This window comes from Rhodococcus ruitaii, assembly GCF_055230935.1.
Genome location: NZ_JBUYWC010000003.1, coordinates 402,164 through 517,506, shown reverse-complemented (window position 1 = coordinate 517,506; position 115,343 = coordinate 402,164). Strand labels below are relative to the sequence as shown.

Here is a 115,343-nt window from a genome sequence, read left to right as displayed (position 1 = left end):
CGCGCCCATACCCAGCGCGCCCGTTCCGATCTGAAGGCCGACGGCGAAGACCAACAGCGCCAGCACCGGGAGGTGGGTTGCCGCAATCCGCGAAGGCGTCTTCTTCTGCGTGTGCAGGCTACGGAAACCGTGAATGTAGACGAGGGCGAATGCTCCGATGCAGAGCGTGCCGAGGGTCCTCACCAGGGTGGACCCTATCGTGATGGTCTCGAACATCGGGTAGATCAGGAACACGAGCCAGACGGTTGCCATGAACCAGCCGAAGCGGGTCCACGGATCCTCACCGATCCGGTCGCTGTCGGTCACTGCCGACCCCGCCCTCGCTTCACCAGGTATGTCGAGAGAATCACGAAGATCACTGCCCACACCGACAAGTTAAGCACCGGCACCCACAGTGGCTCGTCAGGCAGGGCGTTGCCATTGCTGTCGATCAGGACGCCCTCGGTCAGCGGGTAGCGGGCGAGTGCCACGTAACCGTAGAGCGGGGTGAACTTCGCGATGGTGAGCATGACGCCCGACAACGGGATGAAGATGTTGCCGAGAAACGCGAGGACCACCAGGCTGCCGCTTGCAGCACCGACAGCGGCCTCCGACCGGAATGCGAGGCCGAACATCAGCCCGTACACGGAGAACACGGCGGCCCCGACCAGCACCGCGATCGAACCGAGGATCCAGGCGCTCCACTCCCCCGAGGCGCCCGTGAGCACGCCGAGAATGAAGATCAGTGCGATGGGGATCGCGGCGAACACCAGCGCGACTGTCGCCTTCATCGCAACGAACCCGGCATCGGACAGCGGGGTCAGACCGAGTTGCCGTCCCCACCCTTGCATTCGTTCGACGGCGGCCATCCCGCCGATGCCGGTGGTTGCGGTGACAGCGCCGTACGCGGCCATCGAGATCATGATGTACATCGCGACGTTGCCGTGACCGGCCGACTCCGACGCGTACGACTGCGCAGCACCGAAGATGAGGTAGAAGAAGGCCGGCAGGACCGCGATGAAGAATACGCTCACGTAGTCGCGGAACTGACGACGCAATTCGAGGCGGATGAATGTGGTGGTCATGCCGGTACCTTCTCGGTGAGTGTGAGGAACGCGGTCTCCAGTGATCCACCGGCGATTTCGAGGTTCGTGGCACCGAACTCGACGAGTAGCGCACGGGCCACATCGTCGGAATCCGTTGCCCTGATCTCGATCCGATTGCCCATCACGGAGATGTCGGCGACGCCGGGGTGCGACGCCAGCGCCGCGCGCACGTCGTGTTCGCGTCCGGGGGCGATGTCGGCGGAGACGATTCGTCCAGTGGCGAGCGCACGGATCTCGGGTGTCGGACCGTCGGCGACGACGCGCCCGTCGGCGATCATGACGATACGGTCGGCGAACGAGTCGGCTTCTTCGAGGTAGTGGGTGGCGAAGACGACGGTGCGTCCGGCGTCGGCTTCGGTGTGCATGGTTGCCCAGAATTCGCGTCGGGCGCCGACGTCCATCCCGGCGGTCGGTTCGTCGAGGATGATCAGGTCGGGGTCGGGCAGCAGGGCGAGAGCGAAACGCAGTCGTTGCTGTTCACCACCGGAGCACTTCGACACCATCCTGCCCGCGAGCGAGGCGACCCCGGCCCGTTCGATGACCTCGTCGATGTCGCGGTGCTCGGCGAACGTCGAGGCGATCATCTGCACGGTCTCGCGGACGGTGAGGTCGCGCAGCAAACCGCCGGTCTGCAACACCGCAGACACCTGGCCTGCGGCGATGGCGTGACGTGGTGGTTTACCGAACACCGACACCACGCCGGCGGTGGGTTCGGTGAAGCCCAGCACCATATCGAGAGCGGTGGTCTTGCCTGCACCGTTGGGGCCGAGCAGCGCGACGACTTCGCCGCGCTGCACCGTCAGGTCGAGGTGGTCGACGGCGCGTACTTCGTCGCCGCCTCGGGGTCGGAAGCTCTTGACGACGTCGTGCAGCTCGATGGCTGCGACCCTTCTGTGTTCCATGATCGGAAGTCTCGTGGTTCACGGGGCGCGCCGCGATCCCCGGCTGTCACAAGATCACCATGACAAATGTCAGACGGAGACTGCGCGGGACCCGAGGCACAGTGTCATCGCGAGCGGCCAGGCTTATGTCCCTCGGGTGGACAGGCGCCATAGGACGGTTCGTTCGCGCGATCGAGCAGCGTGGAGCGGGTCGGTGCTGTCGGTGGTGCGCGGATGGCGGGGGGTCGCTTCGTGTCTGCCGGTGACCGTCAGTCCGGCGGCAGCGATGCGCTCGAGGAGCGCGTCGCGCGGGCGTAGTCCGAGATGTTCGGCGAGGTCGGAGAGGACCAGCCAAGCTTCGCCCTGAGGTGTCAGGTGATCTGGAAGCTCGTCGAGGAAGCGGTTCAGCACGGTGGACGCTGGGTCATAGATCCCGAGTTCCAGGTCCGAGGTGGGGCGCCCGGGTATCCAGGGCGGATTGCACACGATCAGGTCGGCGCGCCTGTGGCTGACAGGCCACAGGTCGGCCTGAACGACCTGCACGTGCTCGGCGAGGCCCAGTCGTTGCATGTTCTCGCGCGCGCACTGCACCGCACGAGGATTGAGGTCGGTTGCTATCACCTCTCGGACAGCACGCCGAGCCAGGATGGCGGCAAGCACTCCGGTTCCGGTGCCGATGTCGAACACGATGGGGTGATCGACAGCTGCAGGCAACGGAGCATCCGCGACTAGGTCGATGTATTCGTTGCGGGTGGGAGCGAAGACGCCGTAGGCGGGGTGGATTCGGGCTCCCAGGGCTGGGATTTCGATTCCTTTGCGGTGCCACTCATAGGCTCCGATGACTCCGAGGAGTTCAGGCAGCGGGACCAGCGTGACCTCACCGGAAGCCTCGTCCGTCTCGCTGATCGGCTGTCCGAAGGCATGCGTGCACGCTGCTCGCACATCCGGTGCTCGGCGCAGCCGAATCGAGTAGTCGGGCTCCAGGGCGATCAGGATTCTTCCCAGCAGGGCTGCTCGTCGGGAGCGAGCGTTCCTGTTGGTGCGGAAGAGTTCGGCGGGCTCGGAGGCGTGCGGTGCTCGGGCTGCTCGCTGCTGGGTGCGTCGGTCCATGGCGCGCATGAGCTGGCGGGCGTTGTGGAAATCACCGCGCCAGAGCAGACCTGACCCCGACCGGACAAGCCGGAGGGCCGCAGAGGCAGACGTGCGGTCGTCGGCAGCGACGATGACCGATGGTGCTGGCGCGCCATTCTCGGCGCGCCAGAGTGCGGTTCGTCGTGTGTCGTTCTCGGTCCAGCTGATGGTCGTCATGGGGTGCTCCGGGGAAGGTCGAAGTCATCAATGGTCGATCTGGCTTCGGGAGGACTGTCAACGATATCTGGGACCTCCACGAGGCCCAGCGGGCGGACTGGTTTCGCGCGATCGCATTCGGAGAGATTCGTCATCGAGCGCGGTGGAGAGGTGGTTGGTCGGCTCGCTCTGCAGATCCACCATGCCGTCGCCGACGGATTCCATGCGTGTCGGCTACTCGAGGAACTGCAAGAGCTATTCGCAGTACCAGACTGGGTGGTGTAGGGAGAGCGAGTCCGCGCTTCGCCTGAGTGCCGTCCGCAACAACCACACCGCTGCCGTGGACGTCGGCCCGCCGACCACGACCCGGGGGCCGCTTACCCGGCCCGGTGCGGGCCTGACCGACGCGAAGACCGAGGACCTCACTCTGCTGATCGCCGCTATGGCCGGCCGGCGTGGAGGCCGGCGCGTGACCGGTCACCCTCGGTGTGTGTACGAGGTGCTGTCGCCGGACCGGTAGAGATCGACCCATTGCTGGACCGAGAGGTCCTTCGGCAGTGCGCGTGGGTCCAGGCCCACGGCGGTCGACCACTTCCGAGCGGCACGGGTCCGGCCGAAGAGCCCTGCGCGGGTGGTGATCTCTACGATGCCTCGCCCCCGACCGGTGAAAACCCGGTGTGCCATGGCGTGGAAGGCCTTGTGCTCTTTCCTCGGCAGCAAAGGCTTCTCCCGGCGCGTGATCGTCAGGAGGCCACCGTCCACGCTCGGGGCTGGTGTGAAAGCCCGCGCTGGTACCCGTAGTCCCAGCTCGAAGGTGAACCAGGGCGACCATTGCGCGGTCATCAGCGTGGCACCACCGACGCCCGCACGGCGACGGGCCACTTCCCACTGAACGAGGACGACGGCGTGAGTCCATCCTGGTGCCCGCAGGATGTGTCGCAGGATCGCTGTCGTCTGGTGGAAGGGCAGGTTCCCCACCAGAACGTGATCGGTGTGGGGCAACCGGTGGTGGAGGAAATCGTCGTGCACGACTTCGACCCGAGGAGGTAGCTGCCCTTCGAGAGAACGGGCGAGTCTGCTGTCGATCTCCACCACGGTCAGCGGCCGCGCCAAGTGCGCTAATCGCGTCGTCAGAGCGCCAGCACCGGGACCGATCTCGATAATCGGGCCTGTGGTGGAGCGGATGCGTTCAACGATGGTCTTCTGGATAGCTGCGTCGTGCAGGAAGTTCTGGCCGTTCTCGTGACGACCATGACGGTAGGTAGGCATTGGAGAGCTCCGCGGATCCGTAGACGGGGCCGGGCATGCGAAAGCCGCCGCCCGGCAGGGCCGGAAGGACGACGGAACTCACTGAGGAATCGTGGGTACCGCCGTCAGCGACGGCGCAACCTCATCGATGCAATACCAAGACAACACATTCCGCTCAACTTATCACAGTGCGATCATCGGCCAGTTTCCGGACGGAGGCCGTCGAGCTCTTCCGCCGCGAACCGGATCATCAGCACACGCGGCCAGGGCAGGCAATCCGCAGCGAGAACGGCTCTCAGCTTCTCGGCGTCGCGGGCATACAGCGGCTCGACGCCAGGTGGGTTCCCGAGCGTCGCGAGCAGCGTCCCGGGATTGAAGGTGTCCATGAGATAGGCGCTGCCGCCGGTGAGGGCGCGCACGTATCCCCGCATGAATTTCCGGGCCTGTTCTCCGACAGGTCGACGTGGGCGTGGATCTCGCGGGGATCGCTCGGCACGTGCGCTCCTTGTCGTAAGCGGTTTCCGCAATCGATGACGCAGCTCCGGCGCGTTCTGTGGGGACGGCGGAGACCACGGCATCCAGATGAGTTTTGTCGTCGAACCCGGTCTGTCAGAGCATGACCACATTCGATCGTCCCGTCATCACGGCCTCCCTGGACGTTCCCGGCGCCACCGTCACCTACGACGTCCGCGGCGACCTGCAGTCCGGCATCCCACTGCTGATGGTGGGGTCGCCGATGGATGCGGGCGGATTCGCCGCGCTCGCGGCACAGTTCTCCGACCGCCCCGTTGTCACCTACGACCCGCGCGGTGTGATGCGCAGCCCCCGCGACACCCCCGGCCGCTCGACACCCGACCTGCACGCCGACGACCTGCACCGTCTCATCGACACACTCGCCGCTGGCCCGGTGGACCTCTTCGGCAGCAGCGGCGGCGCGGTGAACGGCCTCGCCCTGGTCGCGAAACATCCCACGCAGGTACGGACGCTCATCGCGCACGAACCGCCGGCGTGTCCGGTGCTGCCCGACTTCGCGGTCGTCAAGGCGGTGGTCGACGACATCGACGCCACCTATCAGCGCAGCGGCATGGGTCGGGCGATGGCGAAATTCATCATGCTGCTGTCGCAGACGGGACAGCTGGAACCCTCCTACCTGGCGGTGCCCGCCCCCGACCCGTCGGCGTTCGGTATGCCCACGGAAGACGACGGCTCCCGCGACGACGCTCTGCTCAGCCAGAACCTGCAGTCCTGTATCGGATACGAACCCGACTTCGACGCACTCGCAGCGGCGTCGACCCGGATCGTGATCGGCGCGGGCACGGAGTCGACGGGTGAGATCTCCGCTCGCGCGGCGGCGGAGGTCGCGAAGCAACTCGGTATCGAACTCACGATGTTCCCCGGCGGTCACGCAGGGTTCACCGCCGACGGATACGGGGTCCCCGGCGACCCGGAAGGCTTCGCCGCTGTGTTGCTGGCCGCGCTGACTCCCTGAAGGCGGATAATCGGTCAATGGCCAACTCGCCCACCGGCGACTCCGTACTCGACCGCGTGCTCCGGATCCTCGAGGCGTTCGATGCGTCGACCCCCACGCTGACGGTCGGCGCGCTCGCGCGGCGCGCCGGCCTGCCACAGGCGACGGCCTACCGCATCGTCGACGACATGGTGCGACGCGGATTCCTCGACCGTCAGCCGACGGGAGAGGTGCGGCCCGGCCTTCGGCTGTGGGAGCTCGTCACCCGCTGCTATCCCGCCCGCGACCTGCGCGACGCCGCACTGCCATTCATCCAGGACGTGCAGTCGGTGGTTCACCAGCACACCCAACTCGCCGTCCTGCAAGACGAGGAAGTACTTGTGCTCGAGCGCCTTTCGTCGCCTGCATCGGTGATCAATCAAGCCTCGGTGGCCAATCGTCTCCCCGCGCACGACACGTCGCTCGGTATGTCGATGCTGGCGTTCTCTCCGTCGCACGACCAGGCGCGGTACCTTCGCGAACATCCCGGTATCGACGACCGATTCGACGGTGGGCTGCGTGGCGCACTCGCAGAGATCCGCACCCGCGGATACGCGCTCCTCGACGGAGCTCTCGACGCGGGCACCACCGGCATCGCGGTTCCGGTGCTCGACCGGTCGAAGCGGGCAGTGGCGTCGATCGGTGTCGTCGTGCCGACTGGCACCCGCCGGCACACGATCGTCGCGGTACTCAGCGCCGCAGCACGAGGCATCGCTCGCGCTACCGGCGACGGGCCGTGACCACCTTCTTCGATGATCTTTCTTGTTCAATGAGAAACCATGCGGGTGACGCCGAGCAATCCCTCCACACTCGATGGCACACGTCACACAGCGGAGGGCTCACATGAACACTCGGATCGACACCACCCAGGTCGGCATCGTCGGCGCCGGCCCAGCGGGTTTGATGCTGTCTCATCTGCTGGCGAAGGCGGGAATCGACAACATCGTCGTCGAGAAGCGCGACCGCGACACGATTGCGAGCACCCACCGCGCCGGGATCCTCGAGCACGGGTCGGTCCAGCTGCTCACCGACAGCGGCGTCGACGGGCGCGTGCTCACCGATGGACACCGGCACGACGGCATCGATCTGCGATTCGCAGGCGAAAGCCACCGCATCGATTTCGCTGACCTGATCGGCGAATCGGTCTGGCTGTACCCGCAGAACGAGGTCTTCGTCGATCTCGCCGACGCGCGCGCACGCGACGGCGGCGATGTGCGCTACAGCGTCACCGATACCGAAGTGCTCGACCAGACCACCGGCACCCCGAAGATCCGCTTCACCGACGCCGACGGCACCGCGATCGAGATCCACTGCGACATCCTCGTGGGCGCGGACGGTTCGCAGAGCGTATGCCGATCCTCGATCCCGCAGCAGGCACGTACCGACAATTTCGTCGAGTACCCGTTCGCCTGGTTCGGCATCCTCACCGAAGCGCCCCCGAGCGCGCCCGAATTGATCTACGCCAACTCCGATCACGGATTCGCCCTGATCAGTCAGCGCAGCGACACGGTCCAGCGCATGTACTTCCAGTGCGCCCCGGGCACCGACGCATCGGTGTGGACCGAGGATCAGATCTGGAGCGAGCTACAGAAACGTGTCGACGGGCCCGACGGATTCCAGCTGAAGCGCGGCCGCATCTTCGAACAGATGGTGCTGCCGTTCCGCTCGTATGTGTGCGAGCCGATGCGCTACGGCAACCTGTTCCTCGCCGGCGACGCCGGGCACACCGTTCCCCCGACCGGCGCCAAGGGGCTCAACCTGGCGCTGGCCGACGTGCGCGTGCTGTTCGAGGCCATCGACTCGTTCTACGCGACCAAATCCCCCGAGCTGCTCGACGGATACAGCGACACCGCCCTGCGGCGAGTGTGGCGAGCCCAGAACTTCTCGTACTGGATGACGAACATGCTGCACACCCGCGCCGATGCGAACCCGTTCGAGCGCAAGCGTGCCCTCGGCGAGCTGGCGTCCGTCACGTCGTCGCGGTACGGACAGCAGTATCTCGCCGAGGGTTACACGGGCTGGCCGCGCAACTGACATCAGTCTCCGAGATCCGCCAACGCCTGCTTGCCCATCGCAAACGCGCGGTTGCTGTTCGGCACACCCGCGTAGACGGCGGTGTGGAGGAAGACCTCGATGAGCTCGTCGGGATCGATGCCCGCTCGGAGCGCCGCACGGATGTGCATGTCGAGTTCGTGCTCGTTACCGACCGCGGTGAGGATCGCGAGGGTCAGGAGCCGTCGGGTGTGGTGGTCGAGGCCGGGGCGGGCCCAGATGTCGCCCCACGCGGTGCGGGTGATGAAGTCCTGGAACGGCTGTGTGAATGCGGTGGCCTGCGACATTGCACGGTCCACGTGCGCGTCGCCGAGGACGGAACGCCGCATCCGCATCCCCGCCTCGACCGCCGCAGAACGATACGCTCCCACCTGCTCCGAGCTCGTGATGTGCGCGCGGATCAGAGCGGTCACTCGGCCCGCCTGCTCGACGTTCACCAGATGTGCACCCGGGTCGAGGACGTGGAAGTCGGCATCGGCGATACCGTCGGCGAGTGCACGCATGGTCTCGGGCGGGGTCGCCGGATCCTGAGCACCCGCGATCACGAGCGTGGGTGCGACGATTCGCGCGAGGTCGGCGCGTCCGTCGAACCCGGCGAGGGCGTCGCAGCAGCCGGCGTACCCGTCGTCCGACGTCGCCGACACCATCGCAACGTGTCGCTGGACCAGTTCGGGGTCGCGTTCCGCCAGATCGGCCGTGAACCAGCGCCCGACGATCTGCTCGGCAATCGAACTGACTCCGTCGGCGCGCACCGTTGCCGCGCGGTCACGCCACTGCTGCGACGGCTCGAACACGGCGGCCGTGCACAGCAACGTCAGCGACCGCACCCGCTCCGGGCGGTGTGCGGCGAGCCACTGCCCGACTGCGCCACCCAACGACAGTCCGACGACGTGCGCTGCGGCGACGCCCAGTTCGTCGAGCAGCGCCAGAACATCCCCGGCTAGTTCGGCAACGGTGTAAGCGCCTGCGAGCGCATCCGATTCCCCGTGACCACGATGGTCGACGGCGATGACGTCGGCGATCGGCGACAGCGCCACGATCTGCGGCGACCACATCCTCCGGTCGGAACCGAGCGAACCCAGCAGCAGCACCGAGGGAGCGGCGGGGTCACCGTGTCGTTCATGGGCGAGAGGGATCATCACAGTCCTTCGTGTCGGGCGAGGGCACGGTCGACGAGATCGGCGGCGTGCCCGAGATAACGGGTGGGATCGAGGAGTTCGGCCAGCTCGTCGGCCGACAGATACGCGGTGATGCGTGGGTCCGCGTCGAGTGGGCTTCCGGAGACAGCAGCATCGGTGACGATGGCTCGCGCATCGTCGACGTGTCGCGACAGGGCGCTCACCACCTTCTCGGCGAGCACCGCTCCCCCGGTGAGCCCGAGGTTGCGGTCCAGGGCGTCGACGTGCACGTGCAGACCGCCGAGGCAGGCGGAAAGACGATGTGCTGCACCACCGGTCAGCCGAAGTAGGTCGGAGACCGCTTCCCATTCCGCATGCCACGGCCCGGCTGCGCGGGCGAATTCGTGATCGGCCGACGACAACACCGTTGCGACGAGGCCGGGCACACGACGCGCTGCAGCGCGCGCCGCGACGGCAGCCACGGGATTTCTCTTGTGCGGCATGGCCGATGAGCCACCCGGTGCATCTTCGGATACCTCACCGATTTCGGTCATGGCCATGAGCACCACGTCGGTCGCCGGTTTCGACACCGCACCTGCCGCAACACCGAGAGCCGCGGCCAATCGTGTCATCGGGGTGCGCACGGTGTGCCACGGGACGGTGGCGCGTGCGAGCCCGAGGCGGTCGGCAAGGTCGTCGGCGAAGTACATCCCGTCGGGTGCGATGGCGGCGAGGGTGCCGGCGGCGCCTCCGTACTGCACGGGCAAGGCCGAGAGGGCGCGGTCGAGTTCGGCGTGGGCGTCGTCGAGTCCGGTGAGCCACCCGGCAGCAAGGGCACCGAACGTCGTGGGAAGGGCCTGCTGGCCGAGGGTGCGCGCGATCATCGGCGTCGTGCGGTGCGCTCGCGCGAGATCGGCAGCAGCACCGGCGGCGGTGGCGAGGTGGTCGAGGATGCCTCGTCCGGCGCGACGCGCGAGGAGCACCGACGCGGTGTCCATGACGTCCTGGCTGGTTGCGCCGACGTGTACGGCGGACGCGGGGGTGTCGGCGCGGTCGCGGAGCAGTTTCACGAGCGGGATGACGGGATTACCGCCCGCCGCAGCGAGCGCACCGAGTTCGGCGGGGTCGAGATCACGCGCGAGTTCGGCGGCGGCGACGGCCACGGCGGCGGCGTCCGCTTCGGTCGCGCGCCCGATCCCCACGGCGCCGGCGGTGATCGTCGCCTCGACCTCGAGCAGCGCTCCGATCCACGCGTGGTCCGACACCTCGGGCGCTATGTCGCCGGCCCCGTAGACCGGGTCGAACAGTGGCCCGCGGGTGGATTCCTGGTGGGGGTGTGGCATCGGAGACCTCGGGATCGGATCGGGTGCATTCGGAAATGGCAATGCGCGAGCGCGGTTTCACGTACCGACTGGTCCATGACCGGCTCGGCGCAACAGCGCAGCAATGTCGTCGACGATAGCGGACGCCGCCGCCGCCGACCGGATGACGCCGATTGTCTCGGCCGTGCCGACGGTGTCGACGGGCAGCCGCGCGAGCCTCCCGTCGGCGATGTCCCGCCCGGGGACGCGCTCGGGCGCCACCCAGACGGCGTCGGAATCGCGCAGGTAGGCGGAGGCGACTGCGACGTCGAGGGTCTCGACGGTACCCGAAGGGAGTTCGAGTCCGTGCCGGCGCAGGAGCACGTCGGTGTGGTGTCGCGGGACGGTACCGGCCACGCCGACGACCAGCGGGTATTCACATGCCGCGGGGAGCGTTGCCCGCGTGCCCACCAGCGGATGGCCGGGGCGGACGACGAAGGCGAGCGCTTCCGCATAGAGCAGCTCGAACGACAGTCCGACCATGGTGTCGGGGTCGCTCATCCGCCCGACCATCACATCCAGTTTGCCCGCTCGCAGGGCAGCGAGCAGCTCGGTGTTGGTGCCGGTGCGGAGGCGGACGTCGAGATCGGGGTGTCGCGCCCGCAGCCCGCCGAGCACCTCGGGGAGCAGCACCGACGCGGCCGACGGCAATGCTCCGATGCGCACGGTTGCGTGCTCGGATTCGCTGGCGCCCTCCAGTCCGGCGAGTGCGGTGTCGAAGGCCTGGACGACGCGCTCGGCGTGGTCCAGGAAACGTTCACCGGCGGCGGTGGGAACGGCTCCGTGACGGCCTCTGTCCAGCAGTTTCACCCCGGCCAGGAGCTCGAGTTCGTTGAGGGTCTTGGTGACGGCGGGCTGGCTCAGATGCAGCCGTTCGGCGGCGCGACCGACGTGTCGTTCGTGCGCGACCGCGACGAAGCAGTTCAGGTGCCGTAGCCGGATTCGACCGTGAAGAACCATTACTGCAAGTTATGCAATTCGGCTCGAATCGTCAATTTACATGAGAGTTCGGCACACATAGCGTGGGGTGTAACACACGGCACACGACAGGAGCGGCTTCATGAGCATCGCTGAACGAAGCGTGTACGGCGAGTTCGTCGAACGCGACCACTCGCAGCATCCCCCCGCGCTCACACCGGGCTACCGCACGTCGATTCTGCGTTCCCCCCGCAACGCGCTGATCTCGCCGCGGAACACGGTGTCGGAGAAGACCGGTCCGCTGTTCACCGCAAGCGAGCTGGGCGAACTGGACAACGATCTGATCCTCAACTTCGCGCACGGCAGCCTGCCGATCGGCGAGCGGATCATCATGCACGGCTACGTCCGCGACGAGTTCGGAAACCCCGTCAAGGGTGCGCTCGTCGAAGCGTGGCAGGCCAACGCCGGCGGCCGCTACCGGCACAAGAAAGACACCTACCACCTCGCGCCGATCGACCCGAACTTCGGGGGGTGCGGCCGGATGCTCACCGACGACAACGGCTACTACTTCTTCCGCACCATCAAGCCGGGCCCGTACCCGTGGGGCAACAGCGCCAACGCGTGGCGCCCCGCACACATCCACTTCTCCATCATCGGAGACGGCTGGGCACAGCGCCTGATCACCCAGTCGTACTTCGAGGGCGACCCACTGATCGAGCAGTGCCCCATCGCCGCGACCATCCCCTCCCGCGACCAGGTGCGCAGCCTGATCGCCCAGGCCGACACCGCGAACGATGCCCCGTTCGACGCCCGCGCCTACCGATTCGACATCACGCTGCGGGGCCGCCGCGCCACCTTCTTCGAGAACGCATAGGAGCACCGATGAACCAGCCGCTCACACCGTTTCCCATGGTGGTACGTCGGCCCGAGACCCCGTCGCAGACAGGTGGGCCGTACGTGCACATCGGCCTCGCGCCGCAGCAGGCCGGATTCGACATCTTCGAGAACAACTTCGGCAACACGCTCGCCACCGACGACACGCCTGGCGAGCGAATCACACTCGAAGGACGCGTATTCGACGGATCCGGCACTCCGGTCCGCGACGTGCTCATCGAGATCTGGCAAGCCGACGCAGACGGCCGGTACGCCCATCCCGGCGACCCGCAGGGCGGCAACTCGTCGTTCCGCGGGTGGGGCCGAACCGGAGGCGACTTCGACACGGGCGTCTACACGTTCGAGACCGTCAAGCCCGGGGCTGCACCCGGAAACAACGGCACGACGCAGGCCCCGCACGTGCTCATGGTGTTGTTCGCGCGCGGCATCAACGTCGGCTTGCATACCCGCCTCTACTTCGACGACGAGGCCGACGCCAACGCCGCCGATCCGCTGCTGAGCTCGATCGAATGGGAGGTCCGTCGCAACACGCTGATCGCCACGCGCAGCGAACGCGACGGAAAACCCGTCTACACCTTCGATATCCGGCTCCAGGACACCCCGGACGGCGGACGCGAGACCGTATTCCTCGACATCTGAGGCAAGCACACCGCACACACACGAACCTCGCAGGGCCGGTGGGAAGCCACCAGCCCCGCGAGGTCTACGTGTGCCCTGCCTACTTCGCTTCGGCGACCGCCGCCGCGGGCTTCCGGATGAAGAACGCCGCGACCACTGCCAGCATCGACACGACCCCACCGCACAGGAACGCGGTGTGGATACCGTCCTGGTTGGCAACGATCTCGGTGGCCCCGTCGGAGATGCTCGAGGTGGCGGTCACGGTCATCACGGTGATGAACAGCGCCGTACCGGCTGCACCCGCCAACTGCTGCATGGTGTTGAAGATCGCGCTGCCGTGCGAGTAGAGCTCGGCCGGCACCGACCCGAGCGACGACGTCATCAGCGGTGTCATCACCGACGCGAGGCCGAGCATCATCAGCACATGCGTGCCGATGATCTGCGTCATGGACGAGTCCACGTCGAAGAGCGTCATCAACCACAGCGCCGCACTGACGACGACGGCACCGGGAACGACGAGCGGACGTGCACCGATGCGGTCGTAGACGCGTCCGACGAACGGCGACAGCACACCCATCGCCAGGCCGCCCGGCAACAGCAGCAGGCCGGTCTCCAGCGTGTCGAGGCCGCGAACGTTCTGCAGGTACAGCGGCAGCAGAATCAGCGCACCGAACAGCGACATCATGCTGATGATCACCATGCCGAGCCCGATACTGAACGCCGGAGTGGCAAACGGACGCAGATCGAGCAGGGCTCGGCCGTCCTTCTGCCGCGAGAGCTGACGCAGCACGAACACGACCAACGCGACAACACCGACAGCAAGGGGCACCCACACCGGGATGCTCGAGTCTTCCGCCGAATGGCCGATGCTGCTCAGCCCGTAGACGATGCCGCCGAACGCGAAGGCGGACAGGATCACCGACAGGACGTCGAGCGGGACCTTCTTCGGGTCGGTGACGTTCTTGACCAAGGTGATGCCGATACCGAACGCGACGAGCGCGATCGGAAGGACGATCCAGAACATCCAGCGCCAGTCGAGCGCGTCCAGGATGATGCCGGAGATGGTGGGCCCGACGGCCGGTGCCACGGAGATGACGATGGAGATGATGCCCATCATGCCGCCGCGTCTATGGGCGGGCACCACCCGCAGCACCGTCGTCATCAACAGGGGGAGCATGATGGCGGTACCGGCGGCCTGTGTCACTCGCCCGACGAGGAGCAGTTCGAACCCCGGGGCCGTCGCGGCGAGCAAGGTGCCGAGGCTGAACACACCCATCGAGGCGATGAACACCTGACGGAGCGTGAATCGCTGGAACAGGTAGCCGGTGGTCGGAATCACCACGGCCATGGTGAGCATGAAACCGGTGGTGAGCCACTGGGCCGTGCTCGCGGTGATGTCGAGATCGACCATCAGCGGCGGCAGCGCGACACTCATGATCGTCTCGTTCAGGATCATGACGAATGCTGCGACCACGAGAACACCGATCAGCACCTTGCTGCCGGGCTCCATGTCGGTGTCATGACCGGCGGTCGGTTGGTCTTCCAACTGGGGTGACTGCATGTCCGTTTGCTTCCTGAAATGGGGGTGGGTCGAGCACTCCTGGGTAACTCCGAAAGTCTCACCCTGCATGGAAGTGGCTGTCAAATAGATTTCGGCTGTTAGATTGACATCGACTCTTACCGTGCGGTTCGAGGCGAAAGGAGCCGCGACATGAACCGAACCACCGAGCCCGACACTCGCGCGCATGCCCCCAACCTGCGGGAACGCCGCAAGCAGGAAACACGGCTCGAAATTTCGCGGGCAGCACTGGAGCTGTTCGAACGCCAAGGTTTCGCGGCCACCACCGTCGACGAGATCGCCCGGCACGCAGGTGTGTCCTCGAGCACGTTCTTCCGATGCTTCCCCACCAAGGAAGAATCGGTGTGGGGCCCCAACCGCGATCTCGAAGCAGAAATCGTCGAGCTGCTCGAATCCATGTCGCCTGAGGACATCACCTTCACTCACATCGAGTCGATCTACGAACGCTCCCTGCAGCGTCTCCTGTCGTCCTCCGACGACGCGCGGGATCGCGTGCTCCGCACCCGACGGCTCATCTCTTCCGACGACCACCTTCGCTCAGCCGCATTCGCCGCCGACTCTCTGGCGATCTGCCGCATCACCGAGAACATCACCCACCGCCTGCACGGCATCCGATCCGCCTCGTACGCACGGCTGCTCGTCGAAACGGCGGGGGTGGCCTCCCGCATCGCGTTCGACAGCTGGGTCCGGCGCATCGAACGCGGCGAAGACGCCGACCTCGTCGAGATCTATCGGACGACCCGCGAGGAACTGCGCGACGTCGTCGCCAGCTGACAACCGACCGGGCCGAACGTCGACGGAACGACGCAGCGCGTGCAAGAGTGACGTAATGCCCGACAGGTTGCGAGCCCGGTTCAGCCGGTCCGATCAGCTCACCGAGCGCCCCGACTTCGCCCTCGTCGGTGTGCTGAAAGTTCCCCAGACGTCGACGAGCCCGGCGCGCGCGATCGTGCGTCGCATCGGCTACGCCCTGGCCGCCCTGTTCGTGGCGGTGGTGCTCGTCTACATCGACCGCGACGGCTATCGGGACGCCCAGGACAACGAGCTGTCGCTGCTCGACTGCATCTACTACGCCACCGTGTCGCTCTCGACGACCGGCTACGGCGACATCACTCCGATCACCCCGTCCGCGCGGCTGATGAACGTCCTCGTCATCACACCGCTGCGCGTCTTCTTCCTCATCGTGCTGGTCGGTACGACGCTGGGAGCTCTGACCGAGACGTCACGTCAGACGTTCCGCATCCAGAACTGGCGGCGCCGGGTCCGCGACCACACCGTCGTCCTCGGGTACGGCACCAAAGGTCGTTCCGCTGTCGACGCGATGCTCGGCGACGAGGTCCCGCCGTCGCAGATCGTGGTGGTCGACAGCGATCCCGTGGTCCTCGAGAGTGCGGCCGGCCAGGGATTGGTGACCGTGCACGGCTCGGCGACCAAACAGGACGTGCTGCGTGTCGCGGGAGTGCAGCGCGCGGCGTCGGTGATCGTCGCGGCGAATCGCGACGACACCGCCGTGCTCATCACCCTCGCCGCCCGCGAGATCAATCCGAACGCGAAGATCGTCGTCGCGATCCGCGAATCGGAGAACGCGCATCTGTTGCGTCGCTCCGGTGCCGACACGTTGGTGGTGTCGTCGGAGACCGCCGGACGGCTACTCGGTGCCGCGCGAAGTTCACCCCGCGTAGTGGACATGATCGAGGACATCCTCACCCCGGAAGAGGGATTCACCATCGCCGAGCGCGATGTGGACCTCGACGAGGTCGGCCAGGACCCGCGACATCTCGGGCAGATCGTGCTCGGTGTCGAGCGCAACGGCAGCCTGTTCCGGGCGGGATCGCCCGAGGTCAGCGCTCTGGCTGCGCGCGACAAGCTCCTCTACATCCGGTTGGCGGGCGACGGGTCGGGTTACCACGACTGAAGGTGACCCTCCCACTCTGCCCAGTTTTATGGAAGAGTCATTTTCATGATTGAGAATGACATTTCCACGCGGGAAGGGATGGACGTGTCCGCAGACAACACTTTCACCTCGGATTTCGGCATCACGTCGCTGCAGGTTTCGCGGGATCGCGCCATCATGGGCGCGACGGTCACCGACAAGCTGTGCACCCCGGACGGCACGGCATCGCTCGGGTTCCTCACCACACTCGTCGACATCGTCGCCTCCTCTCCGGCGCTGGTCGTGGGCTCCCCCGACTGGACCGCGACGCAGGATCTGTCGATCCACGCCGCAGGCTTCCTGCGACCGGGCCCGATCGCGATCGACGCCAAGCTGATCCGCGTCGGCAAGAAGACGATCCTGGTGGAGACCGACGTATACGACACGCACGGCGTCACCGATCTCCGCGAAATCGCGAACACGATCGACACCTCGGGCACGGGCGGCCTCACCCCTGCCGCGCGCGGTCTCGTGACCTTCGTGCGCCTCCCCCGCTCTGCCGCGACCCACGGCGATGTCGCGTCGTACACCCCCGAAAAGTGGGTCGGGACGATTCGCGAATACCCGCCCGTCCCCATCGACGACGACGTCTTCTCGCGGCTGAACCTTCGCGAGATCGACGCCGCCAATGGAGAGTTCGAGCTCGACCTCACCGGCTTCGTCGCCAATTCCATCGGCACCATCCAGGGCGGCGCGCAGGCCCTGCTTGCCGAGGCCGCTGCGCACGCAATGCGACCGGGGCTCGTCGCCGCCGACATCCAGGTCCACTATCTGGCGCAGGTGAAGAAGGGGCCGGCGCGGTCGCACGGCACAGTCGTCCGTGACGCCGACGACCACTCGGTGATCAAGGTCGCGCTCGTCGATTCCGGCGCGGAGGACAGGCTGCTCACACTGCTGACGATCACCCTTCGTCGGCCCCCGCGGTAGCCGATACCCCACGTCCCTTCCCGCGCGCCGACCAGTCTCCGGCAACGACAATCGCCGATGTGGGAAGCAGGGATGCGCGCGGGAAGGAGGACTGATCACCGGTCACGCCTCGCTCGCTCCACCGCCCGCTCGAAGCGGGCACGGACGACGTCGAATCGGGACAGTTCCGCCCACGTCCAGCGGATCACGTGGAAACCCAGATCGCGTAGCGCGTCCTCCCGAAGCTTCTCCCGGCGAAAGACGTCGGGGCCGTCACCGCCGTACTTGCCCATACCGTCGAATTCGCCGACGATCCGATGCTCCTTCCAGTAGAAGTCGGTGCGGGCAACGAACTCGCCCTCCGGAGTGTGCACAACCTCCTGCAACGAGGGTGCAGGCAGCCCGATCTGTTCCATTCGCAGCCGGCTCAGCGACTCACCGGGGCTTTCACTACGTCCGTCGAGAAACGCGATGATCCGTCGCGCTGCGGCGATCCCTTGCCGTCGGCCGAGGGACTCGAGAGTCTCCGGCAGTGCCGTCTTCAGCGACGGATCTCCCGCCAATGCCGAATCCCCGGCAATCACGACCTCGTCGATCGGTGCGGTGCAGGCGAGGTCCGCGACCGTCCGCGCGATGGACGTACACGGCACTCCGTCGACCTCGACGACGTCGTCGCCGCCGAGCTGCACCACATGCAGATGACGTCCGGTGCCGCGACGGCCACCGGATGTCCCGGCCCGGGTCACGTGGACGCGGCTCAGATCGGGTCGCCACAATGCCAGTCCGTGCAGAACCGCGGCAGACACATGGCTGATCGCGGACCCGTCGGGCAGTCCTGCTCCTGTGGTTCGCGCCCGGATTCGATGTCGTTCGATCGCGTCGAGGCCCTCGGCGGTGGGGCCGTCCAGATAGATTCCGGGGGTGAGTCGCTGCAGTGCGCCGGTTCGGAGCGCACGACGGATCTCGGAGTCGCTCAGTCCTGAGCTGAGGGCGTCGCTGCGGCGGAGGGGTTTCGGTGAGGTCATGACGCCGAGAGTGTCACCGCCAGACATCCGGATCCTGCCCAGAGCACGGATTTCCGCAGATCTGTGGATGGATCCGGCAGTTGTGGACAACTCCCGCGACGCAATTCGCTTCCCGCAGCTGTAATTACGGGTGTGGGAAACCAATGCCCGCGCGGGAAGGGGCTACCGGGTGGTGATCGAACTCAGGAAGTTGCGCGTCCGCTGGAACGAGCCGCGCACGTCGTCGCCGACGGGGAAGATCGCGGCCCAGACGTCGGTAGCACCGGCGTCGAGCAGGTTCTGCAGTTGGGCGCGGACGGACTCTTCGGTGCCGACGATCGCGACGTCGGCGGGGGTGCTCGCTCCCCCGATCTCTAGGACACGCTGATAGTTCGGCATTCCGGCGTACACGGTGGCGGTCGCAGCGACCGCGGCGCGCGCTTCGTCGGCATCGTCGTGCACCGCAACGGGTAGCCCCGCGACGATGCGCGGCGACGGGCGGCCCGCTTTCTCCGCCGCAGCGCGGATAGCGGGTGAGATGACGGATTCGACGACCTTGGCCGACGCCATCCACAGCACCGTGCCATCGGCGTATTGCCCCGCGACACGCAGCATTCGAGGCGACATCGCCGACAACAACACGGGCACCTCATGCGCGACACGCACCATCCGGCCCTCGCTCCGAGTACTCCACTCACCACCCTGGAAATCGACGTCTTCGCCACGCAGAAGTGCGGTGACGATGCGGACGTATTCCTCGGTGTTGTGACCGGGCCGGTCGTACGACATGCCGTAGACGTCGCGCACGAGACTCTCGTGCGACGGCCCGAGGCCCAGGGTGAACCCGGGACGGCCCATCGCTTCCGCGACCGCGGCGACACGGTTCGCCTGCAGCAGCGGGTGGACGGGGTAGGTCTGAAGCACCGCGGTGCCGAGTTCGATCGACGACGTCTCGCGACCTGCGACGGCGAGCGCAGCGAGTGGATCGCCCGCGACCGTGCTCGCGTACCAGAGCGACGTGAAGCCGTCGGCCTCTGCTTTCTGCGCCTGTCGCACGATCTTGTCGGTGGTCGATGCACCACCCGTCAACCCGATCCTCACCACAAACCTCCTTTGAGAATCTTACCTTTAGTCAATGAGAATAGTACTCTCAGAAATCAGTATCTACTTCTCGCTCGACCTGGAGGGCCACATCTTGTTTCCCGACATCACCCCTATCTCCGAAGAAATCGGCGCAGAGATCACCGGCGTCGCCGGGCATACACTGAACGATCCGAAAGCCGCCGCGCGCTGCCAGGAATTGGTCGACCAGTACGGCGTCGTCGTATTCCGCGAAGCGAGGATCAGCGACAGCGACCTCGTCGAACTGAGCCGCATGCTCGGTGAGGTCGTCGTTCCGCCGATGGGCGGCCAGGAAGACCACCCCGAGGTGTCCGCGATCAGCCTCGACCCCGCCAAGACGGTCCTCGCGTCGTACAACACCGGCACCTTCCACTGGCACATCGACGGCGCCACCGACGAGGTCCCTCAGAAGGGCACACTGCTGACCGCGCTGCAGGTATCCGACGAGGGCGGCGACACCGAGTTCGCGAACACCTACGCCTCGTACGAGGCCCTCTCCGACCAGGACAAGGCCGAGTTCGAGACGCTCCGCGTGGTGCACAGCTTCGCCACAGCCCAGCGCCTCGCCAACCCCGAGCCGACGGAAAAGCAGGAACTCGCGTGGGCGCGGGTGCCCGAGCGCGAGCATCCGCTGGTGTGGACACGGCGCAGCGGCCGCAAGTCCTTGCTGATCGGCGCCACCGCCTCGCATGTCGTCGGCTGGCCCGAGGAGCAGGGCAAGGGCCTGATCGGACGCCTCCTCGCGTGGTCGACGCAGCCGCGATTCTCGCTGCGTCACCACTGGCAGCCCGGCGACCTCGTGCTGTGGGACAACACGGGCATGCTGCACCGGGCCGTGCCGTATTCGGCCACGTCGCCACGGCTCTTGCATCGCACCACCCTCGTAGGCGAGGAAGCGGTGGCATGACCGACCTGGCCGACCTCGAACGCAACGTGCAGTACCTGATGGACAGGACGGCGATTCTCGACTGCATCGCGAACCATGCACGCGGGTGTGACCGACACGACACCGACCTTCTCGGCGGTACCTACCACGACGACGGTGTCGACGAGCACGGTGCGACCATCAACAGCGGTCCGGACTACGCGGGCTGGGCCAACTCCACCCATGCCGCGACGGCGGACGCCCACACCCACAACATCACCACCCACACGTGCGAGATCGATGGCGACACCGCGCACTGTGAGAGCTATGCCATCGTCGGACTGCTCGGAAAGGGTTCGTCCACAGTGCAGTTGATGAGCGGTCGCTACATCGACCGGCTCGAGAAGCGCGACGGAACCTGGCGGATCGCGGTGCGCAGGTCGACGGTGGAGTGGACCGCTTCGGCCGACGCATCGCTGCTGCAGTCGCCTTTCTTCACGAAGCAGGCCTTCCTCAAAGGCACCCGCGACACGTCCGATCTGTCCTATCAGCGTCCCCTCGAGGCCGACTCCGATGCCCCCGCTCGCTGGCGATAGCAGTCCCGAACAGCGACTACTCCTTTTGACAAGGGCATATGTTCCCTGGTCGGATAGCAGGGTTCACCTTGCGTAGATTTTGGAGAATTCCGACGATGATTGATTCGCTCGACACCTTCCGGTTGTACGTCAACGATGGGTTGTCGGACGAAGAAATCGCAGCTCAGGCTGCACGATACCGGCCGCTTGCCCAGGATTTGCGCGATCTCATCCTGCTGTCGATCCAGTCCCGTGGCGGCGACGACGAGATCCTCGCAGCTCGCAAGCACCTCGCTGAGGCCAAGTCGATTCTCGAACAGGATCGGGAAACCGGCCCGTGGGGCACGCGCTTCAACGATGCCGGCAGCTTCCGAACTTGGGGAAACGCCGCGATGGGGTTGCGCAACCCGATCGCCCCGCCTCTCGACCTCCGGTTCGAGGACGACGGTCGCGTGTGGGCCGACTTCCATCTCCACGCCGGGTACGAGGGTCCCGCCGGGTTCGTGCACGGTGGAGTCTCCGCACTGGTGCTCGATCAACTCCTCGGCGACACCGCCCGCCACGCGGGGGCTCCGGGCATGACGGGCACACTGACGGTGAAGTATCGACGCCCCACCCCGCTCGGCGACCTGCACTGTGAGGCGCAACTCGATCGGATCGAGGGCTCGAAGGCGTTCGCGACAGGATCCATCTCCGGGTCCGAGGGGGTGTGTGTGGAGGCCGAAGGTGTCTTCATCGCACCCAAGTGGATGCGTGAGCAGCGCGAGCACACCGGCGTCCAGGGCGCCCCGCAGTAATCCAGAACACCCGCGCAGCTCCGGCGAGCACGGTGTCGCGCTGAGTACAGTGGTTCGGGTACGCAGCGCGAAGGACGGTGGCCGATCATGGAGAACGTCGAGTTCTACTCTCTCGTCGCCATGTGTTCGCTTTTCGCGGCGTCCACCTGGTGTCTCGCCCGCCCGCATCTGCTGTCGAGCCTCGCCGCTGCCGTCGCGTCCGGCTTGTGGGTACTACTCAACGGTCCCATCGAAGGCCGCGTCCTCTACGTGGTGACGCCCGAGCACGGGCTCACCGAATCGGATCTGCTGTCGGCCGTGGGGTTGTGCATCGCCGCGTGGGGCTGCTGGTACAGCATCCGCAGCCGGCGTCGTCGTCGGCGTCGGCGACCGACGAGCGGGCCGATCCCACGGCATCCCGACGACACCCGGCCGATGCCGGTCCGCGTCGGCGATTAGACCATAGGCCACCCTTTGTCTCAGTGTTACATCACCATTCGGTATCGGTTCTGGACGAAACAGTCATGCTCACTTAGACTCGGCACCGGCCACTTCGCGTGGCCGTATCTCCCTGAAGTCCTCCCCGACACAGGAGATGCAGCGCAGAGCCCCGCTGGCTCCTCCCCCCTCAATTCGCCGGCGGGGCTTTCCTGCGCCTGCCTGTAGCCAGCCCCGCGACCACACCGTCGAGGATCCGCTCGAGGAGCACATCCGAGGTTGCGAAGTTGATCCGCACGTGGTTGCGGGAGTCGCGTCCGAAACGTGCACCACCGTCGACGAGAACACCTCGCTCGCCTATGCGGGTTACGGGATCATCGATTCCGAGCGGACCGGCGTCGACCCACGACAGGTATGTCGCTTCGGGAGCGTGGTGCCGCGCAGCGGGAACCTCCGCCCGCAACACCTCGTGTACGCGTCGGCGATTACGCTCGAGCACCCGCAGCAGATCGGCCTGCCAGGCGTCGCCGTGCTGCCAGGCCGCCAGCGTGGCCACCACCGCGGGCACCGACACCGTCCCGTACAGATCGAACGGTTCTCCGTCGCGCCGCGACAACAGGCCACTCGAACCGTAATGCACTACGGCGCAGCGTAATCCGGCCAGGTTGAAGGCCTTGCTCGCCGACGTGATCGTCACCGTCCGGGCAGCGGCCTCACTGCCGAGCGACGCGAAGGGGATGTGCCGGTACGGCTCGTAGATCAGCTCGGCATGGATTTCGTCGCTCACGACGAGCATGTCGAATCGCTCGGCAAGATCGGCGATGTGCTCGAGTTCGTCACGGGTGTGCACCCGGCCGGTCGGGTTATGGGGGTTCACCAGAACCAGGACGCGAGGACGATGCCGCGCGACCGAGCGTTCGAAGCCGCCGAAGTCGAGTTCCCACCGGTCGCCGGTGTCGACGAACGGACAGTCGATCTGCTGCAAACCCATCCGACGCAGGGTGGAGAGGAACGGCGGGTAGTTCGGGGTCTGGATGGCGACGGCATCGCCGCGGGCGGTGGCGAGATGCAGGATGATCTGCAATGCCTGGATGAGGTCGGTCTGCTCACGTACCGCATCCGGATCCGGTTCCCACCCGTATCGCGCGGCCATGCGCCGGGAGAATTCCGTGCGTAGCGGTGTGCCGTCGAACCAATCGGGGTATCCGAGGTCGCTGCTCTCGATGCGTTCGTGCAGCGCACGCCGGATCTCCGGTGCCACCGGGAAATCCATGTCGGCGACCCAGGAAGGGAGCATGCCTTTCGCTGCCGCGTGCGCCCACTTCGCTCCCGCGCGGGCGGACAGCGCGTCGAGGTCGAGACCGTCGAAGCCGGGGACACCGGTCATAGCGCCTCCGAATGCGACCTCTGCGGACAGCCGCGCGCTGCAGACAACGCGCGGCTGACTTCGCAGCACGCGGATGAGGTCAGTTGCGGCGATCTACTAATTCGTCGCCCTGAACGTCTTCGTCCATCCGCGCGAGGTGGGCTTTGATCCACTCGGTGCTCCCCGGCGCGGCGGAGCTGTCGAACGTTGAATCGGTGGTGCAGGTGCTCAAGTCAATCCTCGTCGCACTCGACGCCGGCCTGCCCGGCGGACGCAGGTCACAACCACCCGACGTGAGTGACCGCCGTCACTATAACTCTGGAATCGAACTCTGCCAAACCGCCTCGTAGCGGTCCGGCGGCGCCTGCGAAGAAGACACCGCCGGAGCCACGGGCTCACCTCACGGCTGCGAGGACTGCGGTGCGAACAGGTCGCTCAGGAAGTCCAGGAACCACTGCAGCGGATCGATGGGCAGTTCCTCCTGCACCGGGGGTTCCGGCGTCGTGATCGGCTCGTCGGAGACCGGCCCCGTCTGCGCCGGGGCTGCTTCGGAAGCGGGAGCCGGAGCGCCTTCGGCAGGCGCGCCTTCGGCAGGCGCACCCTCGCCGCCACCGACGGTCACCGTGATGGGTGCCTTCGAGAACGGACGGCCGGATGCATCGAAGATGTTGTCGTAGGTGGCGCCCGCGGCGTCCTGGCACCCCCAGTAGACCTCGTACGTGCCCGGCGTCAGCGCACGAGCACCGGTCTGCGCGGGTGCACCGTCCTTGACGTAGGTGGCCGACGAGGTCTCGGTGTTCCTCACCGAGAATTCGGTACCGGCGGGCTGGTTGTCGATACGACCCGACGGGGTCGCGGTGTCGACTGTGCCCGGCTCAAGGACGTAGGTGACGCAGGTGGCGCCGAGTTCGACGGAATCCTGCGGCAGGTCGAAGTCGACCGTGATCGAGGTGTCGTCCGCGGAAGCAGAGACGTTCGGGCCGGCAGCGGATGCGACACCCGGGACGGCGAATGCCAGCGCAGCGGCTCCGGCAGCAGTGAGGGCAGCTTTCTTCGCGACAGAATTCATCAATTTCCTCCCCGAAATTTTCTGGTGCGTCCGCGTCGTGAGCGGCACGCGAAACCGACCTCTGTCAGGCACAGCTTCATCTGCACGTTATCGCAGGTAACGATCCGTGTCGCGACGAACGACATCCCACGCCGGGAAGTACCGGAATGTCGCTTTCTCGTATTTCGTTGGTCAGTTCAGCAGAGGCGGCCGCGCGTGATCGCGTTGATCACGCTGCAATTCGACCAGTTGCTCTTCTCGCTCTGCCACCCGCAGAAACGCCCCCACAGCGAACGCGACGGCGACCGACACTGCCAGCCAGGCCATCAATCCCACTGCGATCCACCACCACATCACCTCAGTGTGCGCGAAAACCGGGAGCGTGCCAAACACTTCCACCGGACGTCACGACAACACTTCTGTCACGAAACGGACACATCGGGTCGCTCACCTGGAGTTTCTTTCACCGGCAGTGCAGGTCGCTCGAGATACGACATGTTTGCAACACCACATCGCGGTGTCCCACACCCGACATGTCAGACAGCGTCCCCTACGATCGCCCAATGCGGATCTTCTTTGTGTGCACCGGAAACATTTGCCGCTCGCCCACCGCTGAACGCCTGACCACCGCATACGCAGCCGAGGCTGGCCGGACCGATCTCACCGCGCACAGCGGAGGTACCCGCGCCATGGTCGGGCACGGGATGGAATCCACGGCGGCACTGGTGCTGCAGCAACTCGGTGGCGACCCCGAGGGGTTCACCGCGCAACGCATCGCACCACAACTCGCAGAAGATTCCGACCTGATCATCACCATGAGCGAACGGCAGCGCAGCAAGGTTGTCGAGGTGGCCCCGCGCATGATGCGCGTGACCTTCACCTTGAAGGAGGCGGCCCGTCTCATGGAGACGAGTGGCGCAACCACCGTCGCAGAATTGGCAGCGGCCCGGGCTCAGCACACTGCTGAACCCGGGCCGGAAGACATCACCGATCCGATGGGCCAGGACGAGGAGACGTTCGTCGCGGTCGGTTCGGAGATTGCCGATCTGCTGCTACCTCTGCTCGCCCGAATCCGGGCCTGAGTCACCTACCGGGCGTCGCGGTGCTTGGATCACCGGCCGCGACGCCTGGTGTTCGGCCGCATGACCGTTGGCGGGTCCGTAGCTCTGCACGGCCGAGTACGCCTGCGTCGAATACGGCTGCTCCTCGCTGTGCCGTGCCGGCGCCTGCGGGAACTCGGTCACCCGCCACGAGTCGGTTCCGGTCGGGTACGACATCGCCTGCGACTGTTCGGGAGACGCATGCTGGCCCGGCTCGGAGCCCTGCTGGCGTGGCGGAACCGGTGGAGTCACGACCCGCTGCGCCGCAACCGTGGGCACGGCCTTCGCGGCGCTGTCGGCCGCCTTGTCCGTCTCGTAGTAGTACCGGTACTCGTACGATCCGCCGCGTCCCTTCGCCGGGGTCATGTTGAGGATCGTGCCCAGCACGGTCGCGTTGACCGAACGTAGGTTGCCGACCGCGCGAGAGAGTTGTTCCTTGGTGGTCTTGCCGTGCCGTGCGATGAGCAGGGCGCCGTCGGTGATGGTACTGAGCACCGCCGCGTCGGTGACGGGCAGCAACGGCGGCGCGTCGATGATGACGTAGTCGAACCGCGACCGCAGATCCTCGAGTACATCGCGGGCGTGTTCGGAGCCCAGCAATTCGGAGGGGTTCGGCGGCAACGCACCCGCACCGAGCACCCACAGGCCGTCGTACTTGGTGGTCTGCATGACGTCGGCGATCGACGCCTGGCTCGCGAGCACGGTCGACAGACCGGCGCCACCCATCACACCGAGGTACTTCGACACGCGGGGACGACGCAGGTCGCCCTCGATCAGCGCGACGGTGTGCCCGGCCTCGGTGAGCACCAGCGCGAGGTTGATCGCGGTGGTCGTCTTCCCTTCGGTGGGTAGCGCACTGGTCACCACGATCGCGCGCGGCGGATGGTCGACCTCGAGGAACTGCAGGTTGGTACGCATTTCTCGGTAGGCCTCGGCGTCGCCACTGTTGGCGTCGACGAACGAGATGGCCGGCGTTTCCTGGCGCGCCTTGTCCATCGGGATCACACCGACCACACCGGATCCGACGATCTCCTCGACTGCTTCGCGATCCTTGACGGTGTTGTCGAGGCGATCGCGCAGCACCGCGAGGGCGATACCGAGCAGCACACCGACGGCCAGACCGAGCGCGACGTTGCGCGTGGTCTTCGGGGTCACCGGTGCCGTCGGGGCAGTGGCATGGGTCTCGACGACGACGCGCGCCGTGGGAGGCCCGCCGTCCTCGGGGGTCTCGAGCTCACGGACCATGCCGACGAACTCGTCGGACATCGCGTTGACGATGTCGCGGGCGCGTTCGGGCGACGGATCGGACACGGCCATGTCGATCAACACGGTGTCGGGCGCCGACGACGCGGTGACCGTCGCTGCCAGTTCGGCGGGCGTCACGTCGGTCAATCCGAGTGTGTCGATGGTGCGTTCGGCGAGATTCGTGCCCGTGAGCAGCTTGGTGTACGAGGCGACGCGCTGCTGCGAGAACAGGTTGCCCTGATACAGCTCCTGCACGGATCCGCTGGATGCCGTCGACACGAACAGCCTGGTCTTCGCCTCGTACTGCGGCGTGGTGAGCAGTGACGCACCGAGCGCGGCGAGGACGGCGACCACCGTCGTGACCGCGACGATCTTCCACCTCGCCTGCAGAATTCGCAGGTAATCGTGTACTTCCATCAGGGCGTCTCCCTCGTTGCGGTTACTGCGCACCCAACGGGCACGGTAGGACGGTCGTCGCGATCCGCCAGCGCGCTGGCGAGAACCGGGCCGAACGAACGCAGGGCGTCCGTTCCGGTCAACTCCGAGTGCGTGTACGGCACCGGATGTTCGACGACGAGACCGCGCACATACCGCTGCCAGGTGGCAGCGAGATCCGGGTGCCGGTCGAGATCTGGGGTGGCGACGAACAGGTCGACGTCGCCCTCGTAAGTACGTGGTGTGTGCCGTCGCGCGGCCACGTCGATGGCATCTGCTGCTGCCTCGGCACGACGAAGCACTTCACGTACGAGTTCGTCGGGCAGCGTCGCGATAGCGACTGCTGCACTCTCGTTTTCGGGAGCGTCGACGCCGGTGTCCCGCTCGCGGGCTTCTCCGAGCGGGAGGGTTTCCGGCGTCAGGGTGTCGAGCAGTGCAAGCACCCCCACCCGATCGCCGCCCTCCCGTAGCTGCACGGCCATTTCATGAGCGATGGTGCCGCCGACCGACCATCCGAGCAGGTGATACGGACCATCGGGCTGAATACTACGGATGGCTTCGACATACCGCGCGGCGAATTCGGGAATGCTGCGGGGGATGTCGTCCGTCCCGGTGGCCTGTACACCGTAGAGGGCACGGCCGCCCACGTGATCCGTCAGACCGCGGTAGGTCCAGGCAAGTCCGCTGACGGGGTGGATGCAGAACAGCGGTGGGCGCGCGTCGCCGGCAGCGAGTTCGATCACCGTTCCGAGCGGGTCGGGTGCGTCGCCTCCGTGCTCGATGCGGTGCGCGAGTTCGTCGACTGTCGTTGCGGCGAACAACCATTCGAGTGGTATGTCCCGATCGAGTGCGGCGCGCAGATCACCCGCCACCGCCACGGCGGTGAGGGAACTGCCCCCGAGATCGAAGAAGCCGCGGTCGCCGGAGACACTTTCGACCGGCAGGTCGAGGTGCCGGGCGAAGATCGCGGCGACGGTCTGCGCGGTCGCTCCCTGCGGCGACACGAAATCCTCTGCGGCTGAGGTTGCATCGGGCAGCGGCAATGCCGCTCGATCGATCTTGCCCGACGAGGTGAGCGGTAGGGCGTCCACGACGGTGATGCTCGCGGGCCGCAGGTGGCGCGGCAGGTGGGCGGCAATTCGTCGTCGCAGGCCCTCGACTGTCGCGCTGCCCTGCACGTAGGCGGCGAGCACGGAACCCTCGACGGGCACGGTGACGGCGGCATCGACCTGCGGATCGGCGAGGAGCACGGCGTCGACCTCGGCGGGTTCGACGCGGATGCCGTGGATCTGCACCTGGTCGTCGGCGCGGCCCACGTGGTCGAGCTCGCCGTGTGGATCGATCCGCACCAGGTCGCCCGTGCGATACAACCGCGCCCCGGGCGCCCCGAACGGATCTGCCACGAATCGTGTTGCGGTATCGACTCGTCGGTTTCGGTAGCCACGAGCGAGTCCGCTTCCGCTCACATACAACTCCCCGACCGCACCGACGGAAACCGGATGCAGCCGCGAGTCGAGCACATGTGCGGTAGCACCTGCGACCGGAACTCCGATGCTCGGCTTCCGGCCCCCGGTGAGCGGACCTGCGACGGACACCCCGACCGTCAGTTCGGTGGGGCCGTAGCCGTTGAACACGCGGTGCGCACTCCACTTGTCGACAAGCGCAGCAGAAAGCGATTCACCTGCGGCGACGAGAGTCAACGGCGCCACGTCCGGCGACAGGGTCGCGAGCACGCTGGGCGTGAGGTTGGCGTGCGTGATGCGCTGATCGATCATCAACTGCTGCAACGGCTCACCGGCGAAGGTGTGCTCGGGGGCTATCACCAGGGTACCGCCGTGTGCGTGCGCGGTGAGCAGTTCGAACACCGCGGCGTCGAAGGTGTGCGACGCGGCCTGCAGCACCCGCGCGCCCGGTGTGGCCTCGAGGCGTTCACGCTGCAGATCCACGAGGGCGGTGAGTCCGCGGTGCGTCACCTCGACGCCCTTCGGGGTGCCCGTGGTGCCGGACGTGTAGATCACATAGGCGGTGTGGTCGACGTGCACGGTGTCGTCGACGTGCACGGTGGGTGATGCGGGCAGGATCACGTCGTCGCGGTCGGCGGTCAGATCGAGCCAGGTGAGGTTCCCGGGGCCGCACTCACCGACAGTGAGCCCGACGGTCGCGCCGGAGTCGTGCAGGATCGCGTCGACGCGCGCGGCGGGCTGCGCCGGATCCACCGATATCCACGCGGCGCCGCTCTTGGCGACCGCCCACACCGCAAGCGGCCAATGCTGATCCCGCGGAGACGAAATCGCGACGATATCGCCGGGGCCCACACCGCGCCGAGCGAGGTCTGCGGCGACCTCGTCGGCGCGGGCGGCGAGCCCGGAGTACGTCCACGCGACCCGTCCCGCCTGCACGGCGATCGCGCCGGGATGCTCGGCGACGGCGTCGTCGAGCAGATCCACCAGGGTGCGCGACGGGACGGCGGGTGTCGACAGCGGGGCGGGTGCGGCCACGGCGAGGTCGCCGACGGGAAGGTGCGGACGGTCCATGGCGTCCTCGAGCAGCGACACGTAGTCCGCGAGCAGCACATCGGCGGTGGCGGTGTCGAACAGGTCGACGGCGTGCACGAGACGCAGGTCGATGCCGTTGCCACCGTCGCGTTCGACGACCTCGAGCACGAGATCGAACTGTGCGGGCGGTGCACCGGCGTCGGCCTCGATGATCTGCACTCCGGGCAGCTGCGGCAGCACCTCACCACTCACTGCGCGGTGGGTGAGCAGCACCTGGAAGAGCGGGTGGTAGGACCGTCCCCGGGTAGGCGCGACCTTCGCGACCACCTCGTCGAACGGCACATCGGCGTGCGCGAATGCGCCGAGATCCGTGGCGCGCACGTCACGTAGCAGTGTGTCGAACGGGCGGGCGGGGTCGATGACGGTGCGCAGCGGCACAGTGCCGACGAACATGCCGACGAGGTGCTCGAGGTGCGGATCGCCGCGACCGGCCACCGCGGTCCCCACGGTGATGTCGTCGCGGCCGCTGCGCCGCGCGAGGAGCGCGACGAGCACGGCGTGGGCCAGCATGAACACGGTCACGTCGTGGTCGCGTGCGGCGGCGCGCATCCGGTGGTGGAGGTCGGCGCCCAGGTGGACGACTGTCTGCTCGCCGCGATGCGTCGGGCGCGCGGGTCGCGGCCGGTCGGTGGGCAGCGGCAGCGGTCCGTCGGGGGTGCCGTCCAGGATCGTTGCCCAGTAGTCGAGCTGCCGGACGGCGAGCGACGCGGGGTCGGTGGGCTCACCGAGCAGGTCGTGTTGCCAGCGCGCGTAGTCGCGGTAGGTGACGGGCAGCTCCGCGAATTGCGGTGCCTCACCGGCGGAACGCGCGACGTAGGCCCGCGACAGGTCGGCGAGCAAGGGGCCGACGGAGCCGCCGTCGAATGCGATGTGGTGCACCGCGGCGGCCAGGATCCACCGTCCGGGTTCGACGTCGCACAACCGGATCCGCAGCGGCGCCTCGGTGGCGAGATCGAACGGCGTCGCGACGGTGTCGGCGATTGCCGCATCGACGTCGGTGCGTGAGAGGTGTTCGAGCGCAGGTGGGTCGAGCAGTTGCTGGCCCGCATCGGTGTGTGCGGTGCGCAGGATCCGATGGCGGTCGATCACGTCGCCCACTGCCGCGGTCAATGCGTCGACATCGAGTTCACCGGTGAGCGAGAGGACGACCGGTACGACATACGCCGCCGTGTCGGGGTCGACGCGGTTCAGCAGCCACAGTCGGCGCTGTGCCGGTGCGAGCGGAGCGGGTTCGTCGGTTCCGTAGTGCCGCAGTGGGATTCGCACGTCGTTACCCCATTCACCCCCGATACGGTGGGCCAGCGCCGCGAGCGTCGGTGCATGCAGCACCGAGCGTACGGGCACATCCACGCCGAAGGAGTCGGTGAGACGCGCGGCGAACCCGACGGCCGACAGCGAGTCGCCGCCCGCCGCGAAGAATCCGCGGTGCACGGACGGCCGCGCGCCGAGGACGTGCTCGGCCACGGTCGCCACGAGATCTTCGGCGTCGGTGAGCGGACGATCGTCGACCAGCACGTCGTCGGCCGGTTGTGCGGCATCGAGTGTTTCGAGCGCAGTGACGTCGAGTTTGCCGTTGGTGGTGAACGGCAGTGCGTCCACTACGCGCACGCGACCGGGCATGCGCTGCGGGGGCACCACCAGCGCCAGCGATGCCTGCACGTTCTGCGCGGTCAGTTCGTGACCGGCGACGAACGCCACCAGTGTGCTGCCGAGGGCGAGGACCGCGGCGTGCCGCACGTCGGGTTGCGCGAGCAGCGACGCTTCGAGTTCGCCGGGTTCGATGCGCACCCCGCGCACCTTGAGCTGACGGTCGGTGCGGCCCCGGTAGGCGAGGGCGTCTCCGGTGCGGTGCACGAGGTCGCCCGTGCGGTACATGCGGGTTCCGTCCGCCGCCGCTACGAATCGCTCGGCGGTGAGCGCGGGCGCCTCGAGGTATCCGGCGGCCAGACCGTCACCGGTGAGGTAGAGCTCGCCGACCGCACCGTCGGGCACCGGCTGCAGCCGGGCGTCGAGGATGTGGGCGACGGTGCCGGGCACCGGGCTTCCGATCCCGGCCGGAGCATCGCCGGTGACCTCGACGAGGGTCGAGACGATCGTTGCTTCGCTGGGCCCGTAGGCGTCGAGCATCGTGCGCCCGGCGACCCACCGTGCAGCCAGCGCCGGCGAGAGCGATTCACCACCGGATGCGACGACGCGCAGATCCGGCAGCCCGTCGGGGTCGAGGGTGCCGAGCACGGTGGGCGTCGACAGGTAGTGGGTGACGTGCTCGTCGGCGAGCAGGTGATGCAGATCGGCTCCCGCATACACGTCGGGCGGTGCGACGACCATTGTCGCCCCGGTCGTGTGCGCGAGCAGCAGTTCGAGCAACGCGGCGTCGAATGCGGGCGAATAGCCGTGCAGTACACGGTCTCCGGGGCCTACTCGGTAGCGTGCCCGTACCTCGGCGGCGAGCGGCGCGAGTCCGCGGTGCGTCACCGCGACACGTTTCGGTGTCCCGGTGGAACCCGAGGTGGCGACGACGTACGCGACGTCGGGCGGGCACTGTTCGCCGACTGTCGCCGAGGTGGTGAATGCCGCACCGGTTTTCGTGATGGCCCACAGCTTCCGGATGTGGTCGACGCTGCGGGGCAGCTCATTGAGCACCACTGTTCCGGGGCGTGCACCGGCGGCACGCAGTTCGTCGGCCAGCGCGTCGGATTGTTCGTCGAGTTCGCGATAGGTGAGTGAGACTCCGTCGCCGCGCAGCGCTTCGCGGTCGGGGTGTGCGGAGGCGGCAGCGCGCAGTAATTCCGGCAGGGTGCCCGTCTCCGCGGGTGCTGCGCCCACGAGAGGCGCAGCCGCCGGAGCGAATTCGATCTCGCCCACCGCGGCGTCGGGTGCGGTGGTGAGGGCATCGAGGATCATGACGAACCGCTCGGCCAGCCGTGCGGCGGTCGGCTCGGTGAAACGGGATCTGTCGAAGAGCAGCGTCCCGGCATATCCACCGGACGATGCAGCCAGCGAGAACTGCAGATCGAACTTCGGGGTGTCGTCGACGCTTTCCTGTGCCTCGAGGGTCAGCTCGCCCACCCGCAGCGGTTCCATGCCGAAGTCCTGCAGTGCCAGCGACACCTGCGGTGTGCCGTGGATGTCGGAGACCACCCGCTCGAACGGGATGGCGGTGTGGTCGAACGCGGCGACATCGAAATCGCGTACCTGGGTGAGCAGCCCCGCGAACGGCATGTCGGGTGCCACACGTGCCCGCAGCACGAGGGTGTCGAGGAACGGGCCGACGAGGTCTTCGAGCTGCGCCCAGTGGCGTCCCCCGGTCACCGCGGCGACGGCGATGTCGTCGTGCGCGCCGAGCCGGGCGAGCAACACCGACAACGCGGCGTGCAGCACCATGAATTCGGTGGCGCCGTGTGCACGGGCAAGCCCCGTGACACGGTCGCGTACGTCGGTGGGAATCTCGAAGTCGAGGCGCTTCGCCACCGGCTCGGCGCCGGTGTGCTCGACGGGCAACTCGGCGACGACGAGCCCGTCGAGCGCGCGCTGCCAGTGTTCGACATCGGCAGCGGGCACGCCGCGGTCCTGCTCCCACAGTGCGTAGTCGGCGTACTGCAACGGCAGCGGCGGCCACTGGGGGGCCTCCCCCGCGACACGTGCGAGATAGGCGCCGGTGAGGTCGCGCAGCAGCGGACGCAGGGACGCGCCGTCGGCGATCGAGTGGTCGACGTCGAGGTGCAGCACGTGCAGGTTCTCCGCGACCGGTTCGAGCCGGCTCGTCCACCGTCCCCGCCCGGTCACCGCCTGCCGCACACCGTCGCCGTCGACGAGGTACTCGGTGCGCAGGATCTCGTGGCGCTGCGTGACGTCGTCGAGGGCCTGTTCGAGGGCGAGCACGTCGAGCGGGCCGTTCAGCCGGACGGTGCTGTGCAGGCGGTACGCGTCCGGCGCGAGGGTGCCCAGGCTCCAGAGTCGACGCTGGGCGCGGCTGAGCGGGACGCGTTCGGGTCGCGGCGACACCGCAACCGGACCGTCCTCCCGCTCCGAACCGCCGGCGTCGATGACCGCCGCGAGCCCCACGACAGTGGGGTGGGTGAACAGCGTCCGCAGCGACACACTCACTCCGGTTTCGTCGCGAAGACGCCCGACGAGCACGGTGGCGAGCAAGGAGTTGCCGCCGATGGCGAAGAAGTCGTCGTCGCTGCCCACCGTGCCGCACTCGAGCAGCTCACCGACCACGCGCGCCACCGTGATCTCGGTGGGAGTCGCCGGCTCGGACGAACCCGCAGCGGGCGGCGTCGGGAGCGCCGCCAGGTCGATCTTGCCGTGCGCGGTCAGCGGGATCTCAGCGAGCGGCACGATCCCGGTGGGCACGAGGTGCGCGGGCAGCAGGCCGCGCAGGCCCCGGCGGAGCTCGTCGCCGTTCAGCTCGGCGGGTGTCACATACGAGGTGAGAATGCCGTTGCGCAGCACCGTGACAGCACGATCCACACCGCGCAGGGCAGACAGTGCGGCGTCGATCTCGCCCGGTTCGATGCGCACACCGCGTAGCTTGACCTGGCTGTCGGTGCGGCCGTGGAACTCGAGGCTGCCGTCCCGGCACCACCGCACGAGGTCGCCGGTGCGGTAGCGACGGGTGCCGCCCGGTGCGGCAACGAAGCGTTCGGCGGTGCGGGCCGGGGCGTCTCGGTAGCCGGCGGAGAGACGTCCACCACCGACATACAGTTCCCCGATCACGCCGACGGGCACGGGCCGCAACCGCTCGTCGAGCACCACCACCGACGTGGCGCGCACCGGCTTGCCGATCACGATGTGGTCGCCCGGGCGTAGCGGCGGCGAGTTGGTGACGAACATGGTGGTTTCGGCGGGACCGTAGCTGTTGATCAGGGTGCGTCCCGGCGACCAACGCTCGACGAGCGCGGACGTGAGCCGGTCGCCACCGAGCATGAGGACCCGCAGGTGCGGCAGGGCGCGGGGTGGGACGGTCGCCAGGGTGGACGGAGTCATCACCGCGTGGGTGACGGCCTCGCGTTCGAGGAGGTCGCCCAGGGCGGTGCCGCCGTAGCTGTCGGCGTCGGCGACGATCAGAGTGGCACCGGCGATACCGGCGGTGAGGATCTCGAGCATCGCCGCGTCGAAACTCGGTGCGGCCACGTGCAGTACCCGGTCGCCTGGGGCTGCCGCGAGGTCCTGGGCGATGTCGTCGGCGAGCGCACTCACGCCGCGCTGGGTGATGGTGACACCCTTGGGGTTTCCGGAGGTACCGGAGGTGAACACGTAGTACGCGGGTGAATCGGGGGTCGGCTCGAACACCGGGGCGGGATCGAAATCGGTGCCGTTGTCGACGGGTATCCACGTCACGGTGCCCGGCAGGGAGTCGTTCTCACCCACACCGACGCGAACACCGTCGAGCATCGCAGTCAGGCGCCCGGTGGGCTGGGCCGGGTCGACGAGCATCGGGGCGGCCGCGGCGCGGACGATGCCCCACACCGCGAGCACCGATTCCAGCGACCGCGGCACCGCGCAGGCCACCGGGTCGCCGGGACGCACCCCCTCGTCCTGCAGGCGCGCGGCGAGATCGTCTGCGTAGAAGAGGAGTTCGGGGTATGTCAGTGCGCGGTCGCCGTCGCGCACGGCCACGGTGTCGCCACCGAAGTCGGCGCCGGCCGCGAGGCGCTGCCGCAGCGACCGGGTCGATGCGGCGAAGCGTCCCGCCACGACGGGATCCTGACCGTCGATGAGGTCGATGTCGCCGAGCCGGATCTGCGGATCGGCGACGGCGGCGCGCAGGATCGCAGCGTATCGGCCTGCCACGGCGGTGATGGTCGCTTCGTCGTACAGGTCTGTGCTGTAGAAGAATTCGAGATCGAAACCGGCGGCCGTGGGCGTAGCGGTGACCTGCAGGTCGAGTTGCGTGTAGCGGGTGTCGACGGGCAACACCGACACGCCCACTCCGCGCAGTTCGACTGTGTCGACGGCATCGACGGCATCGACGGTGGGCCGGTTCAGCGACAACGACACCTGGAACAGCGGGTGGCGCGCCGCGCTGCGCACCGGGTTGAGGTGCTCGACGAGCGTCTCGAACGGCGCGTCGGGATGCATGTAGGCGGCCACATCGCGGCCACGGACGTGCTCGAGCAACGCGGTGAACGTCGCGTCCGGGTCTACGTCGGTGCGCAGCACGAGGGTGCCGACGAACATGCCGACGAGGTCGTCGAGTTGCGGCTCACCCCGGCCGGAGACGACGGTGCCGATGGGAATGTCGCGGCCCGCGCCGTGCCTGTGCAGCAGAGTCGCGAGTGCGGCGTGCAGCACCATGAACACCGTCGCGTGTCCGGTACGGGCAAGGTCGTGCAGGCCGTCGACGAGCGCAGCGTCGAGAGACAGCACGTGTGCGGCGCCGTGCCCGGTGGGTTCCGGCGAGCGCGGCCGATCTCCGGGCAGTGTCGTCTCCTCGGGCACACCGGCGAGGACGTCCTGCCAGTACGGGAGCTGACTCTCGGCGATCGCGCGTTGGCGGCGGGCGTAGTCGCTGTACTGCACGGGCAGCGGTGACCAGGCCGGTGCCGTTCCCGCGTGGCGGGCGTCGTAGGCGACGGTGAGGTCGTGCAGCAGCGGGGTGAGCGACCAACCGTCGGCGGCGATGTGGTGCAGCACCACCACGAGCACGTGCCGCTCGGGCGCCGTCCGGTACAGGCGGGCGCGCAGCGGCCGGTCGACGGTGAGATCGAATCCGGCAGAGGCCAATTCGGTGACGAACTCGTCGAGCGCATCGCCGGGGACCGCGATGGGGTCGAGACTGATCGGGGCGGCGGGCAGCAACACCTGCTCGGTGGCCGTCGGGTACACGGTGCGCAGGGTGCGGTGTCGTTCGATGAGATCGCCCACTGCGGCAGCGAGTGCCGCGACGTCGAGAGCGCCGTCGAGTTGCATCGCGAACGGCAGGTTGTAGCCGGGCGAGGCCGGATCGAACCGGTTGACGAACCACAGGCGTTGCTGCGCCGCAGACATCGGGGCGGGCCCGTCCCCCGCGACGAGCGGCGGGCGGGAGCGTCCGGTGCCGGTGCGCTCGGAGATGATCGCGGCGAGCCCGGCGACGGTGCGGGCGTCGAAGACGTCGCGGACGGTGACGTCGACGTTGGTGATGTCGGTGAGTCGCCCGGCGAGTCGGGTGGCGAGCAGCGAGTTGCCGCCGTGGCGGAAGAAGTCGTCGGTCGCAGAGAGTGTCAAGATACCGCCACCGAGCAGGCCGGTGACGACCTCGGCGACGAGTTCTTCGACGGGCCCGTGCGGTGCCACTGCCCCGGCGCTCGTGAACTCGGGCATCGGCAGGGCGCCTCGGTCGAGTTTGCCGTTGGCGGTGCGCGGCAACGTGTTCAGCGACACGGCAGCCGCGGGCACGAGGTACTCGGGCAGGGTGCGGCGTAGTTCGTCCAGCGCGGCGGTGCTGTCGCCGCCGACGAGGTAGGCGACGAGCATGTCGTCGCGCAGCAGCACCGCGGCCTGGGAGACGCCGTCGCACCCGCGGAGGGCGGCTTCGATCTCGCCGGGTTCGATGCGGTAGCCCCGCAATTCGATCTGATGGTCGGCGCGGCCGAGATACCGGAGTGGGCCGGAGCGGTCGCGGCGGGCGAGATCGCCGGTGCGGTAGCGGCGCGCACCACCTGGTGCGGCGACGAATCGTGTTGCGGTGAGGCCGGGCCGGTCGCGGTAGCCGCGGGCCAGTTGATCTCCGGTGACATACATTTCGCCGAGCGCGCCGGGCAGTGCCGGGCGCAGCGCGGCGTCGAGGACGTCGATTCCCATCCCGGCGATCGGGATGCCGATTCCGGTGCCGGTGGCGTCGCCCGCGGTGACGTGCACCGTGGTCTCGGTGATGCCGAACATGTTGAGCGCGTGCACATGCGGGTGCCGGGTGGTCCACGGCGTCACACGCGTCGGGTCGAGTGCTTCGCCGCCGAGGATCACGAGCCGGAGGCCGGGCAGGTGCGCGTCGAGATCTGCGAGCTGGTAGAAGGCGCGCGGTGTCTGGTTGAGGACTGTGACGGCCTCGCGGCCCAGGATTTCGGCAAATGCCGCGGGGTCGCGGACGGTGAGGTGATCGAGCACCACGAGGCGCGCGCCCGTGGTGAGTGCGCCCCACATCTCCCACACCGAGAAATCGAAAGCCGGCGAGTGGAACAGTGTCCACACGTCGCCGGGGACGCAGCCGAGGTCGACCGTGGTGGCGGCGAGCAGCGTCGCGAGGTTGCGGTGGGTGACGAGCACACCCTTCGGGGCGCCCGTAGAGCCCGACGTGTAGATCAGGTAGGCGCCGCTGTCGGCGGGGATCGGCGTCTCGAAGAGCGCACCGTCGGCGATCCGGCCGGCGATCGCGGGGTCGTCGAGATGCAGCGCGGGCGTGGGCGAGTCGAAGGTGCTCTGGGCGAGCACAACCGACGGTGATGCATCATCGAAGAGCGCCTGCAGGCGCGCAACGGGGTGAGTGATGTCGACCGGCAGGTATGTCGCTCCGGCTCGCGTGACGGCGAGGAGCGCGACGACGAGATCGAGCGAGCGCGGCAAGGCCACGGCCACCACGTCGTCGGTGCCGATCCCCCGTTCGTGCAGTACCGCGGCAAGGCCCCCGGAACGGGACCACAGTTGCCCATAGGTGAGCGATTCCCCGTCTGCCGACAGTGCGACGGCTTCGGCGTCGTCGGCGACGCGGGCAGCGACGAGTTCGATGGGTGAGGCGGCCACAGGGGGGAGCGTGGCGCCGACGGGGGTGTGGCCGGCGCCACGCAGTGGGATACCCCCGACCGGACGAGCCGGATCCGCGGTAACCGAGTCAAGAGTACTCACCAACGACGTAGCCCAGTCAAACAGCGTCCCACTTTCGAACATTTCCGCAGGGAACGTGAACGTCCCCGTCAGTCCCGCGGGTGTGCCCGCGTCGGTGCGGTGATCGCGGATGTTCAGTTCGAGATCCACACGCGCAGCGCCGGACGGCAACTCACGCACCGCCGCACCGGGCACGGTGAACGTGTCGACACCGAAGCTCTCGTACGCGAGGATCACCTGGAAAACCGGGTGGTGGCCGCTGGTGCTCGCGCCCACCGCATCGACGATGCGGTCGAACGGGACGTCGGCGTGGGCGAATGCGTCGAGATCCACACGCCGGGCGTCGGCGAGCAAGTCGGTGAACCTCGCCCACGGCTGCACCGACAACCGCAGCGGGACGGTGCCGACGAACATGCCCACCAGGTGATCGAGCGCGGCGTCGGTTCGGCCGGAGACCGGGGTGCCGATGACGATGTCGTCGGTGGCGGCCAGCGAATGCAGCAACGTCGCAAACGCCGCGTGCACCACCATGAACGGGGTGACGTCGTTGGCGCGGGCGAGTTTGTCGATCGCGGCGTGCACTTCGGCGGGCACCGTGAACTCGACCTTCCCGGCGGTGCCGGTCACGAGGCTGCTGCGTGGATGGTCGGTGGGCAGCTCGAGCAGCGGCGGGGCGCCGGCGAGCGTTTGTTTCCAGTGCGCGAGCTGCGTCGCCGCGAGGCTGTGTGGATCGGTGTCGTCGCCGAGAATCGCTGTGTGCCATCGTGCGTAGTCACCGAAGGTGACCGGGGCGCCGGCGAGGTCGGGAGTGTCGCCCGCTCGCCGAGCGGCGTAGGCGGTCGCGGCGTCGCGTCCGAGCGGGAGCAGCGACAGACCGTCGACGGCGATGTGGTGCAGCACTACCGCGAGGGTGAATCCGTCGGCGGTGCGGTAGAGCGCGGCGCGGACGGGTGTATCGACGGTGAGATCGTAACGTGTTCGGGCGAACTCGGAGAGTTGCTCGTCGAGGTCGGCGGGCGCTTCGACCGGCTCGAGGTCGAGCGGCACGGCGTCGAGCAGGTGCTGTCGCGGGCCGTCGCCACTGTCGGGGTAGATGGTGCGCAGCGTCTCGTGACGCGTGATGACGTCGGTGAACGCGCCGCGTAGGGCGTCGAGGTCGGTGTCGGGTGGTAGATCGACCGCGAATGCGATGTGATCGCCGCCGTCCGTGCCGGCGGCGACGTCGAAGCGGTTGACTAGCCACATGCGTTGCTGCGCGGGGGCGAGCGGCGCGTCGTCCGAGTTGTCGGAGTGTCCGTTGTCCGCGCGGTGGACGAGTGGAATGCCGGCACCCGCGTCCGAGGATCCGACCACGCGGGCGAGGTCGGCGACGGTGGGATGCTCGAACACGTCGCGCACACCCACGCGTCGTCCCGCTACGGCGCCGAGCCGGGCTGCGAGCCGGGTGGCCAGCAGCGAGTTGCCGCCGACGGAGAAGAAGTCGTCGTCGCTCGACACGGCGGGAACACCCAGGACGTCGGCTACGATCCCGGCCACGAGTTCATCGGTGACACTGCGGAATCCGTGGTGTGTGGCCGATTCACCCGTAGGCTCGGGCAACGCGGCCCGATCGATCTTGCCGGTGCTGGTGAGCGGTACGGCGTCGAGCACGGTGACGGTGGCGGGCACCATGTGCCGCGGCAGACGCGAGGCGACCCAGTCGCGGATCTCGCGGCCGTCGAGCCGGGTGTCGGGGCTGTGCACGTAGGCGGCGAGCGCACTGTCTCGCACGAGCGTCACGGCGGTGCGCACATCCGGGTGGTCGTGCAGGACGGTGTCGATCTCGCCCAGCTCGATGCGGAACCCGCGGATCTTGACCTGATGGTCGGCGCGGCCCACGAATTCGAGGGCGACGTCGTCGCCCGTGCGCGCTTTTGGTAGCCCTGACTGCCTGAACCGCGCACGGGTCCAGCGCACCAGGTCGCCCGTGCGATACATGCGCCCGCCCCCGAACGGAGCAGCGACGAAGCGTTCGGCGGTGAGGGCGGGTGCGTCGAGGTATCCGCGGGCCACGCCCTGCCCCATGAGATAGAGCTCGCCGGTGACGCCGTCGGGCACGGGCCGGAGACGATGATCGAGCACCGCCGCGGTGACACCCACGAGACCGGTGCCGATGGTGAGCGTCTCGCCCGGGTGCAGCGGTGCGCTGGCGGTGGCGATCACCGTGGTTTCGGTGGGCCCGTACACATTGAGCATGGTGCGGCCGGGCGACCAGCGCGCCGCTGTCTCCGCCGGCCACCTCTCGCCGCCCACCGCGAGCACCTCGAGGTGCTCGAGCCCCGCCGGATCAAGCTGGGTGGGTACCGACGGCGTGGTGAACCAGTGGGTGATGCGTTCGCTACGGAGCAGTTCCAGCAGCTCGTCGCCGCCGAACAGATCGGCCGGTGCCACCACGAGCGTTCCGCCCGAAGCCAAGGCCATCACCTGTTCGAGGACGGCGCCGTCGAACGCCGGGTTCGCGAAATGCAGCACGCGGGCGTCGTGGTGGAGCGCGACATGCTCGACGAACGACTGCGCGAGCGGCCCGAGTCCGCGGTGCGTCACCGTCACGCCCTTCGGTTTCCCCGTCGACCCGGAGGTGTACACCAGGTAGGCGAGGGTGTCGAGGTGCACCGGACGCGCGCGATCGGCGTCGGTGATCTCACGGGTGTCGCCGTCGAGGGTGAACGGCACGATCTCCACCCCGGACGGCACTGGCACATCCGGGCCCGCGATGGCGAATCGGACACCGGAGTCGGTGAGCAGCGCGGTGATTCGGGCGGCGGGCTGGGCGGGGTCGACGGGCACGAACGCCGCCCCGGTGAGCGTCACCGCAGCCGCCGCGAGCACCGACGCCGACGACCGCGGCAACATCACCGCCACGCGGTCCTCGGCTCCCACTCCCCTGCCGAGCAGCGACCACGCCAACGGACGGGCTGCGGACGCGATGTGGAGAGGCTCGCCGCCGGGTTCGACGACCCGCGCCGCGGAGCGTTCGATGATCTCGGCGAAGGTGGCCTCTGGTCCGGGGTCGGCGACCATCACCGTGGCGGCGCCGAGGTCGACGTCGCCCACCGGCCCGGTGGGGTGCGCGGCCACATGCCCCAGCACCGCGCCCAGACGCTGCGACCACGCGGCGATCGTGGTGTGGTCGAACAGTGTCGTGTCGTAGACGAGCCGCCCGATGAGCGAACCGTCGCGCATGACGCGTATCGAGATCTCGAGGTCGAACCGTGCATGCGCCGAGCCGATCTCCTGCGGCCGCACCGTGAGGCCGGGAAGTTCGAGGTCGGGGACGTCGACGTTGTCGTAGGCGAGCATCACGCCGAACGGGCTGAATCCGAGTGCGTCGACGACCTGCTCGAACGGCACGGTGGCGTGGGCGAAGGCGTCGAGGTCGGCGTCGCGGGCCGCAGTGAGCAGCTCAGTGAAGGGCGCGGCCGGATCGACGTCGAGCCGCAGCGTGACGGTACCGACGAACATGCCGACGAGAGCGTCGAGATCGGGGTGGTCGCGGCCGGCGGTGCCCGTGCCGATGGCGATGTCGCGGCCGGACGTCCACACCGACAACCACACCGCGACCGCGGCGTGCACGGCCATGAACACAGTGGCGTCATGAGCGGCGGCGATCGAGCGCAGGGCGTCGACCTGCTCGGCGGGCACCGTGAACTCCACCGCGGACGCCGGACCGAATCCGCTGCCCCGGGGACGATCGGTGGGTACCGGTGCGGCGGAGTCGAGCCCGGCGAGGGCGGTGGTCCAATACGCGAGTTCCCGGCCGGCGGTGCTCGCGGGGTCGGCGGCATCGCCGAGCCGGTCGCGGTGCCAGCGGGCGTAGTCGCGGTACTGCAGCGGCAACGGCGTCCACGCCGGTGCCCGGCCCGCGACGCGCGCGGCGTACGCGACAGCGACGTCGGCGGTGAGCGGCACGAACGAGGCGCCGTCGAGTGCGACGTGATGTGCGACCACCGCAAGCACATGCCGATCCTCGGCCACACGAAACAGGCGGACGCGGAACGGGATGTCTTCGACGAGGTCGAACGGTGCCGCTGCCCACTGTTCGATCAGCGCGTCGACAGCGTCCTCGTCGACGTCCTCGCAGTCGAGCGGGGATACAGCGCTGTCGATTTCGAGCACCTGCTGTACCGGCCCGTCGCTGGTCGTCGGGAAGACGGTGCGGAGAATGTCGTGGCGACCGAGCACATCGGTGAGCGCAGCGTGCAGCGCCCGCACGTCGAGTTCGCCGTCGAGATGCAGAACGAACGGCAGATGGTAGGCAGCGGCGTTGCCGTGTGCACCGGAGAGCAGTAGCAACCGTTGCTGAGCCGGGGCCAGCGGAGCCGGTCCGGTCTCGGCGAGCGCGACGGGCCCCGACGCCGCGAGCGGACGCGCGTCGGCGACGGCGGCGAGGCGGGTGACGGTGGGGTGTTCGAACACGTCGCGGAGCTGCACGTCGCGGCCGAGTGCAGCGCCGAGGCGCGCGGCGAGCTGTGCGGCACCGAGTGAGTGGCCGCCGACTTCGAAGAAGTCGGCGTCGCCGCCCACGGTGTCGGTGCCGGTCAGCTCGGTGAACAGGTTGGCGACAAGGGTTTCGGTGGGTCCGTGCAGCGGCTTCGATCCGGCGGACGCCACCGCGGGGGCGGGCAGTTCGCGGTGGTCGATCTTGCCGCCCGGGGTCAGCGGCAGGGCGTCGAGCACGGTGATCGACGTGGGCCGCAGGTAGCCGGGAAGCTGCTCGGCGAGATGGATGGTGAGATCGGCCGTATCGACACTGCCCACCACGTAGGCGGCGAGGTGTTCGCCGCGCACCATGACGGTGGCGGCCCGCACGGCGTCGAACGAGGTGAGTGCTGTTTCGATCTCACCGAGTTCGATGCGTCGCCCGCGGATCTTCACCTGCTGATCGACGCGGCCCAGGAAAACGAGCTGCCCGGTCGAGTGCCAGCGCACCACATCGCCCGTGCGGTACATGCGTCCGCCGAACGGCGACGCGACGAAGCGTTCGGCGGTCAGCGCGGGTGCGCCGAGGTAGCCGCGGGCCACCGCATCTCCCCCGAGATACAGCTCGCCGGACACGCCGACGGGCACGGGGTGCAGGCGGGAATCGAGGACCACCGCGGTCATGCCGTCGATGGGCAGGCCGATGGGGACGCCGGCGCCGGGTTCGAGTGGCGCACTCAAGGTGGCGAGCACGGTGGTTTCCGTCGGCCCGTATGCGTTGAGCATGGTGCGGCCCGGCGACCAGCGGTCGGCGACGTCCTGCGGCACCGATTCGCCGCCGGCGTCGAGCATCGTCAGATCGGGCAGCCCGTGTTCGGGGGTGACGGCCAGGACGGCGGGTGCGGTGACGGCGTGGGTGATGCGTTCGGTGCGCAGCAGTGTCGCGAGGGCGGGGCCGCCGACGGCGTCGGGTGGGCAGATCACGACGGTGGCACCGGCGTCGAAGGCGAGCAGCAATTCTTGCAGGGATGCGTCGAAGCTGGGTGCGGCGAGGTGGAGGACCCGCGAGTTCGCGTCGGCGCTGTAACGGTCGCGCAGGGTGGTCACCAGCGAGGCGATGCCGCGGTGCCCGACAGCTACGGCTTTCGGGGTGCCGGTGGAGCCGGAGGTGTGGATCACCCACGCCGCGTTGTCGAGGTGCAGCGGGCGCAGCCGGTGCGCCGCGGTGAAGGGCTCTGCCGATTCGCTGCCGGTCGCCGGAGTTACGCGGGTGATGTGCGCGGGCAACGTCGGCTGCTCGGCAACGATTGCCACCTGCACGTCGGCGAGTAGCTCGGCGAGGCGGAGCGTAGGGAGTTCGGGGTCGATCGGGGTGTAGGCGGCGCCGGTCTTCGCGACAGCCCACAGCGCGATCACCGAGTCGATCGAGCGCGGCAGCAGCACCGCAACTCGATCTTCGGGACCCGCCCCGGCGGCCACGAGACGATGGGCGAGTTCGTCGGAGTGGGCGTCGAGTTCGCGATAGGTGAGCGAATTGTCGCGGTCGCACACGGCTACGCGGTACGCCTGAGCGTGCACGGCCAGCAGGTCGGGCAGCAACGCCGGTGCGGGCGCCTCCTTCCCGCGCGCCGGGGTGAATCCGTCGAGTTCGTCGGCGGTGGCGAACGGCAGGTCGCCCACGGGCTCCGACAGGTCGGTGACGAAATGCAAGAGGAAATCGAGGAACCTGCGGTGCAGGAAATCGAGGTAGTCCTGCGTGTACAGATTGGGGTTGGCTTCGAAATCGACGCGGAGGGTCTTTCCCGGAATCCCCGCATACACGTTCATCGACAGGTCGTCGACGGGGCCGGTGGACTGCACGTGGTAGTCGGCGGGCACCCCGCCGTAGACGATCGGCTGGTGGAAATTCATGACATTGACGACGGGCCCGAAAGCGTTTCGCGTCTCGGTGTGTTCGCGGCCCAGCGCGCGGAGGTCGGCGAGCATGTCGGCGTAGGAATACCGCTGATGCCGCAGCGCACCATTCATTTCCACCTGGACATTGCGGACCAGATCGGTTCCCGGCGCCGACAGGTCGAGGCGCACACGCAGCGGCACCACGTTGGAGATGACGCCCGCGGAGCGGCGCAGCGCGGCGGTGGTGCGTGCCGATACGGGAAGTGAGAGCACAACATCGTCGGTGCTTCTGGTGCGTGCCAGAAATGCGGCGAACCCGGCGAGCACAATCGGAACGTCGGTGGCATTCACGTCCTGTGCCCGCGCGGTGATCGCCTCGGCCAGCTCGGAGGTGACGGCCGTCCCCGACCGCCGCGCGGGCACCGTGGGCGGCGCGACGTCGCCGATCAAGGAAAGTGGCTCGGGTAGATCGGCCAGGCGCTGCGCCCAATGCTCGCGGTCGCCGGCCTGGCGCTTCGATCCGATGTAGGCAGTTTCGAATTCGAGGATCTTCTCGACCGGCAACGACAGGACCGGCGGTGTCTCCTCACCCGTGATCCACGCCGAGTAGAGCTCCGCCGCCCTGCTCAACAGGATCATCGCTCCGTGGCCGTCGAGCGCAATGTGGTGCACATAGCTCGACAGGAAATACCGTTCGTCTGCAATGTGCAGCAACGTGCTGGCGGTGAGCCTGTCGCGGAGCGGGTCGAGCGGTCTCGAGTACCGCGAAGCCATCCACCGGTGCGCGGTCGCCTCGGGGTCATCGGATCCGCGAAAATCGACATATGGGATATCGTCGTCGAAATCGACATTCACGAATTGGTCGGGAATTCCCCGGTTCTCGGTGAGAAACAGGAAGCCCGATTCCACATCGCGCGCGGCCTGCAGCATCGCCTTGGTGACGAGACTGTGATCGAGACTGCCCTGAAACTCCAAGTACTGGGCAGTAATGAACGGTACGTCCGGATTCAACACCTGGGCGTACCACAGCCCCCGCTGACTTGGGGACAGCGGAAGTATTTGCACCACGCTCCCTCGCCTCACCCGACACAACACTTACTCGAGGCGCGATTGCGACGTTGCTGCCCGCCCCGACGGATCGCGGCTGATGCCTCCCAACACCGTTGCCACGATCGAACGCACAAAGTGTATCCAGGGTTAGCAAAGCTCACCACTTGAACGGACGGCCAAGTTGATGTCGGTTATCGTCTCCGCGGGAGAACCACGAAGGGGGCATAGGCCGCGTGAACAATGTTACCGGTGAGTCAGATTCGTCCGGAGGGCATCGCCGCAAGGTACGTCGACGCCTGTCCGACGACGAGATTGCCGCACGACGCAAGAAACGACTGCGCCTGCAGATCGGCTGCGGTGTGGGCGTTCTCGCAGTACTCGGATTCGTCGGCTGGCTGGGTTACGAAGGCTTGCAAGCAAAATCCAACCTCGAGAAGGCGCAGGATTTCGCAATGCAGGCGAAAGACGCGTTGCTGTCCGGTGATACCGACACCGCAACGCGCACGGCCGGCGACGCCGACCGCTACGCGCAGGACGCGCAGGGATCCGTTGATTCCTTCCCGTGGCGCGTGGCCGGCGCGGTTCCATGGCTCGGCAGCCCCTTCGACACAACTCGCCAGCTCACCACAATTGTGAGCGGTCTCACACAAGACGTTCTACTGCCGGCCGTCGATGCGGGCAGCGCGGTCTCTCCGGATCAGCTGATTCTGGACGGCGCGCGCATCAATTTGGCCGCACTCCGCGATGCCGCACCCGTACTCGAATCGACTTCCGCCGCGATCACTGACCTCGAGGCGCAGACGAAAGAAGTGGACGGTACGTACCTCGGCCTGATCGACGACGCCAGACTGGACCTGCAAGACCAAGTGTCTGAATTGTCTGGCCTGCTGAACAATACGTCGACGGCAGCGAAGATCGCGCCGGCAATGCTGGGTGCGGATGGGCCGCGCAGCTACTTCGTCGGGTTCCAGACCAACGCCGAAGCGCGCGGCACCGGCGGACTGCTGGGCGGGTTTGCGGTGGCCCAGGCCAGCGACGGCGCAGTGAGCATCGACGACGTCGCCAGCAACCGAGAATTGAAGTTCGACTACGAACCCCTCGACCTCGGGCCCGACTTCAAGCAGGCATACGGCCACAGCCGCGCTACCCAGGATTTCCGCAACAGCAATGTGAGTTCACATTTCCCGTATGCAGGCCAGATCTGGCAATCGATGTGGGAGCAGGAGACCGGTGAGCGCGTCGACGGGGCCATTGCGACCGACCCTGTCGCGTTGAGCTACGTGCTCGAGGTCGTCGGCGACGTCACTCTGCCGACCGGCGAGAAGATTACGGCCGAGAATGTGGTCGAATTGACCGAATCGACCGCATATTCCCGTTTTGGCGACGATCAGGCCGCACGCAAGGCCTATCTCGAGTTGGTCGCCAAGACGGTCGTCGAGAAGTTGACCGGCAGCATCTCGAGGCCGCAGGCCCTTCTCGAAGCGCTCGGGCGGGCCGCGAGCGAAGGCCGGCTTTCGGTGTGGAGTTCGGTGCCCGAAGAGCAGGAAGTACTTGCCGACACCGCGCTGGGTCACGTAGTTCCGGATGACCCCGCACCGTATGCGGGGGTGGTGGTAAACAACCTGGGTGGCAACAAACTCGACTATTACCTCGAGCGGGAGATCGAGTACACCGCGGGGTCGTGCGTGGGTGACACACGGGATTCGACAGTCACGGTTCGTCTTACGAATACGCTTCCACAGAATGACCACACCAACTACGTCGTCGGAATGTTCGATAACCCAATTGGTGCACCCGTCGGAACGAACCTCGCTGACGTTGCGCTCCTCGCGACGCAAGGAGCCAAGTTGAACAAGTCGACGGTCAACGGGGTCTCGGGCTTCGTATTCAACAGCAGCGAGCGCGGACACCCCATGTTCAACGCCCAGGTTCCGATCCCGCAGGGCGAAACTGTTGAAATCGTCTTTGAACTGACTGAACCAACAAACCCTGGCCCAGCGCAGGTTCCGGTGCAGCCGCTCGTCGACGAGCCGATAATCTCGACGAACGTGCCCCTCTGCAATTAGAACAGCGCTACAGAGGGAGGCTCAGAACACCCGCCAAAGCTTCTGGCCACGAGAGCGGCTCTCGTGGCCAGAAGTATGTGGACTTTGAATTTCCCTACGCACGAATCGCGTTGATGTTCTCCCGATACCATGCGATTGTCGAAGCAATGCCAGACCGAAGGTCGATCTGAGGTTCCCAACCGGAGTTCCTCAGTTTGGACACGTCCAGCAGTTTCCGCGGTGTGCCATCAGGCTTGCTCGTATCCCACTCGATTTCTCCTGAGAAGCCCACCTCATCAGCGATGATCTGAGAGATCTCCTTGATTGTCTGATCTTTGCCTGTGCCAACGTTAACCTGATCGGGACCATCGTAATGCTCCATCAGGTGTAGGCAGGCTGATGCCATGTCGTCGACATGTAGGAACTCACGGAGTGGAGAACCTGTGCCCCAGTTGGTGACAGTGTCGACACGATCCCGCCGTGCCTCATCGAACCGCCGGATCAGCGCTGGCAGTACGTGTGACCCTTCTGGAGAAAAGTTGTCGCCTGGACCGTACAGGTTTGTAGGCATCGCGGAGATCCAGGGGAGCCCGTATTCGCGTCGAACCGCCTGTACTTGAAGAATGCCCGCGATCTTTGCGATCGCATACGCATCGTTCGTCGGTTCGAGATGACCGGTGAGCAGGTACTCCTCTTTGATGGGCTGCGGTGCAAGCTTCGGATAGATACACGACGATCCGAGAAACAGAAGACGCTGAGTTCCGTATTCGAGCGCTGCATCGAGCACGTTCACCTGGATGCGCATGTTCTCGGATAGGAACTCAACTGGATAGGTGCTGTTCGCGAGAATGCCACCGACCTTGGCAGCCGCAAGCACTACATTGACTGGGCGACGTTCCGCAAAAAATGACAAGACCGCATCGCGATCCCTCAAGTCCAATTCGGACGACGACTTTCCGATCAGGTTCTGGAAACCTTCTTCTTCCAAGTGCCTCCAGATCGCCCCGCCTACGAGCCCCCGGTGCCCTGCGACATAGAAGGGTGCGCTTCGATCGAGCGGGGCAGGCACAAACACATCAGACATCAGTGGATCTCCCAGTCCGAGTGGGTGGGCTTATCGATCCATGGCCGCCCTTCGTGCGTCAACGCCTCAATATCGGCGTCAACCATGATTCGAGCAAGTTCGGGGGTATGCACTGTTGCCTTCCAACCAAGCTTCTCCTGAGCCTTGGTTGCGTCACCGATCAGTGAGTCGACTTCGGTCGGACGGAGGTATCGCTCATCGAACTTCACATGCTCTTCCCAGTTCAGGTCAGCGTGCTCGAATGCAACTTGAAGGAAGTCACGCACCGAGTATGGCTGGCCCGTCGCCAGAGCATAGTCATCAGGCTCGTCCGCCTGAAGCATCCGCCACATCCCCTCCACGTACTCCGGTGCATAGCCCCAGTCACGCACGGCATCAAGATTTCCCATGTAGAGGTACTGTTCAACGCCAGCTCTTATGCGCGCAACCGCTCGGGTGATCTTGCGGGTTACAAACGTCTCTCCGCGGCGGGGCGACTCGTGGTTGAAGAGGATTCCGTTTACCGCGAACAACCCATAGGCCTCGCGGTAATTCTTGGTAACCCAATAGGAATAAACCTTCGCCGCCCCATAGGGCGAACGCGGGTAGAACGGGGTCTCTTCATTCTGCGGCGGCGGCGTCGCCCCAAACATCTCAGAGCTCGATGCTTGGTAGTACCGGCAGTCAAGTCCCGCGAGGCGAACCGCCTCTAGCAGTCGGATCGAACCGATACCCGTCGTATTTCCCGTATGCTCTGGCTCGTCAAAACTCACGCGCACATGCGACTGCGCCCCCAAATTGTAGACCTCATCGGGTTGGATCTGGGAGAGTAGTGTGACGAGCCTAGCTCCGTCGCTAAGATCCCCATAATGCAGGAACAACCGTGCGCCGTCCTCATGCGGATCTACGTAGAGGTGATCAATGCGTGAGGTATTAAAGGTAGATGACCGCCGAATCAGTCCGTGGACTTCATACCCCTTCGAGAGCAATAGTTCGGCCAGGTATGAACCGTCCTGGCCCGTGATTCCAGTGATCAGTGCACGCTTCATTTAAGTTCCCTTCCGAAGAATTACTTCGCAATTGTTTTGATTCTGACTACCAGTAGATATCGGTCGAGCTGGATTCCCCACGACCGTAACGCCGTCAGCTACCGAGTCTAGAACAATCGATCCCGCACCCACCCGACTACCGTCACCAAGCGAGATATCGCCGAGGATTACGGCGCCGGCTCCCACCTCAACATTGTTTCCCAGTTGCGGTACCGGTCCATCATTCTCACGGCTGCCGATTGTAACGCCGTTGCGTAGTTTCACTCCTGAGCCAATGACACAATGGTCATTGACTACCAAGCCAAATCCATGGTAGATCGAAAGACCCGGCCCCACTGCCGTTTTGGGTCGAAGCTCCAATCCTAGTACAAATTCAGTCATCAACCTGTACACAATGATCAAGAGGTACGACCACTTACGTGGAGACTCCCTACGCCCCATCGCTGCCTGACATATCCGGAGCAAAACCAGAACAATTTGCGCTTTCGGATCACGCGGGTTCGCTGCGATATCAGCCTTGATGTACTTCATCAAGGAACGCGTGGTTGGCCACTCAGCAGTCAACAGATCTACCTCCCAACCTTTTCCTGGAGATTCCGTGCGATCCAACTCTTGAACGACCCCAGATCAGTACGAAGCCTCTTCTCAGGATCTAACGGGAGGAGCGCTTCATCGACACCGTCGCGAGCAAGTTCGAACCGGCGACGCGCCAAATCTGCAAAGCGTCCGTTGCGGATCACATACCCGAGCGGAACGGGACGCTCTGTACGGTAGTGCATATGTACCTCCGACAGGCACCGAACTCGGCGGTCGGCCAACTTGAGCAACAATGCATAGTCCTGAGCCCGTCTGCAGCGCTCGTCGTATCCACCAACGCGCCGAATCTCGGTTGCTCTGAACATAGCCGACGGATGAGGAATCGGCATTTTCATCGCTGCCTGCCGAGCAGCCACTTCAGAATCCGATGTAGGCCAGCGCCCTTCCAGCGGTCCTCCCCACTCACCGAACTCTGCAACCTGCGTCGCTAGAACAGCAATGTTTTTGTCAGTCTCCATCTCCGACACTTGCGTTTCCAAACGGCGAGGCAACGAGATGTCGTCCGCGTCCATGACTGCGATGTATTCGCCGGCTGCCCTACGGAGCGCGACGTTACGAGCGACACCAGATCCCGAATTCTCCTCCAACGCTGTAAGTGTGATCCGTGCATCCTGCGTGAACGCACGAACGACCTGGCTCGTCGAGTCAGAGGATGCATCATCAACTATGAGCAACTCCCAGTCCTCGAATGTCTGGCTCAGAATCGACTCGATCGCACTCTCCACCGTGTGCTCGTCGTTGTAGGTGGGCATGATGACAGAAACTCTCGGCATACGAACCTCCATCCTTAGAATTGCCGCTCACGCAGAGTGGTTCAACGGGCCAGTAACTCGGACACTTCTGCCCACATCAATTCAATCTGGTCAACGAGCGGCTTCTTGCTGCGGCACAACGCGTATGCGTCCGCGCCTTGAAGCTCCACCAGCCCGGCGATCGTTGAACTTCTGTTACCAGGGTCACGAATCCACTCTTCAACACCGAACTGCCGCAGTAGCTCACGGTATTTATGCGACCACGAATGCGTTACGACCGGGGTCTGGGTGCTCAACGCAGAGACAACAGCATGGTAGCGACCGGCAAGCACGAGCCGTGACTCACTGATGTAGCTCTTCGTCTCCCACCCCGTTAGGTCGGACAGGATCTCGATAGGAGTTTGGGCGGCGACGCTCTCGAGAATTGCGAGATCTTTGGAACCCTCATGCAAGAGGCCGATAACCTCGTACCCCTGTTCCTGCCCCCAACGAGCAGCTCCGGTCAAGCAGTCGAGGTAACTTGTTCGATCCGTGCGCTCAGCGAGATTCCAATTCGGAACGATTATCAGCCTATTCTTGCGTTCCTCCACGCCGGCTGCTGGCCCCTCGGCGATCGTGATATCCGGGCAAACCCGCACCCGAGTCTCATCAACGCCGAGGTCGACCAGGTGCTGGTAAGACACCTCCTCACGAGCAAATATCAGGTCGCACAGCCCTAACGCCTTTCTCGATACCGAGCGAACCGCTGGCTCCGAGAAGCCTCCGTACGCCTGCGGAAGGGCGATGATCTTCAGTCCTCGCCTCTTCCATTGCTCGTACTTCCGCATGACCCAACTTGCCGTGTGAGGCCCCCACGCGTCACCGAGCGCGAATCCAGAAGCGTCGAGGGCCCCCTGATAGGAGCGGAGGGTGGAGTATCCGCTGAAATCCACACTCGGAATCAGTCGATCGAGGCGACTGATCCGAGGGTTTCCCACGTATTCCTTGAGCCCAAGCTCTCCCCGCAGTTGACCGTCAACCTGGTGGACAGTTACCGCCGGGTCGAAACCCATCGCTTGCACTCGAGCTGTCGCGGACCGGAGCAGCTGCTCCGCACCCCGATTGCCACGAGATGCGTCTCGAACCTCGGCACCACTGATCAGAACATTCATCGCCATTGCACTACTGTCCTCACATCACGCTTATGACTACGCGGAACCAACTGATCTGGAATTCCGTAACCGATCGCAATTAGCATCACGATTCTCTCGTCCGGCTCAAGGCCGAGAAGGCCCTTCATCTCAGTGTTCTTGCTCCTCAGCTCCGGCCAATTGATACAGCAGGTATTCAAACCAAGCCCCTCGAGCGCCGTGATGAACCCCGAAGCGAAAAGGCCACCATCTACGTAGATCGCGTGCCGATCCCGCTCATGTTCATATCCTCGATGTTGCCCGATCAGTACGCCGATAGCAGGAATTTGATGGGCGAACCCTGCAGTGCCCATCGGCACGGCGGCGACTTTCCCGCGCAGCTCCTCGTCATCTACAACCAACAAGCGAAAGCTCTGTCGGTTACACGCGCTCGGCGCAGTAAGGCCTACCGCTGCTGCCTCCTCCACGAGCGTGCGTGGCACAGGATGGTCCTCGAACCATCTCACGGATCTCCTGTGGAACGCTATACGTGTGAAGCCCGAATAGCTTTCGCGAGCATCATTGAGTCGCGGCTGCTCGTATGGACTCAACTCAAAGTCGATTTCCTGCTCATTGTCGGCATCGGCGGAGTCCCAGTGTACAAGCCATGCATTGCGTGCCCCGATAACCCTCGTGTCATCCGAATTCTGGGTAGCCTCAAAATAACGATTCAATACATCGACGGCCCATTTCAGCTCACCGGGGTCTTCGTTCTCCAGTTTCGCACGAAAGCTTTCAACGGTGCATACAACTCTGCCGATGTAGTCTGCGGCGAATGTCTCCCGACGCGGACGAGAGATTAGGCCCTTCTCGAGACGATGCACCGAACGGCGGAGGAACATGCGATTAGTGTCACTTCGCTCCGACTCAAAATGCCGCCGCATTCCTGAAGAGACCGCAGCCTGCTCCTCGCGGAACGCGCCATTCAAGTAGAAATAATTCGGCGCCCCGACGATTCGTGGGAGCCAACTAGAAGCAAACAGCAATGCCGATCTCCTAATTGAACCCAAGCGACGCCTAGCCATTATGAGTTGAGACATTATCCACAACCTTCCTGCCAATCAACGAGCGATTTATCGCCGGTGCCAACCTTGAGGAACTCGATGCGACAGAGCCAACCGAGAGGATCAATATGTCCCGCCCTCTCTGAGTGAAAAGGAAAATTAGGTACGTAGAGATCGAATAGCTGAGCAGTGCAGCAAACACTGCACCCCAAATTCCGTAGAGCGGAATTAGTATTATGTTGAGCATGATGTTCGCAACCAGGTTCACCGCATTGCTCGCAAGGCTGTATCCGTAGGCGCGCTCGATCAGTAAGAATTTGCTAATCAGTTGCCGCTGGAAGATTGGGATGGTGGTCAACGAATACAGTGCAATCAGGCTTGCTGCCACCTCGAATTCAGGGCCATACAGCAGTTCAATCACGCGTGGTCCGATCAAGACTAGGACGACGGCAATTCCAAACCCAACCGCAAATATAATCCGAGCCACAGCGGCGGATTGACGCCGATAGCTGTCGGCCTCGAAACTGGACTTGACAAGAGGGTTGAAAGAGACAGTGGTCATCGCGACTGCCAAAATTGTTGCAGCCTCCACAAAGCGGCTAGCCGTCGAATATTGACCTGCAGCAGCCGCACCTAATAGTGCTGTAACGACGAAGATGTCGCTTCGCATCGCCAATGCCGATGCGATTGACGACAGCCACAGATTTTTCAACTCGTTGATTTGCCGCAGTCCTGCCTTAAGCTTACGGATACTTGCGCATAGTAGCCTCTTGGAAACTCCCGATCCACGAACCAAGCACAGTTGCCAAAAAGCTGCTTCTAAACCCTGCATAGCAATAACGAGCGCGTACTCCCCTGAAGCTGCACCAATCACTTTAGGAACACCGATAGCCGCAACTACGACGATACGTCGCACGGCAATATAGGTAAATCTACTCCGACTCGTCCAAATCAGCTCAGGAACATCGAACGTGCATATCGCGTAACCGAGAAAGAACATCACGAGTGCAATAGCGCTGGCATCGCCAGACCCGAAGCCCACTAGCACGACAGCAATCCCGATGATGTAGATCACGGGGATCAGGATCAATCTCGCCGCAACAATCACCTCGATAGCCTGTCTTGGTTCGTCTCCGGCGGTCAGCAGTTTATGGACCGCGGCACCTGACAGACCCCCGATCGAAACCGATTGCAGAACCGCTACAGTGGCGAGAAGAACTGAGAAAGTTCCCACTACGCTCGGGCCGAGCGAACGGCCGAGAAATATTGTGACAAGTAGAATACTAAGCGTTCGGAACACGTTCGCGAATGAGAGAGAAAATGCCGACGCAGCCGAACGAGCTCTGCGACCTGATCGACTCGCGGTCCGAAGCCGATGTCGTCCAGTCACTTGATTCGCCACCCACGGTCGAGTCCTCGCCACTCACGTAGCATCGGTCTAAACCAAGAAGAGGGCGTACCTGTAATCGAATACGTCATGTACGTGGCCTCAAACGTACTATTTGGTCGTATATGCTCTCTATTCTGGCCAACCAGGCCGACTCTGTGAAAGTACGGGAATACAGAGCACCTGCGGCACTCCGCGCAGTGCTACCGCCGGACGCGATATCGGAAATCGCTGACGAGAGGGAACTCCCGTCGTGGTCCGCGGTAAAGACTCGGCCGGCACCACCATGCGTGAGTTCGTTCGCCGCAGAGCAACGGTCCGACACGATGACTGGTGTCCCTGCTTCCAGTGCTTCGAGGGCCACGGTCGGTATTCCTTCCGACCACAGGCTCGGAAGCACCAGGCCCCGTGCCGATCGTATGATCGACCGAGCGCGCTCCGCATCGACTTGTCCGTGATACCGGAAGCGACTCGGCTCCGCCTCGGCAGCCTGTGCGACTTCGCTCTCGAGCGGTCCGGTACCAGCGATCTCCAGGAGTCGATCATGCGGCCAATGGTCAAGCAGCCAGCTGATCCCCTTCTCCGCAGTGAGTCGCCCTACCACGGCCCAGCTTTCTCCGACAGGTGCCGAACCGTGAACCCCACTGGTCGCGAAGTTCGGTACTAATTCAACGTTTGGGCCGGAGACCAGCCTGCGGAAGCGCTCCTGCGCCTGCGTATTCAGCGTGATAAGCGTCCGTGCGTTCTGAAGGACGGGTGCATGTGCCCCTGAGCGACGCGAGCCAAACGCCAGTGGCATCGTGGCAAGAGTCGAGTCCCTGTAGCACTTGTTACGTACCGCAGCAAGCGCTGTGGACTGCAGACAATCGTCACAATCATGGCCGTCACGCCAGAGAATTCCCGACGCGCATACAGTTCGGTAGTTATGCAAGGTTGCGACCAAGCGTGAACTCCACCTCCGGGTCCACCGCGTCGACCAGTTCGGAAATAGGTTGTGGATGTGAACGACATCCGGAGAGAAGAGTTCGAGTTCCCGGTTCGGATCCTGCCCCGAAAGATTCGCAGCTCGAAGGACAGACTTGATCGAGTAGAGTGGTTGTTCTTGTTCAATATCGGTATGTTTCGCGAAGAGCTCGACCTTGTGGCCTGCCCGTTGTAAAGCTTCGATTTGCGCAAGCACGACAGTGTTCTCACCGCTAGGTGCCGCGCTGGAGTAGAAGCTATGAACAACACCGATACGCACGACTGATCCTATTTCTCAGATTCGACAACTGCAGTGTAGAGAAATCTCGCGTTTCCGAATACGTACCTCTTCCAGAGCCGGCGAGGCTCGCTCGCGAAGCGATAGATCCATTCAGTTCCCGAATTTTGCATCCAGAGAGGCGCCTCGCGAACAGTGCCCGCCAGGAAATCGAACGCAGCGCCGACCCCAACGCAAGGCCGTCCCAGGCGCTTCGCCAACTGTGCAGCAACATAGTCTTGTTTCGGAGTGCCCAGCCCGACCCAGATCAGATCAGCCTCGCTCTCTTCGATCCGTTCGTAGCAGTCCTGGATGAACGCATCCGTCAACGGAGCAAACGGCGGAGCGTAGGTTCCCGCGATATCGATATTGGGATATTTTTCGGACATCGTCGCACTGAGGACTGACAGCGTTTCATCGGTGGTACCCAAGAAAAAGTTGCTAAGACCGGCGCCCGCGGTCAACGCAAGAGTGTCGGCGAATAGGGATGGTCCACGCACTGTCGATGGGGAGGAATCACCCGAATTTCGGGCTTTCATAAACCACGCAACTGGCGTACCATCTGGGAAGTTAATTCCCGGCCCATTCAGTAGATTTGCGTATATTGCGTCCTTCGATGCGAGAGCCACGCAGTATGCATTCGATAGCCTGACCGGAACTGGGTCTCGACGCCTCCCAGCATCCAGAACGATATTTACCGCCTCCGGCAGACTTGCAGGGTCAAAGGGCACCTTGCCTACGCGTATTCTTTCCTGTGAGCGATTTCCGAGTTGCGACATGCTTTCCTCATGGATTCGATGATCGATGGCGGGTTTCACCGGAGTACCGGTATAACGGACTCGGTATAACGGACTATTATCAGGATTTGCGTTCCAAGTCGTTGCGAGTTCCAACACCGACAGCACGATATTCCCATCCTGCGTCGAGCCACCGATTTCGGTTCAGGCAGTTTCTTCCATCAATTACGCTGCGCCGACGCACGACCGATTGAAGATCGTTCGGGTCTAGTTCGCGGAATTGCGTCCACTCGGTGAGCACCAAGACCGCATCTGCGCCCGCACATGCGTCTTCTACGCTGGTGGCGTACCCGAGGGTGGGAAATATCCGGCGTGAGTTTTCTGTCGCCTTCGGATCGAATACGCTCACCGACGCACCCTGAAGCTGAATCTGCCCCGCAATATTCAATGCAGGCGAATCTCTGACATCATCCGAATCCGGCTTGAAGGCCGCGCCCAAGACAGCAACGCGGGCGCCAATCAGCGATCCCCCAACCGTATCTCGCACTTGCTCAACCATCCGCGTCCGCCGGCGCATATTGATGTTGTCGACCTCCCGGAGGAACGTCAGCGCCTCATCAGCTCCAATCTCACCCGCGCGGGCCATGAACGCACGGATGTCCTTGGGAAGGCAGCCGCCCCCGAAACCAATCCCTGCATTGAGAAAACGCCGACCGATACGAGCGTCATAGCCAATCGCGTCTGCAAGCATTGTGACGTCCGCTCCCGCAGCCTCACATACTTCTGCCATCGCATTGATGAATGAGATCTTGGTCGCAAGGAATGCGTTTGCTGCGGTCTTTACCAGCTCAGAAGTCGCCAAGTCGGTAACCAAGAGGGGCACCCCCTCCTCGAGAAGTTGGCTGTAGACCTCGCGCGCAACCTCCTCTGCCTGTCCACGAATCTGCGGATCGATACCCAGGACAAGACGGTCAGGATGTAGCGTGTCTTTCACCGCGAACCCCTCACGAAGGAACTCCGGGTTCCATGCAAGTTCAACCTGGGAGCCGGCCGGTGCCAAATGCCTCGCGCGCGCTCCTAGTCGTTCGGCTGTGCCAACCGGAACCGTTGACTTGCCGAAGATGACCGAACGCCCTGTGAGCAGCGGAGCCAGGGTTTCGATAACAGCGTCGACGTAGGTGAGATCGGCAGCAAACTCCCCCCTCCGCTGCGGCGTACCAACTCCGATGAAATGAACGTTGGCGAACTCGGCAGCCTCCTGGTATGAGGAGGAAAATCTGAGGCGCCCATTCTCCAGGTTCCTCTTGAGAACCTCCTCCAAACCAGGCTCGTAGAATGGAACCTCACCTGATTCGAGCTTCGCAAGCTTGGAAACATCGACATCAATGCCCAGTACCTCATGCCCCAGTTCGGCCATGCACGCGGCGTGCGTCGCCCCCAGATACCCGGTACCGAACACAGCAATACGACAACTCATCGGAAACGCTCCGGTCTTCTCTCGATCCTGGATTTCAGGGCTTCAGTACGCGCCGTCTGCCGCTAGAACTGCTTTAACGGTCTTCCCAATGATCAATACATCGGAGACCATTGACCAGTTTTCCACGTAGGACAGATCGAGTCGGACCGATTCTTCCCATGACAGATCTGAACGTCCAGAAACCTGCCATAGCCCTGTCACGCCGGGACGTACCAACAGGCGTCGCTTGACTCGACCGTCGTAGTTCTCGACTTCGCGTCGTAGTGGTGGACGCGGACCGACTACGCTCATTTCACCACGCACTACGTTGATGAACTGCGGCAACTCGTCGACGCTGAATCGACGAAGTACCCTACCTACCCGGGTGATACGCGGATCTTCACGCATCTTGAAGAGCAAGCCTGCACCTTCATTCTGTGCAAGCAAAGACTCAACCCGCTTGTCCGCGCCTGAGACCATCGACCGGAACTTGATCATTCCGAACGGTTTACCGTCCAACCCTATTCGCTCAGATCGGTAGAACACCGGCCCTCTGTTGTCCAGCTTGATAGCCACAGCGACGACCGCAAATACGGGAGTAAGAGCCAGAAGTGCAATCGCCGAAAAGGCCAGGTCAAAGATTCTCTTACCGCTGCGTTTAGCACCGTGGTAGCTTGGCTTCTCCACGTGGATCAACGGGAGGCCAGCAACTGGACGCATTTCGAGCCTTGGGCTCGCTACATCGACCACTCCAGTAGCAACGACAAGATCCGCATTGTATGGTTCAAGCTTCCATACCAGGTCCTTGATGCCTTCTGGGCCGAGCGTCTCGGTTGCTGCTACCGCAACGGTGTCTGCGCCCGATGCACCAAGGGCCTCGACGATCGAATGCTCGTCACCGAAAATTGGTACAGGCCGACCGTCGACATCAATTTCCTCGCCGACCACCCCGGAGTACGCGGGAACACACACTCCGACAACCCGATATCCGTCGGTGAATTTGCGCTCGAATGTACTGCCCAAGTGCCGAACCGCGCGGGCGCCGCCGACGACTAGCACCGATGTCGTGTATTCACCCTTGCGGCGCTTCCTCGCCACGACCTTTCGCCACATCCACCTGCTGATTAGCAACCCGAGAAGCCCGACCGGCAATGCGATCGCCAAGTACCCCCGCGCCAGCTCCAACCGAAATACCAGGGCCACAATGGCAATGAAGCCGAATAACCGCAACGTACTTGACACAACGCGCTGATACTCGTCGTACCCAGCACCGATTACGCGACGTGACCTGGTACGAAACAACCGAAGGTTCACCAACCAAGCAACAGCTAACCCCGTAGAGATCAATGTGTAGTTCAGCGTGCTGACCGGGTCCATCGTGAGCAGATTCTCGTGACCGAACCGGACGATATGCGCCAACAGGACTGAAAGCACCACGACTACCGCGTCCGTCCAGACCAGACGGCGCACGTACAACGTCTGCCATGTCCATCTCGTCCCAGCGGGGATCGAATCATCTTCTACGAGTGTTGAATCAACGCTGGTAAGACCACCTTCAGAAGCAGGATTCCGCTTCTCACCAACCGCGGTCACCGCGAACCAACCATCATCGTTGTCCCCTCCCCGAGACATACCTGTTCATTTGGTGACGGTCCAGCCCGATGCCGCAACCCTCCCCGGTCACACAGCCCCGCACCGAACACTGCCTGCTTCCCAGCCGGAAGCGCGCCTTCTGTACAGATGCTCCATGCAGCATCGCACGTGCACCTACGAACGAGACTCTATCGTTACTCTCGCTCATCAGCAGCATGAACGGATGTCCAGTTCGAACGCTTCACTCGGACCTGCTTGCTAGTCAGTTCCCAGTACGCATAGGCACAGCAACTCGGTGTTCCGGCTCCGAGTCAGTGGAATGCGGCGCGCACCTCCAAGATTCGCATCACAATTCAGTTCGCATGGTTCCACGATCGGCCATAGACTCCACCCGCCGGGCAGACGACATGATCCGCATAGATGAAGATCCATCACCAAAGAGATGTAAGTCACACCCCATTTCCGGGAGCTGCGCGTTCTAGAAGCTCTGTTATTCGGGCAAAGTTCATAAACTCGACAAGAGGAGGATGAGATTCCACAATGGAAGTAAAATCGGTAGCACACATGGCATTCCGCACTGCGGTAGTGCCGGCAGCTGGAATGGGGACACGATTCCTGCCCGCGACCAAGACCGTTCCAAAGGAGCTCTTGCCGGTTGTTGATACTCCGGGCATCGAGCTGGTGGCTGGCGAGGCGGCCGATTCCGGAGCGTCCCGGCTGCTCATCGTGACCGCTCCTGGCAAGGACGGGGTCGTGTCGCATTTCGTCGAGGACCTTGCACTCGAGAGCCATCTCGCTGCCAAGGGTAAACACATGCTCCTCGAGAAAGTGCGCAAGTCGTCAAGCCTGCTCAAGGTCGAGTCTGTAATTCAGGATCGGCCTCTCGGCCTCGGCCACGCCGTAGGATGCGCCGAGCAGTCTCTCGCGGACGATGAGGATGCGATCGCCGTTCTCCTCCCCGACGACCTCGTCCAGCCTGCCGGAATTCTGGAGGCGATGTCTCAGGTCCGCGCGAAGCACGGCGGGACGGTGCTCTGCGCAATCGATGTCCCGAAAGCTCAGGTGAGCTCGTACGGCATCTTCCACGTCAAGGAAGTTAGCGGTGTCGCCAAGCCGAACGTGATGAAAGTGCTGGGCATGGTTGAAAAGCCGCAGCTTGCCAATGCTCCGTCGACGCTTGCTGCGGCTGGTCGCTACCTCCTCGACCGCGACATCTTCGACGCACTCCGTCGAATCAAGCCGGGCGCCGGCGGCGAGCTACAGCTGACCGATGCGATCGCACTGATGATCGAAGAAGGTCACCCGGTGCACGTTGTCGTTCACCGTGGAACACGGCATGACTTGGGCAATCCTGGAGGTTACCTACGTGCAGCCATCGACACCGCACTGAACAGCGACGAATACGGTCCAGAGCTGCGAAAGTGGCTTGTCGAACGCCTCGAACAGACCAACACCGATTCACGCTAGTCGATGCAATACCGCATGGGGGAAGTTACTCCTCTTCACATCGAAACCACGATCATTGACCGGTCGTCAATGCAGTCTGTGCACAACGCACGAAGGAGCCGGAGTCCAGAAGACGATTAATCGACTGTGAGCGGATGCCGGACTGAAACTCCAGTAGCCAACGCATGTAAGTCGATCGTTCAAGTGGTAGTGGGAGCTCACTGTAGCTACAGTCAGCAGGTGACTTCTGCGACCAACCTCAAGCCCCGGGTTCCGCTCATTGTCGCAATTGCGTTGGCTTGGGCGCTCGTCGTAGACATTCCAACCGGCATCGGCCTGGGACCGCTGAGCCTGTCGGGAGCCGCGACTCTCGGCGTCGCGGTCGCTCTGCTGATGGTGACTCCTGCGCTCTTCGTCGCACGCACCCAGGCGCTCCCTCCCGTCGGAAAGTCTGTGCGCCGGGAGTCTTATCTGCTAGGTCGATTCGACGATTCTGCGTTGCCGGTCGCGTTGAAACTCTTTGCGGTGTGGGTCGTGACTATGCTGGCGTTTCAACCTTCAGTCGAGGGCCTGCAGAATGCGGCGGTCTACGTGATGTTCGTGGCCGCCATCCCGGTCGTCGCCGCCAGTTGTTCAGCAGGATCCGCCGATTGGCTGCTTCGTGCCGTCCGCTGGGCATCCATCGTGATCGGCGCTATCGCGGCAGCGCAGTCGATCGCCGGTGCAGAGATATACGGCCCTCGATCGGTCGCGCTTGTGCTCGTAGTGCTCGTCGCAGTTACATTGGTCATGCCGCAACAGGGAAGGTTTGATAAGGCACTACCGTTCCTCCTGGTGGGCGCTTGTGCACTTACGCTGTCCCGCACGGCATTCTTCGTTGCGGCAGTCCTGATTCCGCTGTCGATGCTTCTTACCTCGGGGCGCGGTCGGATCGTGAAGGTTCTCGCTGCCGCCATCCCCGCCTACTACGTGATGTATCTGATCGTCACCACGTGGGCGCCACTTCGTGATCGATTCCTCGAGGGCGACGCTGCGTATAGCTTTGGCGGAGTCTCACTGAACACGTCGGGACGAACGGTGTTATGGGAGATGACCGTGACTTCGTGGCAAAACGCATTCTGGACAGGCCATGGCCCTGGGTCGTCGAGTGCGATGATCTCGGCGCAGTTCGACAACATCAGTCATCCGCACAACGAATACTTGCGGATACTGAATGATTTCGGGCTGGTCGGGTTTCTTCTGTTCGCAGTCGGATTCGTGTCACTTGTCGTATCCACGTGGAGACGATCGGCGCAGTTGGGTGACCCGATCCATAAGGCAGCGACACTCTCGTTGATCGGCGTGGCCGCTGTCAGCTTGACCGATAACGTCTTGGTCTACCCGTTTGTGATGCTCCCGGTCGCGGCTCTAGTCGGAGCATCGATGGCGTACCCGCTACCTAAGGGAACACATACTGAAACGTCCGAACCGAAGCCGAAGCCGAAGCCGAAGCCGAAGCCGAAGCCGAAGACAACGGTCAACAGGTGAACGAGGGCAAGCGGAGAGCGTCTTTCGTGTCTAAGTAAAGCGAGACAGGGGCTTTCAGGGAAACTCGTACGTTTGCCCATTCTCTTCGCAGTCGCGGAATGACTTACTACAACACCTATCTGAGCCCAACAGGGGTGCTCGCAAATCCGTGCATCAAGGCCCGGCGGCTATGAACACCTGGGCGTCCGCGCCGTCCGAAGCGAAGCTCACCGTCGCCCCCGCCGGCACCCACATCGATTCGCCGTGTTCCACGACGAAGCGGCCCCTGCCGTCGATGGTGTCCACTCCCTCCACCTTGATCCTGCACGTTCCCTTCGTGCAGAGGAGAATTTGCGGACAGCGTGCATAATGGCGCACTCCGGCGGATCCCGCAGCACGACGCCCGTCGATGTCGACACGACGCAATCGGAACTCCTGCGCGGGCGTGGAATAGTGCAGGATCACGGCATCCCAGGAGGAATCTGCGAATGGTTCGGCGCGAACGATCGGGGGCGCTATCGAATCGAACCGGAGCACTCGCAGCAACTCGTCGCGATCTACGTTCTTGGTCGTCATCCCTCCACGTAATACATTGTCGGAGTTCGCCATTATCTCCACCCCTGTGCCACGCAGATACGCGTGCAGATGCCCTGCATCGAGGTAGATTCCTTCACCCGGCATCAGCACCACACGATTCAGGAGCACTGCGGCAAGCACACCCGGATCCCGCGGATACTGTTCGGCCAGGTCGAGCAGCATCTGCGCTTCGCCTCCGAAGTCGCCACCTGGGTGCCTGTCGAGGTAGCGCCGGCAGCCGCCCAGCAACGCTGACAATACGGTGTGCGCGGCGTCGCCGTTCACGTTCACCCACTTCTCGAACACCGTACGCACGCCGCCAGACACCAACTCTCTTGCAGAATCAGACAACTCGGGCACGTCCAGTGCCGTGATCAGCTCGACGGTTCGCGCTACATCGCGAAATCCTGCCAAGGCATGAAACTCGGTGAGGGCAACGAGCAGCTCTGGTTTGTGATTGTCGTCGCGGTAATTCCGCACGGGCGAATCTATCGGAATACCGGCTTCATTCTCCTGAGCGAAACCCGCGCGTGCCTGTTCGAGCGTCGGGTGCGCTTGCAGCGACAGTGCGGAGTCGGCCGCCAAGACCTTGAACAGAAACGGTAGCTGCGCACCGAATCTCGACACTGCGTGCGCACCCAGCGACAATTCCGGCGAATCGGAGATCGCCTCGGCCAAAGTAGCACCACATTGCAGTACCGACGGTCCGTTCGGATGCGCACCCAGCCACAGCTCGGCTTCGGGACCGTTCGTCGGATACTGTCTGCCCATCAGATCAGCAATCGCTGTCCGGGATCCCCACGAATACGGCTGGATGATCCCGTACAGACGCTGAGCGCGATGCCCGTGAGTGCGGATGTCGGACGTCTCGCTCCGTACGTGCTTGACGCCTGCGCTGACGCTGTTGATTTCGATCGTCTCCCCTCGGCGTCGAACGCCGTTCTTCTTCGCCGCACGGCTGGATCTTCCGGAGCTTCCGCGACACCATGCACATCGCGGCGGCGATCTCTGCACGTGCTGAGGGGAGGATGTTGTGCAGATACCGGCCATTCAGCCCGGCTCGACGGACACTGCCCGTCCATCAGCAAGATCCTATGCGGTCGGCCTCGCCGCCGCGAGCCGAAACGGAGCACACAGGTCGTTGACGCCCGTCACCTCGAATGACAGGATGGCAAACCACACGCCGAACGTGCGTGCGAACAACTGAACAGATGGCCCGCCGCGACTGGCATCGCGACGGGCCGGATGTCCGACTATCTCAGGAGTCGAACGTGCCTCAGCATACCTATGTGCAGGTGTCATCGTGAGTATCGAAGCGATCACCTGGACACTCGAACATGCAGCTATCCCCTCCCCCACGCCACCCGGCATGCCGTCTGCACCGGCATTGACGTTGGTGCTCCTGGGTTTGGCCACTCACGCCTCGCGCACTGGCGAACACGCCTACCCCTCGGTGCGCACCCTCGCCCGCTACGCCCGGATGAGCGAACGCCAAGTGCAACGCTGCCTCGGCTCGCTCGTCGAACTCGAACTCATCACCCGGGGCGATCAGGAACGGGTCGCGGCGACGATCTCCCGCGAGGATCGCCGACCCATCTGCTACGACCTCAGCATGCCGCGGGGCGACGCGCCGTCACCCCGCCCGAAGTCACGGGGTGACATGCGGGCATCCGACGGGGTGACAACAGAGCATGAACGGGGTGACGCTGCTGTCACCCGAACCGTCCTTGAACCAAGAGATAAACCTGCAGCACGGTCGCGCACGGAACCTCCCGCAGGGACGGTGCCCGCAGCGCAGCAGCATCCTCGAATCGACGACCTGGCCGCGGCGTGCCGCCGGGCCGGTCTCAAGGCACGATTCGACACCCTCACCGCAGAGAAAGCCACGATGATCGCCCACTCGGTCGACGTTCACGGCATCGATGCGCTCGTGCAGGCTGCGCTCGCACGACACCGACCCCAAGACCCGGCCCGTTCTGCCTCCGCGTGGATCTCGACGTGGCAGCAGCTCCGGCCGCCGCGCCCGAAGCTTCCTCCCACCTGCAGTCAATGCGATGAGTACGGGTGGCTCCCGGACGACGATCTCGGTCGTGCAGTCCGGTGCCCGTGTCGTCGCACTGTCATCGAGCAAGCCGCCAGGCCCGCTGGTTCCCAGAATTCGAGATGGCCCCGAGAAACGCAGTCGTCAAGGATGTTTCGTCCGGAAACCACCGAACATGACGATAGTGCGCATGAGGGATCTACGGACCGTGTACCCATTCACCATTGACGCACATGATCGCGATGCCGTGCGGTGTCCGCGAAGTGACGTCCGAGTCCGAACACGGGTCGTCGACCTTGACGACCTCGGAACCGAAGGGATGGTCAGGGATCGGGAACTGGTTGTAGGACACGCTGGCTGCGGGGTAGCGCCCATCAGGCGCTGACGGCCACGCTCACCCTCGACATGCGTCGATCCGCCTGCGCCGATGCAGCCATCCCGCACGAACCTGTAACCCACGGATTCATCCAAACAAACGACAGAGAATTCGTAACACCCTCATAATTGCTGCCGATGACGAGGTCATGATGCACCATTCTCGAACGCCCGGCCGAAGGCGAGACCGACGCAACATCGCATTCTGGGCGTTCCTTGTGGTGGCTGCTATCGCTGCTGTCTTGATGTACACGACGATCGAGGGGCGGGAGCCACCTGCCGCCAGCACGCGGCCGGCGTACGAGCCGGTCATACCGACGATTCCAGCGCTCTCGCCGCCTCTGCATCCGCTTCCGCAGATCGCGGAAACTGCTGGACCTGTTCCAGTTCCAGCCAGCCGCATTTCGACAGGAGTCGCCGAGTAGTCCACACTCGAATCTGCCACAACGGTCGACGGGTGTACGTGCGCATCGAACCGGGTCCGCAGGCGTATCTGAGCACGCATCGTGTGGTGATCCCGAGTACACCGAGGCATAGAAATGCCGCCGACGTGGCGGGATCGATCTCACAATTCCCAGCGCCCGGTCCCGGTGGTCGAACAACGCGCTCCCCAGCCACCGCCCTCGAATGGGATTCGACATACCGAATCGACGAAGCGGGCCGTTACAATCCGGCATGCCCTACGCGCTCCAGCCCTCCGAACCGAATATTCGACTCGAAATCAACGCCTACGCACCCACCGCGCTTCAGGACGTAGGTATCGCATATTGGCGGCTGGACAAGCTCGACCCCGAAACCGGCGAGCCGATCTGGGAGCAGAGCATCAGCGCCCTCGCCTACAAGTCGTGGTCGGGCGGAGCACACTATGCCGCGGCCGCTGCCGTAGCCGCGACGCTGCTCGGATACCAATGCGCATCATGCCAGGGGGAATTGGTCTTGACCTCGAGGCAAGCACTCACCGATGCCCTTTTCGGGAAGGCCGTCGAGTGTCGACGATGCAACACCCGCGTCGACGATCAAGCGGCTGGGATCCTCAATCCACGCGCGCTCACCAGCAACACCCGACGCGAGCTCTCGGTGCGAGGGCACGGGACAATCGAGCAAGCACGACGCGATGTGATCGCCGAGCGCTATCCGGTGGACCCCCAAGACCACGAGCTGCTTCTCTCGAGCGCGTCGTTTGCGGCGAAGCTCGGAGCGCTGGCGGTCATCCACGCGGTCGGCGACACGGGCGGGTTGATCTATCCCATCGAGATCAACGATCGGACGATCGCCCCGGATGCCTCGCTCAGCAAGGACCTCTTCATCGCCGCCTGGGAGGCGGAGCTACTCCAAGTCCATCCGACTTCACCGACCACCGCATTCGCGTGGGACAGCGAAACCGTTCTCGGAGAAGGCTTCTACACCAACCGCGCCCGATTCTTCGTCCCCGGCGACGGGCCCGCCGGAGACCGCCTCGGCTGCTTCGTCGACGCCCTCATCGCCCAGCTCGATCAGGCTCGCACGAGTTCGACCGACCGCACCGAACTGACCGAGCTCGCTCGGTATCTCCTCGCCGAGGAATCCGGCCGATACTTCGTGCACCTGCTCGGAGAGCACAATCTTCCTGCGCTCACCGAGTCGCAGGAAGAGACGCTGCGTGCCGCAACGACCCGCGGTGCAGAACTGTTTCCGATCGGGCATCTGGACCGGATGGCCTGGGGCGCCACCCGCGATGCGGCCGGTGCCTATCATCGCAGCGCCGGGATGCCGGCGGCGCATGCGATCACCTACGGGTTGAAGCAGTTCGAACGCTGGATCGACGCGGCAACCGAGAATCCGAGCGTGTTGTCCAAGCCGTTCAGCGAAGACGAACGAAACCTTCCGCTGTCGTCGGCCACCGGCATCGTGTTCCGCACAATCCTCGGCCTCGACCCGATGAGAGCGAGCCTCAGCGAGATCATCGAAGCCTCGGCCGAGACCTCGGACGCCGAGCCGCGCGACGACTGCGACGCGCGCATCCCGGACCATCATGCGCTGGTGGAATGGCTCCGGGCATCGGTCGACCACTGGGATGACGGCCAGTTCCGGAAGACACTCGGTCTTCTCGAAGGTTCGGCCCCACAGGTTTGTACACCCGGTTGCGCACACGAGCGCATCGCACATATCGCCCGGGAGTGCGGCACCGTCTACGACCGCATCGTCGCGAGCATCGGAGAGACCGACGCGGCCATCCTCACCGCCGAAGCAACACTCGTCGCCAACGCTCTCGATGGCGGCGTACGTGCCGGCGACGCTCTGCTCGCCGCGGTGGTGCAGACGCTGCAGGCGCACCATACTCCCGCGTCGAGCTGAGAGTTTCCTCCGCTGACCAGGGTTTCCGTTGGTTCGGAACCTGCGGGAACCCGAGGTATGGGAGGAAGCTCATGGGGTCGTCCAGTGCAGTCCACTACCCACGGAAGCCGTTTACACTGGGACACCACCGATGAGGGGAAAGGGCCATGGACGACGGAGCAGAACCCGCCGTGTCCCCCGCTGATCCGAGCCTTCCAACATGACTGCCGACACCGCCGTCAACATGGCCCTGGTCGTCGTATTCGTACTGGTCGGCGGGGTGTTCGCCGCCACCGAGATTGCATTGGTGTCGCTGCGCGAGAGCCAGCTCCGGGAACTCGACCGGCGCGGTGGCCGCGGAAGGCGCACTGCCGCGCTCGCTCGCAACCCCAACCGGTTCCTTGCCGCAGTACAGATAGGTGTCACCGTCGCGGGTTTCTTCTCCGCCGCCTACGGTGCCTCCACCCTCGCCCCCGATCTCGCCCCGACCTTGCAGCAGTGGGGGCTCTCCGACGGCGTGGCCAACGCCGTCGCCTTGATCGGCACCACCCTCGTCATCGCTTATTTGTCGCTGGTACTGGGCGAACTCGTCCCCAAACGCATCGCTCTGCAGCGGGCCACGGGCATGGCACTCGCCACCGCCCCGACGCTCGACCGGTTCGCGTCCGTGATGCGACCGGTCATCTGGTTGCTGTCGGTATCCACCGACGCCCTGGTCCGTCTGCTCGGTGCAGATCCGTCCCGCACGAACGAGGAAGTCACCCACGACGAACTGCGCGAACTCCTCATCGGTCACGAGGCACTCCCCGAGGACGAACGCAATGTGCTCAGCGAAGTGTTCGACGCCGGAAGCCGCCGGTTGACGGAGGTGATGCGTCCCCGCACCGAGGTGGATCTCCTCCCCGGCGACACCCCTGTCCTCGATGCCCGCACCTTCGCGCTGAACCGGGCGCACAGCCGCTACCCGGTCACCGCCGGCACCGTCGATCACGTGATCGGATTCGTTCACCTCCGCGATCTCTTGCTTGCCGATGACGCAGACACCGTTGCGCACCTGTGCCGGCCCATCTTGGCTCTGCCAGGGTCGAAGCCTGTGCTGGCGACCCTGGCCCTGATGCGCCGCGACAATGCGCAGATCGCTCTCGTCGTCGACGAGTACGGCGGCACAGCCGGGATCGTCACCATCGAAGACCTCGTCGAAGAAGTCGTCGGCGAGATCGGCGACGAGTTCGATCCCGGCAGCGATACACCCGCATCCGAGTCATACAACCACGATTCACAGATCCCTCAGACGATCGACGGAGGGCTTCACATCGAAGACTTCACCCGTGCCACGGCGATCGCCCTGCCCGACGGACCGTACGAGACGGTCGCCGGGTTCGTGCTGGACCGGCTCCAACACCTACCGCGCATCGGGGAGAGTCTGTCTGTCGGCACGCACCGGCTGACGGTCAGTGAACTCGACGGTCATCGTGTCGCCGAGTTGCGGTTGACGCGATCACAGTGAGCGCACGTTCTGGGCTTGCGGCCCTGTTCTTCCGTAGCCGACTTCGTATTCGACCTGCTCGGCCTCCTTCAGCGTCCTGAATCCGTTGCCCGCGATCTCCGAGTAGTGGACGAATATCTCGTCCGTGCCGTCGTCCGGGGCGATGAATCCGAACCCCTTCTCAGTGTTGAACCACTTCACGATGCCCTGTGTCATGGTGTCCTACCTCCTGTGCGAGTTTGTGATGGATGGTCACCGCACCCGAGCCGAAAGCGACCAACATGTGCGCTCGGAAATGGGATTCCGGTGGTTCGGGGTTCGTAGAGTTGTCCACGCGATCACAGTCCTACCGCCCGTTCGAGGGCGCAGAGTTCGTCATCGAGGTGATCGAGCAGCGGCGCCAGCGACGGCAGGGCGCGGCGGCAGCCCGTCAGCCCGAAGGCGATCTCGTCGCCGGTGCTGGTGCACGTGATGTTGAGAGCCTGCCCGTCGACCGGGACGGACAGCGGATAGAACGCGGCGAGACGAGCACCGTTCCAGTACCGCGGTTCGCGGGGGCCGGGCAAGTTGGAGATCAGCACGTTCGGCGGGTGTATCGGGCCTCCGATCCCGACTATTCCCAGTGCGAGCGGGGCCGCACCGAGGGCGCTCATCGCCAGAATCTGCACCGAGCTTCGTGTGCGCATCGAATCCTTGCCTTCGCACATGCAGGCACGCACCGCCTCGAGCCGGTCTGCCGGGTCGGGGCGGTCGGTGGCGAGATCACACATGAGGACGCCCAGCTCGTTGCCCGCGGCGGCGCCCTGCTGGTCGTCCCGCAGCGAGACGGGCACCATCGCGATCAGTGGGTCGGTGGGCAGCGTGTCGAGGTCGCCGAGGTACGTGCGCAACGCGCCGCCGCACATCGCGAGCACCACGTCGTTGATGGTGGCGTCGGCGCATTTGGCGACCAGACGCAGACGCTCGATCGGCCAGGAGCGCGCCCCGAACTGCCGGGCACCGCCGATCGGCACGTTGAGCATCGACGTCGGCGCGGCGACGGTGAGCGGGCCTCCGCGTCGGCGGAGCGCCCGTTCGACGGTACCGGCGAGTGCGGGCAGTGTGCCTGCGACCTCACCGACAGCGCCGACGGTACTACGGGCGGCGCCGAGTGCCCCGCGAAGGAGGGCAGCCGGTAGAGCTGGTAGATCGTGGGCGTCGGGCTGCTCGGTGGGCGGGTCCGGAACTACTCGGAGCGCCGGCCGTTTCGGCGGCAGAGGCTCCCAGGGAGCCGGCATTCCCGACTCTTCGGGGTCTGCACTCAGTGCGTCGCGCAGGAGTTTCATCGCAGCCATGCCATCGGCGAGGGCGTGATGGATCTTGAAGTACACCGCGAATCGGTTGTCGGCGAGCCCTTCGATCAGGTGCATCACCCATAGTGGTCGGCTGCGGTCGAGGGGCGCGGCGTGCAGTCTGGCGACCAACGCCGTCAGTTCGGTCATCCCCGCGGGTGCGGGCAGCGCATCGTGTCGGACATGGTAATCGAGGTCGACGGTGGTGTCGGTCTCCCATCCCCACTGGCCAAGCGACGTGATCGATCGTGCGGCCCGTGTGCGCAGCAGCGGGGCGACGCCGCCGCGTGCGAGCGCCGCGTCGAGCATGGCGCGCAACGCCTCCGGGCCGGATCCATCGGGCGGGTCGAACAGGGCAACTCCTCCGACATGCATCGGGTGGTCGCGGGATTCGCCGAGCAGAAACATCGAGTCGGTAGGCGACATCGGCAGCAGCAAGATTGTGAGCCCCTTAGGCGCTCCCAGCCGGATCAAGGCATCGTCCGGCCCCCTGGGAACTGTTGATGTGATGTGCGGTGTACCCGTTCGCAACAATTGGATATGAGAACGACCACAACCGGATATCCCCCACTCACGTTGTACCTCACGCCACGATCGGATACCACCCCCGACAAGTCCGATTCGGGCTGGTGAGAGCCGTTTTCGGTACGCGCGTACCTATCTGCGCAGACATGGCCGGGAATGCTGCACCGAGCAGCTCCACATATGGCGACCAGGGGCTTTCGACGCAGCGCGCGTTCCCCGCACCCAGGTGACAAGATCAGGATCGGTCACGCAGGAAGATCATCGCCCGCGGCAAGAGAAGACATCCGGCGACGGAATTGGGGACTTTCGGCCTACCGATCCGTCTGCCGGGCACGATCGAGGAGAATCCGCTGCTCGGCCCGCGCCACCGTCCGCCTGGTCTGCGCCGCCGCATCAGCCGTCACCGATACCGAGGTGATACCCCGTCGCACCAGATGCTCGGCAAGCTCGGTGCTCGTGGACACCGCCTGCCCACACAACGACGTCGTCAGCCCGGCCGCCGAGGCCGTTTCGATGATGCGATCGATCGCATCGAGCACCGCCGGATCCAGCGTGTCGAACAGATCCCGGCACACCTCCGAGTCCCGGTCCACCCCCAGCATCAGCTGGGTCAGATCGTTACTGCCAATCGACACCCCGTCGATACCGAGCGCCGCGTACTCCGGCAGCCAATAGACCACCGACGGCACTTCGGCCATGATCCATCGCAGCATCCGGTGATCCGAGCCGAGCGGATGCGCGTCCAGCTGCGCAAGGCATTGCGCCAACTCCCATCTCGTCCGTACGAACGGAATCATCAGGTGCACATTCGGATGTTGTTGCCGCACCCGATGCAGCACATCGAGGTCCAGCGAGAACAACTCCGGGTCGCGGACGTAGCGGAAGCACCCGCGGTACCCGATCATCGGGTTCTCCTCCTGCGGCTCGACCTCCCCGCCTTCGAGGTCGGCGAATTCGTTGCTCCGCAGATCGATCGCCCGGTACACGACGGGACGCGGCGCGAAGGCCGCCGCGATCCTCGCGACACCGTCGGCCATCTTCGACACATACTCGTCGCGGCGCCCCTGGGCGATCATCCGCGACGGATGCTCCCCCGCCAGCGCCTCGGTGATCATGAATTCCGCTCGCAACAAACCGACCCCGTCGACGTCGGTGGCCGCGACCGACTCGGCAGCATCCGGAGTCGCCAGGTTGACGTACACCGCAGTCGCCGTGACGAGTGCCGCCTCGGCCACCGGCGTGACGGCCGTCGATGGCGCGGTCGAGCGCGGCTCGGTGTGCGTGCCCGCGAACACGACACCCGCGTCGCCGTCGACGGTGATCAGCTGCCCGTCGCTCAGGTCGGTGGTCGCTGTGCGCGCACCGACCACCACCGGCTTGCTCAGTTCCCGCCCGACGATCGCCGCGTGACAGGTGATGCCACCACCGTCGGTGACGATGCCCCCGGCACGACGCAGGATCGGCAGCCAGTCCGGACGTGTCATGGGTGCGACGATGATCTCGCCGTCGCTCAATCGCTTCCCGTCCGCCAGCTCGCGCAGAATCCGCACGCGGCCGGTCGCCGATCCGGGTCCGGCACCCAGGCCGGTCAACAGCGGCACCGCGTCGCCGTCACCGGCCGGTACCGGCACCGGCTGAACACCGAGGGTGGTGATCGGACGGGTCTGCACGATCCACAGGTCGTTGTCCGCGAAGGCGAACTCGAGATCCTGCGGACACCCGTAATGCTGTTCAACGCCCGCGGCCAGGTGCGCGACACGATCGAGTTGATCGTCGTCGAGGACGCGGTTGCCGAGCGCCGGATCCAGAGCGACACGGCTGTCCCCAGCATCGGTCGAGGAGATCTGGAACTCTTGATGACCGCGGTGCACGTCGAGCACCTCGAAGCTGCTCTTGGCGACGACGTAGGTGTCCGGCTCGACCTGCCCACCGACCACCACCTCGCCGAGACCGAGGGCCGCTTCGATCACGATGCGGTCGAGGTCGCCGCTGCGGGGGTCGGCGGTGAACGCCACCCCCGACGACTCGGATTTCACCATCGTCTGCACCACCACGGCAATCGACGGCTCGTCCGTCACCCCACGGAGTCCACGGTAGGTGCGGGCGCGTTCGGACCACAACGATGCCCAGCACGCCTGCACCGCACGAACCACGGCATCAGCACCGATGACATTGGTGTACGACTCGTGGATGCCCGCGAACGACGTGTCCGCCGCATCCTCTGCCGGCGCCGACGACCGTACCGCCACCGGCACGTTCGCCCCGAGAGCCTCGTAGGCCGACACGATCTGCGCCCGGATCTCGTCCGGGACCGGCGCGTCGGTCACGGACGCGGCGAGTTCAGCAGAGGTGCGGATGAGTGTGGCATCGTCGATGTCGGCGGGCGGCACCGCTTCGGCAGCCAACCGTGCTCGTGTACCCGCGGCCTGCATCGCATCGAGGTACGCGTCGGTCGTGACAGCGAATGCGGCAGGAACCGGGAAACCGCCCCGCGTGAGCTCACCCAGGTTCGCCGATTTGCCACCTACTGTGGGCGCATCGGCGGCACGCACTGACTCGATCGGTCGTATCCACACGTTGTGCCCGGTCATCAAAGACTCCCTGCAAGTCGATTCCGCACCCCCTATGGAGGGTAAGCCCCGGTGCTCACCGGTTGCCACCACTGCCCGTCGGATAAGCCCGCGGCCGCATCCGGAGCGGACGCACGAAGAAACTCGTCGCGGTGTCTACCCGGCAGCACCCGATACTTGATCGACTTCCGGTTGCCGACCACCATCAGCGGCCACCACAGAGCACGAACATAGTCGTCGGCGGCACCGGGGCCGTCCCACTGATAGACACCTCGATAGCAGCCGTGCTCATCGGCGGTAAGCCACAGTTTCGTGACGAACCCGGGAAATCCAGCGAACAACGGTGTATTGGCAATACTCTCGGCTCGAAATACGGCATGCCCGATGCGACTGCGAACTCCCCGCAATGCGAACGCGACGACCAGAACAGTCGGTTCCGACACGGAATCCACATCGGCAACGGTTTCGCGATAGACGACGCCGGTGGTGCCGTCTGCAAACGTGATCCTGCGCCCGATGCGTTCCTTCGGTCGGTGCAGTCGTCGAGCGGACAGCAGTTGCGCAGTACGCAGCGCGCATCGTGCGAGTCGGGGCAGCGCGACCCGCAGCGGTAGGGGCTGCGGACTCACGTCGACAGTATCGTCGGGCACACCGGTCATGGTCCCCCGCGTCGTCACCTCCCGCAAGAGGTCGGGGCCGGCGCGGTTCTGGTCGTTTCGCGACCACGGCGCCCCGCCCCCGCTGTGGCGAGCGAATTCCTCACTGCGTCAGGGTAAATCGAACAATCACGACATCGATCACGTCGGATTCCTCCCGGGGTGTGGTCCACGACCCCATCTGAATTCGGGGATACGATCGGGGCCAGCCGGTGGTCGCCGAGCCTGTCCAGCGGCACATTCGCGAGAAGGGAGCCGATGTCATGCTGAGACGTTCAGTGGGGATAGGAGCGATCGCAGCCGCATCGGAATGGCTCGCTCGCACGCATCACTCCACCACCAACTCGTGGACCAAAGGATCTTCCCGGAGCCGTTTCACCGTATAGGACGGGTCGAGCGCCTCGGCGGCCAGATGAACACCGGGCGACACTCGTCCACCCAGGATGTGCTCGGCTGCAAGGGCAACCACCGAGCCACTGAGACCGTACGAGTCCTCGGCGCGCAGAACGACCCGGGTCGTGCCTCGGGGATGCCCCGGCGCGGGCCGGCCTGTGAACAGCATGACGTAGAACGACCCGAATTCGTCTTCGTCGGCGATGGTGGCATCGACGATCGACGGTATGAACGGCGCGAGTTCGGCGTGATCCGGGGATTCCGGCAGGTGCGCCCACGCGTGCGTCATCGCGCGAGTGAGGCGGTCGGACGCGAAGACGTTGTACGCACGCACCTCGGCGACCCCCGGTAGCCCACCGAGAGACTGCGCTTCGGTCGTCAGATACGGCCACGCGTGCACCGGGCGGGGGAATCCGGGAAGCGAGACATGACGCAGCGGCGGCACCGAGTTGGAATCGACCTTCCCATCCCGCATCGACGCCATCGACTCGCCGAAGCGTTCCCCGCGGGTAAGGAGCCCATCGGCGGCCGACAACTCCGTGAACCGCGCCACCCCACCGACGTACGTGTCCAGCCGCCGCAGCGGCCGGCCCTGCGCAATCAGGCGAGGAAGCAGACCGGACAGGCCCGGCATCGCGCCCGCCGAGAACACGGCAGTCCGATCACGCGCCGTGTCTGCGGCCCGAAGCGCCTCGGCAGCCGGGAGCTCCCCACCGATATCGACGTAGTCGGCGCCGACGGAAAATGCTGTCCGTGCAACAGAATCCAGCACGAGGTAGGACGGTCCGGCACAGTTCACCACAACGCTGCAGCCCGAACAGAACTCCTCGAGAGTCGCTGCGTTCGCCAGATCCAACCGGACCGGCTCGGCTTCCCCCGCACATTCCGCGGCGACGGCCGCTGCAGCATCGAGGTTGCGGCCACCGATGCGGAGCGATCCGAGCCCGGCTGCGGACATTCGCAACGCCGCGGTGCGGCCTACCGTCCCGGAACCACCGATCAATCCGATCACCGGGACCGCGTCGCCGCCGCTCACTGAATGACTCCCCATCGCAGCCGAACTGCCGAGGCGGCGCCTGCGACCGTGGGATCGTCGAGGAAATCTCGAATGGCAATGGCCGCACCGGTTTCCTTGGCCAGCAACGCCACCACACGAACGGCCAGCATCGAGTCTCCGCCGAGGGCGAAGAAGTTGCCGCCGCGATCGAGCACCGGAACGTCGAGGAACTCCTCGAACACCTCACACACGGTGTATTCGAGGTCGTCGATGGGCGGGCCACTGTGCTCGTTGACAGGAGGATCAGGAAGCAGACCCAACCGCATCCGGTCGTCGACGACAGGGGCACCGCCGCGGGGAAGGTCCGGGACCGCTTCCCACCCTCTGCCTGCGGCAAGTTCATGAACGGTGGAGACGAACTCTTCAAAGGCCACCGCCACTTCCGCTTCGTCGAAGATCTCGTCGACCAGCGAGAACACGGTCACCACTTCGTCACCGAGCTCGAAGCAGCGCACTTCGAGAGCGACCTGCGGGGTGCGGAGCTGATGAAAGTAGTCCGCGATGTCGACCGTTCCCAGCGGCCCGGCATCCGTCGAGGCCGTCCCGCCCATCGCCGCGTCCACTCCGAGCACACTCTGGAAGACGATCGGCGCGGGCGGTCGCCGGCTGCCTCGCCTCCGGGCGAGCTCGCGGCCCGCTTCCACACCGGAGACCAGATTGTGCGCCGTGTATTCACTCGACACCGACTGCACAGACGCCGCCAACTCGGCGAAGCTCGCATCGGGGTCCAGTTCGAGTGGGATGAGCATGGTGGCTGCAAACGCCCCGACGACACGGTGTACATCGGGATGCAGCGGTAAACGGTTGAGCTGCAGGGCATTGAGCAGCAGATCCGAATGCCCTGCCCAGCGGGCCAGCACCGTACCGAAGGCTGTGAGCATCACCGTCGACGCGGTGACATCGTGTGCGGTGCACTGCGCTCGCAGTGCCGCCCATTCGTCGGCCGAGAACCGCGCCTCACGGTTGCCCATGGTGACCGGTCGGACCGACTTCGGGTCGGCGACCAGCGGGAGCGCCGGCGGGGCCGGCAGGTCGTCGAGGCGATCCCACCACCACTGCCGGTCCGCCAACCATGCGTCGGTGCGGCTCAGCCCGGACAGCGAGGATACATAGTCACCGAAGTCGATGGACAGCGGCACGAGCGTCGCGTTCCAGTCGGCGGCGTACGCCAGCAGGTCGCGGTTCATCGCACCCGACGACCATCCGTCGAAGGTCAACAGGCTCATGCCGAGGTGCAGGCGCCCGCGGCCACCCGGCAGCAACGTCAAGCGCACGTCGATGCCCGGCCCGGTGATCGGGTCGGGGCCGTGTTCGCTCATGTCCCGGCGCACATCCGCCAGCGTCGAGTCGATTTCCCGCTCGTCACGATCGCGCAAGTCGTACAGCGTCACCCGAGGGAGGGCAGACGGATCCGACTCCGCGAGCACGTACTGGCGACCGTCCGGCGTCACCCGCGCGCGGAGCGTCGGCTGGTGACGCGCCAAACGCTCCAGCGCGTCGGTCAGCGCATCTTCGGCGTCGTCGCTCTCCATCCCGTCGAGCGCATAGTCGAGGTAGTAGTGAGCCGACTCGTAGGACAGCTCCCAGCCGTCCTGCTGCCCGACGAAGTATCCCTGTTGCAGCGGCAGGAGCGGGAACGTCGAGTGGGGATCGTCGCGGCGCGCGATCTCGATGTTCCACGCGCGGGCAGGCTCATCCGTGCTTCGCCGCTCGACCAGCTCGACGAGTTGCCCGAGCGTCGTCTCGACCCGCACGTCGGAGAGCTCGAGCGCGACGTCGAGGCGCTTGCGAATCAATGCGGACATACGGACGGTGAGCACGGAGTCGCCACCGAGACGCAGGAAGCTGGCGTCGTCGACGACATCCGCCGGTTGCAGATCGAGCAGCTCCGCCCAGATCTCGGTGAGTACGCGCCGGATATCGTCCGCGTCCGGTACCGCTGGGGCGCTGTCTACTTGGGTAGTCATCTGTCGTGTGTCTCCGCGTAGGTTGTAGGGGTATCGGGCCGGGCCGCGACGAGGAGCCGCTGCGAGAATGCTTCGAGCGGATGGCCGTTGCGGGGAAGGTCGACGCACGGACGGAGCCCGGCGAGCACCATTGCAGTGGTCCATTCGTCGGCGGTGAGGTAGGTGCGATGCGAACCGGCACGGACGTCGGTGCGGGCCGGCGGTCCGGAACCGTCCGGCTTCGACAGCGCAAAGGGCATCGTCGTCAATGATTGAGCGTGCTCGACGACCGTCTCGATCAGCACTACGACGCCGCCCGGCGCGAGCAGGGCGCTGATCTCGCGTAGCAGCGCGTCGACGTCGACGGTGTTGTGCGCCATGGTCGCGGCGAGCACGACGTCGTAGCCGTCGCGGTCTGCGGAAGCGTCCCCGAGTTGGTCGGCGAGGGGCGCGGTGATGTCTACCGTCGCGAACCTCATCGTGCGCACCCACGGCTGACCGGCGAACCGCTCGCGCGCGACGCGCAGGAAGTGCGGCGAGAGATCGGTGAAGACATAGTGTTTCACGTTGCCGTCGCCGAGCGCGCCCAGGATGTGTTCCGACGTGGCGCCCACCCCTGCCCCCAATTCGAGGATGCGCAGCGGCGCCGCCCGGATGTGCGCGACGTCGGCTACCACCGAGGCAGCGGCGGCATTGAGGTAGCGGCTGACGACATTCGTGCCGTACACCTCGAGTGCCGCCGTCGCGTCGCCGTCCGGGTAGAGGATCGACTGCACACTCACGCGCCCCTGCAGCAGGTCGGCGGCGTGTCGGAGCGAGTCGAGCAGGAGTGTGGGAAGCGACGCCGCATAGCCCAATCGTGCACACGCATCGATCATTCGGTCGCGCGCGGCGGTCAACTCCGTTCGTCGAGGCCGCCGGGTCAATCGAACACGGGCGTCGCCGATGATCTCCGCCAGGCCCGCGACGACGAGATCGTTCAGCCAGCGCTCGACCACCCATCCGTGCTCGACCGAGGCACCCATTCGGTGAGCAAGGTCCCGCGGCTCGCTGCCGTCTGCTGCGGTGATGTCGGTTGTGCGGGCCAGCAGGTCTGCGAGGCCGACGAGAACGAGCCGATCGAGGGCGTCGACGTCCTGGGCGCACTGCGCGACCGACCATCCCCGGATCGCCGCGAGACCGTTCTCGTCGGCTCGGCTTCCGAGACAGGCATCCGATTCGATAACGGTAATCATTATCATCTAGAGTAGCAGACCAACCGCTCGATCACGCCATCTCCAACTGCAGAAGGGACGCCCCTCATGCCGTCGCCCGAGAAGCACCCCGTCACGGACCACCGAGCCGAGGAGCCGATCGACGTCGTTCTCGAAGCACTCGGCGACATCGTGGAGACGCCGCCCGACACCATCGATCCGACCACGGTGCTCACCGCGCTGGGTATCGACTCCTATACCGCAGTACGACTGCGCCGCAGACTGTTCGACGACACCGATGTCGATCTCGAGTTGACGGACTTTCTGGGGGATGCGACGGCGACGGGCATCGCGCAGCGCATCGGCCGGGCGAGGCGCGACGGAGACCCGGTACCGATATCCACCCTGCCTGCGGCATCCGAGCCCGAACCGACCGATGACTCCTTCGAGCTCGGCGCGGTCCAACAGGCATACCTCGTCGGACGTGAACCGGCGTTTCCGCTCGGCGGCGTCGCCACGTATTACTACTACGAGTACGACCGGGTCGCCGACGACCCGCGTGCCGATCTGCGCACACTCGAAAACGCCTGGAACTCGGTGGTGCAACGGCATCCGATGCTGAGATTCGTCGTCGACGCCGACGCACGCGGTGTCGTCCGAGATTCCGTGCCCAGATACAGCTTCGAGGTCACCGATCTGACACAGGCGTCGCCCGACGCGTGCGCAGATACACTCGACGAACTTCGCCGCACGAATTCGCATCGCGTGCTTCCGGTGGACACCGGACCGCTGTACGACATCCGCGCGGCGTTGCTTCCCGGCGGCGTCACCCGCCTCTTCGTCGGTTTCGACATCCTCGCCCTCGACATGGCCGGCTGGATCACGCTCATGCGCGAGTGGGGCGCCCGGGTGGGCGGCCGATCCGATTTCCCGCCACTGGGCCCGTCGTTTCCGGAGATCGTCCGAGCTCGGAAGACAGATCCCGACCAGATTCGCCGACGCACAGCAGATCGCGAGTACTGGGCCGCGCGTGCACCAGAACTGCCCGGCGGCCCGAACCTGCCCTGGCTGGCGGCACCCCACAGCCTCGGCGTCCCCCGGTTCACACGCTATTCGACCGAATTGACCGACGAGGTCTGGGGTTCGCTTCGGGCTGCGTCCGCCTCGCGCGGGCTGACGCCGACCGCTGTGTTGCTGGCAGGTTTCGCCATGACCCTTCGATGCTGGGGAGCAACCGAGCAGTTCGCGCTCAACACCACGCTCTTCGAGCGTGAAGACCCTGGCGACGAGCAGACCGCGGCGGAGTCGATCGGCGACTTCACCACCACAGTGCTGGTGACGATGCCGTTGGTCGACGATTGTGATTTCGCAACCTTCGCGTCCGCCGTCAATCACCGGTTCTGGTCGGATATGGACCACCGGACCGTGTCCGGGGTCGAAGTCCTCCGGCTCGCCTCCACGCCCACCCAGGTCCCCGATTCGGCACAGATGCCCGGCCCCAGCCACCCGGTGGTCTTCACCAGCGGACTGGGATTGTCGGACGGGAACGACTCCCCCACAGCATGGCTGGGCTCCGAAGTCTTCGGCGTCTCGCAAACACCTCAGGTGCTGCTCGATCACATCGTGCGCGACGACGGTGGCCGACTGCGCATCGCCTGGGACACCGTCGACGGAGCGCTCGACCCCGGCTTCGTCCGCTCGATGGCCGATGCCCATGCGCAACTTCTTCACCGGTTGGCCCACGACGATGCAGCCTGGACGGATCGTGCCCTCGCCCACGACCCCACCTTCCGCTCGGACGATCCCGTCACGACCAATGCATTCGAGTCCACGGGCCCGCTGCTGACCGATCCGTTCGATGCCCGCGCCGATGATTCCGCCCCGGCCGTCATCTCGGGCACCACCGCGTATTCCGCAGAATCGCTCCGCAGCCGCGTCGCAGACATTGCCCACTGTCTCGCCGAGCGCGGAATCGGCCCCGGCGACACCGTCGCGGTCAGTGCCGAGAAGAGCCCGGCGCAGATCATCGCAATCCTCGGTGTCGCAGCCAGCGGCGCCGCTTACGTTCCCGTCGAACCGAACTGGCCCGCCGAGCGGGTCGCGAGCGTCGTCCGTCAGGCAGACATCGCGCACGCCCTGGTCGCCGCGGACGTCGACCGCGGCCGATGGCCCGCAACCGTCGACGTCCTGACCTTCGATGCGGCGGGCAAGATCAGAGACCACGGCTCCGTCGAGCATGATCGAGCTGCTGCTCGCCGACCGGATCCGGGCGACCTCGCGTACGTCATCTTCACCTCCGGATCGACCGGAGAGCCGAAGGGCGTGGCCATCGAACATCGCGCGGTCAGAACGACACTCGACGACCTGATGGGTCGCTACCCTCTCACGTCGGACGATCGCGTGCTCGGCCTGTCCGCGTTCAGCTTCGACCTGTCGGTGTTCGACATCTTCTCGGTGCTCGGTGCCGGCGGGGCACTGGTTCTGCCCGACAGCACACGCCTGCGCGACCCCGGGCATTGGATGGATGTGATGGCGCGGCACCGTGTCACGCTGTGGAACACGGCGCCGGCGCTGCTCGAGATGCTCGTCGAGTACGCCGAGATCGAAGAGGAACGTGCCCGACGCGCCTTGTCGTCTCTGCGACTCGTCTTCCTGTCCGGCGACTACATTCCGACCACGCTCCCCGATCGCCTACGGGCTCTCGCACCGGAGGCCACCCTCGTAAGCCTCGGTGGTGCGACAGAGGCCGCGATCTGGTCGATCTTCCACCCGATCGGCGAGGTCGATCCGGACTGGACGACGATTCCGTACGGGCGGGCACTCGGCGGTCAGAGCTTCCACGTCCTCGACGACGGTGCGCCCTGCGCGGTCGGACAGGCCGGTGAGCTGTACATCGGCGGCGCCGGTCTTGCGCGTGAGTACATCGGTAATCCGGAACAGACCTCGGCGAGGTTCGTCGTGCACGCCGCGACCGGTCGACGCCTCTACCGCACCGGCGATCTCGGCAGGTGGCGCACTGACGGTGCCATCGAGTTCCTCGGCCGCGTCGACCGCCAGGTCAAGATCGCCGGGCATCGCATCGAGCTCGGTGAGATCGACTCGACCCTCGAGCGGCTACCTCAGGTACGCGCCGCCGTTGCCTCGGCGGTACCCGGACCCGACGACCGCCCGCGCCTGATCTGTTTCATCGTCGACTCGGTAGCCGGCAAGCCTGCGGCCGACACGGATCTCGTTGCTGCCCTGCAGGCCCACCTCCCGCCCTACATGATCCCCAGCCGATTCGTGCGGCTTGCATCCCTGCCGGTCACACCGAACGGCAAGGTCGACCACCGCGCCCTGCCCAATCCATTCCGGCGCAAACCGGAATCTGAGGTGCCCGCCGACGTGGAACAGCACGCCGAGACTCCTGCGGACTGCCCTGAGGACGACGCATCCTTCGACATGGTCGCCGATGCGCTGGCCCGCGGTCTCGAACTGCGCATCACGGTCGCGGCCGGCGCCCTGGCACCGCGGCAATCCCTCGAGGCCGCCGCCCGGTGGGCCGATCAGGCTGTTCGCCATCTCGGTGAGTCGGTGGCCGTCGACGAGGTGCATGCACCGAGTGGGTTACTCGAACTGCACATCACGGCGATCGAACCAGCGACGACTCCGGCGTCGCCACTACCCGCACCGGTCGAGAGTCCGGGGCGCCTCGTGGACCCGGCGATCGAGACTCTCGTGACCGACGTCTTCACCGAGCTCCTCGGCGAGAAGATCGATGCCGCCACGCCGTTCTTCGACGCGGGCGCGACGTCGTTGACGCTGGTGCTCGCCCACCGCCGGTTGAGCACAGCCGTCGCCTCCGACAATTTCACGGTGATCGACCTGTTCGCGAACCCCACCGTCGTATCACTCGCGGCCTTCCTCTCCGAGCACACGCGCGCCGGCACTCGTACCGCACCCCCGCCAGCCGCACACACCCCGAGGTCGCCCAGCGCATCGCACGGTCGCGCAGCCCGGCTCGCCGCCCGCATGCATGCCGTGGAGGCCGTCCGATGACGGGCGACGTCGCCGTCGTCGGATTGTCGACACGGTTCCCCGGTGCGCCGTCCGTCGACCGGTACTGGTCGCTGATTCGCGACGGTCGCAGCGGACTCACGCGCCTGACCGCCGACCAGCTCCTCGCCGCAGGGGTGCCGCTCTCGCTGGCCCGGGATCGCAACTACGTACCGGTCGCGGGGATCATCGAGGACCAGTCCCACTTCGACTCGGCAGCATGGGGATTCACCGCGGCAGAGGCATCTGCCCTCGACCCGCAACACCGCATGATGATGGAGTGCGCCTGGCTTGCGCTCGAAGACAGCGGACACGGGCACGGTCGCGGCGGTGGAGCCGTCGGCGTCTTCGTCGGGTCCACGCAGAGCGGCTACCTGGCACACAACCTTGCGGGTCGATGGGATACGACGGGCGGTGGCCGCGATCCGCTGGGCAGCATGCAAACCGCGATCGCCACGCAGCCGGACTACCTACCCCTGCAGATCGCGTACCGCCTCGGATTGACCGGCCCGGCGATCGCCGTATCGACCAGTTGCTCGACGTCCCTCGTCGCGATCCACCTCGCGGCGCAGTCGCTGCTCTCCGGAGAGTGCGACACCGCTCTCGCAGGTGGTGTGTCGGCCATCGTTCCCCAGGGACGCGGATATCTTCATGTCGAGGGCGGAGTGTTCTCCAGAGATGGAGAGATAGCGCCGTTCGGGGCCCGGGGCTCGGGCATTGTCTACAGCCAGGGCGCCGGCGCCGTCGTCCTGCGCAGACTCGAGGATGCGGTTGCCTCCGGCGACCCGATTCTCGCGGTACTACACGGGTCCGCTGTCAACAACGACGGCACCGACAAGGCCGGGTTCACCGCCCCGTCCGTGCGCGGGCAGGCCCGCGTCGTGGCCGAAGCACTCGCCGTTGCCGAGGCAGATCCCTCGGAGATCGGCCTGATCGAAGCACACGGGACGGCGACGAGGCTCGGCGACCCGATCGAGATCGCGGCGCTGCGCGCCGTGTTCGGACGCGGCGGTCCGCCGTGGTGCGGAATCGGCTCGGTGAAGGGCAATATCGGCCACACCAATTCCGCTGCCGGGATCGCCTCGTTCGCCAAAGCGGTCCTCGCGATCCATCATCGGACTCTCCCGATGTCACTCGGGTCTGATGACGTTGCCGAGGAACTGCGGCTGCCGGATTCACCGTTCGAATTGCTCGGCAAGACCCGCGATTGGAATACGGCCCCGCTGGCCGGCGTCAGCTCCTTCGGGATCGGCGGAACCAACGCCCACGTCGTACTCGGCCCCGCACCCGGAAATCCGGTTCGTCCGACCGCATTCGAGCGGCCCGTGCTGTTGGTCTCCTCGGGCGCCACCCTTGTCGGGGCACGCGCCACCGCCGACGCGATCGCAGATTTTGTACAGCAGGCGTCGCCGGCCAATTTTGCACAGCAGGCGTCGCCGGTCGATCTCGCGCACACACTCGCCACCGGTCGCGCGGCGCTGGCACACCGAACGGCCGCGGTGTTCGACCCGGCTGTTCCGCAAGCACGCCCGGTGTTCCCGGAACCCACTGCGGCCCACACACTCGCTCCCTCGGTGATCTTCGCGTTCCCGGGCGCCGGCGGCCACTATCGCGGCATGGGGGCAGATCTCTACCGCGACGAGCCGGTGTTCCGTGCCGCAGTCGACGAGGTCGCCGGCCTACTCCTTCCGCGTATCGGCGCCGACATCCGCGACGTCTTCGACCGTGCCGACACCTCCGACCGGATCCGCGATGTCGGCTTCGCCGTACCGGCTCTGTTCGCGATCTCTCTCGGCACCGCGCGTCTACTGCAGTCCTGGGGGCTGACTCCGACGGCAATAGTCGGCCACAGCCTCGGTGAATGCACTGCCGCGGCGTTCACCGGTGCGCTGACATTGGATGAGGCCTGCACACTCGTCGCCGCGCGGTGCACTGCGGCCGTCCGCTCCGCAGGTGTCGGCGGGATGATGTCCGTCGCCCTCGCCGAGGACGAACTCCGCGGCATACTGCCCGAGCTTCCGGGAATCGACCTGGCGGCCGTGAACGGCCCGAACTCCTGCGTCATCGCCGGTACCCATGACGCCTTGCAGTCCGCCGACGAGCTTCTGACGGATCGGGGTGCCGACGTCAGCCTGCTGCGCCTCGATGCCGCGATGCACTCCCGGCACGTCGAGGCGGCGTTGGGTGAGGTCGAACGCGCGGTGCGCTCGTTCGACACCGATGCCCGTGAGTCGAGTAGCAGCACGGTGTTCAGCACGGTCACCGGCGGCGCCGTCGACGCCGCCACTCTGCGCGAACCGTCGCACTGGGTCGAGCAGTTGCGCAGTCCGGTGCAGTTCTCTCGCGCACTCACTGCTGCGGTGACCGCGGCGCGCGGCGATGTGGTGGTGGTCGAGATCGGACCTGGCTCGTCGCTGACGGGTCTGGCCCTGTCTCACGGATTCGGCAACGCCGCGGCAGTGGTGTCGACGATGAGTCACGACGAATCCGAGTCCGTCACGATCCGCTCGGCGGTCGGCCGGATCTGGTCGGTGGGGGTGCCCGTCGACATCGCGGCGGTATCCGGTGGCGGGCAGCTGGTGCGTGCCCCCGGCTATCGGTTCGATCGCAGACACCTGTGGATCGAACCGCCGGACGCCGAACCCGGGCCTTCCGCCGCATTCGACGACCCGCTGCAGATCCCGCTGTGGCGGCAGCTACCACCCGCCTCCGCCACGGACATGCCGCGCGGCACCTGGGCGATCCTGGGTAGTTCCCCTGCAGCTCAGTCCCTTCGGAACCGATTCGTCCAGTTGGGTGTGGTCGTTTCCGAACCCGAGGACAATCCGACCGAGTTGCACGGCGTCGTCACGTTCACGCACGACCATGACGGAACGGTCGATGCCATCACCTCGTTCTCGGAAGCAGTCGGGCATCTCGTTCCACATATGGTGGACGGTGGGATCTGGGTATCGGTGACCTACAACGGGACGGACCCAGCCAGTAGCGGCACAGTCGATCCCGCGGCCGCGGCGGTACGGGCACTGCCCCGGGTTCTGGGGCAGGAATCACCCGGCCTGCGTTGGGCAACAGTCGATCTCGACAACGGTATTGCGCATGAGGACGCCGCCGGCGTTGTCCTGAGCGAAATCAGGGACGCACTCGGACGCTCGGAGACTCAGCCCGCTCCGCAGGTCACCGTGCGCGCAGGGACCCGGTGGATGAGCGGCACCACGTCGTGGTCTGCCGCCGAACCGGCCCCCGGGGTACAGCCCGCAACTCGGGCTTTGATCGTCGGGGGAACCGGGGCGGTCGGTCGACTGTTGAGCCGACATCTGACGGAACGCGGCTACGACGTGGTGGTCACCTCACGTCGAGAACACCCGAACACCGAGTTCATGCCGGTGCGCCACGTTGTCAGCGACGCCACCGACGCCGCCGACCTCGCAGCCGTGGTGGCATCCCTCGACGCGGAGGGTCACCCGATCGGGCTGATCATCCACGCCGCCGGGGTGGCCGCGACCGTTGCTCCCGTCACGCTCACTGCCGATGTACACGAGGCAGCCCACGCACACATCGATACCAAATTGACTGTGGCGCAGAATATCCATCTCGCGGTGTCGGCGCTGGACGAAGACCGGCGCCCCGCCTCGATTCTGTGCATGTCGTCGGCCACCGGGATGCTCGGCGGCGTCGGCATGGGCCCGTACGCCGCCTCGAACACGGCGATGGATGCATACGCCGCGGCGCTGTCGGGTCACCTCACCCGCTGGGTCAGCATCGTGTGGGACGGATGGCAGGCGGTGCTCGAGGAGCCCGGTCCGGGTTCGGTCACCGCGATGTCGGGTGCGCTCGACGCCGCCACCGGCCTGAGCGCCTTCGACCGGATCCTCGATCTCGCCGCCGCCGGCCGTTGCCCCACCGTCGTCGCGGTCGGTACCTCGAGCCTCGAGGCGCGTTCGCGCGCCGCCTCGGTCCCCCGACCACGAGCTGCGGTCGGCGCGGCATCGTCGGATCTCACCGCCACGCAACAGGCGGTGGCCGAGATCTGGTCAGAGTTGTTCGGTGCCCCCGTGACCGACCCCGGTGCCGACTTCTTCGCGCTCGGCGGACATTCACTGCTGGGCACTCGGATGCTCGACTCCGTGCGGCAGCGTTTCGGCGTCGAACTCGGTCTCCGGGACCTTCTGACAGCTGCGACGCTGGCGGAGTTCTCGGGGCGTGTCGACGCTGCACAGGTACCCACGTCAGGCAACACCCCGAACAGCCCGGCAGGCACGGTTCCGCCGCTGTCGCAGGCCCTGCGCACCGACGGCACCTTCGACATGACGCGGGTGCAGCACGCGTACTGGATCGGACGCGACGGCGGATACGAGTGGGGCGACATCCCGTGCCATTTCTACCTCGAATACGACTGCGTCGATCTGGATCTGGAGCGCTATCGGAAGGCGCTCGATGCGGTCATCGACCGTCATCCGCTGCTGCGCAGTGTTGCGACACCCGACGGACGGCTGCGGACACTCGACGCGGTCCCGTCGTACCGCATCAGAACCCGAGATCTCTCCCGCGCCGACGATGAGGCCAAATCGCGCATCCTCGCGACGATCAGGCAACGGGTTGCCGAGAAGCCCGGCCCACCCGATCGCTGGCCTCTCGTGCAGATCGCCGCCGCGATCGTCGAACCGGGCCGGGTCCGCTTGTTCATCGGCGTCGACGTCCTGATTTGCGACGCCGCGAGCTGGTGGATCATCGAATCGGAACTGAAGGCGTTGTACGACGACCCCGATATCTCGCTGCCCGTGCTCGACCTGCATCCCGCACAGTGCTCGTCGGCGATGGCACTGCGGCGGCGAGGACCGGGAGGGGCCGCGGCCGAGCGCTACTGGCTCGCCCGCGCAGGCTCCATCCCCGGCCCACCGGCACTGCCGATCCGCGCGGCACTCGATCGACATCCACGCTTCGTTCGGCGAGCGACCACGCTGAAGTCCGATCGGTGGAGCCGCTTCGTCAGCACATGCCGACGCCACCGCATCACCCCGACTGCAGCGCTGCTCACGGTGTACACCGATTCACTGCGGGCATGGTCGGCAACGCCGCATTTCTCGGTCGTCCTCACGTTGTTCGACCGCCCGCCCGTCCACCCCGACATCAACAAGGTGGTCGGCGATTTCACGTCGCTGATCCTGCACGAATCGGAGGCACTCACCGGCTCGTCGTTCGCCGACCGCGCACAGGCCACCCAACGCAGAATGTTCGACGATCTCGACCACCGCGAATATTCGGCGCTCGAGCTTCTGGCCGAACAATCCACCCGCGTCGGTGAGCGGCGCTCGGTACCCGTCGTGTTCACCGGCGCTCTCGGCGTGCACGACATGGTCGACGATTCGGACTCCCTCGAATGGGTCGGCACACAGGTCCATGCCGTCGGGCAGACACCGCAGACGTGGCTCGATCATCAGGTGCTCGAGCAGGACGGTGAGTTGCGACTGCAGTGGGACGTACTGGATGGACTGTTCCCCGACGACGAACTGGACCGAGTGGTGGCCGGGCACACCGAGGTGGTGACGCGCCTCGCCGAGGACGACGGCGCGTGGACGCAGGTGAGCACCACCTCCGACCTGCCGGAGGCCGATCCCGCCGACGTCCTCGTCCCGTTGCGGGGCGCAGCATCGGATCGGGCAGACACTCCCACGCTGTTCCTGATCCATCCCTCGGGTGGAGACGTACTCTGCTACGCCGAGTTGTCGCGGCGGCTGGCCAGCGACGTCGCGGTCGTGGCACTCACCGATCCTCAGCTCACTGCCGATACCCCGGGTGCGGACTCGATATCGGCCATCGCCGCGCGGTATCTGTCGGCGATCCGGAGCCGGTATCCGACTCCGCCGGGGGGATGGCTGCTCGGCGGTTGGTCCATGGGCGGCTCGGTAGCGCAGGAAATGGCACGGCAGCTGCACGAGGACGGCGAGCACACAGCGCTGATCGTCATGCTCGATTCCAATGACCCGACCTACATCACCCCCATCCCCGGCACGCCCACACAACGTGAGATCGAGGTGGCGCGGCGCCAACTGGGCGCGTTGGAGGCGTTCCTCGATATCGACCTCGATATCGGCGAGACCGCGTGGAACGAGGTCGCGAACCTGGACCCCGGCGAGAGAAACACCGTGATCGCCGCGAAGCTGCGCAGCCGCCGGCTGCTCGGCCCCCGCGACGACGGACGCGCACGCTTCGAGGTATTCGGTCGTCATCTCGACGCGCTTGCACGTCACGAACCGCGTCTGCTGCCCGACGCGGCCACCGAGACCGTTCTCGTCCGCTGCACGCGAACCGCCCCGAACAACTCGGGAATCGGCATGGGGATCGACGACACCCCCGTCGAACATGCGGCCGATCTCGGCTGGTCACGTCACCTGGCCGGACCGCTGACTGTCGTCGCCACTGACGCCCATCACTACTCGATCCTTCGTCCCCCCGCCCTGGACACCGTGGTCGACCAACTCGATCGTGCTCTCAGCAAAGTCCTTCCCCACTGATGTCCTCAATCCGAAAGAGACAGCACCCCATGCGATATCGACCCCATCTATCCCGCCCGGCCACGCTCCGCGCGGCCACGGCGCTCGCCGCATCCGTCGCCCTGCTGGCCGGCTGCTCGACAGCGGACGACCCGAACAACAACAGAGACGACGTCAGTGCATCCGGTGTGTTCCGGTACGTCGCGCCGGGCTCGTCGGCGGTCAGCACCAACGATCCGCATGGCCTCCTGCCCGCGGAAAGTGATGTGGTTCGGATGGCCCTCACCTACGACCCATTGACGGTTCCCGGCGCGAACGGAGAGACGCAACCGCGGTTGGCCGAGTCCTGGGAGCCGGATGAAACGTTGACCGAATGGACCATCACGCTGCGCGACAACGCGAGGTTCTCCGACGGCAGCACCGTCACCGCCGCGGATGCCCTCTTCTCCCTCCGCCGGATGGGGGAGAAATCGACGGAGAACTCGGGTCGCGTCGAACGGTTCGATCTCGACGCCTCGGAAGCGACGTCGGATACGACGCTGCTGCTGCGTACCAAGGAACCGTACGCGGAGGTCGGTCAGGCACTGGAGGGATCGACCTTCGTCGTACCGGAAGGCAGCACCGACTTCACCGAACTCGTACCGGGATCAGGGCCGTTCCACCCGGTCTTCACCGGCGGGCAGGTCGAGGTGTTCGAACGCAACACCGAGTGGTGGGGACCCGTTCCCCCGATGGCGACCATCGAGATGCGCGCAATCCCGGATCCGCAGGCACGCGCCGATGCCGTCATCTCGGGGCAGGCCGATCTCGCCGCGGGAGTCCCGGCGTCGGCGGTGGTCGCACTCGACGAGTCGTCGGGCATCGAAGTGGTCCGGCACGCAGGCGCAACCCTCTACCCCCTCGTGATGCGCACCGACACCGCACCGTTCGACGACAACCGGGTACGAGAAGCCGTCCGCAACGCCCTCGACCGCGAGCAGCTCCTCGATGTCGCGTTCCTGGGGCAAGGGCAGCTGGGCAACGACCTGATCAGTCCCCAGGACCCGGCCGCACCCGATCTGCCGCAGCGAACCCGTGATCTCGACCGCGCCCGCGAACTGATGGCCGAGGCCGGCCTGGCAGACGGCGTCGACGTCACGTTGAACAGCACCACCGCGTACCCCGGCATGGACAGCGCGGCCACGCTCATCGCCCAGCAGCTCGCCGACATCGGTATCCGAGTGAATGTCGAGCTGTCACCCCCGGATACGTACTTCCAGGATGTGTACGCCCAACGCCCCTTCTACATCAGCTATCTCGGAGGAATCCCCTTCCTCGACATCACCCAGGTGGCCCTTCGCCCGGATTCACCGACCAACGAAACCGCGTGGAGCAATCCCGCCTGGTCGGCACAGCTCGCCGAGACCGTCGCCGAGCCCGACGACGCCACCCGTGATCGCGGAATCGGCGAGCTGATGACCACGCTCCGCGATGAGGGTGGTTACGCCATCTGGGCTGCCTCCGACCGCCTGGATCTTGCAGCGCCGGGCGTGACCGGAGTGCCCGAAGGCATCGGATTCGCCAGTGCGTTCATCGACCAGGTCGATCTCGAAGGGTGATCTCGACGTCACACCGTTCCGGCGGAGCGCGAGTGCTGCTCGTCACGGTGGCGCGCGCACTCGCCCTCCTCCTGGCCGTCTCCGTCATCGTCTTCGGTGTCACAGCGCTTCTTCCGGGTGACGCCGTGTCGCTGCGTGCGGCAGGCCGGATGACCCCCGAGCAACTGTCGATGTTGCGCTCTGCGGCCGGTCTCGACGAGCCGCTTCCCGTGCGGTACTTCGCGTGGCTGACGAACGTCGTCGGAGGTGACCTCGGTACGTCGACGAGCACCGGGCGCAGTGTGGCGTCGATGCTCGGCAACCGCGTGCCGGTGTCGATGGGCATCGTGACGGTCGCGCTGGTCGCCATCGTCCCTCTGATGGGGCTGCTCGCGGTGCTCGCCTCACACGGCGGGGGTCGTCGCTCTGCTGGGTCGGCCGCGACCACCGCGATTGCCGCGCTCCCCCAGGTGGTCGTTGCGGCGCTCGTCGCAGCGGTACTGTCCGGGTGGGCCGAGCTCGTGCCTCCGGTGTCGCTGATTCCCGCCGGTCGGTCGCCGCTGGCACACCTCGAACTGCTGGTGTTACCGGCCTTGACGCTGGCGCTGCCCGCGAGCGCCTACGCGGCGATGATGTTGCGCGGGCCGCTGGTGGATGCCGCGGAAACCCCCTACATCGTCGATGCTCGGATGCGTGGTGTCGGCCGGGCACGGCTCGCCGCGTCGTATGTCCTCCCGGTGGTCGCGGCGCCCGTCGTTCGTGTGATGTCGTTCGTTCTGGCCGGGCTGATCTGCGGAACCGCGTTGGTGGAGAACATTTTCGGGCTGTCCGGTCTCGGTGAACTGGTCGTGACGTCGATCGCGACACGCGATGTGGCGGTAGTGCAGGCGATCTCGTTGCTCGCGGCAGTCGTAGTGGTGGCCGGGATGGCCGTGGCCGATCTTGTCGCAGCCCGTACCGGCGCCAGAGGTCCGGCGTGACCGGCGGCACCGGGCGTGTGTTGCGCCGGCTCACCGTGGTCTCACTGTGCGCAGTGCTCGTCTTCGCGTTGTTCGGGCGGTACCTCACCGACTTGGACCCGCTCGCGACGGTGGCCCGCCCCTGGACGCAGCCGAACGCAGACCAATTGCTCGGGACCGATGCGCTCGGACGCGATGTTCTCGCGCGAATCTTCTGGGGTGGAGGCACTCTCACTGTAGTTGCGCTCGTCGCTGCCGCCGCATCGACAGCGTTCGGTGTCGCCGCCGGCCTCTGGGCCGGGTGGTCCGGGCGCCGAATCGAAGCCGGTGTGAGCGCCGGGGCCGATCTGTTGCTCGCGGTCCCCGCTGTGCTCGTCGGACTCGTCCTCGCCGTCGCTGTGCCGATGCCCATCGCGGTGGTCGCCGCGACCGTCGTAGCCGGCGCCCCGCTCACCGCGCGCGTCGTCGCCGACGTCTCCGCCGAGTGCCGCCACGCCACGTACATCGACGTCGCACGCATGCGAGGTGATTCACTCCCGTCCATCCTGGTTCAGGAGGTGCTGCCGTCGCACATCGCCGTGATCACCACCGACTACGGACTGCGTGTGATCGTGGCCCTGCAACTGGTGTCCACCATCAATGCGCTGGGGCTGGGGACTTCACCACCACAGCCGGATTGGGCGTCGATGATTACGGAGAACTATTCCGGAATCGGACTGAACGCTACTGCGACCGTGGCGCCGGCGATTGCTCTCGCCGCACTCGCCACCATGGTCGCGATCGCATCGACGACACTCGGGTCCCCAACGCGACGAGGAGCAACGACATGACGACCCCGACCACGCTGCGCGTTCGTGGCCTGACGGTCACCGACCACCGCGGACACCGTCCTCTTCATCAGTTCGATTTCGGCGCCGAAGCCGGCGAAATCGTCGCCCTCGTGGGTCCTTCAGGCTCTGGCAAGACCACCGCGATCTCTGTCTTCCTCGGGGCGCTGCCGCGCGGCGTGGCCGTCACCACCGGGTCGGTCGTCTGGTCGGGACCAGGCGCGCACGGCACCAGATCGTGGCGAGGAAGCACGGTCGGATATGCCGCTCAGGATCCGGCGTCGGCGCTGCATCCCGGCTACACCGCGTGTCGTTCGGTTGCGGAGGCGGCACGTATGCGCGGCTGTCCGCGACATGTCGCAACCGCAGCCGCACGCTCCGTTCTCTCCGAGTTGGGGCTGACCGACGAGCAGATCGACTCGCCGCCCCACCGTCTTTCGGGTGGCCAGGCTCAGCGCGTCGCGGTTGCGCGCGCACTGGTGGCGTCGCCCCCGCTGGTGATGCTCGACGAACCGACCTCGGGGCTCGACGACGTCACCCTCGGACCGGTGCTCGCGGCCATCACCGCACGACGACGCATGAACGGCGTCACGATCGTCGCCACCCACGACCCACGCCTGATGGCCGTGTGCGATCGGGTGCTGCGCACCGCACCGGCAGTCGACTACAACACCGTGCCTGTATCCGACGGGGCCGTACGCTCCGGCACCTCCGCTCTGGCACTGACCGATTTCGGGATTCGTACCGAGCACGGGCGTGTGCTGCTCGCCGGCTCCACCCTCGACGTTCGTACCGGCGAGTTCGTCGTCCTGCGGGGCCCGTCCGGATGTGGCAAGACCACCCTGCTGCGCGCGGTGTGCGGCCTGCATCCGTTCGACGGCACCGTGACACTCGGCGGGCATGCCGCAGCCGCCCGGGTAGATGAACGTACACCGCAGTCGCGCGCTGCGATCGCGCTGGTCGGCCAAAACCCCCGGGACGCACTCAATCCCGCCCACACCATTGAACGCATCCTCCGACGTCAGATGCGACGACTGCATCCGCAGACCGACCTCCAGGAGGAGGCCGAGCGTCTTCTCGACCGTGTCGCGGTGCCCAGGAGCGTCTTACGCCGGCGCCCTCACGAACTGTCCGGCGGCCAGCGACAACGTGTCGCGATCGCCCGCGCCCTCGCGGGCTGCCCGCGCCTGCTCATAGCCGACGAAATGACCGCATCACTCGACCACAACACGGCGATGCTGATCACCGACCTGCTCGACGAACTCAGGCACGCCGGCTACGGCCTGTCGATTCTGGCGACAACGCACGACGAGCACCTGACCGCTCGGGCGGATCGCGTCGTCGAAATACGCGAGGCATCCATCACCGAAACCCGTTCACACGCGAGGAGCCCACAACCGTGACCGACATCGAATCGCCCCGTCACACCGATCTCACCGCAGCCGTCGATGCCTTGTCCACGCACCCCTGGATCGCGCGGGTCGACCTCGACGGAGGCGGAGGAGTACGCATCGTCGTCTCCGACGACGCCGTAGCGACGACGAGAACGGAGGGCGCAGCGGTGGTCGGTGGCCTGACCCACGACCATTTGACGCACTGGGCAGAAGTGTACGACTGGACCTACAGCTCCGCGCAGCAGCATGAAACGGAGGATCGGGACGACGATCTTGCCGGCTGGCGCGCCACCGACACCGGTGAGCCGCTACCGGCCGAGCACATGATCGAATGGGTCGAGCGGACAGTCGAACTCGTTCTCGCACAACGTCCCCGCAACGTCCTCGAACTCGGATGCGGCACAGGACTGTTGATGCGCAGACTCGCCCCGCATGTCGACAGCTACGTCGGTACCGACGTGGCCGGAGAGATCGTGGACAGACTCGCCGCGCAACACATCGCCGGGACCAGTTTCGTCAAGGCCGCCGCGCACGAACTGCGGGGACAACTCGTGCGAGACGCCGTTGCGGCGACCGGCGCAACACCCGACTGTATTCTTCTGAATTCCGTCACCCAGTGTTTTCCGGACACCCGCTACCTCGCTGCGGTCGTACTCGACGCCATCGACACGGTCGCTCCCGGTGGCACCGTGGTCGTCGGCGACATCCGTCATTCGGGTCAGCTACACGACTTCGCCCGCTGGGCGGAGCTGGCCAAGAACCCGGATGGCGACCCGAACACGCTGGACGACCGAGTGGATCGGCGTGCGGCCGCGGACAGCGAACTGTCGGTGGACCCGTCGACGCTGGCATCCATCGCAGCCGTGTCCGGTCGAGAGGTGTCACTGCTCACGTACGCGAAGACGCTGCGCGACGATTCCGAACTCACCCGATATCGGTTCGATGCAGTGTTCACTGTCGACGGTGCCGCCGTGTCCGGGAGCGTCGCACCCTCGGTGGTGTCGTGGCACGATATCGATCGCGACGGCACCGCACTGACCGATTTGCGAGAGCGTGTCGAATCCGGACCTGCCCTGATCACGGGCATCCCTCGAACCGTGACGGCCGCGGCGCTGCGTTCGTCACTGACCGGTACGGATGCGGTGGTGTTGATCGACCCGTCCGATCCTGCCGTGTTCCGGGTGGCATCGCCCGCGGTAGTAGGCGCGATCACCGCGACAGACCCACCAGAGGCCGGCACGCCTCACGAACCGTTGGGCGCGTTCGCACGCAGTCGAATGCTCGACGTCGCCCGCACGGTGTTGCGTCGAGGCGGTATCGCTCGTCCGGAACGCATGAGCGTCGAACTTCCGTCCGGGCGCGGTCTCGACATCGTGGCAGCGAATCGTCGACGGCACGAGATCGACCGTGCGGGGCGGTGCGCGGTATCCGGAACTCCGGAGCCGATCTCCGATGCGGCACTTGCCCGCGTACCCGGAGCGATCGAACAGTTGGACGGCATCGCTCTCGGTGCGCTGGCCGGGTTTCTCTGCTCCGATGGCGGGGTTCGTCCCGGGGTGACGGTGTCCATCGACGAGGTCGCGGCGACACTGCGAGTCGCAGAACGGCACCTGTGGATTCTGCGTCGGTGGATCGAGGTCTTGTGCGGCGAAGGACGCGCACACCGGCGGGGCACCGACACGTTCGTCCTCGCAGAGCCCACCCAGCCGGCGACGAACAGCATCGACAATCGGGACCTCGCCCGCGCCTGCCGCGCCCTGGGGTATCCGTCTGCGATGGCCGGGTTCTACTCGAGAGCGCTGTCGTCGCTCGGCCCGTTGCTGCGTGACGAAGTGTCGGCGCAAGCAGTGATGTTTCCCGACGGGGACATGACCACGTCGCTGAGCAAGGACGAGAGGAACTTCAGCAACCGGTACCTGCACGGCGCCGCGGCCCGGATCCTCACTGAGGCCGCGCGCACCCGGCCCGGCCCACTCCGCATCCTGGAACTCGGCGGTGGCGCCGGCGGCGGCACACACGCCGCGCTCGCCGCGCTCGGCGACCAGGATGTCGACTACCTGTTCACCGACATCTCCCGCTTCTTCACCACCGCTGCCGCGGAGCGTTTCGGTGCTCGATCCGGATTTCGCACCGCGACAGCAGACATCGATATCCGACTGACCGAGCAGAATCTACCGGCACATGCGTTCGACATGGTGCTGGCTGCGAACGTTCTCCATTGTGCGACCGACGCGGCAGTGTCGATGGCAGCCCTGAGTGAGGTGCTGGCACCGTCGGGGATCGTCGTCGTGATCGAGGCAGTTCGTGAGCACTACCTCGTGCTCGCCACGATGCAGTTTCTGTTGTCGCCGCGAGCCGGTACCGGGCATCCGGGTGCAGCCGACCGGCGGGACGGGAGTGTTTTCCTCTCCGCTGCGGACATCCGGCACTATCTGTCCGTCAACGGTATTCGTCCATCCCTCGAGCTCCCCGGGGACGGTACTGCGCTGGCCGCGCCGTCACAGCGCCTGTTCGTCGGCCAGGCGCTGTGACGCCGGAGCGGCTAGGGCATGTCTGACAGTCTGCGGCTCCATGCGATAACCGCGTTGAGGACGGCGGCTCCGGCACCGGCCCACCACACGGATCGAGCGCTGACGCGGGCGCCGCTCCGATGAACCTGGGCATGTCAGGGTTCAGCTTCTCGGCCGTGTTTAATGAGGTGGTGATTGTCCGCACACAGTCCTGGTGGCCGCGCTCCGTAGCGGCCTGATCGACTGTGATCGTTCGGCCGCCTCTCTGGTGGCCGATTGCTCTCGCTTCCCGCGGTGGTGCCGGCCAGCGCGATGAGGTGGCCTCAATTCGAGAGGAACCACCGGATGACCCGCGACAGCGATCAGTCCACCACGGTTGGGATCGGCGAGATGCTGGTCAGTTCCCGTTCACTCGGCGAGTACGGGGCGATGTTCAATCTCACCGAGAACGACTTGTCTCGGAAGATCCTGGATTGCCCCGGCGGCGCAGCAGGTTTCACCAGTGCTGTGAACCGCCTCGGCGGTGATGTGACGGCATGTGACATGGCCTATTTCGACAGGGCGGCTGAGCAGTTGGCCGGCATTGTGGCAGCCGAAACCAGCCGGGGGAACCGCTACGTTCGTGCCCACTTGGAGCACTACGACTGGACATTCTTCGCGGACCCCGACGAGCATCTTCGCCTCCGTCAGCACGCGGTCGAGGAGTTCGCCGCAGACATCACTCGGAACCCGCAGCGCTACGTGGCCGGGCGGTTACCCGCCTTGCCGTTCCCAGATGCCAGCTTCGATCTTGTACTCAGCTCCCACCTGCTGTTCAGCTATTCCGATCGTCTCGATCCGACCTTCCACCTCGAAGCGATCACCGAACTGATGCGCGTTTCTCGCAGCGAGTTGCGGATCTTCCCTCTGGTGGATTCCGGATCCTCGATTCGTTACCCGCACCTGGACACACTGCTCACCGATCTTCGGGACCGTGGCATCGCGGGTGAAGTCGTCGAGGTCGAGTACCGCTTTCAAAGGGGCGCCCACCACATGCTGGTCTGCCACCACATCACCTAGCAGGCAGCACGAACCGCGGTCGGGGGAACCGCCTGATCAGCGGATCAACACACCGTCAGCAATTCTCAGACATGCCCTAGTTGTACTGACCGGCACGTTGATTGAGAGCAGGGGCTTGATCGCCAATCAGACCGCAGGAGAGTGTCTGTCAGCAATAGCTGTGGCGAGTTGACTGATGCGCGCGCGGGCCGCCTCCGGGGCGACCACCTCGATGTGATCGCCGAACTGGAGGAGCTGACGCACCGACTCGATGTCGGGGTAGCGCACGACGAGGACGCACGAGCCGTCCCTCGGCGCGGACACGTGGTGGATGCGGGTTCCGAGGATGCGCCGTGCTAGGTCGAGGCCCTTCTCCGGCAGACGGAAAGTCACTCTCACGCGACCCTGCTCCTCTGTGCGCTCCTTCAGCGACGCCCACCGAGTGCGGAGCGTCTCGCCCGGTAGGAGCACTGCCGGCGCGTAGAGCAGCTCGAAGGACGACAGACGCTCCAGAGCGAGCAGCCGGCTCTCTCCCTGGTCATCGGCGACCAGATACCAGCGGCCAGATTTCGCCACGAGCCCGTACGGGTCGACTACCCGTGCCGAGGCACACCTCTCGGCGCTGCGTCGGTACCGGATCTCGAGGCGCTGCCCGTGTCGCAGTGCGGATGCCAGATCCGAGACGTCGACCGCTGACTCGGGGGTTGAGAACCACGCGCTGCTGTCGACGAGCACCAGGTCCGCCAGCCGCAGCGCACTCGTCGACTCAGGTGCCGCAGCCTGACGGGCGGCGATCTTGCGCTCCGTCGACTCCCACACCGCAGAGAGGCCCAGACGGTCACGTTGTGCACTGTCCAAGCCGGCAACGGACAGGACCTCCAGCTCCGGTGGTTCAAGATGGGACGCGTTGAGTCGTGCACCGGGCAGGAGGACGATCCCGCCGTACCTCCCGCGTTCGGCGTAGACGGGCACCCCCGCTGTCGAGAGCGCCTCGACATCCCGCAGGACAGTGCGTCGCGACACCTCCAGGCGCGCGGCGAGCTCAGTGGTGGTGAACCGCTGGCGGGTCTGCAGGAGTAGCAGGAGGTGCAGTAGCCGTGATGCCTTCATGCTCTTCGATTCTCTCAGAAAAGATGACATGTTCTGTCCTGATGGGGCGATCTTATGGGCTGTGGCACGAGAAACTGACGAGCAGAGGAGACCTCCATGCCTGCACCGAACCTGTTCCTGATCGGCGTCCGCGACGCAGAAGCTGCCACGGCCTTCTACAGCGACCTGTTCGAAATCGAACCGACCTTCACCAGTCCCCATTACGTGGCGTTCGAGGCCGCCCCCGGTGTCCTGTTTGCGTTGTGGACGGGGTACGGCGAGCACGCGGTCCCGAGCACGCCTCGGACAACCGAGGTCGGCCTCATGGTGCCGGGACCTCCGGAGACCATCGACGAGATCTTCACGAGGTGGACCGCGAAGGGCGTCCGCGTCGTGGAGGAGCCGCACGATGCCGTGTTCGGCCGCACGTTCGTGATCACGGACCCGGACGGCAATCTCATCCGCGTCTCGCCCGTCGACTGAGGCGCGCAATCCCCAAGCTAGCAGGAGCGTCGCGATGCACTCACCAACTGGCTCCACCACTACAACCACCACCGGCCCCACACGGCGTGCGGCGGCCATCCGCCCCTCTCACGATTAATCAACGTCTCCGGTCAGTACACCTAGTCGACGAACGTCTCGCCGAAGAGATCCTGCTCCAGCCACACTGCCGCCCGGACACCGTCCGCGGCAGCGGGGGCCACCAGCGTCACCGGCTCGGGTACAGCTGCCAGGTGTGCGGCGTCGCCACCGGCGGACACTCCGGGAACAGTCGTCTTGCCGAACTCGTCGACGCGGACACATCCGTCGTCGAAATGCTCACACCCGAGCGTCCGAGTGAGCGCCGTGTTGGGAGTCGTCGGCGCGCGGTGGTAGAGGGCTTGACGTTCGAGAACGGAGTCGTCTGCGAAATACACCGTCAGCGAACCGGGTTCGCCCTCGATGTGCTCGACCGGCGTCTCCACCACCCGTGCGCCTGTCTTGTCCAGCATGGCTCTCAGCGGATCCGGAATGGTCGACGGGCCGTTGGTACAGACGACCACATCGTCGGAATAGCGGTCGGCGACGTAGCCGCCGAGCGCGGCGTCCGGGCCGTTCGCCAGAACCCCGAGCGTCAACCCGTCGGTCTCGAATCCGTGGCAGAACGGGCAGTGGAACACTCCTGATCCCCAGCGTTCCGCCAGGCCCGGGATCTCCCATGGGACGTCGGTGACGCCTACCGCGAAGAAGAGTTTGCGAGTCTGCACCGGCGCCGCGCCGTCGACCGTCACCTCGAATGCACCGTCGGCGCCGCCGACCGCGGAGACCTGACCGGAGATCCGTTCGACGGTTGGATATGCCTCGATTTCGGCACGCCCGTCGGCGAGGAGATGAGCCGGTGCACCTCCGTCGCGGCCGAGGTACATGTGCATTTCGGCGGCGGGTGCGTTACGCGGCCGTCCACCATCGACTATCAGGACGGATCTCTTCTGGCGTCCGAGTACCAGCGCGGCGCTGAGGCCAGCGGCACCGGCGCCCACGATGACGACGTCGTACATGAGGTAACTCCGATCGGTTCGTCTACTATTGAATGCGATTGTCGTTACCGATAGTAACCGAGCCTCGCCGGCCCGGATCGGATGACCGAAAGGACCGCCGTGCCCCAGTATCCGGACCCGTACACCCGATCCGCGGATCACCTCGACCTCCTCAGCGCGGGGCCGTGGCAGCACATGGCACCCCACGTCAGTGCCGCATTGGCAGGCATCGGCGAGAACGACGCCACCATCGTCGAGCTCGGTTCCGGCACCGGACTCGGAACCGGCGTCATCGCCTACGCAGCGCCGAAGGCACGGATCGTGGCGGTGGAGCCCTCCAGTCATCTGCGCGCGGTGCTGCTGCATCGAGTCTCGTCCGACAACGACCTGCGCTCCCGGGTGACCATCGAGAACCGGCCGTTCCCGTCGTCCCGCCTGCCCGAGACGTTCGACGCCCTCGTCATGATCAATTCACTGGGTCACCTCGACCCCGACGAGCGATCGGAACTGTGGCGGGTGGTCACTACCGGACTAGGGCCGGGAGGACGCGCCGTGGTCAATCTTCAAGCGCCCACCACGTCCTCGGACGTTCCGGAATTCGAGATGGCACGCGAACGCGTCGGCACTCGCGAGTACCACGGCACCGCCCGGGCCGAGCGCGTGGACGAACTCACCATGATCTGGCGCATGACCTACCGAACGAGCGAGGACGGCCGCGAGATCGACGTGACCGAGGTCGAGTATCGATGGAACGTCCTCGATCCCGACACACTCGAATCCGAACTGGCTCAACACAACTTGCACGCCAGCGCGGTGGGTGACGAACAGTTCGGAGTGTTCCGTATCGAACCGGACCTTCAGCAGCGCTGACCGTCCGGCACCCGGCTCCCCACAGCACCAGGCGGGCTCCCGTCAATCAGCCTCAGCATGCGCGGCCGTACCGGATCACCGATTCACGCCCTCGCGGTTCTCACTCAACCCGCAATGGACACTGCTCCTGCTCCGCTCGGGCAATGAACTTGACGATTCGGGCGGCGCGGCTCGCAGCGTTGGGCGCAGTGATGATGTGATGGATGATCACATAACGCCGACCGCGATCCATCTCGGCGAACCTCATCGACGCAATCGGGGATCGCTCCAGGGCTGACGCGAGGTCGGCGGGCACCTCGGCCGCTGCTGAACCGGGATATGCCCGCTCCCAGCGTCCATCGGCCTTCGCCCGCTCCACCTCGGAAAGTCCACGGGCCCGCATTCTCCCCGACGCGATCAGGTCAGTGACGAACTCGACATTTCGTAGCGACCAGATCGAGCGGGCACGACGCGGAGTGAAGAGCTGCTGGAAAGTGGAGTCATCCAACGCATTGCGGCGTCCGTCGATCCAGCCGCTGCAGAGAGCTTCCGTCAACGCCTCCGCATAGGACAGCGTCGTCGGTTCCGTGGTGCCCTTCTTTGCCAGGACCAACCGCACCCCCTCGGACGAGCCCTCATTCTCATCCAGCCAGGCTCGCCAAGCGGCCGCGTCGGGGACAATCAACTGTGCCGGCAGATTCTGATCTTTCATAAGGGCACCCTCCCACCCATTGCGGTCAGTTACTGACCTATTTCCGGCATCGCCTCGTTAGCGCCCCCGACGCCACGTCGAGCCGCGTTGCGAGCACACCCGCTGCGCGCCGCAGCGACTCGGGGTCGACCGTTCAGTGACCGCTTCCACCACACCAACACTTATCCACCGGGCGACCTCGGTGGCGGTCACGCCGGCGATTGCCCCGATACTCGAATTCGTGATGCCTCCATTGCGAATAGCAGGATCGCGTCCCCACCGGCCGCTAGGCTGACGAACGACCCGTCCATACAACTGAAGGCGAACAATGCACGTAACTCCGCTTGCCTGGGGGGTGACAATTGCAGTGATCGTCGGCTTGCTCGCCTTCGACTACTTCGCTCATGTCCGCAAGGCTCATACGCCCACACTGAAGGAATCGGCGATCTGGTCGGCCATCTATGTGGGCCTGGCTCTCGTTTTCGGCATCGTGGTGTTCATCTTCGGTGGCACTGCCATGGGGTCGGAGTACTTCGCGGGTTATGTAACCGAGAAGGCGTTGTCGGTGGACAATCTCTTCGTCTTCCTGATCATCATGTCGAGCTTCCGAGTGCCGCGGGAAGACCAGCAGAAGGTGCTCCTGTTCGGTATCATCTTCTCGCTCCTCGCCCGAACAGGGTTCATCTTCCTCGGTGCGACGCTGATCAATTCGTTCGCCTGGGTCTTCTACATCTTCGGCCTGATCCTCCTCATCACCGCCGGAAACATGCTGCGCCCCGAAACCGAAGAGTCGCATTCGGCAGACAACTTCATCATCCGAATCGCCAAGAGGTTCCTCCATACCAGCGAGCATTACGACGGCGACAAGCTGTTCACCATCGAAAACGGCAAGCGGGTCATGACGCCTATGCTGCTCGTGATGGTGGCAATCGGCGGCACCGATCTACTGTTTGCGCTCGACTCCATCCCCGCGATCTTCGGACTGACCCAGAACGTGTTCATCGTGTTCACGGCCACCGCCTTCTCGCTGATGGGCCTTCGACAGCTGTACTTCCTCCTCGACGGACTGCTCGACCGCCTCATCTACCTGTCGTTCGGCCTCGCGGCCATCCTCGGCTTCATCGGCGTGAAACTGATCCTGCACGCGCTCCACGAGAACAACCTGCCGTTCATCAACCACGGCGAGTCGGTGCACGTGGTGGAAATCGAGACAGGGACATCGCTGGCTGTCATCCTCGCTGTGCTCATCGTCACCGTCGTCGCCTCACTGACCAGTCAGCGCGGTCGGGCACAGTCCGCGATCGCCGGCGCGAGACGTCATGCCACCAACTACGCCGACCTGGAGCACACGACGAGCAAGGAAGAGCGCGAGCGCATCTACGCCAAGTTGATTTCCAAAGAGGAACAGGTCAAGAAACTCGCGCCGAAGTACAGGCAGGAGGCACGGGAGGAGGCCGGGCTGGTGGACCTCATCCGACGGGCCCACGCCGACCACGATGCGTTCCTGAACCGATGAATGTGCAACGAGCACGCCGCGCCCTCCCCGGCTTTGGTGAGCCCCGGGAAGTGGGTATTCGTGGGTAAGCTCAGTAGAGCGCCCTCACCTCCTGAGGCACGGAGCCGGGGCGGACACATCCGGAACGACAACGGGCCTTGAACCCGTTCGGAGCGATTCCGCACCTGCCACACCGACCAGTGATGCTGCGACGGCGGGGCGCACCGGAATCAGCGGGGACGTACCGTGTTCCACAGTCGCACGGAATCCTTCGAGCACCACGACGGTGCCCTCTGCCATGCGGTCGATCGGTTCGTTGTTCACGAGGTAGCGTCCCGGTACGCGGATCTGATCGTATGCCTGCCCGTCTGTCTGGGACCAGCCTTCCAGGCGTACTCGCACTGACCAGGCATCTTCACTTGTGACGCGGTCGGATTCGGCCAGGCCGCGGGAGCCGCGCACAGACACCCAGCTCCAGTGACTTCCAGTTTCTCCGGCGAGGAAGCCGTGGCGGGTCAAGGCAAGGGTGCCGTCGGAGAGCCTGATCGCTAGAACGACGGCGGCGGGGCGATGGTCTCCCGGACCGATGGGGAAGGCGCTGACCTCCACCGGCCACGCTCCCGTGAGGTCGAGCAGCGGTGAGACGGTGTGCGTGCAGTAGGCGGTCGGCGTTATGCGGCCACGCCAGTGTGCTGGATCGCCGATGAGGGCTGCCGTGTCATCGGGAGACAGACTGTGCAGATAGTCGGCTTCCACCAACGTAATTGCGCCCAACTCACCAGATTCCACCGAATCTCGAAGAATCCGAGTGTGGGGATGGAAGACGTAGTTCTCCGCGAACGAATAGGTTGCCGTGGACCGCTCGGCCGCGGCGATGAGCCGTCGCCCCTCTTCCTCCGATGCGCAGGCCGCCGTCTCCGACAACACATGAATCCCGTGGTCCAGAAACTCGATGGCCAATGCCGCGTGTGCGTCGAAATCATTCGCCAATATGACGCCGTCGAGGCCCGCGTCGAGCAGTTCGGACCAGTCCGCTGTCGCCCGGGCCTCCGGAAATTCCGCGTGTGCAGCGCCCATACGTTCGGAGTTGCTGTCACAGAGTGCGATCACCTCGACCCCGATCCGATGTGCCAATTCGGCCATATACAGACCTCGCGACAAGCCCACGATTCCGATACGCATGCGACCGGTATACCCACCGAGCGGAGCTGCCTCAACCTCACACCACGGTGTTGCGTTTGATCGATAACCGTCGTCATGTCTCACGCCGACCACGATCGCCAGCGCAGCCGGTCGATGGTGATCACGAGCCCCGTCGGCCGCTGCACTCGATATTGCGCGTACTTCCGAGCCAGCGCGTCGAGTCCGGCCGCGCCGGCATCCGTGTGCGCGTTGTGGATGGCTGCGACGCCGTCGACGCGAACCCACCACAGCTGCGACCAATCATCGTCGTAGTGATCGATGAGCACACTCACCCGGGGATTCTCGTCGATGTTGGCCAAGCGTCGCAGCTGCCGGGTCGTCTTCGGCTTGTCGTCGACACAGGTGTGGATCGCATCGCCGTCGAGGGCAAACACGATCGGCACCACGTGCGGCACACCTGACCCGTCCGTTGTGGCGAGCCGGGCCACACGAGCCTCGGCGACCCGGCGGCGGACGTCCATGCTTCCTACCCTAGCCCGAGCGCCGCGCTGACGGCGGTGAGCGAATGGCACACCGCATCTCGTGAAGGAACCCAACGATACATTCGCTCAACACAGTCACGGTTCGATGCGTGCCCCACCCCGACCTTCGCGCGATCCTTCCTACGACGACTGAGCGGCGCGAGTCAGAGCCACTGTGGCCTCGCGCAGTTCGTCGGCAGCGTCGAGCGGCGACAGATAGCCGGCACGCGTCATGGCCCGACCACGCGGCGTGGCAACATCAAGGTCCAGTCCGTAACGGTCGGCTCCGACGCACGTGGCCTCCGTGGCGTCCGGGAACCCGCCCAGCTTCTGGGCCATCGCCAGCAACGCGTCGGCGTGGTCGTCGTTGAGATGCGCGATCGCGCGATCCGCCGACGGCGTCACCGGATCTGGCAACGCTTCGGCGTAGGTCTCGGCGGTGGCCGAATCCATCCGCCCGTACCCGCCGACCCATCGCACGCGCTGAACTCGAAGCACCCAGAGCGAGAAATCGCTGAAGTCGATGTAGATGCGTGCCGCGGGGACAGCGGCCAGATGTGCCTCGCGCGCGGCCGCGAACTCGTCACCCTCCGGGCGCTCGACGTACCCGGCAAGGGTGACGCGGGCACTGGCCAACGGGTCGGATTGTGGGCCCGGAGCCACGATCGCGATGCTCGCGCGGGAATCACGGGCCAGATTGCGACCGTGTTCGGCCATGTGCGACACGCACAGCACCGGTGAGCCCCCGACCAGCCCATACGTCACGAACGACGCCCATGGGTCGCCCTCCTTGGTGAGGGTTGCGAGAGTGCCGATGTTCGTCGACGCCGCCACCGTCCGCGCTTCTTCGGCAGCAGAGGGTCGCGTCGCGTTCACGACCTCCGTCAACGGCGGCGGCACGGTGGGCGCATCGCCGGGGTCTCCATGATCCAAGTTCGTCATGAGCGAGACGGTACCCGCAGGCGTTCTGAGCTGTCGCGAGATGAGGGTCATCCGCCCTTACCTCGAGCGAATGACACATTCAGCTTCGTGAACAGACCGAACGGCACATTCGCTCAATTGAGGAGGCGCGCACCGAAGCCTACCTCGACCAAATCGCGTACAAGACCACAATGTTGCCGTTACGATGATTCCCAATTAAATCCAAGGGGGTATCGCGAATGAAGCTGTCACTGTTCGGATCGGGCAGGCGTCGAAGTGCGCGCTCACAGCTCAACGCGATGCAAAGGTGGATCGAGGTCACCGATCGCTCCGTCGAGGTGAACGAGGAGCTTCGACGTTTCCTCGCAGCCAAAGGGGTTCGGTTGAAGGAGCGCGGAGATTACCGGTTCATCGATGCGAATTGGACTGTGGCCGAGCTGAAGTCGTTGTGCGAGCAATGCACTCTCGCGACTGAACTCCGCAGCGAGAGCGAGGCGATCGCGGCCGAACTCGACGACGTCGAGGCGACAGAATCCAGCGAATTGGAATCGTTCGTCGCGCTGTCGGACGTCGCGCGTCGCGCCCTCGCAGAGGCAGAGCGTCGCGTCCGGCGGGCTCAGTACTGACACTACGAAATGTGGATCCGAGCCCGTAATCCGGGCTCGGATCCACACTTTTCGATCAGTCTGGCACGGTCTACTGCGCCGCCTGAGCTGTTGCCCACCGGTAGTCCGCCTTGCCGGCGGGAGTACGCTTCACCTCGTCGACCATGACGATCGAGCGCGGGATCTTGTATCCGGCCAACGACTTACGGCAATGCTCCTGAACCTCCTCGAGCGTCAGCTCGTCGGCGTCCGGGTAAATGGAGAGGACCGCCGCGACAGCCTGACCCATGCGTTCGTGCGGCACGGGCACCACAAGGGCGTCGGCGACCGACGGGTGGGCATGAAGCGCCGATTCGACCTCCTCGGCGAAGACTTTCTCACCACCGGTGTTGATGCACTGCGAACCTCGGCCGAGGAAGACGATGGTGCCGTCGGCCTCCACGCGACCCATGTCGCCGAGGATCGACAAGCGGGTGCCATCGGCTCTCGTCGGGAAAGTGCGGGCGGTCTTCTCCTCGTCCTTGTAGTACCCGAGCGGAACGTTTCCGATGCGGGCGATGTACCCGACGTCGTCGGAGCCCGGCGGAACCGGCTCGAGCTGTTCGTCGACGAGGATCATGTTCGGTGTCGGTGGCATTCGCAGGTTTCCGTCTTCGTCGACGTTGAACGCGCCGTCGTTCCCGGTTTCAGAGGCGCCGAAGTTGTCGCGTAGCAACAGGTCCGGCTTGACGGCGAGCATCCGGTCGCGCACGCTGGTCGACCAGATGGCACCGCCCGAGGTGATGGAGAACAACGAGCTGAAGTCGACGTCGTCCTTCCTGCGTTCCATTTCGTCGACCAAGGGCAGCCCCATGCCGTCGCCGACGATGAGGATCACCTGCACCTTGTCCTTCTCGATGGATTCGACGACCTTCTTCGGGTCGAAATCGCGCCTCAGGACCACCCGGGCACCGAGGGTGAAGAACGTGAACAGCGAGTACAGAGCTGCACCGTGCATGAGTGGCGCGGCGATGAGGAATGCAAGGCCAGGGAATTCCTTCGCTCCCGCCGCCACTTCGGCGAGATCCTTCCGCGGCTCATCGCCGTAGGGGTTACCTCCGGAAAGCGGCTTGCGGAAGAAGTCGTCGTGTCGCCACATGACACCCTTCGGGTATCCGGTGGTTCCACCCGTGTACAGCACGTACAGGTCGTCGCCCGAGCGCGTCGGGAACTCTGCGGTCGTGGACAGATCGTGCGCATCGGCAAACGAGACCACGGCGACGGATCGCCGTTCAGCTGCCTGTTTCAGTTCGGCGATCGCTTCACCCACGACGAAAACCGTGCGGATGAGCGGACAGCTGTCGAGCAGTGATCCGAGCACCTGCTGGTGCTCGGGGAGTTCGACGACCACTGCCACCGAATCGGAGTTGGTGAGGATGTATTCGAGTTCGGCGGGCGTGTAGCGATAGTTGACGTTGATCGGTGCAGCGCGGATCTTGACGAGGCCGAGGATGCTGGTGACGTGCTCGACGCAGTTCTTGAGAAATACTGCGACATGCTCTCCCTTGGAGATCCCCGCCTGGGCGAAGAGCTGTCCGGCGCGGTTGGCTTCCGCGTCCAACTCCGCATACGTCAGATTCAGATCTTCGTAGGTGAGCGCGATGCGATCCGGGACCGCGGACGCGGTCGTCTCGAAAACATCAGCAAGGTTGAACTCCACTCTGCGTACCTCCACTCCGACGAACCCTCCCCAGAATCTAGAACACGTTTCACACTAGGGGAAGGGTTTGCGAGGATTCGTCACTCCGTCGCCGAACTTGATCCTCACGCAACGTGAGGATCTACGGTCGCCGACATGACGATCACAGTGCTCGAGACCGCCACCGAGATGAATGCCGTACTGACCGCCGACGAAGCCGAGCGCCCCGACCTCGTGCGTGTGCTGCTCACACCGATGGAAGGAATGTTCCGCTACTACCGCGGCGACGTCGACCTCTTCGCCATGCACACCATGAGCATGGGCTTCCCGATCGATCGCCGTGTGGACGAGACACGAGAGGCCCTCGCCCGACTCGAGGCTGCGGACGCCTGGAACCGGATCGAGCGCGCACTCGTCGATGCGGTCGCCGTACAGTCCCTCGCCACCCCGGATCTGCAGGTTCCGGATATATCGTTCCTGCTCGCCCTCGGAGACCCCGACGACGACTACTTCATGAGCTCGGCGCGCGGACTCAACGGAAACGGCAGCGCCACGGGCTACATCTCGCTTACGCTCTGGCCGACAGACGAGAACCTGGCCCGACTGGAGGCCGCTGCCGTGCACGAACTCAACCACAACCTCCGGTACGCGCCCGGTGGGGTCGTGTGGGATCCCGCATCCGTCGTCGTCGGCGAACACATCGTCTCGGAAGGACTCGCCGACGCATTCGCCCGTCAACTCTACGGCGACGCCCTCGGATACACACCGTTCGGCGTTCCCCACCTCGACGACGATGCAGTGTTCGAGAAGGTCGTGTCGGCACTGAACGTCTCGGGTATGGAGAACTTCGCCGCGTGGGTGATCGGAGACGATGCTGCAGAACGGTTCGGCGCCGAACCGGTCGGCGTTCCCATGGGGGCGGGTTATGCGGTGGGCAACCGCCTCGTCGACCGCTATCTCGCCCGAACAGGCAAGAGCGCGGCCGACGCGTTACACGCGCCCAGTGCGGAGATCATCAACGGTGCACTCGGCTTGCGTCGGTGACGACGCACCGGATCGCCGCGAATTGACGCGGCACAAGGGTTCCAAATGACGGTTGGTGCACAAAATATCGATGCACCAACCGTCATTTCGGTCACCTACGACAGTCGACTGCGGCCTGCGCGAGGTGTGGCAGCATGTCGACGCAGTGATGGGTCGTGCATCGCCTCGAGCACGTAAGCCGCATTCATACGGTTGGTGGCACGGAAGTCAGGTTGCAGAGGAAGCATCTCCGTGAGGACTACCCGCAGCACGTCGCGGGGATGCGGAGGTTGCTCGAGTGACCTCAGGCGCCGTGAGACTCGGCGAGATGTCTGTTCTGAAGCAAACTCCATCGCGAAGGCCAACATCTCGGCGCGCGAGGAGAAGTAGTGCTTCGACAGGGCGCACCGCCTCCCCCTTCCTCGAGCGAGAGGCACACTGGGTTCGATGGACGAGACGAACGATACATTCGCTCAGCCAGGGGTGGGCGTGCGCAAGACGCTCTTGGCAGACAACCCCTCTTGATAGACAATACGTCCAGTAGTTGGATGCTGTGAACGTCGAACCGTCCGAGATGCGAGAGTGCTTACATGTCTTCAGAACTCACCGGCAAAATCGCCATCGTCACAGGTGGAGCCACTGGAATCGGCCGCGCGACAGTCGAACATTTCGTCCGCGAGGGCGCCCGGGTGGTGATTGCCGATGTGAACCGCGACGAAGGGAAGGCCCTGGCCGACTCGCTCGATGCCGCCGCAGTATTCCGGGAAACCGACGTGTCCGACATCGGCGAGGTGCGAGCACTGGTGAACTTCGCCGTGCAGACGTTCGGAGGCCTCGACGTGCTGGTCAACAACGCCGGCATTTCCGGCCCGATCTACGCCAGTTTCCTCGACGACGACCTCGAGGCCTTCGACAAGATCTTCGCCATCAACCTGCGCGCCGTGATGGTGGGGACGCAGGCGGCAGCACAGTACATGGCCGAGAACGGTGGCGGTTCGATCATCAACACGTCCTCGATCGGCGGCATCATGGCCGGCCGCGGAGTGATCACCTATCGCGCGTCGAAAGCAGCAGTCATCCACTTCACGAAGTCGGCAGCCATCGACCTCGGTGTGCACGGCATTCGGGTGAACTGTCTTGCACCAGGAAGCATCCCGACGACACTGCTGGCGTCGTCGACCACCGAACTCGAGGGTGAGGAGCGCGACGCGATGATCTCCAGCGTGCGCACCACACAGTCGAAGAAGAGGCCCCTCAACCGCGAAGGGACAGTCGACGACGCCGCCGAAGCCGCCGTCTACCTGGCCAGCGACCGCGCGCGCTACGTCACCGGCGCCGTCCTCCGTGTCGACGGCGGCACAGCCGCGGGCAGCACGATGACGACGCCGGGGCAGAGCTGAAGTCGAGACTCCCCGCCCATTACCAACTCACGGGCAGGGAGTAGACACCGTAGGCGAGCCGGTCGTGCTTGAACTCGATCTGTTCGATCGGGACGGCGAGCCTCAGGGTCGGAATGCGACGAATGAGCGTCGCGAACGCGACCTGAAGCTCGACGCGGGCCAGCTGCTGGCCGATGCATCCGTGCGGGCCGAATCCGAAAGCAAGGTGCTTGTTCGCCACCCGAGCCACATCGAACTGCCTTGGCTCGTCGAACGTCCGCGCATCCCAGCTGCCCGCGGAATAGTCGAGAATGACACCGTCGCCGGCACGGATCACGACGTCGCCGATCTCGATGTCTTCCAGAGCGATCCGGCGCTGCCCGTTGTGCACAATGCTCAGGTACCGCAGGAGTTCCTCGACCGCATTGGCAATAGCCTTGGGATCGTCGTTGTTGCGCAGGAACTCGAGCTGTTCGGGATTCTGCAGAAGCGCCAGGGTGCCGAGTGAAATGATCCCGGCGCTGGTTTCGTGACCGGCCGACAACAGGCCGTTGGCCAGCGCGACACCCTCGTCGATCGTCATCTCGCCGGCACGAATATTGTCGGCGAACTCCGCGATCACTCCCGTCGACTTTTCGGAGGAGGCAAGTCGCTCTTCGATGACCTCACGCATATAGCCGCGCATCGCCGTAAACAGCCGCTCCTGCAGCTCCGGTGTGGCGTAGCGATCCATCGCCGCCGACGCGTGCTCCTGGAAGAAATCGTGATTGTCGTAGGGAACTCCGAGCAGTTCGCAGATCATGAACGACGGAAGCGGAAGGCCGAATGCCGGGACGAGGTCGACCGGGTTCGGCCCGGCGAGCAGGTCGTCGATGAGCTTGTCGGTCACCTGCTGAATCTTCTCGCGTTGCGCTTCGACACGCTTGTACGAGAAGGTGCGTGTCATCATCCGGCGTAGTCGCAGGTGCTCGGGCCCGTCGGTGTTGAAGATGCTGTCGGGCCGCATCGGAGCGATGGCCGCCCGGCCTGCGTTCCAGTGCGGGAAACCCGTCAGGCGATCGTCGGTGCTGATCCGCGGATCCAACGCCAGCATCCGCAATTCGGCATTGCCGGTGACCAACCACGGAGTACTGCCGTCCCAGATGCGGGCACACCGCAGCGGCCGGTTGGCCGCGGAATCGATGAGCGCGGCGGGGACATCGAACGGACAGCGCGCGTCGCGTTCGACGGGGAAGCTCAGAACTTCCTCATCGACGCCGGCAAGGGAATTCTCTGTCATGTCTTTCACTCCTCGAATGCGATGGCGACCGCGGGGCACGACGCCGCTGCCTGACGAACCGAATCCCAGTGTTCCTCGGACGGCTTCGGGTCTATCAGGACCACGACGCCGTCTTCGTCACGCTGGTCGAACACCTCGGGTGCGATCGCGGCGCACTGGCCGGCAGAGACGCATCGCTCTTCGATGATCTCGACTTTCATCGACAATTCACTCCGTAACCGTGACTGGGGGTCAAGGACCCTACGAGAGGGTGACGCCGTCCATTTCTCCGCTGTCTCGCCACCGGGCCAGCAATTCGAAGAACTGGATCGGGCCACCGCCGTAGTTGGCTGCGACGAGTCCGTCGGGGTTACCGCTGTCGCCCTCGTTGTCGAGGTAACTGGGGGTGCAGTCTGCGTAGAAGGCCTGGCCCGGCCCGGCGAGTTCCTTCATGGTGGCGACCCAGCCGTCCTCTGCCTCGAGGTCGGCCTCGATCGTGGTGGCCCCCCGCTCGATGCGCTGCTGGAGCAGGTAGACGAGGTGACGGGCGCGTTCCTCAGCGGTGTGCGTGTAGTTGTTCGCGATACCGGTCTGGGTGTAGCCGAGGAAGAAGCAGTTGGGGAATCCGTTGGACTGCAGGCCGTGGAAGGTGCGCGGTCCGCTCTTCCACTTGTCGCTCAGGTGAATGCCGTCGCGACCGATGATGTCGAATCCGGCGCGGCGAGTGTAGCTGCTGCTGACGTCGTATCCCGTTGCGAAGATCAACGCGTCGACCTTGTATTCCGTGCCGCCGACCACGACCCCGTCACGCGTCAGGCGTTCGATTCCGCGCCCGTCGGTGTCGACGAGCTCGACGTTGTCGCGGTTGAACGTCGGCAGGAACTCGTCGTGGAATCCGACGCGCTTACAGAGCCGCTTGTACCAGGGTTTGAGCGCTTCGGCGGTGGCCTTGTCGGTGACGATGGAGTCGATCCGGGCGCGCACCCGCTCCATCGATCTGTAGTCGGCCTCGAACAGGAACTCGCCGACCTCCTCGGGGGTCATCGGCGCACCGCGGCGTTCGTTCTCCTGCTGAATCGCCGTCTTGGTGACCTCGGATGCCACCCGGGTCCAGCCGTCGTCGACGAGGTCGGTGTGGCTCTCCATGCCCGCCGTGTAGCGAGTGAAGTTCTCCATCCGCTCGCGCTGCCATCCGGGCTCGAGAGTCGCAGCCCAGTCGGGGTCGGTCGGCTTGTTGCCCCGTTCGTCGACGGCGTTCGGCGTCCGTTGGAACACGTAGAGTTGCTCGGCCCATCGACCGAGGTGAGGGACCACCTGCAGGCCGGTCGCACCGGTACCGACGACGCCCACGGACTTGTCGGCCAGCCCGGTCAGCTCACCGGACTCGTCTCCCCCGGTGTAGCCGTAATCCCATCGGCTGGTGTGGAAGGTGTGTCCTTCGAACTCGTTGATGCCGGGAATGCCAGGAAGTTTCGGTCGTACGAGGGAGCCCGGCGAGACCACTACGATCCGGGCGCGGAGGCGGTCGCCGCGGTCGGTGTGCACGATCCAGCGTTCGCTCGCCTCGTCCCAGATCATCTCGGTGACGGTGGTGTGGAAGAGCGCGTCGCGCACGAGGTCGTACTTGTGCGCGATCGTCGTGAGGTGCTCGCGGATCTCGGCTCCGTACGCGTACTTCTGGGTGGGGACGTAGCCGAGTTCTTCGAGGAGCGGCATGTAGATGTAGGATTCGATGTCGCATTGGATGCCCGGATAGCGGTTCCAGTACCAGGTTCCGCCGACACCGCCTGCCCGGTCGAGCAGCCTGATGCCGTCGAGGCCCGCCTCACGCATCCGTGCCGCGGCGATCAGACTGCCGAGGCCGGCCCCAACCATCAGGATCTCGACGTCGTCGGTCACCGGATCGCGCGGGGTCCGTTCGACGTAGGGGTCGTCCTCCCAGTGCGAGAATTCGGCGGTGACCTCGACGAACTGCTCGACGCCGTCACGGCGGAGCCGCTTGGCGCGCTCGTAGGCGTGTTTGGCCCGCACCCAATCCGGATCGAAGCCTTCGGGTTTCGGGCCCGGCGGCGTCAACGTCTCCGGCATGCTCGGTTCCTTTCACCTCTCGGCAGGTTGCTGCTCATGCGAAGCGTTCTCGCAGCGGCCGGTCGTCGGGGGTGGATCGGTAGATCCCGCGGTCGATCATGCGCGGAATCACCTCGTCGATGAAGTCGCGGATCGACGCCGGGCCGACGGGGAACATGAGGTTGAAGCCTCCGACGTTGCCGTCGTGGAACCATGCCTCGAAATCGTCGACGATGTCGTCGTACGAGCCGACGAACTTGCGGTGCTGAGCGCCACCTCGGCCGAGCGACTGCGCCGTGACCTCGCGGACGGTGGCGCCGGGATGCGCCTCGATCCAATCGTAGAGACCCACGTAGTTCCCGAACGTGCTCTTGATGGTCGACTCGACGTCGGCCGGCTTGGGCATCTTCTCGAACGGGAACCGCTCTTCGACGCTGTCGAACGAAATCGGTTCCAACCCGAATTGCACCAGCACCTTCGGTGCGAGGAGCTCCCACGGAACGAACTCGTCCAGGGCGAGCATCTGCTCCTCTGCCTCCTTCGCGGTGCGCGCGACGTAGGGGATGAGGCCGGGGACCGCCGGGACGCCCCCGACGGGGCGCCCCGCATCGGCGAGCGCCTTGTCGAGGTCCTCCCGGTAGG

At 65.4% G+C, this 115,343-nt stretch carries 81 protein-coding genes and 1 pseudogene (2 of these 82 running past the window's edge); 35 read left to right on the top strand and 47 right to left on the bottom strand.

The features are described 5' to 3' along the window. The 4 genes from ACZI8W_RS05495 to ACZI8W_RS05480 all read right to left on the bottom strand — a co-directional run. A protein-coding gene (locus ACZI8W_RS05495; RefSeq protein ID WP_463367475.1) for a sensor histidine kinase crosses the window boundary here: on the bottom strand, window positions 1-306 show its start. Its footprint begins 780 nt before the window's first position; 306 of the gene's 1,086 nt are visible here — the first part of the coding sequence; it begins with the start codon at window positions 304-306; the stop codon falls past the left edge of the window. Next, window positions 303-1,064 (bottom strand): ABC transporter permease, encoded by a 762-nt coding sequence (locus ACZI8W_RS05490; RefSeq protein WP_463367474.1) that lies wholly within the window; start codon window positions 1,062-1,064, stop codon window positions 303-305. Before ACZI8W_RS05490 ends, ACZI8W_RS05495 begins: the two co-directional genes overlap by 4 nt. Then, complete coding sequence (locus ACZI8W_RS05485) at window positions 1,061-1,987, bottom strand: ABC transporter ATP-binding protein (RefSeq protein WP_463367473.1); 927 nt, start codon at window positions 1,985-1,987, stop codon at window positions 1,061-1,063. The genes ACZI8W_RS05490 and ACZI8W_RS05485 overlap by 4 nt, the downstream gene beginning before the upstream one ends. A gap of 123 nt (window positions 1,988-2,110) precedes the next feature. After that, the gene (locus ACZI8W_RS05480) at window positions 2,111-3,274 is read right to left on the bottom strand and encodes a methyltransferase (RefSeq protein WP_463367472.1); all 1,164 of its coding nucleotides are present in this window, start codon (window positions 3,272-3,274) and stop codon (window positions 2,111-2,113) included. A gap of 30 nt (window positions 3,275-3,304) precedes the next feature. Between ACZI8W_RS05480 and ACZI8W_RS05475 the strand changes: the two genes are divergently transcribed. Beyond that, window positions 3,305-3,538 carry a CatA-like O-acetyltransferase gene (locus ACZI8W_RS05475; protein WP_463367471.1) on the top strand — a complete coding sequence of 78 codons (234 nt, stop codon included), beginning with the start codon at window positions 3,305-3,307 and terminating at the stop codon, window positions 3,536-3,538. 192 nt (window positions 3,539-3,730) lie between these two features. On the opposite strand, the gene erm is transcribed toward ACZI8W_RS05475, so the two are convergent. Together erm and ACZI8W_RS05465 are read right to left on the bottom strand one after the other, a co-directional pair. After that, the gene (gene erm, locus ACZI8W_RS05470) at window positions 3,731-4,522 is read right to left on the bottom strand and encodes a 23S ribosomal RNA methyltransferase Erm (protein ID WP_463367470.1); all 792 of its coding nucleotides are present in this window, start codon (window positions 4,520-4,522) and stop codon (window positions 3,731-3,733) included. Between the two features lie 173 nt (window positions 4,523-4,695). Beyond that, the gene (locus tag ACZI8W_RS05465) at window positions 4,696-4,932 is read right to left on the bottom strand and encodes a hypothetical protein (RefSeq protein WP_463367469.1); all 237 of its coding nucleotides are present in this window, start codon (window positions 4,930-4,932) and stop codon (window positions 4,696-4,698) included. Window positions 4,933-5,117: 185 nt separating this feature from the next. On the opposite strand from ACZI8W_RS05465, the gene ACZI8W_RS05460 reads away from it, so the two are divergent. From ACZI8W_RS05460 to ACZI8W_RS05450, 3 genes are all read left to right on the top strand, one after another. Continuing rightward, entirely contained in the window at window positions 5,118-5,990 is an 873-nt protein-coding gene (locus tag ACZI8W_RS05460; RefSeq protein ID WP_463367468.1) for an alpha/beta fold hydrolase, read from the top strand. 17 nt (window positions 5,991-6,007) lie between these two features. Next, window positions 6,008-6,748, top strand: coding sequence for an IclR family transcriptional regulator (locus ACZI8W_RS05455; RefSeq protein ID WP_463367467.1), 741 nt, complete (start codon window positions 6,008-6,010; stop codon window positions 6,746-6,748). 103 nt (window positions 6,749-6,851) lie between these two features. Then, window positions 6,852-8,042 (top strand): 4-hydroxybenzoate 3-monooxygenase, encoded by a 1,191-nt coding sequence (locus tag ACZI8W_RS05450; RefSeq protein WP_463367466.1) that lies wholly within the window; start codon window positions 6,852-6,854, stop codon window positions 8,040-8,042. Window positions 8,043-8,044: 2 nt separating this feature from the next. Here ACZI8W_RS05450 and pcaDC read toward each other — a convergent pair whose 3' ends face one another. The 3 genes from pcaDC to ACZI8W_RS05435 are packed head-to-tail and all read right to left on the bottom strand — an operon-like array spanning window position 8,045 to window position 11,499. Further along, window positions 8,045-9,199, bottom strand: a complete 1,155-nt coding sequence (gene pcaDC, locus ACZI8W_RS05445) for a bifunctional 3-oxoadipate enol-lactonase/4-carboxymuconolactone decarboxylase PcaDC (RefSeq protein WP_463367465.1) — start codon at window positions 9,197-9,199, stop codon at window positions 8,045-8,047. Then, window positions 9,199-10,521, bottom strand: a complete 1,323-nt coding sequence (locus ACZI8W_RS05440; protein ID WP_463367464.1) for a lyase family protein — start codon at window positions 10,519-10,521, stop codon at window positions 9,199-9,201. Before ACZI8W_RS05440 ends, pcaDC begins: the two co-directional genes overlap by 1 nt. Window positions 10,522-10,578: 57 nt before the next feature. Then, window positions 10,579-11,499, bottom strand: a complete 921-nt coding sequence (locus tag ACZI8W_RS05435; protein ID WP_463367463.1) for a LysR substrate-binding domain-containing protein — start codon at window positions 11,497-11,499, stop codon at window positions 10,579-10,581. Between the two features lie 100 nt (window positions 11,500-11,599). Between ACZI8W_RS05435 and pcaH the strand changes: the two genes are divergently transcribed. Both pcaH and pcaG read left to right on the top strand, forming a co-directional pair. Continuing rightward, window positions 11,600-12,331 (top strand): protocatechuate 3,4-dioxygenase subunit beta, encoded by a 732-nt coding sequence (gene pcaH / locus ACZI8W_RS05430; protein ID WP_463367462.1) that lies wholly within the window; start codon window positions 11,600-11,602, stop codon window positions 12,329-12,331. Between the two features lie 8 nt (window positions 12,332-12,339). Continuing rightward, window positions 12,340-12,990, top strand: a complete 651-nt coding sequence (gene pcaG, locus ACZI8W_RS05425) for a protocatechuate 3,4-dioxygenase subunit alpha (RefSeq protein WP_463367461.1) — start codon at window positions 12,340-12,342, stop codon at window positions 12,988-12,990. A 79-nt stretch (window positions 12,991-13,069) separates the two neighbouring features. Here the strand turns inward: pcaG and ACZI8W_RS05420 are convergent, their stop codons facing one another. Further along, complete coding sequence (locus tag ACZI8W_RS05420) at window positions 13,070-14,530, bottom strand: DHA2 family efflux MFS transporter permease subunit (RefSeq protein WP_463367460.1); 1,461 nt, start codon at window positions 14,528-14,530, stop codon at window positions 13,070-13,072. Window positions 14,531-14,680: 150 nt separating this feature from the next. On the opposite strand from ACZI8W_RS05420, the gene ACZI8W_RS05415 reads away from it, so the two are divergent. The 3 genes from ACZI8W_RS05415 to ACZI8W_RS05405 are packed head-to-tail and all read left to right on the top strand — an operon-like array spanning window position 14,681 to window position 17,408. After that, window positions 14,681-15,322 carry a TetR family transcriptional regulator gene (locus ACZI8W_RS05415; RefSeq protein ID WP_463367459.1) on the top strand — a complete coding sequence of 214 codons (642 nt, stop codon included), beginning with the start codon at window positions 14,681-14,683 and terminating at the stop codon, window positions 15,320-15,322. Between the two features lie 55 nt (window positions 15,323-15,377). Continuing rightward, entirely contained in the window at window positions 15,378-16,463 is a 1,086-nt protein-coding gene (locus ACZI8W_RS05410; RefSeq protein WP_463367457.1) for a potassium channel family protein, read from the top strand. Window positions 16,464-16,508: 45 nt separating this feature from the next. Beyond that, window positions 16,509-17,408 carry a PaaI family thioesterase gene (locus tag ACZI8W_RS05405; protein ID WP_463367456.1) on the top strand — a complete coding sequence of 300 codons (900 nt, stop codon included), beginning with the start codon at window positions 16,509-16,511 and terminating at the stop codon, window positions 17,406-17,408. Between the two features lie 95 nt (window positions 17,409-17,503). Here ACZI8W_RS05405 and ACZI8W_RS05400 read toward each other — a convergent pair whose 3' ends face one another. Then, complete coding sequence (locus ACZI8W_RS05400; protein ID WP_463367455.1) at window positions 17,504-18,412, bottom strand: type IV toxin-antitoxin system AbiEi family antitoxin domain-containing protein; 909 nt, start codon at window positions 18,410-18,412, stop codon at window positions 17,504-17,506. Between the two features lie 162 nt (window positions 18,413-18,574). Beyond that, on the bottom strand, window positions 18,575-19,492 hold the full coding sequence (locus tag ACZI8W_RS05395; RefSeq protein ID WP_463367454.1) for a TIGR03564 family F420-dependent LLM class oxidoreductase: 918 nt from the start codon (window positions 19,490-19,492) through the stop codon (window positions 18,575-18,577). 34 nt (window positions 19,493-19,526) lie between these two features. On the opposite strand from ACZI8W_RS05395, the gene ACZI8W_RS05390 reads away from it, so the two are divergent. The 4 genes from ACZI8W_RS05390 to ACZI8W_RS05375 all read left to right on the top strand — a co-directional run bounded on the left by ACZI8W_RS05390 (window position 19,527) and on the right by ACZI8W_RS05375 (window position 22,188). Next, window positions 19,527-20,420, top strand: coding sequence for a TauD/TfdA dioxygenase family protein (locus tag ACZI8W_RS05390; RefSeq protein WP_463367453.1), 894 nt, complete (start codon window positions 19,527-19,529; stop codon window positions 20,418-20,420). After that, complete coding sequence (locus ACZI8W_RS05385; protein ID WP_463367452.1) at window positions 20,417-20,974, top strand: nuclear transport factor 2 family protein; 558 nt, start codon at window positions 20,417-20,419, stop codon at window positions 20,972-20,974. Before ACZI8W_RS05390 ends, ACZI8W_RS05385 begins: the two co-directional genes overlap by 4 nt. A 95-nt stretch (window positions 20,975-21,069) precedes the next feature. Further along, window positions 21,070-21,750, top strand: a complete 681-nt coding sequence (locus ACZI8W_RS05380; protein WP_463367451.1) for a PaaI family thioesterase — start codon at window positions 21,070-21,072, stop codon at window positions 21,748-21,750. A gap of 87 nt (window positions 21,751-21,837) precedes the next feature. Then, window positions 21,838-22,188 (top strand): hypothetical protein, encoded by a 351-nt coding sequence (locus ACZI8W_RS05375; RefSeq protein ID WP_463367450.1) that lies wholly within the window; start codon window positions 21,838-21,840, stop codon window positions 22,186-22,188. Between the two features lie 169 nt (window positions 22,189-22,357). Here ACZI8W_RS05375 and ACZI8W_RS05370 read toward each other — a convergent pair whose 3' ends face one another. The 3 genes from ACZI8W_RS05370 to ACZI8W_RS05360 form a co-directional block, all read right to left on the bottom strand. After that, window positions 22,358-23,554, bottom strand: coding sequence for a MalY/PatB family protein (locus ACZI8W_RS05370; RefSeq protein ID WP_463367449.1), 1,197 nt, complete (start codon window positions 23,552-23,554; stop codon window positions 22,358-22,360). 379 nt (window positions 23,555-23,933) lie between these two features. After that, a complete protein-coding gene (locus ACZI8W_RS05365; RefSeq protein ID WP_463367448.1) occupies window positions 23,934-24,602 on the bottom strand; it encodes a hypothetical protein in 669 nt (222 codons plus the stop codon). 171 nt (window positions 24,603-24,773) lie between these two features. Next, window positions 24,774-24,935 (bottom strand): hypothetical protein, encoded by a 162-nt coding sequence (locus ACZI8W_RS05360; RefSeq protein ID WP_463367447.1) that lies wholly within the window; start codon window positions 24,933-24,935, stop codon window positions 24,774-24,776. Between the two features lie 209 nt (window positions 24,936-25,144). On the opposite strand from ACZI8W_RS05360, the gene ACZI8W_RS05355 reads away from it, so the two are divergent. After that, entirely contained in the window at window positions 25,145-25,663 is a 519-nt protein-coding gene (locus tag ACZI8W_RS05355) for an arsenate reductase/protein-tyrosine-phosphatase family protein (RefSeq protein ID WP_463367446.1), read from the top strand. Here the strand turns inward: ACZI8W_RS05355 and ACZI8W_RS05350 are convergent. Continuing rightward, window positions 25,634-27,343, bottom strand: coding sequence for a tyrosine-protein kinase domain-containing protein (locus tag ACZI8W_RS05350; RefSeq protein WP_463367445.1), 1,710 nt, complete (start codon window positions 27,341-27,343; stop codon window positions 25,634-25,636). The two genes, ACZI8W_RS05355 and ACZI8W_RS05350, sit on opposite strands and share 30 nt — an antisense overlap. Beyond that, complete coding sequence (locus ACZI8W_RS05345) at window positions 27,343-46,143, bottom strand: amino acid adenylation domain-containing protein (RefSeq protein WP_463367444.1); 18,801 nt, start codon at window positions 46,141-46,143, stop codon at window positions 27,343-27,345. Before ACZI8W_RS05345 ends, ACZI8W_RS05350 begins: the two co-directional genes overlap by 1 nt. A 218-nt stretch (window positions 46,144-46,361) precedes the next feature. Here ACZI8W_RS05345 and ACZI8W_RS05340 point away from each other — a divergent pair, with 218 nt between their 5' ends. Next, on the top strand, window positions 46,362-48,194 hold the full coding sequence (locus ACZI8W_RS05340; RefSeq protein ID WP_463367443.1) for a DUF4012 domain-containing protein: 1,833 nt from the start codon (window positions 46,362-46,364) through the stop codon (window positions 48,192-48,194). Window positions 48,195-48,288: 94 nt separating this feature from the next. Here ACZI8W_RS05340 and ACZI8W_RS05335 read toward each other — a convergent pair whose 3' ends face one another. The 11 genes from ACZI8W_RS05335 to ACZI8W_RS05285 form a co-directional block, all read right to left on the bottom strand. Continuing rightward, window positions 48,289-49,257 carry a GDP-L-fucose synthase family protein gene (locus tag ACZI8W_RS05335; protein WP_463367442.1) on the bottom strand — a complete coding sequence of 323 codons (969 nt, stop codon included), beginning with the start codon at window positions 49,255-49,257 and terminating at the stop codon, window positions 48,289-48,291. After that, entirely contained in the window at window positions 49,257-50,285 is a 1,029-nt protein-coding gene (gene gmd, locus ACZI8W_RS05330) for a GDP-mannose 4,6-dehydratase (RefSeq protein WP_463367441.1), read from the bottom strand. The genes ACZI8W_RS05335 and gmd overlap by 1 nt, the downstream gene beginning before the upstream one ends. Beyond that, window positions 50,286-50,666, bottom strand: coding sequence for a serine O-acetyltransferase (locus ACZI8W_RS05325; RefSeq protein WP_463367543.1), 381 nt, complete (start codon window positions 50,664-50,666; stop codon window positions 50,286-50,288). 188 nt (window positions 50,667-50,854) lie between these two features. After that, window positions 50,855-51,655: a glycosyltransferase family 2 protein gene (locus ACZI8W_RS05320; protein WP_463367440.1), complete on the bottom strand. Its 801-nt coding sequence runs from the start codon at window positions 51,653-51,655 to the stop codon at window positions 50,855-50,857. A 41-nt stretch (window positions 51,656-51,696) separates the two neighbouring features. Then, window positions 51,697-52,791 (bottom strand): polysaccharide pyruvyl transferase family protein, encoded by a 1,095-nt coding sequence (locus ACZI8W_RS05315; protein WP_463367439.1) that lies wholly within the window; start codon window positions 52,789-52,791, stop codon window positions 51,697-51,699. After that, on the bottom strand, window positions 52,782-53,789 hold the full coding sequence (locus ACZI8W_RS05310; protein WP_463367438.1) for a nitroreductase family protein: 1,008 nt from the start codon (window positions 53,787-53,789) through the stop codon (window positions 52,782-52,784). The genes ACZI8W_RS05315 and ACZI8W_RS05310 overlap by 10 nt, the downstream gene beginning before the upstream one ends. Window positions 53,790-53,820: 31 nt before the next feature. Continuing rightward, window positions 53,821-55,197 carry an oligosaccharide flippase family protein gene (locus ACZI8W_RS05305; RefSeq protein ID WP_463367542.1) on the bottom strand — a complete coding sequence of 459 codons (1,377 nt, stop codon included), beginning with the start codon at window positions 55,195-55,197 and terminating at the stop codon, window positions 53,821-53,823. 85 nt (window positions 55,198-55,282) lie between these two features. Beyond that, complete coding sequence (locus ACZI8W_RS05300) at window positions 55,283-56,437, bottom strand: glycosyltransferase family 4 protein (RefSeq protein ID WP_463367437.1); 1,155 nt, start codon at window positions 56,435-56,437, stop codon at window positions 55,283-55,285. An 8-nt stretch (window positions 56,438-56,445) separates the two neighbouring features. Beyond that, window positions 56,446-57,213, bottom strand: a complete 768-nt coding sequence (locus ACZI8W_RS05295) for a WecB/TagA/CpsF family glycosyltransferase (protein ID WP_463367541.1) — start codon at window positions 57,211-57,213, stop codon at window positions 56,446-56,448. A gap of 79 nt (window positions 57,214-57,292) precedes the next feature. Next, complete coding sequence (locus tag ACZI8W_RS05290) at window positions 57,293-58,648, bottom strand: UDP-glucose dehydrogenase family protein (RefSeq protein ID WP_463367436.1); 1,356 nt, start codon at window positions 58,646-58,648, stop codon at window positions 57,293-57,295. Between the two features lie 42 nt (window positions 58,649-58,690). Next, on the bottom strand, window positions 58,691-60,220 hold the full coding sequence (locus ACZI8W_RS05285) for a sugar transferase (RefSeq protein ID WP_463367435.1): 1,530 nt from the start codon (window positions 60,218-60,220) through the stop codon (window positions 58,691-58,693). A gap of 540 nt (window positions 60,221-60,760) precedes the next feature. Here ACZI8W_RS05285 and ACZI8W_RS05280 point away from each other — a divergent pair. Both ACZI8W_RS05280 and ACZI8W_RS05275 read left to right on the top strand, forming a co-directional pair. Next, a complete protein-coding gene (locus tag ACZI8W_RS05280; RefSeq protein ID WP_463367434.1) occupies window positions 60,761-61,687 on the top strand; it encodes a UTP--glucose-1-phosphate uridylyltransferase in 927 nt (308 codons plus the stop codon). A 219-nt stretch (window positions 61,688-61,906) separates the two neighbouring features. Beyond that, on the top strand, window positions 61,907-63,193 hold the full coding sequence (locus ACZI8W_RS05275) for an O-antigen ligase family protein (protein ID WP_463367433.1): 1,287 nt from the start codon (window positions 61,907-61,909) through the stop codon (window positions 63,191-63,193). A gap of 153 nt (window positions 63,194-63,346) precedes the next feature. On the opposite strand, the gene manA is transcribed toward ACZI8W_RS05275, so the two are convergent. Further along, window positions 63,347-64,606, bottom strand: coding sequence for a mannose-6-phosphate isomerase, class I (gene manA / locus ACZI8W_RS05270; protein ID WP_463367540.1), 1,260 nt, complete (start codon window positions 64,604-64,606; stop codon window positions 63,347-63,349). A 445-nt stretch (window positions 64,607-65,051) separates the two neighbouring features. On the opposite strand from manA, the gene ACZI8W_RS05265 reads away from it, so the two are divergent. The 3 genes from ACZI8W_RS05265 (at window position 65,052) to ACZI8W_RS05255 (ending at window position 69,984) form a co-directional block, all read left to right on the top strand. Next, window positions 65,052-66,017: a helix-turn-helix domain-containing protein gene (locus ACZI8W_RS05265; protein ID WP_463367432.1), complete on the top strand. Its 966-nt coding sequence runs from the start codon at window positions 65,052-65,054 to the stop codon at window positions 66,015-66,017. Window positions 66,018-66,839: 822 nt separating this feature from the next. Then, window positions 66,840-68,498 (top strand): hypothetical protein, encoded by a 1,659-nt coding sequence (locus ACZI8W_RS05260; protein ID WP_463367431.1) that lies wholly within the window; start codon window positions 66,840-66,842, stop codon window positions 68,496-68,498. 199 nt (window positions 68,499-68,697) lie between these two features. Continuing rightward, window positions 68,698-69,984 carry a hemolysin family protein gene (locus ACZI8W_RS05255; RefSeq protein WP_463367430.1) on the top strand — a complete coding sequence of 429 codons (1,287 nt, stop codon included), beginning with the start codon at window positions 68,698-68,700 and terminating at the stop codon, window positions 69,982-69,984. Here the strand turns inward: ACZI8W_RS05255 and ACZI8W_RS05250 are convergent. The 7 genes from ACZI8W_RS05250 to ACZI8W_RS05220 form a co-directional block, all read right to left on the bottom strand. Continuing rightward, complete coding sequence (locus ACZI8W_RS05250; RefSeq protein ID WP_463367429.1) at window positions 69,976-70,179, bottom strand: cold-shock protein; 204 nt, start codon at window positions 70,177-70,179, stop codon at window positions 69,976-69,978. The two genes, ACZI8W_RS05255 and ACZI8W_RS05250, sit on opposite strands and share 9 nt — an antisense overlap. 122 nt (window positions 70,180-70,301) lie before the next feature. Continuing rightward, a complete protein-coding gene (locus ACZI8W_RS05245; RefSeq protein ID WP_463367428.1) occupies window positions 70,302-71,732 on the bottom strand; it encodes a WS/DGAT/MGAT family O-acyltransferase in 1,431 nt (476 codons plus the stop codon). A gap of 398 nt (window positions 71,733-72,130) precedes the next feature. Next, window positions 72,131-74,410 (bottom strand): phosphoenolpyruvate synthase, encoded by a 2,280-nt coding sequence (gene ppsA, locus ACZI8W_RS05240; protein WP_463367427.1) that lies wholly within the window; start codon window positions 74,408-74,410, stop codon window positions 72,131-72,133. Window positions 74,411-74,442: 32 nt separating this feature from the next. Next, on the bottom strand, window positions 74,443-75,048 hold the full coding sequence (locus ACZI8W_RS05235; RefSeq protein ID WP_463367426.1) for a hypothetical protein: 606 nt from the start codon (window positions 75,046-75,048) through the stop codon (window positions 74,443-74,445). A 325-nt stretch (window positions 75,049-75,373) separates the two neighbouring features. Beyond that, window positions 75,374-76,474, bottom strand: coding sequence for a saccharopine dehydrogenase NADP-binding domain-containing protein (locus ACZI8W_RS05230; protein WP_463367425.1), 1,101 nt, complete (start codon window positions 76,472-76,474; stop codon window positions 75,374-75,376). Continuing rightward, window positions 76,471-78,462: a condensation domain-containing protein gene (locus ACZI8W_RS05225; protein ID WP_463367424.1), complete on the bottom strand. Its 1,992-nt coding sequence runs from the start codon at window positions 78,460-78,462 to the stop codon at window positions 76,471-76,473. The genes ACZI8W_RS05230 and ACZI8W_RS05225 overlap by 4 nt, the downstream gene beginning before the upstream one ends. Next, on the bottom strand, window positions 78,459-79,676 hold the full coding sequence (locus tag ACZI8W_RS05220) for a class I SAM-dependent methyltransferase (RefSeq protein WP_463367423.1): 1,218 nt from the start codon (window positions 79,674-79,676) through the stop codon (window positions 78,459-78,461). Before ACZI8W_RS05220 ends, ACZI8W_RS05225 begins: the two co-directional genes overlap by 4 nt. 66 nt (window positions 79,677-79,742) lie before the next feature. On the opposite strand from ACZI8W_RS05220, the gene ACZI8W_RS05215 reads away from it, so the two are divergent. The 8 genes from ACZI8W_RS05215 to ACZI8W_RS05180 all read left to right on the top strand — a co-directional run bounded on the left by ACZI8W_RS05215 (window position 79,743) and on the right by ACZI8W_RS05180 (window position 98,486). Next, complete coding sequence (locus tag ACZI8W_RS05215) at window positions 79,743-83,672, top strand: amino acid adenylation domain-containing protein (protein ID WP_463367422.1); 3,930 nt, start codon at window positions 79,743-79,745, stop codon at window positions 83,670-83,672. Beyond that, window positions 83,669-90,181 carry an SDR family NAD(P)-dependent oxidoreductase gene (locus ACZI8W_RS05210; protein ID WP_463367421.1) on the top strand — a complete coding sequence of 2,171 codons (6,513 nt, stop codon included), beginning with the start codon at window positions 83,669-83,671 and terminating at the stop codon, window positions 90,179-90,181. The genes ACZI8W_RS05215 and ACZI8W_RS05210 overlap by 4 nt, the downstream gene beginning before the upstream one ends. A 29-nt stretch (window positions 90,182-90,210) precedes the next feature. Beyond that, the gene (locus ACZI8W_RS05205; protein WP_463367420.1) at window positions 90,211-91,758 is read left to right on the top strand and encodes an ABC transporter substrate-binding protein; all 1,548 of its coding nucleotides are present in this window, start codon (window positions 90,211-90,213) and stop codon (window positions 91,756-91,758) included. A gap of 32 nt (window positions 91,759-91,790) precedes the next feature. Further along, window positions 91,791-92,717: an ABC transporter permease gene (locus ACZI8W_RS05200; RefSeq protein ID WP_463367419.1), complete on the top strand. Its 927-nt coding sequence runs from the start codon at window positions 91,791-91,793 to the stop codon at window positions 92,715-92,717. Next, complete coding sequence (locus ACZI8W_RS05195; RefSeq protein ID WP_463367418.1) at window positions 92,714-93,526, top strand: ABC transporter permease; 813 nt, start codon at window positions 92,714-92,716, stop codon at window positions 93,524-93,526. Before ACZI8W_RS05200 ends, ACZI8W_RS05195 begins: the two co-directional genes overlap by 4 nt. After that, on the top strand, window positions 93,523-94,926 hold the full coding sequence (locus ACZI8W_RS05190; protein WP_463367417.1) for an ABC transporter ATP-binding protein: 1,404 nt from the start codon (window positions 93,523-93,525) through the stop codon (window positions 94,924-94,926). Before ACZI8W_RS05195 ends, ACZI8W_RS05190 begins: the two co-directional genes overlap by 4 nt. After that, window positions 94,923-97,448: a class I SAM-dependent methyltransferase gene (locus tag ACZI8W_RS05185; RefSeq protein WP_463367416.1), complete on the top strand. Its 2,526-nt coding sequence runs from the start codon at window positions 94,923-94,925 to the stop codon at window positions 97,446-97,448. The genes ACZI8W_RS05190 and ACZI8W_RS05185 overlap by 4 nt, the downstream gene beginning before the upstream one ends. A gap of 324 nt (window positions 97,449-97,772) precedes the next feature. Next, the gene (locus tag ACZI8W_RS05180; RefSeq protein WP_463367415.1) at window positions 97,773-98,486 is read left to right on the top strand and encodes a methyltransferase domain-containing protein; all 714 of its coding nucleotides are present in this window, start codon (window positions 97,773-97,775) and stop codon (window positions 98,484-98,486) included. A gap of 126 nt (window positions 98,487-98,612) precedes the next feature. On the opposite strand, the gene ACZI8W_RS05175 is transcribed toward ACZI8W_RS05180, so the two are convergent. Beyond that, window positions 98,613-99,575 carry a helix-turn-helix transcriptional regulator gene (locus tag ACZI8W_RS05175; protein WP_463367414.1) on the bottom strand — a complete coding sequence of 321 codons (963 nt, stop codon included), beginning with the start codon at window positions 99,573-99,575 and terminating at the stop codon, window positions 98,613-98,615. A 96-nt stretch (window positions 99,576-99,671) separates the two neighbouring features. On the opposite strand from ACZI8W_RS05175, the gene ACZI8W_RS05170 reads away from it, so the two are divergent. After that, window positions 99,672-100,037: a VOC family protein gene (locus ACZI8W_RS05170; protein ID WP_463367413.1), complete on the top strand. Its 366-nt coding sequence runs from the start codon at window positions 99,672-99,674 to the stop codon at window positions 100,035-100,037. A 24-nt stretch (window positions 100,038-100,061) separates the two neighbouring features. Continuing rightward, window positions 100,062-100,181, top strand: a pseudogene (locus ACZI8W_RS05165) (integrase core domain-containing protein); the annotation flags it as partial. On the opposite strand, the gene ACZI8W_RS05160 reads toward ACZI8W_RS05165, so the two are convergent. After that, complete coding sequence (locus tag ACZI8W_RS05160) at window positions 100,178-101,092, bottom strand: NAD(P)/FAD-dependent oxidoreductase (RefSeq protein ID WP_463367412.1); 915 nt, start codon at window positions 101,090-101,092, stop codon at window positions 100,178-100,180. The pseudogene ACZI8W_RS05165 and the gene ACZI8W_RS05160 sit on opposite strands and share 4 nt — an antisense overlap. A gap of 99 nt (window positions 101,093-101,191) precedes the next feature. Between ACZI8W_RS05160 and ACZI8W_RS05155 the strand changes: the two genes are divergently transcribed. Continuing rightward, on the top strand, window positions 101,192-101,941 hold the full coding sequence (locus ACZI8W_RS05155) for a methyltransferase (protein WP_463367411.1): 750 nt from the start codon (window positions 101,192-101,194) through the stop codon (window positions 101,939-101,941). Between the two features lie 100 nt (window positions 101,942-102,041). Here ACZI8W_RS05155 and ACZI8W_RS05150 read toward each other — a convergent pair whose 3' ends face one another. Next, entirely contained in the window at window positions 102,042-102,632 is a 591-nt protein-coding gene (locus ACZI8W_RS05150) for a YdeI/OmpD-associated family protein (RefSeq protein WP_463367410.1), read from the bottom strand. A gap of 307 nt (window positions 102,633-102,939) precedes the next feature. Between ACZI8W_RS05150 and ACZI8W_RS05145 the strand changes: the two genes are divergently transcribed. Next, entirely contained in the window at window positions 102,940-104,127 is a 1,188-nt protein-coding gene (locus tag ACZI8W_RS05145) for a TerC family protein (protein WP_463367409.1), read from the top strand. A gap of 84 nt (window positions 104,128-104,211) precedes the next feature. Here ACZI8W_RS05145 and ACZI8W_RS05140 read toward each other — a convergent pair whose 3' ends face one another. The 3 genes from ACZI8W_RS05140 to ACZI8W_RS05130 all read right to left on the bottom strand — a co-directional run bounded on the left by ACZI8W_RS05140 (window position 104,212) and on the right by ACZI8W_RS05130 (window position 106,712). Continuing rightward, window positions 104,212-105,288 carry a Gfo/Idh/MocA family protein gene (locus ACZI8W_RS05140; protein ID WP_463367408.1) on the bottom strand — a complete coding sequence of 359 codons (1,077 nt, stop codon included), beginning with the start codon at window positions 105,286-105,288 and terminating at the stop codon, window positions 104,212-104,214. Between the two features lie 80 nt (window positions 105,289-105,368). Then, a complete protein-coding gene (locus ACZI8W_RS05135; protein WP_463367407.1) occupies window positions 105,369-105,770 on the bottom strand; it encodes a TIGR03668 family PPOX class F420-dependent oxidoreductase in 402 nt (133 codons plus the stop codon). Window positions 105,771-105,911: 141 nt separating this feature from the next. Then, the gene (locus ACZI8W_RS05130; RefSeq protein WP_463367406.1) at window positions 105,912-106,712 is read right to left on the bottom strand and encodes a HugZ family pyridoxamine 5'-phosphate oxidase; all 801 of its coding nucleotides are present in this window, start codon (window positions 106,710-106,712) and stop codon (window positions 105,912-105,914) included. Between the two features lie 218 nt (window positions 106,713-106,930). Here ACZI8W_RS05130 and ACZI8W_RS05125 point away from each other — a divergent pair, with 218 nt between their 5' ends. Beyond that, the gene (locus ACZI8W_RS05125; protein WP_463367405.1) at window positions 106,931-107,317 is read left to right on the top strand and encodes a hypothetical protein; all 387 of its coding nucleotides are present in this window, start codon (window positions 106,931-106,933) and stop codon (window positions 107,315-107,317) included. Between the two features lie 70 nt (window positions 107,318-107,387). Here the strand turns inward: ACZI8W_RS05125 and ACZI8W_RS05120 are convergent, their stop codons facing one another. Continuing rightward, the gene (locus ACZI8W_RS05120; protein ID WP_463367404.1) at window positions 107,388-108,995 is read right to left on the bottom strand and encodes an AMP-binding protein; all 1,608 of its coding nucleotides are present in this window, start codon (window positions 108,993-108,995) and stop codon (window positions 107,388-107,390) included. 135 nt (window positions 108,996-109,130) lie between these two features. On the opposite strand from ACZI8W_RS05120, the gene ACZI8W_RS05115 reads away from it, so the two are divergent. Next, window positions 109,131-110,018, top strand: a complete 888-nt coding sequence (locus tag ACZI8W_RS05115; RefSeq protein ID WP_463367403.1) for a DUF2268 domain-containing putative Zn-dependent protease — start codon at window positions 109,131-109,133, stop codon at window positions 110,016-110,018. Window positions 110,019-110,587: 569 nt separating this feature from the next. Next, the gene (locus ACZI8W_RS05110) at window positions 110,588-111,397 is read left to right on the top strand and encodes an SDR family NAD(P)-dependent oxidoreductase (RefSeq protein ID WP_463367402.1); all 810 of its coding nucleotides are present in this window, start codon (window positions 110,588-110,590) and stop codon (window positions 111,395-111,397) included. 19 nt (window positions 111,398-111,416) lie between these two features. On the opposite strand, the gene ACZI8W_RS05105 is transcribed toward ACZI8W_RS05110, so the two are convergent. The 4 genes in view from ACZI8W_RS05105 to ACZI8W_RS05090 are tightly spaced (at most 40 nt apart) and all read right to left on the bottom strand, a layout consistent with a single transcriptional unit that may run on beyond the window. Beyond that, window positions 111,417-112,655, bottom strand: coding sequence for a cytochrome P450 (locus tag ACZI8W_RS05105; RefSeq protein WP_463367401.1), 1,239 nt, complete (start codon window positions 112,653-112,655; stop codon window positions 111,417-111,419). A 5-nt stretch (window positions 112,656-112,660) separates the two neighbouring features. Next, window positions 112,661-112,855 (bottom strand): ferredoxin, encoded by a 195-nt coding sequence (locus ACZI8W_RS05100; protein WP_463367400.1) that lies wholly within the window; start codon window positions 112,853-112,855, stop codon window positions 112,661-112,663. 40 nt (window positions 112,856-112,895) lie between these two features. Next, window positions 112,896-114,722 carry a flavin-containing monooxygenase gene (locus ACZI8W_RS05095; protein ID WP_463367399.1) on the bottom strand — a complete coding sequence of 609 codons (1,827 nt, stop codon included), beginning with the start codon at window positions 114,720-114,722 and terminating at the stop codon, window positions 112,896-112,898. 34 nt (window positions 114,723-114,756) lie between these two features. Then, a protein-coding gene (locus ACZI8W_RS05090) for an NtaA/DmoA family FMN-dependent monooxygenase (protein ID WP_463367398.1) crosses the window boundary here: on the bottom strand, window positions 114,757-115,343 show its 3' portion. It continues 724 nt past the right edge of the window; the window shows 587 of its 1,311 coding nt (coding positions 725-1,311); the start codon falls outside the window, past its right edge — the gene reads right to left on this strand; it ends in the stop codon at window positions 114,757-114,759.

Coding starts and splice junctions, on each gene's coding strand:
- ACZI8W_RS05175 (WP_463367414.1), bottom strand. CDS start 99,575: ATGAAGGCATCACGGCTACTGCACCTCCTGCTACTCCTGCAGACCCGC.
- ACZI8W_RS05220 (WP_463367423.1), bottom strand. CDS start 79,676: ATGATTACCGTTATCGAATCGGATGCCTGTCTCGGAAGCCGAGCCGAC.
- ACZI8W_RS05385 (WP_463367452.1), top strand. CDS start 20,417: ATGACCGACCTGGCCGACCTCGAACGCAACGTGCAGTACCTGATGGAC.
- ACZI8W_RS05370 (WP_463367449.1), bottom strand. CDS start 23,554: ATGACCGGTGTCCCCGGCTTCGACGGTCTCGACCTCGACGCGCTGTCC.
- ACZI8W_RS05355 (WP_463367446.1), top strand. CDS start 25,145: ATGCGGATCTTCTTTGTGTGCACCGGAAACATTTGCCGCTCGCCCACC.
- ACZI8W_RS05365 (WP_463367448.1), bottom strand. CDS start 24,602: ATGAATTCTGTCGCGAAGAAAGCTGCCCTCACTGCTGCCGGAGCCGCT.
- ACZI8W_RS05350 (WP_463367445.1), bottom strand. CDS start 27,343: ATGGAAGTACACGATTACCTGCGAATTCTGCAGGCGAGGTGGAAGATC.
- ACZI8W_RS05405 (WP_463367456.1), top strand. CDS start 16,509: ATGATTGAGAATGACATTTCCACGCGGGAAGGGATGGACGTGTCCGCA.
- ACZI8W_RS05215 (WP_463367422.1), top strand. CDS start 79,743: ATGCCGTCGCCCGAGAAGCACCCCGTCACGGACCACCGAGCCGAGGAG.
- ACZI8W_RS05390 (WP_463367453.1), top strand. CDS start 19,527: ATGAGAATAGTACTCTCAGAAATCAGTATCTACTTCTCGCTCGACCTG.
- ACZI8W_RS05095 (WP_463367399.1), bottom strand. CDS start 114,722: ATGCCGGAGACGTTGACGCCGCCGGGCCCGAAACCCGAAGGCTTCGAT.
- ACZI8W_RS05205 (WP_463367420.1), top strand. CDS start 90,211: ATGCGATATCGACCCCATCTATCCCGCCCGGCCACGCTCCGCGCGGCC.
- ACZI8W_RS05135 (WP_463367407.1), bottom strand. CDS start 105,770: ATGGACGTCCGCCGCCGGGTCGCCGAGGCTCGTGTGGCCCGGCTCGCC.
- ACZI8W_RS05160 (WP_463367412.1), bottom strand. CDS start 101,092: ATGTACGACGTCGTCATCGTGGGCGCCGGTGCCGCTGGCCTCAGCGCC.
- ACZI8W_RS05335 (WP_463367442.1), bottom strand. CDS start 49,257: ATGTCTGATGTGTTTGTGCCTGCCCCGCTCGATCGAAGCGCACCCTTC.
- ACZI8W_RS05150 (WP_463367410.1), bottom strand. CDS start 102,632: ATGAAAGATCAGAATCTGCCGGCACAGTTGATTGTCCCCGACGCGGCC.
- ACZI8W_RS05250 (WP_463367429.1), bottom strand. CDS start 70,179: ATGACACAGGGCATCGTGAAGTGGTTCAACACTGAGAAGGGGTTCGGA.
- ACZI8W_RS05315 (WP_463367439.1), bottom strand. CDS start 52,791: ATGGCGATGAATGTTCTGATCAGTGGTGCCGAGGTTCGAGACGCATCT.
- pcaDC (WP_463367465.1), bottom strand. CDS start 9,199: ATGATCCCTCTCGCCCATGAACGACACGGTGACCCCGCCGCTCCCTCG.
- ACZI8W_RS05225 (WP_463367424.1), bottom strand. CDS start 78,462: ATGACTACCCAAGTAGACAGCGCCCCAGCGGTACCGGACGCGGACGAT.
- ACZI8W_RS05170 (WP_463367413.1), top strand. CDS start 99,672: ATGCCTGCACCGAACCTGTTCCTGATCGGCGTCCGCGACGCAGAAGCT.
- ACZI8W_RS05415 (WP_463367459.1), top strand. CDS start 14,681: ATGAACCGAACCACCGAGCCCGACACTCGCGCGCATGCCCCCAACCTG.
- ACZI8W_RS05320 (WP_463367440.1), bottom strand. CDS start 51,655: ATGCCGAGAGTTTCTGTCATCATGCCCACCTACAACGACGAGCACACG.
- ACZI8W_RS05480 (WP_463367472.1), bottom strand. CDS start 3,274: ATGACGACCATCAGCTGGACCGAGAACGACACACGACGAACCGCACTC.
- ACZI8W_RS05420 (WP_463367460.1), bottom strand. CDS start 14,530: ATGCAGTCACCCCAGTTGGAAGACCAACCGACCGCCGGTCATGACACC.
- gmd (WP_463367441.1), bottom strand. CDS start 50,285: ATGAAGCGTGCACTGATCACTGGAATCACGGGCCAGGACGGTTCATAC.
- ACZI8W_RS05450 (WP_463367466.1), top strand. CDS start 6,852: ATGAACACTCGGATCGACACCACCCAGGTCGGCATCGTCGGCGCCGGC.
- ACZI8W_RS05110 (WP_463367402.1), top strand. CDS start 110,588: ATGTCTTCAGAACTCACCGGCAAAATCGCCATCGTCACAGGTGGAGCC.
- ACZI8W_RS05115 (WP_463367403.1), top strand. CDS start 109,131: ATGACGATCACAGTGCTCGAGACCGCCACCGAGATGAATGCCGTACTG.
- pcaH (WP_463367462.1), top strand. CDS start 11,600: ATGAGCATCGCTGAACGAAGCGTGTACGGCGAGTTCGTCGAACGCGAC.
- ACZI8W_RS05295 (WP_463367541.1), bottom strand. CDS start 57,213: ATGTCGCAACTCGGAAATCGCTCACAGGAAAGAATACGCGTAGGCAAG.
- ACZI8W_RS05190 (WP_463367417.1), top strand. CDS start 93,523: ATGACGACCCCGACCACGCTGCGCGTTCGTGGCCTGACGGTCACCGAC.
- ACZI8W_RS05180 (WP_463367415.1), top strand. CDS start 97,773: ATGACCCGCGACAGCGATCAGTCCACCACGGTTGGGATCGGCGAGATG.
- ACZI8W_RS05280 (WP_463367434.1), top strand. CDS start 60,761: ATGGAAGTAAAATCGGTAGCACACATGGCATTCCGCACTGCGGTAGTG.
- ppsA (WP_463367427.1), bottom strand. CDS start 74,410: ATGACCGGGCACAACGTGTGGATACGACCGATCGAGTCAGTGCGTGCC.
- ACZI8W_RS05235 (WP_463367426.1), bottom strand. CDS start 75,048: ATGACCGGTGTGCCCGACGATACTGTCGACGTGAGTCCGCAGCCCCTA.
- ACZI8W_RS05260 (WP_463367431.1), top strand. CDS start 66,840: ATGCCCTACGCGCTCCAGCCCTCCGAACCGAATATTCGACTCGAAATC.
- ACZI8W_RS05325 (WP_463367543.1), bottom strand. CDS start 50,666: ATGACTGAATTTGTACTAGGATTGGAGCTTCGACCCAAAACGGCAGTG.
- ACZI8W_RS05490 (WP_463367474.1), bottom strand. CDS start 1,064: ATGACCACCACATTCATCCGCCTCGAATTGCGTCGTCAGTTCCGCGAC.
- ACZI8W_RS05475 (WP_463367471.1), top strand. CDS start 3,305: ATGGTCGATCTGGCTTCGGGAGGACTGTCAACGATATCTGGGACCTCC.
- ACZI8W_RS05440 (WP_463367464.1), bottom strand. CDS start 10,521: ATGCCACACCCCCACCAGGAATCCACCCGCGGGCCACTGTTCGACCCG.
- ACZI8W_RS05455 (WP_463367467.1), top strand. CDS start 6,008: ATGGCCAACTCGCCCACCGGCGACTCCGTACTCGACCGCGTGCTCCGG.
- ACZI8W_RS05410 (WP_463367457.1), top strand. CDS start 15,378: ATGCCCGACAGGTTGCGAGCCCGGTTCAGCCGGTCCGATCAGCTCACC.
- ACZI8W_RS05485 (WP_463367473.1), bottom strand. CDS start 1,987: ATGGAACACAGAAGGGTCGCAGCCATCGAGCTGCACGACGTCGTCAAG.
- ACZI8W_RS05435 (WP_463367463.1), bottom strand. CDS start 11,499: ATGGTTCTTCACGGTCGAATCCGGCTACGGCACCTGAACTGCTTCGTC.
- ACZI8W_RS05100 (WP_463367400.1), bottom strand. CDS start 112,855: ATGAAAGTCGAGATCATCGAAGAGCGATGCGTCTCTGCCGGCCAGTGC.
- ACZI8W_RS05360 (WP_463367447.1), bottom strand. CDS start 24,935: ATGTGGTGGTGGATCGCAGTGGGATTGATGGCCTGGCTGGCAGTGTCG.
- ACZI8W_RS05140 (WP_463367408.1), bottom strand. CDS start 105,288: ATGCGTATCGGAATCGTGGGCTTGTCGCGAGGTCTGTATATGGCCGAA.
- ACZI8W_RS05125 (WP_463367405.1), top strand. CDS start 106,931: ATGAAGCTGTCACTGTTCGGATCGGGCAGGCGTCGAAGTGCGCGCTCA.
- erm (WP_463367470.1), bottom strand. CDS start 4,522: ATGCCTACCTACCGTCATGGTCGTCACGAGAACGGCCAGAACTTCCTG.
- ACZI8W_RS05105 (WP_463367401.1), bottom strand. CDS start 112,655: ATGACAGAGAATTCCCTTGCCGGCGTCGATGAGGAAGTTCTGAGCTTC.
- pcaG (WP_463367461.1), top strand. CDS start 12,340: ATGAACCAGCCGCTCACACCGTTTCCCATGGTGGTACGTCGGCCCGAG.
- ACZI8W_RS05145 (WP_463367409.1), top strand. CDS start 102,940: ATGCACGTAACTCCGCTTGCCTGGGGGGTGACAATTGCAGTGATCGTC.
- ACZI8W_RS05380 (WP_463367451.1), top strand. CDS start 21,070: ATGATTGATTCGCTCGACACCTTCCGGTTGTACGTCAACGATGGGTTG.
- ACZI8W_RS05290 (WP_463367436.1), bottom strand. CDS start 58,648: ATGAGTTGTCGTATTGCTGTGTTCGGTACCGGGTATCTGGGGGCGACG.
- ACZI8W_RS05460 (WP_463367468.1), top strand. CDS start 5,118: ATGACCACATTCGATCGTCCCGTCATCACGGCCTCCCTGGACGTTCCC.
- ACZI8W_RS05400 (WP_463367455.1), bottom strand. CDS start 18,412: ATGACCTCACCGAAACCCCTCCGCCGCAGCGACGCCCTCAGCTCAGGA.
- ACZI8W_RS05130 (WP_463367406.1), bottom strand. CDS start 106,712: ATGACGAACTTGGATCATGGAGACCCCGGCGATGCGCCCACCGTGCCG.
- ACZI8W_RS05375 (WP_463367450.1), top strand. CDS start 21,838: ATGGAGAACGTCGAGTTCTACTCTCTCGTCGCCATGTGTTCGCTTTTC.
- ACZI8W_RS05210 (WP_463367421.1), top strand. CDS start 83,669: ATGACGGGCGACGTCGCCGTCGTCGGATTGTCGACACGGTTCCCCGGT.
- ACZI8W_RS05255 (WP_463367430.1), top strand. CDS start 68,698: ATGACTGCCGACACCGCCGTCAACATGGCCCTGGTCGTCGTATTCGTA.
- ACZI8W_RS05465 (WP_463367469.1), bottom strand. CDS start 4,932: ATGCGGGGATACGTGCGCGCCCTCACCGGCGGCAGCGCCTATCTCATG.